The sequence below is a fragment of the Streptomyces sp. NPDC054765 genome, assembly GCF_053612065.1.
This window is the reverse complement of the sequence record NZ_JBSHBP010000017.1, coordinates 1-115,343: the sequence shown is the minus strand read 5'-3', so window position 1 is coordinate 115,343 and position 115,343 is coordinate 1. Positions and strand designations below refer to the sequence as shown.

The following is a 115,343-nucleotide window of genomic DNA, read 5'->3' as shown; positions in this document are numbered from 1 at the left end:
CCGGACGTCCGAACTGACACGTCCCACCGCCGGTCGACGCTGCCGGAGGTGCCCATGAGCGCAGAGGCCACAGACCCTGGTAACCCTGGAGCAGCGGGCCGCAAGCGCCGCCGCCTGGAGCTCAGAGGACTGCGCCGGATCGGCCGCGCCGCGCTGCTCGGCCCGGCCCCGCGCGACGGCCTCCCACACGCCCTGGAGCACGTCGCCAAGGTGCACCGCGCTCACCACCCGGACGCCGACGTGGACACCCTCGCCAAGGCCTATCTGCTCGCGGAGTCCTCGCACCGCGGCCAACTGCGCAAGAGCGGCGAGCCGTACATCACCCACCCGCTCGCGGTGACCCTCATCCTCGCCGAACTCGGCGCGGAGACCACGACCTTGACCGCCTCCCTGCTCCACGACACCGTCGAGGACACGGAAGTGACGCTGGATCAGGTCAAGGACCGCTTCGGTGCGGAGGTCTGCTATCTGGTCGACGGCGTCACCAAGCTGGAGAAGGTCGACTACGGCGCGGCCGCCGAGCCGGAGACCTTCCGCAAGATGCTGGTGGCGACCGGCAACGACGTGCGGGTGATGTCCATCAAGCTCGCCGACCGGCTGCACAACATGCGCACCCTGGGGGTGATGCGCCCCGAGAAGCAGGCGCGGATCGCCAAGGTGACCCGCGATGTGCTGATCCCGCTCGCCGAACGCCTCGGCGTCCAGGCGCTGAAGGCCGAGCTGGAGGACCTGGTCTTCGCGATCCTGCACCCGGAGGAGTACGCCACCACCCGGGCCCTGGTCATGGAGTACACCACCCGGCCCGATCCGCTCGGCGCCCTCGCGCAGCGGGTCCGTACGGTCCTGGACGAGGCCGGTATCGACGCCGAAGTCCTCATCCGGCCCCGGCACTTCGTCTCCGTGCACCGGGTACGCCTCGCCCGCCGCGGGCTGACCGGCGCGGACCTGGGACGGCTGCTGGTGCTGGTGGCGGAGGATGCCGACTGCTACGCCGTCCTCGGCGAGCTGCACACCTGCTTCACGCCGGTCATCTCCGAGTTCAAGGACTTCATCGCGGCCCCCAAGTTCAACCTCTACCAGTCGCTGCACACGGCGGTCACCGGCCCGTCCGGGGAGATCGCCGAGACGCTGATCCGCACGCACCAGATGCACCGGGTCGCCGAGGCCGGGGTGATCGCCCTGGGCAACCCGTACGCCCCGACGGACGGCGCGGACGCCCCCGAGGGCGAACGGGCCGACCCGACCCGCCCCGGATGGCTCTCCCGGCTGCTGGAGTGGCAGCGCACCACCCCCGACCCGGACACCTTCTGGACCTCGCTGCGCGACGACCTCGCCCAGGACCGGGAGATCACCGTCTTCTGCACCGACGCCCCGTCGGACGGCTCGCCCGCCGCCGCAGGCGGAGCCATCGGTCTGCCCGCCGGGGCGAGTTGTGTGGACGCCGCGTACGCACGGCACGGCGAGGCGGCGCACTGTTGTATCGGCGCCCGTGTCAACGGCCGGCTCGCCACCCTCTCCACCGTCCTGCACGACGGCGACAGCCTGCAGCTGCTGATGGCCCCGGACCCCGCGGCCGGCCCCTCGCCGGAATGGCTCGACCACGCCCGTACCCCCGCCGCCCGGCTCGCCATCGGCCGGTGGCTGGCCGGACCGGGGGAGCCCGGCGCCCGCCCGGCGAACCCCGGCGAGGGGCCCGCGGCAGTGCTGCCCCCCGCCGGCCGCCGCGCCGCGGACCACGACCGTTCCGGAGCGGACCCGGTCGCCCCCGCCTCGGTCCTCGCGGTGGCGGACCTGCCCGGTGCGGCGGTCCGGCTGGCGGGCTGCTGCACCCCGGTGCCGCCGGACACCGTCACCGGATTCGCCGTACGGGGCGGCACGGTCACCGTCCACCGCGCCCTGTGTCCCGCCGTGGCACGGATGGCGGCCACCGGCCGGCAGCCGGTCGGGGTGCGGTGGCGGGGCGCGGGCCAGGGGGGTCACGGCTGCCGGGTCACCCTCCTGGCCGAGGCCTTCAGCCGGCCGCACCTCCTGGCCGACCTCACCGAGGCCATCGCCTCCCAGGGCGCCGCCGTGGTGTCGGCCGCCGTCGAACCCCCGCACGAACAACGGGTCCGCCACACCTACACCCTGCATCTGCCGAACGCCGCCGGGCTGCCGTCCCTGATGCGGGCCATGCGCCAAGTGCCCGGTGTCTTCGACGTGTTGCGGGCCGGCCGCGCCCGGCAGGCCGCGGCGCTGCGCCCCTGAACGGCCCGGCGGGCCGCCCGGTGACGGTCCGTCGGATACCTCTCCGCCCGTCGGACACCTCTCCGTCCGGCGACGCAGGACGGATGCGCGGGACGCCGCCCGTTCGGGTGCCGTTTGCCCCGTCACCCGCGGGGGAGGGGGCCGAGTTGGTAGCCGTAGTTCATGTCCCTTCGCTTGCGTCGTCCCTCCCGCGACCCCGGTCGCCCCGTCCCTGCCCGCGCCCTGCCCCGTGGCCCGAGCGGACGGATCCGGTGGACCGGCCGCCGGGCCGCCGCACGCCGGGCCGCCGCCCTCGGACTGGCCGCCCTCGCCACCCTCGGCATGGCCGAGCCGCCGGCCCTCGGCCCACAAGGCCTCGGTGACCGCCTCTTCCCCACACTCGGCAACACCGGCTACGACGTCACGTCCTACGACATCTCGCTGGACTACTCCGGTCACAACGACCGGCCGCTGAACGCCACCACCGCGATCACCGCCCGTGCCACCACCGAGCTCGACCACGTCAACCTCGACTTCGCCCGCGGCACCGTACGCTCCGTGAAGATCGGCGGCCTGCCCGCCAAGCACGAGCAGCACGACGAGGACCTGGTGCTCACCCCCGCCTTCCACATCTCCCGGGGGCAGGACGTGAAGATCTCCATCGAGCACACCAGCAACCCCGGCGGCAAGAGCGACGGCGGCTGGATCCGCACCTCCGACGGCCTGGCGATGGCCAACCAGGCCGACGCCGCGCACCGCGTCTTCCCCTGTAACGACCACCCCTCCGACAAGGCGCTCTTCACCTTCCGCATCACCGCGCCGCAGCAGCTGACCGCGGTCGCCAACGGGCTGCCCCAGGGCCCCGGTGTCACCCGTGCGGCGCGGCGTACCTGGCTCTACCGCACCGCCCATCCCATGGCCACCGAGCTGGCACAGGTCTCCATCGGGAAGTCGAGCGTGCTGCTGCACCACGGGCCGCACGGCCTGCCCGTCCGCGATGTCGTGCCGACGGCGGACCGCCCCGCCCTCGCCCACTGGCTCGCCAAGACCCCGGCCCAGGTCGCCTGGATGGAGCGCAAGGTCGGCCCCTTCCCCTTCGAGGCGTACGGGGTGCTGATCGCCAACGCCAGGACCGGCTTCGAGCTGGAGACCCAGACCCTCTCGCTCTTCGAGAAGGCCATGTTCACCGCCCACCAGCTGCCCGACTGGTATGTCGAGTCCGTGATGGTGCACGAGCTGGCCCACCAGTGGTTCGGCGACAGCGTCAGCCCGCGCCGCTGGTCCGATGTCTGGCTCAACGAGGCGCATGCCACCTGGTACGAGTCCCTCTACGCCCAGGAGAAGGGCGGCGTACGGGCCTCCCTGGACGCCCGTATGCGCCATGCGTACGAGGAGTCCGACGGCTGGCGCGCCGAGGGCGGACCGCCCGCCGCGCCCAAGGCGCCCAGCCCGGGGCAGAAGATCGGCATCTTCCGCCCGATCGTCTACGACGGCAGCGCGCTGGTCCTGTACGCACTGCGGCAGAAGATCGGCACCGCCGCCTTCGACCGCCTGGAGCGCGACTGGGTGGAACGCCACCGCGACGGCGTGGCGGACACCGCGGACTTCGTCCGGCTGTCCTCCCAGGTCGCCGGGCAGGACCTGACCGGCTTCTTCCACGAGTGGCTCTACGGCGACCGGACGCCGCCGATGCCGGGGCATTCGGAATGGCTGCCCAGGGGGAGCGCGCAAAAGCCGGTCCGGCCCACGGGGGCTGCTGTCGCCCCCGGCGCCAAGGGCGCGGCCGTCGCCCCCGCGTCCAAGGGGGGTGCTGTTGCCCGTGGGCCCAAGGGCGCTGGCGTTGCCCCCGCGCCCAAGGGGGCGGCCCACAAGCCCGCGCCCCAGGGAACCGTCGAAAAGCCCGGAAAACCGGTGTGACGGCCTTCGCGGGTCGTGGGACCATCTTCGGGTCGGCACCGGCCGGCCCGGGAATCTCCGGGGCGGCTCGGACGTTGACACCAGCGACGGCCGCAGCATCGGCGCGCGGTCGCCGCAGCACCGACAGTCCCGGAGGGATCACCCGGTCCCCGCGAGGGCTTACCGACGACGCAAAGGATCAAATGACCTCCTCTTCTTCCCTTCCGCAGGACCGGCAGCGCCTCCCCGAGAGCCTTCGGGCCAACGCCCTGATGGAAGAGGACGTCGCCTGGAGCCACGAGATCGACGGGGAGCGTGACGGCGACCAGTACGACCGCTCGGCGCGCGCCGCGCTACGCCGCGTAGCGGGCCTTTCCACCGAGCTCGAGGACGTCACCGAGGTCGAGTACCGGCAGCTCCGCCTGGAGCGGGTGGTGCTCGTCGGCGTCTGGACCACGGGCACGGCCCAGGAGGCGGAGAACTCCCTCGCCGAGCTCGCCGCCCTCGCCGAGACCGCCGGCGCCATGGTGCTCGACGGCGTCATCCAGCGCCGCGACAAGCCGGACCCGGCCACGTACATCGGCTCCGGCAAGGCGCTGGAGCTGCGCGACATCGTGCTGGAGTCCGGGGCGGACACCGTGGTGTGCGACGGTGAGCTGTCCCCGGGCCAGCTGATCCACCTGGAAGACGTCGTCAAGGTCAAGGTGGTCGACCGGACCGCCCTGATCCTCGACATCTTCGCCCAGCACGCCAAGTCCCGGGAGGGCAAGGCGCAGGTCTCGCTGGCGCAGATGCAGTACATGCTCCCCAGGCTCCGTGGCTGGGGCCAGTCGCTGTCCCGGCAGATGGGTGGCGGTGGCTCCGGCTCGGCGGGCGGCGGTATGGCCACCCGTGGTCCCGGTGAGACCAAGATCGAGACGGACCGGCGGCGGATCCGCGAGAAGATGGCGAAGATGCGCCGGGAGATCGCGGAGATGAAGACCGGGCGCGACATCAAGCGCCAGGAACGCCGGCGCAACAAGGTCCCCTCGGTCGCCATCGCCGGCTACACCAACGCCGGCAAGTCCTCCCTGCTCAACCGCCTCACGGGCGCCGGTGTGCTGGTGGAGAACGCCCTGTTCGCCACCCTGGACCCCACCGTCCGGCGGGCCGAGACGCCCAGCGGACGGCTCTACACCCTCGCCGACACCGTCGGCTTCGTCCGGCATCTGCCGCACCACCTCGTCGAGGCGTTCCGCTCCACGATGGAGGAGGTCGGCGACTCCGATCTCATCCTGCATGTGGTCGACGGCTCGCATCCGGTACCGGAAGAGCAGCTCGCCGCCGTACGCGAGGTGATCCGCGACGTGGGCGCGACGGACGTGCCCGAGATCGTGGTCGTCAACAAGGCCGATGCGGCCGATCCGCTGGTGCTGCAGCGTCTGCTGCGCCAGGAGAAGCACGCCCTCGTGGTCTCGGCCCGTACGGGCCAGGGCATGGACGAGCTGCTGACCCTGCTCGACGAGGAACTTCCCCGGCCGCAGGTCGAGATCGAGGTGCTGGTGCCCTACACCCAGGGCGCCCTGGTCTCGCGGGCGCACGCCGAGGGCGAGGTCATCTCCGAGGAGCACACCGCCGACGGCACGCTGCTCAAGGCACGGGTGCACGAGGAACTGGCCGCCGAGTTCCAGCCGTTCGTCCCGGCGGCATAGCGGCCGCCGGCGCAGACGAGGAAAGGCCCGCCCCCGGTTCTCCCGGGAGCGGGCCTTTCGCTGTGCCCGTGGGCGGTACGGGGTGGCGCCGTCCCGGGCGCCACCCGCGTCATCCGCCTACTGCTTGTTCGCCCACTTCTTGCTCATGGTGTCGAACATGCTCTTGGCCTCGGGGCCCAGGTGCGGACCGGCCGACCAGCGGGCCGGACGCGGCCCCATCGACATGTTGGAGACCAGCACCGGCTTGCCGTCCGTGCCCTTGATGAACCAGGGGCCGCCGGAGGAACCGCCGGTCATGGTGCAGCCGATCCGGTACATGGTCGGCTTCTTGGCGTCCATCGACAGCCGGGTCGGCTTGTCGGTGCACTGCTGCTCGGCTGCACCGTCGAACGGCGGCTCGGCCGGGTAGCCCTGCGCGGTCAGGCTCGGGATCTTGGCCATCGCGGGCGCGTTGAAGTCGACCGCGTACGCACCACCGGCGATCTCTTCGAGCGACTTGCCGCCCGTGCTCTCCTCCGGCTTCACATGCATCAGCGCGAAGTCGTACGGGGCCATCGGCACACCGGGAACGGCGCCGCCGGCCTTGATCCACTCCTGGGACGTCGCCATGTCGTCCGCCCACCACTTGCCCGACGGGACCCGGTCCTCGTAGGGCTTGCTCTTCAACTGGCCGGCGGTGCCGCCGGTCTTGTTGAAGTTCGGCACGAACATCATGTTGCGGTACCAGCCGCCGTTCTTGCCGGCGTGCACACAGTGCGCCGCGGTCCACACGAGGTTGGACTTGCCGGGGTGCGCCGGGTCCTTGACGACGGTGGCGGAGCAGCGCGACCCGCCCTCGGGGGTGCTGAACAGCAGCAGGCCCACGCCGGGAGCGGTCGAGGTGTAGGGGGTCTGGACGGCCTGCGCCGGGACGGCGGCGGGCTCAGGGTCGGTCTTGCCCTGGTCCTCCGAGATGTCCTCGGGCTTGCTGGGGTCCTGGGGAGGCTTGACCTTGTCGATCTTGTCCTTGTCCCAGAAGTCCTTGATGATCGGGTTGATGAACTCCCCGGCCTCCCGGAGCCACTTGTCCCGGTTCCAGTTCTTCCACTCGCCGTTCTTCCACTTGTCCAGGTCGATGCCGTGTTCCTTGAGCTTGTCCTGGATGTCCTGAGGGATCTTGAAGTCACCCCCGCCCGTGGAGTCCTGAGCCGCGGACTGGCTGGGCTTGGCGTCCGCGTTGTCGCCCGCCGGCCCGCAGCCGGTGGCCGTGAGTGCCACGACGGCGGTGAGGGCGGCGACGGCCAGGACCGGCCGGCGTATGGATCGCATGGGTGAGCTCCCCCTGGTGAATCGGACTGAGCCGGTGCGGCTTGTTCGGTGTCGCACCGGTCCGTTCTTGTCATGAACCTCAAGATCCCGGCGCGACACCCCACTATGCCGGTGACGATGGGGACGGCGGTACTCGGGCCCCCGGTTCCACGCCACCAAGGATCTTGACGACAACCGTGATCCCGGGTCGCCGCCGTCGTTGGTACGTACGGGGGACGGCCCCGGGCTGCCCTCAGCCCGCGCGGCATCCAGCAGCTCACCAGCAGGAGGACACAACTGCCGTGGTGTTGACCGAAACCGTGCCGGCGGCCGCGCCGCCGGCCCATGAGGGGATCCTGCGCCGGCAGTCCCTGCGCGAGTCCGCTGCCCGCACCTACGCGCGCTCGCTGCCCATCGTCCCGGTGCGCGCCCGCGGGCTGACCATCGAGGGCGCCGACGGCCGGCGCTATCTCGACTGTCTCTCCGGCGCCGGCACCCTGGCGCTCGGCCACAACCACCCCGTGGTGCTCGAAGCGATCCGGACCGTCCTCGACTCCGGCGCGCCGCTGCACGTCCTCGACCTCGCCACCCCCGTCAAGGACGCCTTCACCACCGAGCTCTTCGCCACCCTCCCGGGGGAGTTGGCCGAAAAGGCCCGTATCCAGTTCTGCGGCCCGGCCGGCACGGACGCCGTCGAGGCCGCCTTCAAACTCGTCCGCACCGCGACCGGCCGGGACGGCCTGATGGCCTTCTCCGGCGCCTATCACGGCATGACGTCGGAGGCGCTCGCCGCCTCCGGGGGAGCGCAGCACACCAGCGTGGTCCGGCTGCCCTACCCGTACGACTACCGCTGCCCCTTCGGGACCGGCGGTGCACACGGCGCCGAACTCGCCGCGCGCTGGACACAGAGCCTGCTCGACGACGACAAGAGCGGGGTGCGCACGCCGGCCGGGATGATCGTGGAACCCGTCCAGGGCGAAGGTGGAGTGATCCCCGCGCCGGACGGCTGGCTGCGGCGGATGCGCGAGATCACCGCCGCCCGGGGGATCCCGCTGATCGTGGACGAGGTGCAGACCGGCGTCGGCCGCACCGGCGCCTTCTGGGCGGTCGACCACAGCGGCATCGTGCCCGATGTGCTCGTGCTGTCCAAGGCGATCGGCGGCAGCCTGCCGCTCGCCGTGATCGTCTACCGCGAGGAGCTCGACGCCTGGCAGCCCGGCGCGCACGCCGGCACCTTCCGCGGCAATCAACTCGCCATGGCCGCCGGTGCCGCCACCCTCACCTACGTCCGCACCCACGGCCTCGACAAACGTGCCGGGGAGCTGGGCAGCCGGATGCTCGACCGGCTCACCTCCCTCGCCGCCGCCCATGACTGCATCGGCGACGTCCGCGGCCGCGGACTGATGCTCGGCGTCGAGCTCGTCGACCGCACCGCCGATGCCGACGCCACCGGCGCCCGCCCCGCCGACCCGCGGCTCGCCGCCGCCGTCCAGCGCGCCTGCCTGGACCGCGGCCTGATCGTCGAACTGGGCGGCCGGCACTCCGCCGTCGTCCGGCTGCTGCCACCCCTGACCATCACCGACGAACAGGCGGACGCGATCCTCGACCGCCTCGCCGACGCCATCACGGCGGCGGTCCGCACCACCCCCGGGCCGACGGGCTCGTCCCCCACGACAATGCGAGGCACCTCCCCATGAACGAACGCCCCGGCCCCGACGGTGGCCAGCCCGCCGAACGCATCCCCGCCCACCAGGGTGCGGGCACGATCGAGTCCGTACCGCGCCAGCAGCGACGCGCCCCGGGCGACGCCTGCCACCAGCAGACCCACGAGGCCCCGGACCGGGCCGTCCCCCGCGGCGGCCCCGGCCCGTTCGACCGCACCGGGTCCGCGGACCACGACCCCCTCGACCACCCCGATCCGGCGGTCGCCGCCGACGCCGCCGGCATCGAGCATCTGCTGCGCTGCTGGCTCCGGGAGAACGGCATCCACCGCCCGGCCGAAGGCCTGCTGCGCCTGCCCCTGCAGGCCGCCGCGGGCGCTCTGCACATCCCCGTCCGCTACTGGTCACCCACGGGCTGGCACCGGCTCGGCGCCCCCACCCTCGAAGGCGCCCCGCCCGCCGCCGCCCCGCTGGACGCCGTCACCCTCGCCGCACTGCTGCGCCGCGAGGCCGCGTACGGCGACCGCCGGGCCTCCGACGGCGGTGAGCACCGGGTGGCGGACACCGACGAGCGGCCGGAACCGGACGGCGAGCGGCAGCAGGCACCGGACGGTGACGGCGCCGAACTCATCGGCCGGGTCGCCAACTCCGTCCGCAATGTCGCCGCCTTCCTCACCGACCGGCGCGCCCGGCCCGCCGACGACCACGGCGCCCTCTTCCTCGAAGCCGAGCAATCCCTTCTCCTCGGCCACCCGCTGCACCCCACACCCAAGAGCCGTGAAGGCCTCTCCGACGCCGAGACCCGCGCCTATTCGCCCGAACTGCGCGGCGCCTTCCCACTGCACTGGACGGCCGTGCACCGCTCCGTCCTGGCCGCCGACTCCGCCTGGACCGAACGCGGCAAGCCCGTCCCGGCCGGGCAGCTCGCCAGGGACCTCGCGGGGAGCCGCCTCCGGCTCCCCGACGACACCGTGCCGTTGCCCCTGCACCCCTGGCAGGCCAGGGAAATCGCCGACCGCCCCGACGTCGCCGCCCTCCGCGAGTCCGGGCTGCTGCACGACCTCGGCGTCCACGGCCCCCTCTGGCACCCCACCTCCTCCGTCCGCACGGTCTACCGCCCCGACGCGGACGCCATGCTCAAGCTCTCCCTCGGGCTGCGCATCACCAACTCCCGCCGGGAGAACCTCCGTAAGGAACTGGCCCGCGGCGTCGAGGTGCACCGGCTGCTGCGCACCGGCCTCGCCGAGCAGTGGCAGCGCTTCCACCCCGGCTTCGACATCGTCCGCGACCCGGCCTACCTCGCCGTCGACGGCCTCGACGGCGTACCCGTCCAGGGCCTCGACGTCGTCCTCCGCCACAACCCCTTCAGCACCACCGACGACGCCGTCTGCCTCGCCGGCCTCACCTCTCCCCGGCCCTGGCCCGGCCACGCGGGCGTGCGCTCCCGGCTCGAAGATCTCGTCACCACGCTCAGCGCCCGCACCGGCCGCGCCCTCGGTGCCGTGGCCACCGAGTGGTTCCTGCGTTACCTCGAAGCGGCCGTACGGCCCCTGCTGTGGCTCGACGGCACGGCCGGCGTCGTCCTGGAGGCGCACCAGCAGAACACCCTGGTGCTGCTGGACCCCCATGGCTGGCCGGTCGGCGGCCGCTACCGCGACAACCAGGGCTACTACTACCGCACCTCCCGCCGCGCGGAGCTGGAGCGGCGGCTGCCCGGTATCGGCGCGGCCAGCGACAGCTTCGTCGCCGACGACGTCATCGACGAGCGTTTCGCCTACTACCTCGGCATCAACAACGTCCTGGGCCTCATCGGGGCGTTCGGCGCCCAGCGCCTGGTCCGTGAGGAGATTCTGCTCGCCGCCTTCCGGCGGTTCCTCGCCGATGCCGCCGCGGCCCCCCGCGCGCACCGCTCGCCGCTCCCGGAGCAGCTGCTGGCCGCCCGCACCCTGCGTTGCAAGGCCAACCTGGCGACCCGGCTGCACGGCCTGGACGAACTCGTCGGCCCGGTCGAAACCCAGTCCGTCTACGTCACCCTGCCCAACCCCCTCGCCCCCTAGCCGCCCCGCACCCCCCGACAGCAGCCCCCGCCCGCCCCCGTCCCCGGCGCCGGCGCCCCGCGACCCATCAGGCCACGCGGCACGCGGCCACGAGAGGAGAGTGCCGCCGTGCCACCCACCGGCTCCGGTCTCGGCTCCAGCTCCGATGACACCCTCGACCTGCAGCTCCCGCCCGAATTCAGCGCGCTGTTCGCCGAGGGACACGGACAGCCGGCGTCCTCGGACCTTCCGGCCGCCGGCCCGCTGCTCGACAACCTGGCGGGCTGGGGAGCGGCCGACACCCCCGCCGGGCCGTTCGAGCTCGTCCCCGTCCGGCCGGACCGCGATCTCGACCGGATCAGCGGCTGGATGAACGATCCGGCCGTGGCGGCCTTCTGGGAGCTGGCGGGCCCGCCGGAGACCACGGCCGCCCATCTGCGCGGCCAGCTCGGCGGTGACGGCCGCAGTGTGCCCTGTCTGGGGGTGCTGGCCGGGGTCCCGATGAGCTACTGGGAGATCTACCGCGCCGATCTTGACCCACTCGCCCGCTCCTACCCGGCGCGGCCCCACGACACCGGTGTCCATCTGCTCATCGGCGGGGCCGGTGACCGGGGACGCGGGCTGGGCGGCCTGCTGCTGCGCGCCACCGCCGATCTCGTCCTCGACCACCGCCCGCAGTGCGCGCGGGTCCTCGCCGAGCCCGATCTGCGCAACACCGTCTCCGTAGCGGCCTTCCTGAGCGCGGGATTCCGCTACGGCGACGAGATCGAACTGCCCGGAAAACGCGCGGCGTTGATGGTCCGCGACCGCGCCCATCGCCACCTGCTCTGACCCCGGCGCCGTCCGTCGACGGTCCCGCTCCGGCCCGCCGTCCACCCCCGCTGCCCCGGTTGTCCCCCGTATGTGCCGGGGCGGTCCCGCTTCGAGGAGCCCACCTTGTCGCCCGAGCCCCAGCCTTCGCACAGCGCCTGGCAGCACGCCGCGCGCCGACTGTTCGCCAAGACCCTGGCGGAGTTCGCGTACGAGGAAGTCCTCACCCCCGAGCCCGACGGCACCGCACCCGACGGCACCTGGCAATACCGTCTGCCGGTCACCGACGACCTGGTCTACCGCTTCCGGGCCCGCCGCGGCGCCTACGGCCACTGGCGCATCGACCCCGATTCGATCACCCCCGACACCGACCCCTTCCGCTTCCTCACCCACGCCCACGACACCGTGCTGGGCCTGTCCGGCGACACCACCGGCCATCTCATCCGCGAGCTGACCGCCACCCTCGCCGCCGACACCCGGCTCGACGCCACCGCCCTCAGCGCCGCCGAGCTCGCCGATCTGGACTACGCCACCCTCGAAGGCCACCAGACCGGTCACCCCTGGCTCGTCGCGAACAAGGGCCGGCTCGGCTTCTCCGCCCAGGACGCGGCGACCTGGGCGCCCGAAGCCCGCACCGCTCAGCGCCTGCCCTGGCTCGCCGCGCACCACAGCATCGCCCACTACCGCGGTATCCCCACGCTGGCCACCCCCGACCGTCTCTACGGCGAGGAGCTCGCCCCCGCCACCCGTCATTCCTTCGCCCGCACCATCGCCGACGAGGGCCACGACCCCGCCGACTACCTCTACCTCCCCGTGCACCCCTGGCAGTGGGACGAGACCATCGCCCCGCTCTTCGCCCCGCAACTCGCCGACAGATCCATCATCGCGCTGCCCACTGACAACGACCTCCGACTGCCACAGCAGTCGATCCGTACCTTCCTCAACGTCAGCCGCCCCCGGGCCCGTACGGTCAAACTGCCGCTGTCCATCCTCAACACCCTCGTCTGGCGCGGTCTGCCCACCGAGCGCACCCTCGCCGCGCCCGCCGTCACCCGCTGGGTGCACGGTCTGCGCGACGCCGACCCCTATTTGCGCGATGAGACCCGGGTGATCCTGCTCGGCGAGACCGCCTCCGTCACCGTCGAACACCCCCTCTACGACCGGCTTCCCGGCGTCCCGTACCAGTTCAAGGAGCTGCTCGGCTGTATCTGGCGCGAACCGGTCAGCGGCCATCTGGACCCCGGTGAACGCGCCCGCACCCTGGCCGCGCTGCTGCAGACCGATCCCCGGGGCCGCGCCCTGACCGCGGAGCTGGTGCGCCGCTCGGGACTGGCCCCGCGCGACTGGCTGGCTCGGCTGTTCGCCGCCCTGCTGCCGCCCCTGCTGCACTTCCTCTACCGGTACGGCACGGTCTTCTCCCCGCACGGCGAGAACGCCATCGTGGTCTTCGACGAGCACGACGTCCCCACCCGCCTCGCGGTCAAGGACTTCGTCGACGACGTCAACACCAGCTCCCGGCCGCTGCCGGAGCACGACTCCATGCCCGACGACGTACGGGCGGTGCTGCTGACCGAACCACCCGCCTTCCTCACCCAGTTCATCCACTCCGGGCTGTTCGTCGGTGTCTTCCGCTACCTCGCTCCGCTGTGCGCGGACCAACTGGGCGTGCCCGAGGACGAGTTCTGGTCACTCGTACGGGCGGAGATCCTCCGCCACCACGAGCGCTTCCCCGCCCTCAAGGAGCGCCACGAGACCTTCGACCTGCTCACTCCGCGGATCGAGCGGCTGTGTCTGAACCGCAACCGTCTGCATGTGGACGGTTACCGGGACCGCCGCGACCGCCCGCACGCGGCCGTGCACGGCACCGTCGCCAATCCGCTGCACCACCCGTGAACGGGACGGCTGTCAGTGGTCCCGCGTAGGCTTGCAGCGCTATGACGAAGCCCTCCCTCCCCGATCTGCTCCACGCCGCCGTCTCCGCCGTCGGCGGCACCGAGCGCCCCGGCCAGGTGGCGATGGCCGAGGCCGTCGCCGAGGCCGTGGACGACAATGCGCATCTGCTCGTCCAGGCCGGCACCGGCACCGGAAAGTCCCTCGGCTATCTGGTGCCGGCGCTCGCGCACGGCGAGCGCGTGGTGGTCGCCACGGCCACCCTGGCGCTGCAGCGCCAGCTCGTCGAGCGCGATCTGCCGCGTACGGTCGAGGCGCTGCATCCGCTGCTGCGCCGCCGCCCCGAATTCGCCATGCTCAAGGGCCGCTCCAATTACCTGTGCCTGCACCGCCTCCGTGAAGGTGTCCCCCAGGAAGAGGAGGACGGCCTCTTCGACGTGTTCGAGCAGGCGACGCCGACCAGCAAGCTCGGCAAGGACCTGCTGCGGCTGCGCGACTGGGCGGACGAGACCGAGACCGGCGACCGTGACGCACTGACCCCCGGGGTCTCCGACCGCGCCTGGGGCCAGGTCTCGGTCTCCTCCCGGGAGTGCCTGGGGGCCTCGAAGTGCGCCTACGGGGCGGAGTGCTTCGCCGAGGCCGCCCGGGAGCGCGCCAAGCTCGCCGATGTCGTCATCACCAACCATGCGCTGCTCGCCATCGACGCGATCGAGGGCGCCCCGGTCCTCCCGTCGCACGAGGTCCTGATCATCGACGAGGCCCATGAGCTGGTCTCCCGGGTCACCGGCGTCGCCACCGGCGAGCTCACCTCCGGCCAGGTCAACCGCGCCGTCCGCCGGGCCGCCAAACTCGTCAACGAAAAGGCCGCCGACCAGCTCCAGACCGCCTCGGAGACCTTTGAGCGCCTGATGGAGCTGGCCCTGCCCGGCCGGCTCGAAGAGATCCCCGAGGAGCTCGGCTACTGCCTCATGGCGCTGCGGGACGCGGCCCATACGGTCATCTCGGCGCTCGGCTCGACCCGCGACAAGTCGGTCCAGGACGAGGACGCCGTCCGCAAGCAGGCCCTCGCCGCGGTGGAGAACGTCCATACCGTCGCCGAGCGCCTCGCGAACGGCTCCGAGTACGACGTGGTCTGGTATGAGCGCCACGACCGCTTCGGCGCGTCCCTCCGGGTGGCCCCGCTGTCCGTCTCGGGCCTGCTGCGCGAGAAGCTCTTCAACGACCGCTCGGTGACGCTCACCTCCGCCACTCTCAAGCTGGGCGGCGACTTCAACGGGGTCGCGGCCTCCCTGGGCCTGGCCCCCGAGGGCACGGAGGGCGAGGACGTCCCGCCGTGGAAGGGCCTGGACGTCGGCTCCCCCTTCGACTATGCGAAGCAGGGCATCCTCTACGTCGCCAAGCATCTGGCCCAGCCGGGCCGTGAGGGCAGCCGCACCGACATGCTCGACGAGCTCACCGAGCTGATCGAGGCCGCCGGCGGCCGTACCCTCGGCCTCTTCTCCTCCATGCGCGCGGCCCAGGCCGCCGCCGAGGAACTGCGCGGCCGGCTGGATCTGCCGATCCTGCTCCAGGGGGAGGAGACACTCGGCGAGTTGATCAAGGCCTTCGCCGCCGACGCCCGTACCTGCCTGTTCGGCACGCTGTCCCTGTGGCAGGGCGTCGATGTACCGGGCGCGAACTGCCAGTTGGTGGTGATGGACCGGGTGCCGTTCCCGCGTCCGGACGACCCGCTGATGAGCGCCCGGCAGAAGGCCGTGGAGGAGGCCGGCGGCAATGGCTTCATGGCGGTCGCGGCCACCCATGCGGCGCTGCTGATGGCCCAGGGCGCCGGCCGGCTGGTCCGTGCCACCGGCGACCGCGGTGTGGTTGCCGTTCTCGACCCCCGCGTGGAGCGGGCCCGCTACGGCTCTTTCCTCCGCAAGTCGATGCCCGACTTCTGGTACACCACCGACCGCAACCAGGTCCGGCGCTCCCTCGCCGCCATCGATGCAGCGGCACAGGCCGCACAGGCCGACGCGTAGGCTGCACCATCCGTTCCTGCGCCGCCACCACCCAGGGAGCCACCCCCGCCGGGCAGCAGCCACCTCCGCGAGAGCGGCGCCGGTTCGGGCACAAGAGCCGGTTCGCGCACAAGAACAGAGCCCCGGAACCGGCGCAGTGGTTCCGGGGCTCTGTCGTGAGGGGTGGGTCAGATGCGGCGCAGCACCGCCACCACCTTGCCGAGGATGGTCGCCTCGTCGCCGGGGATCGGCTGGTACGCGGAGTTGTGCGGCAGCAGCCACACATGGCCGTCCTCCCGCTTGAAGCGCTTGACGGTGGCTTCGCCGTCGAGCATGGCGGCGACGATGTCACCGTTCTCGGCGACCGGCTGGCGGCGGACCGTGACCCAGTCGCCGTCGCAGATCGCCGCTTCGATCATGGAGTCGCCGACGACCTTCAGCACGAACAGTTCGCCGTCGCCGACGAGCTGGCGGGGGAGTGGGAAGACATCCTCGACCGACTCCTCCGCGAGGATCGGGCCGCCGGCGGCGATCCGGCCGACCAGCGGGACGTAGGAGGCGGCGGGCTTGCCTGCGGTCTCCGTCGCGGCCGAGGTGGTCTGGTCCGAGCCGCGGACCTCGTAGGCGCGGGGACGGTGCGGGTCGCGCCGCAGGAAGCCCTTGCGCTCCAGGGCCATGAGCTGGTGGGCGACGGACGAGGTGCTGGACAGCCCGACGGCCTGGCCGATCTCCCGCATGGACGGCGGATAGCCACGCCGCTGCACCGAATCCCGGATCACCTCGATCACCCGGCGCTGGCGGTCGGTGAGTCCGGAACTGTCGGCTCGGATCCCTGGGGGCCGGCCGGGCAGCGAGCGGGCGGGCTTCTGCTCTTCGGAGTCCAACGTGGCGTCGTCCATCGGCGGCCGCTGTGCCTGTTGCTGATGCTCGAACCGGCTCTGGGAGTGGCTCTGTGCTGTGATGGTCGCGCTGTCTGCGGTGGTGGTCACGTCGGCCCCTCTCGAAATGTTCTCCCTAGCTAGCCAACGGTAGTTGCTTTCGAAAGGTTGCGCCAAACACACGTTCGAGTGAAATATTCGCCGATTGGCTGCTCGATCAAGTGGCTGGGTGTATGGCCGAACGGCAATTCCGGTCCCGGGCCACGCTCTCGGGGCTCGGGGCTCGGGGTCTCGGGCGTACTCCCGCGTTCTCCCGAGCGGGCTCCCCGGTCGTCCGGTGTGTCGGGCCGGCGGTGTGCGGGCGGATGCGGCACCGGCCGTCGCGACCCGGCCGATTCTGTCATCCCCGCCCCACCGCGCCGCCGGGCGGGTGGCTTCCCGTACTCTCATGGGCGACCGACCGGCCCGTCGCCGCAGCGACACGCGGTAGGCGGATGTAAGCGGCCCGACACCACATCTAGTGGTTGCATGCGATCGGTTACCCAGAAGTTGTGGTGCCTGGTCCCTCTGGGGGTCGGGAATCGCCTATGCTGGTGGCTACTCCGAAGGGCCCGTACGGGCCGGTCGGAGATATGTGCTGTGCGCGGGGTTCGTTGGCGTACGTACGTCCGTCTATCGAGGGTGAGGAGGGTGGAGCCATGCACTGCCCCTTCTGCAGGCACCCGGACAGCCGGGTCGTCGACAGCCGCACCACCGATGACGGGACGGCGATCCGCCGGCGCCGCCAGTGCCCCGACTGCTCCCGCCGTTTCACGACCATCGAGACGGCATCGCTGATGGTGATCAAGCGGAGCGGGGTCACCGAGCCCTTCAGCCGCAACAAGGTCATCGCGGGAGTGCGCAAGGCGTGCCAGGGCCGCCCGGTCACCGAGGACGCCCTCGCCAAGCTCGGCCAGCGGGTCGAGGAGGCGGTGCGCGCCACCGGCAGCGCCGAGCTGTCCACCCATGACGTCGGGCTCGCCATACTGGGCCCGCTGCAGGAACTCGACCTCGTCGCGTACCTGCGCTTCGCGTCCGTTTACCGGGCCTTCGATTCACTCGAGGACTTCGAGGCGGCCATCGCCGAGCTGCGGGAGCAGCGCGAGCAGGGGCCGCCCGGACAGGAATGCGGGACCGACGGGGAGGCCGGCGGTCCGGCCGCTCCCGTGCCCGCCACCGCCGCCGACTGAGCTCGGCGCACATCCAGGACCTGGTACCGGGGCGAGAGCAGGGCGTCCCGGTCGCAGAAAGACATACACCGTGCCACGGAATGAGTGCGCACATATGGGCGTTTGCCCGTATAGGGAGGCGGAATGACAGAGACGACGAGCGGCCCGGCACGAGGCTCCCGCGCCAAGGGCAGCAAGGCGAGCAAGGGTCTGCGTATCGAGCGCATTCACACGACACCCGGAGTGCATCCGTACGACGAGGTGGAGTGGGCGTCTCGTGACGTCGTCATGACCAACTGGCGCGACGGCTCGGTCAACTTCGAGCAGCGTGGCGTCGAGTTCCCCGGCTTCTGGTCGGTGAACGCGGTCAACATCGTCACGAGCAAGTACTTCCGTGGTGCGGTGGGTTCCCCGACCCGTGAGTCGAGCCTCAAGCAGCTCATCGACCGCGTGGTCAAGACCTACCGCAAGAGCGGCGAGGAGAACGGTTACTTCGCCTCCCCGGCGGACGCCGAGATCTTCGAGCACGAGCTGGCGTACGCCCTGCTCCACCAGGTCTTCAGCTTCAACTCGCCGGTGTGGTTCAACGTCGGCACCCAGCAGCCGCAGCAGGTCAGCGCCTGCTTCATCCTCTCCGTCGACGACTCCATGGAGTCGATCCTCGACTGGTACAAGGAAGAGGGGATGATCTTCAAGGGCGGCTCCGGCGCCGGCCTGAACCTCTCCCGTATCCGCTCCTCCAAGGAGCTGCTCTCCTCCGGCGGCAACGCCTCCGGCCCGGTCTCCTTCATGCGCGGCGCCGATGCGTCCGCAGGAACGATCAAGTCGGGTGGCGCCACCCGCCGGGCGGCCAAGATGGTCGTCCTGGACGTGGACCACCCGGACGTCGAGGCCTTCATCGAGACCAAGGTGAAGGAGGAGGAGAAGATCCGCGCGCTGCGCGACGCGGGCTTCGACATGGACCTGGGCGGCGACGACATCACGTCCGTCCAGTACCAGAACGCCAACAACTCGGTCCGGGTGAACGACGAGTTCATGAAGGCCGTCGAGGCCGGCTCGAAGTTCGGGCTGCGCGGCCGGATGACCGGTGAGGTCATCGAGGAGGTCGACGCCAAGGGTCTCTTCCGCAAGATGGCGGACGCCGCGTGGGCGTGTGCCGACCCCGGCATCCAGTACGACGACACCATCAACCACTGGCACACCTCGCCGGAGTCGGGCCGGATCACCGCGTCCAACCCCTGCAGCGAGTACATGCACCTGGACAACTCCTCGTGCAACCTCGCCTCGCTCAACCTCCTGAAGTTCCTGCACGACGACGACCTGGGCAACCAGTCCTTCGACGCCGCGCGCTTCGCCAAGGTCGTCGAGCTGGTCATCACGGCGATGGACATCTCCATCTGCTTCGCGGACTTCCCCACCGAGAAGATCGGTGAGACCACCCGCGCCTACCGCCAGCTGGGCATCGGCTACGCCAACCTCGGCGCTCTGCTGATGGCCACCGGCCATGCCTACGACTCCGACGGCGGCCGCGCGCTGGCCGGTGCCATCACCTCCCTGATGACCGGCACCTCCTACAAGCGCTCCGCCGAGCTGGCCGCGGTCGTCGGCCCGTACGACGGCTACGCCCGTAACGCCGACGCCCACAAGCGCGTCATGAAGCAGCACTCCGACGCCAACGGCGCCGCGGGGCGCATGGATGACCTGGACACCCCCGTGTGGGCGGCGGCCACCGAGGCCTGGCAGGACGTACTGCGCCTCGGTGAGAAGAACGGCTTCCGCAACGCGCAGGCCTCCGTGCTGGCCCCGACCGGTACCATCGGCCTGATGATGGACTGCGACACCACGGGCGTCGAGCCGGACCTGGCCCTGGTCAAGTTCAAGAAGCTGGTCGGCGGCGGCTCCATGCAGATCGTGAACAACACGGTCCCCAAGGCGCTCAAGCGGCTCGGCTACCAGCCCGAGCAGGTCGAGGCGATCGTCGCCCACATCGCCGACCACGGCAATGTCGTCGACGCCCCGGCCCTGAAGACCGAGCACTACGAGGTCTTCGACTGCGCCATGGGTGTGCGCTCGATCTCCGCCATGGGCCATGTGCGCATGATGGCGGCCGCGCAGCCCTTCCTCTCCGGTGCGATCTCCAAGACGGTCAACGTCCCGGAGACGGCCACCGTCGAGGAGATCGAGGAGGTCTACTTCCAGGGCTGGAAGCTCGGCCTGAAGGCACTCGCGATCTACCGCGACAACTGCAAGGTCGGCCAGCCCCTCTCCGCCAAGAAGAAGGAAGAGGAGAAGAAGGCCGAGCCGGTCGCCGAGAAGAAGGTCGTCGAGTACCGCCCGGTGCGCAAGCGCCTCCCCAAGGGCCGTCCCGGCATCACCACCTCCTTCACGGTCGGCGGTGCCGAGGGCTACATGACCGCCAACTCCTACCCGGACGACGGTCTCGGTGAGGTCTTCCTGAAGATGTCCAAGCAGGGCTCGACCCTCGCGGGCATGATGGATGCCTTCTCCATCGCGGTGTCGGTGGGCCTCCAGTACGGCGTGCCGCTGGAGACCTACGTCTCGAAGTTCACCAACATGCGCTTCGAGCCGGCCGGTATGACGGACGACCCGGACGTGCGGATGGCACAGTCGATCGTCGACTACATCTTCCGCCGCCTGGCGCTGGACTTCCTGCCCTTCGAGACCCGTTCGGCGCTGGGCATCCACTCCGTCGAGGAGCGCACGCGCCACCTGGAGACCGGTTCGTACGAGCCGTCCGAGGACGAGGTCGATGTCGAGGGCCTGGCCCAGTCGGCGCCGCGCCAGACGGAATCGGTGACGGAGACCACCCCGGCAGTGAGCATCGTCGAGGAGGCCGCTGCGCCGGCTCCCAAGCAGGCGCACACCAACGCCGAACTCGTCGAGATGCAGCTCGGAATCAACGCCGACGCGCCGCTGTGCTTCTCCTGCGGGACGAAGATGCAGCGGGCCGGCAGCTGCTACCTGTGCGAGGGCTGCGGGTCGACCAGCGGCTGCAGCTGAGCATGAACGGGTCGTGCGGGAGGCTTCTTCCCGCACGACCCTGGTCCCGGGCTGACGTGAGGTAGCTCGCGGAAGCGTGGAGGGGACCGGCCGGGCGCCGGTCCCCTCCGTCGTGTGCGTGGCAGTGCCCGGGGAAGGGGCGGGGCGTCCGGCGGTCGGCCGGTGGAGCGTTGCCGGGAGTCGTCCGTCGGCGGAGCAGGGGGCCAAAGGGGGAGGCGGCAGCGGGCCGCCTCCCCCTTCTTGCCACCCGGTGGTGCGCCGCTTCCCGTCAGCGGCCCATCAATGAGGAAAACGCGTTCGGGTCCGCGTCGAACCCCCGGAGTGCCGCACGGAAGCGCCATTGCCCCGCCCGGTCCCGGGTGAATTCGGCGACCGTGGCGGCGGTTGCCCCCGCGACCTCGGTGAAGTCGTTCTCCGCCAGATCGGTGTAGCCCTCGCGGATCCGTACGGCCGTGTTCTCGATGTCGCCGAAGACCTTGCGGCCCTCGCCCTGCTGGATGGCCACTCCCACGACCACCCGGGTGTAGGTGCCGGACAGCCGGTCCAGCTCCAGGGTCATGATCTCGTCGAAGCCGAACCCCTGGCCGGTCCTGCTGTCCCGGTTGAGGGTGATGGTCCCGTCGGGCGACCGGCTGTCGAAGTGCACCAGATAGGCAGGTTCGCCGTGCGGTGCGTCGGCCGTATACGTCGCCGCGACGATGTCGAGGTCATTGTCCGGTGTTCCGATGGGGCTGGGGTCCCACTTGAGGGTTACCTCGACCTTTTCGATCCCTTTGCTGAGCGTGCTCACCGGGCTTCCCTCCCGTCATCTCCCGGGGACCCGTCTCGACCCGTGTGGTCACGCGGACAACTCCCCAGGACTTCCCGTTGGCTGACCATCGTGCCACGCCCGGCGGCCCGTGGGCGTGGTGAACTGTCCCTGGTCACAGGTGCTTTGAAGAAGGCCAGATGGCTGGAAAGCGCCCTTTGGCGGACGGGTTCGCCGGCGGTAGGGCTCGGGGGACGCCCGTTCCGGGGGCGGGTGAGCTGCCGGGGCGTGCGTCTCACGTCCCGGCGGGGATCGGACGGGGGAGGCCGTCGGGAGGGCGCGAGGGTGTGCGGGTGCGGGTGCGGGTGCGTTGCGGGTCCGTGGTCCGGGCCGTCGGTGTGGGGAAAACGGGAGTCGACGCCCTCACGCCCTGTACGGCCGGCGATCTGCGGCTCGGTCATCGGGCGAGCGAGGCCGAGGACGTGCCGGGGCTGGATGACTCCTCGACTCCGGCCGAGGCCCGAGCCATGGCCGGGCGGGTGCGCACCCAGCGACCCGCGCCCAGCGACCCGCACCCAGCGACCCGCACCCGTATGGAAGTTCGGGCCGGTCGGAAGGTGACGCGCAGTGACCCCGCCCGGCCCTTGGGCCGTACGATGGCGCGGTGCTGGTCAAGTGGATTCGCCTCACCGTTGTGGACCGTCGAGGGTTCGAGCGGGGGCAGCGGAAATGGGCGGGGCTGCTGGGTGAGCCGGGGTTTCGAGGGCAGGGCGGGGGGTGGAGCCGGGGGCGGCCGGGTGTCGCGCATCTGGTCGCCTTCTGGGAGAGCCGGGCCTTCTACGACTCGTTCATGGCGCGCTCGCACGACCGGCTGGCGGCCTCCCAGGCCGGCACGTTCAAGGACGCCCAAGTACGGCTGTTCGAGCACGAGTTTGATGTGAAGGTGGGCTTCCGCCCCTCGTTCGGCGAGGTGGATGTGCTGCGGCTGGCGCACTGCCAGGTGCGCCAGGATCGGGTGGATCACTTCATGCTGATGCAGGAGAAGGTCTGGAACCCCGCGATGGCGGGCTCGCCGGGAATGCTGCGGGGGATGCTGGGGCGGGCTCCGGGGGAAGAGTTCCTGGTGCTCTCGATGTGGCAGTCGGCCGCCGAGCGGGGGAAGTACCGGCCCGAACGGGTGGAGCGGCTGGCGCTGCGTGCCCAGATAGCCGCCGATGTCCGGGCGATCGCGGGCGATGTGGTGCAACTCGAACCGTCGTGGACGGTGTGAGGGGCGGGCCGGTCAGGGGGCCGCACCGAGGGACGTAGCGGCCGTATTGCCGGTGGTGAACGCCCCGGCGCGGGCGGCGGCCAGCGTCGCCGCCACGGCCTGGTCGGCGAGGGCGTTGTCGACCGGCTCCCGGGTGATGAACAGGCGGAAGAAGAGCGGCGCGGAGACGGAGCGGACGAGTGAGCCGGCGTCGATGGGGCTGTCGGGGGTGGTCCCCGGGGCGGTGTCCGAGGGAGTGGCTGCCGGGGGGCCTGCCGCGGTGTCCGGCGTGGTGTCCGGCTCGGTGTCGGTATCGGTGTCTGGGTCCGCCGGCAATTCCCCGCGCCCAACGGCGCGTTCGACGAGGACCTCGCAGCGTGCGAACCGCTCGGTGTAGTAGTCACGCAGCGCCACGGCTGCCCGCTGCGACTGGAAGGCGGCGGCGATCATCGCGGAGCCCGTTGCGGCCACCGCCGGGTCGGTGAAAGAGGCGACGACCTCGCGGGCCAGGGCGCGGAGATCGCCCTCCAGGGATCCGGTGTCGGGCGGGGTCCAGCTGTCCTCGCCCGCAAGATCGAGGGCGTCCACCACCAGGCCTTCGACGTCTTTCCAGCGGCGGTAGAGCGTCGTCTTGTGCACGCCGGAGTGTTCGGCGACGTACTCCACCGTCAAGCCGGGATAGCCGTGCTCGGTGAGCCCGGCCAGCACGGCGTCGCGGACGGCGGCCCGGGTGCGGGCGGTACGGCCGCCGGGGCGCCGGGTGCCGGGGGTGGGGGCGGAGGCGCCGGCCTCGCGTCCGTTCTCGTGCACCGTCTCATCAGGCAATTGCATCTCCTGTTGTGTTAGCGGCTCACTGTGTGCCATCATCATGGTAATGCGACGAGGGTTGCATTTGTGCTGGGGGGAGGGATGCATGCTCACTCGGATCTCATTACGCGGCCTCATCGAGCCCTGTGGCAGCCGGCTGTCGCCCGCCGGCTTCTCCTGGCCGACGCATCCCCGCGAATTGCCGGTGCATCCCGGTGGGAGCGCCGGGACCGTGGGGGAGCGCGGCGCCGTGTCCGCACATGCCGCGCGCGGCATGTGCGGAGCAGGAGATTTAGGCTGGCGGCATGGCCCGGCCCCGGCGCATCGTTCTCATCCGCCATGGAGAGTCGGCGGGGAATGTCGACGACACCGTGTACGAGCGGGAGCCGGATCATGCGCTCGCTCTCACCGATACCGGGCTGCGGCAGGCGAAGGAGGCCGGCGGCCCGCTGCGCGAAATGTTCGGCGCCGAGCGGGTCTCCGCCTATGTCTCGCCCTACCGCCGTACCCACCAGACCTTCCGGGAACTGGGCCTCGATCCGGCCAAGGTCCGGGTGCGTGAAGAGCCCCGGCTGCGCGAGCAGGACTGGGGCAACTGGCAGGACCGCGACGACGTACGACGGCAGAAGGCCTACCGCGACGCCTACGGCCACTTCTTCTACCGCTTCGCCCAGGGCGAGTCCGGCGCGGATGTCTACGACCGGGTCGGGGCGTTCCTGGAGAGCCTGTGGCGCAGCTTCGAGGACCCGGAGCATCCGCCGAACGTCCTCATCGTCACGCACGGTCTCACCATGCGGCTGTTCTGTATGCGGTGGTTCCACTGGACGGTGGCCGATTTCGAGTCCCTGTCCAATCCCGGCAACGCGGAATGGCGCACCCTGCTGCTCGGCACGGACGGCCGCTACACCCTGGACCGGCCGTTCGAGCGCTGGTGTGTACCCGAGCCTTATGGCGTCACCGGTTAGAGTGCACAGCGATGACCCCCGACCACCGTGACGCAGACCGCTGTGCGCGGGCTCTGGCGAGCCTGCGCGGCCTCGCCGTGGGTGACGCCCTCGGCTCCCAGTTCTTCGTCCCCGCCCATTACCCCTCGCTCAAGCGCCGCGAGCTGCCTCCTTCTCCCTGGCAGTGGACCGACGACACCGAAATGGCCTGCTCCGTGCTGGCGGTGCTCACCGCCCATGGCCGGATCGACCAGGATGCACTCGCCCGCTCCTTCGCCGACCACCACGACTTCGACCGTGGCTACGGCCCGGCCGTCAACCGCATGCTGCGGCTGGTCCGCGAAGGCGGCGACTGGCGTGAGCTGGCCTCCGGCCTCTTCAACGGCCAGGGCTCGTGGGGCAACGGCGCTGCCATGCGCATCGCCCCGCTCGGCGCCTGGTATGCCGACGATCCCGAGCAGGCCACCCACCAGGCGGAGATCTCCGCCTACACCACCCACCAGCACCGCGAGGCGGTCGTCGGCGCCATGGCCGTCGCCGCCGCGGCCGCCCTGGTGGCCGACCCGGCCCGCGACACCGGCCCCGAACAGCTGCTGGACGGCGTGCTGGAACTCATCCCGCGCAGCGCCGTACAAGCCGGGCTGCGCCGGGCGCGCGACATGCTCGACTACGCCGACTCCGGCACCGTCGCAGCCGTCCTGGGCTGCGGACGACGCACCAGCGCCCACGACACCGTGCCCTTCACCCTCTGGGCCGCGGCCCGGCATCTCGGCAACTACGAGCGGGCGTTTTGGACCACTGCCCAGGCGGGCGGTGACGTCGACACCACCTGCGCCATCGTCGGCGGCGTCGTCGCGGCCGGCCGCGCGGGAAGCCCGCCCGAGGCATGGCTGGACGGCGCCGAGCCTCTCCCGTCCTGGACCCCTGCCCTCGCCGGCTGACCACTGCCGGTTTCGTCCCGCCGTTTCCTCATCGCCGCGCCGCGGCTCGCCCTGGTGCGCTTCCGTCTGCCCGGCGCCTCCAACAGGTGGCATCGGTGGCCGAGTTGGCCCCGTAGGGCCCCGCGCCGAGCAGGGTGGCGGCAGCGGTCCGGCGCCGGTCTCGCCCGCCTGGGCCCGACTCCGCATACCCATCCGTATACCCATCGGTAGCGGAACCGGACGGTCCTGTTCACCTCCTGGCCCTACGGTCGCCGACACTGTTTGCCACGAGGTGGGGATCCGGTGCGGACGGCTGGGCCGAATAGGCGTAACCTGGCTGGCGCCATGCCGTACGAGCCCCCCACCCATTCCGTCGAGCGATCATTGCGCGCCACGACGGGCGCCAAGATCGTTGCAGGTGTCGACGAGGTCGGACGCGGAGCGTGGGCCGGTCCGGTCAGCGTCTGCGCAGCCATCACCGGTCTGCGCCGACCGCCCGACGGTCTCACCGACTCCAAGCTGCTGACCCCCAAGCGCCGTACCGAACTGTGCGAGGTGCTCGGCAATTGGGTCACCGCGTACGCCCTGGGGCACTCCTCGCCGGAGGAGATCGACGAACTGGGGATGACCGCGGCTCTGCGGCTCGCGGCCGTACGCGCCCTGGAGGCGCTGCCGGTCCGGCCGGATGCGATCATTCTCGACGGCAAGCATGACTATCTGGGCGCGCCATGGCGGGTCCGCACGGTCATCAAGGGCGACCAGTCCTGCATCGCGGTCGCTGCCGCGTCCGTGATCGCCAAGGTGCGGCGCGACGCGATGATGGCCGAACTGGGCCTGGTTCACGCCGACTTCGACTTCGCGGCCAACGCAGGCTACCCCTCGCCGACCCATCGCATCGCCCTGGAGGAGTACGGTCCTACGCCGCACCACCGAGTGTCGTGGTCCTACATGGACGCTCTGCCCCGGTGGCGGCATCTGAAGAAGGTGCGCATCACCCCCGAAGCAGCCGCTCTGGAAGCCGGTGGCCAACTCGGCTTCGATTTCTGAGCGGTGCGGACATCAATTCGCTACCCGATGACGTGTTCCGCACTTACGTTTGATAGACATCCCTTTATGCCTCTCATCCCCGAGGAGCCTCAGATTCACGAGAGTGTCCCGGGTCCCCGCGCAACTCCGGCCGCCGGCCGTACCGCGCCGACCCCCCGTCCTGTTCCTGGTCCCGGTCCCCGCCCCGCACCGCCGCGTGGCGCTCCCGCGTCCAGTGTCCGTCCGGGCAAGCCCGGACCTGCTGCCCCGCCGCGTGGGCCTGTTGCCGCTCCGCCGGCGCAGCGCACCAGCTCCCCGCAGCCGCCCGCCGGCAACACCGGCACCGCCACGGGAGCGCAGCTCCAGCTGATCCCGGCCCCTGTCGACGGTGCCATCGACGCCGCCGACGAGGCCGTCGACCTGCTGCTGGACTCCGGGCGTGCGCCGGGCGACATCCTGGTGCTGACCACCGGTGAAACGCACCCGTGGGCCGCGCATGAGCTGTCCTTCGGTGAGGCGTCCTACTGGGCCCAACACGACGCCGTGGACGATGTGTTCTACGCGGACGCCGCTGCGGAACGTGCCACCGGCCGGCCCGTCGTGGTCGTCGCCGTCAACGGCGGCACGGACGAGGTCACCGCGCAGGCGCTGCCCGCCGCGATGGCCCGTGCCGGAGCGCTGCTGATCGTCTGCGGTGATCCGCAGCGGATCAACACCGTTCTCGGCGCGCACGCCTGACCGCTGCCGGTCCGCAACAGCCCGTCGGCCCTCGAGGCCGTCGGGCTCGCTTGCGTTCCTGGCTTGGACCTCAGGTGCGCTCCCGCAAGGACGAGGTCCGGACGCCGGACGCTTCGGGGAGCGGTACGGCTGCCGCCGACTGCGGTGGCCTGGCTTCCGCCGTGCCAGAACGCCGGGCGGGGCGGCCCGGCATCTGACATATGCCGTGAGCCGGGCGCGCTCCGTCCCATCGGCTCAGCGTGCTGCCGTGCGCCGATGGGCTTCCAAGGCGCCGCCGCCGGTGCGCCGCGGTATCGACCGGCTCTGAGGGGCGGGGAGGTTCGCGGCCGTACGCGTCGCCTCCGGACGCCCCGCCGTCGTGCGGAGTGCCTCCCTGCGCCCGGTGTCCGTACGACGTGATGTGGTGACCGGCTTGTCCACGGACGGCGGGCCGGGGCGGCGCCCGCCCCGGCCCTCGCCCAGCACCTGCCAGCGGTCCGGGGTCAAGGTGATGTACGCCCCGCAGCGGAGCCCGTGCAGGCTGCACGCGTCACGCAGCCCCCACATCCACGCCCCGTCCGTCTCCGTCCAACGGGGCTCGCCCTCACGGCAGTAGAGCAGCACCGCGGTCCGGACCGGGGCGCGCAGTCGCAGGTCGTGCGGGACGACCCGGCGCAGATGCGCCAGCAGTACATTGCGGAACTCCCAGCCGTCGGGAGCGGCCGTGAGGTCGCCGAACGAGGCACTTGCCGTCACCCGCTCGTGCGTATCGAGCACCGCCACCACGGCCGTCGACGGCACCGGCCGGTGACGGTCGTGCAGGCCGGTGACGACCTCACGGGGATTGCGCAGCAACGGGATGCCGGCCGAAGCCCATTCGGCGGGCTCCAGCATCCGTCCCAGTCGGGCGGCGGGGTCGGCGAATGCGGGCGGGGACACTTGCGGGGGCGGGGCGAAGCCGAAGGTCACGTTCCTCCCATCGTCTACGCGTCCGTACGCCGGGCAGCGGCCGGGCGCGGGAACGCACCGCGACATGGCCCTGCCTGACCACGGACGGCCGGTACGGGGAAGCAACTCCAATTCTTGCGGTCGTACACGCATGCGGCAACGAGCAATTCCCGCCCGCGACCGGAATCGCCAGGGAGGTGACAAATGTCCCTACCCGTCGCCGTATCCGGGAGTGCCGTACCGCTCCTAACCCTGTACGGCGAGGACCAGCGGAAACACCCCCTCGGCGCCGGCCCGGCGCAGCAGCCGGGCGGCCATGGCCAGCGTCCAGCCGGTATCGGCGTAGTCATCCACCACCAGCACCGGGCCGTCCGCCGACGCCAGTGCCTGCGCCAGCTCCGGCGGCACGCTCAGTGAACCGTGCAGTGCCCGCAGCCGCTGGGCGCTGTTGCTGCGCGGAATCCTGCCGTCGGTACCGTCGTCCGCCGAGGTCACCGTGCCCAGGAACGGCATCCGGCCGACCGCGGCGATGCGCTCGGCCAGCGACCGGATCAGCTGCGGGCGGCTGCGCGAGGAGAGCGCGACGACGCCCACCGGGCGGGCGGGTGCCTGAGCCGCCCCCGACGCCCAGCCACCGGGCCCCTTGGCCCAGTCGGCGAGCACCGTGACCACCGCGGCCGCCACATCGTCCGGAACCGGACCGTCCGGCGCCTGCGGTGCGAGCATCGGCCGCAAGCGGTTGCCCCACCCGATGTCGGAGAGCCGCCCCAGGGCCCGGCCGGTCGCGGACAGCTCGTCCGCCGGGATACGCCCCTTGAGATCGACCCCCACGGCCGGCAGCCCGGTAGGCCACATCCGCCGCGGCTCCACTTCCACACCGGGCCGGCCCAGCTCACCGCGTGCCGCATCCAGCGAGGCGGCGGACACCTCGGCGGTGAACCGTCCCCCGGCGCAGTTGTCGCAGCGGCCGCACGCCACGGCCGCCCCGTCGTCCAACTGCCGCCGCAGGAACTCCATCCGGCAGCCCGTCGTGGTGGCGTACTCCCGCATCGCCTGCTGTTCGGCCTCCCGCTGGCGCGAGACCCAGGCATAGCGCTCGGCGTCGTACGACCACGGCCGGCCGGTGGACGTCCAGCCGCCCTTGACGCGCTGCACGGCGCCGTCCACATCGAGCACCTTGAGCATGATCTCCAGCCGCGAGCGGCGCAGTTCGACCTGTGGCTCCAGGGCCGGCAGCGACACCGGCCGGCCCGCGGCCGCCAGGACGTCGAGGGTCCGCCGCACCTGCTCCTCGGGCGGGAACGCCAGCGACGCGAAGTACTTCCAGATCGCCTCGTCCTCCCGCCCGGGTAGCAGCAGCACCTCGGCATGCTCGACCCCGCGGCCGGCCCGGCCCACCTGCTGGTAGTACGCAATGGGGGACGACGGAGAACCCAGATGCACCACGAAACCCAGGTCGGGCTTGTCGAAGCCCATGCCCAGCGCCGAGGTCGCCACCAGTGCCTTGACGCGGTTGGCGAGCAGATCGTCCTCGGCCTGCTGGCGGTCGGCGTTCTCCGTCTTGCCGGTGTACGAGGCGACCGTGTGTCCCCGGTGACGGAGGAAGGCCGTGACCTCCTCGGCCGCGGCAACGGTGAGCGTATAGATGATCCCCGAGCCCGGCAGCTCGTGCAGATGGTCCGCAAGCCAGGCGAGCCGATGGGCGGCGTCCGGCAGCGGGAGGACGCCCAGACTCAGGCTCTCCCGGTCCAGCGGCCCGCGCAGCACCAGCGCCTCGGTGGATCCCTCACCCGTCCCGAGCTGCTCGGCGACATCGGCGGTCACCCGTGCGTTGGCCGTGGCGGTGGTGGCGAGCACGGGCACACCGGGCGGCAGATCGGCGAGCATCGTGCGCAGCCGCCGGTAGTCCGGCCGGAAATCATGGCCCCAGTCGGAGATGCAGTGCGCTTCGTCGACCACCAGCAGACCCGTCGCCGCCGCGAGCTTGGGCAGCACCTGATCACGGAAATCGGGGTTGTTGAGCCGCTCGGGGCTCACCAGCAGGACATCCACCTCGCCGGCCGCCACCTCGGCCTGGACCGTGTCCCACTCCTCGGTGTTGGCGGAGTTGATCGTGCGGGCGCTGATCCCGGCCCGCGCGGCCGCCTCGACCTGATTGCGCATCAGCGCGAGCAGCGGGGAGACGATCACGGTCGGTCCGCTGCCGCGCTCACGCAGCAGCGCGGTCGCGACGAAGTAGACCGCGGACTTGCCCCAGCCCGTGCGCTGCACGACCAGGGCGCGACGGTGGTCGGCGACCAGCGCCTCGATCGCCCGCCACTGATCCTCGCGCAGCCTGGCCTCACCGCCGGGATCCCCGACGAGCCGGGTCAGGACGGCGTCGGCTGCGGCACGCAGATCTTCGTTGCTCATGCCCCCATGCAACCCGATGCCACTGACAACGCGCGAACCCCCGCTCGAAGCTGTGGATAACCTCGTCGCCCTCAAGTTATCCACAGGGGTCGCGGAGCAGCGGCCGGCCGCGGGATCTTCGAGCCATGAATCCGCACAGCGAACCGAGCAAGCGCACCGACGACAGCCACTCCACCCCCACGTCCGCCACCCCCACGTCCGCCACCCCCTCCACCGCACGGCCCTCGAACCCTTCTCGCCCTCCCCGCGCGCCGAAGCCACCGGCCCCCGCCGACCCGCCCAGCACTTCCGGCCCCTCCGGCCCCACGTCACCCGCCGGCCCCGCCGACCCGGCAGGCTTTTCCAGCCCGCCCGGCGCTGACGAAACCACTCACCCCTCCACCTCCTGCGACCCCGCTGTCTCCCCAGGCCCGACCAACCTCACCGGCTCCTCGACCCCGTCCCGCCCCTCCCATGCCTCCGCCCCTTTCGACGCGGCCGAGGACCGGCCCGCCGAAGCCCAGGTCACCCTGCGCAGCCCGGCCGAGCTCGCCGACGCCCTTCCGTATCTCATGGGTTTCTATCCGGATGACAGCGTGGTGATGGTTGCGCTGAACGGCGAGCGCGGACGCTTCGGTGGCCGGGTCAGGCTCGGCATCCCGTCCGACACCGCGCAGTGGCCCGATGTCGCCGACCAGCTCGCCGAGTGTCTGATCTCCGCAGGCCAGGAGCGTGACGCCCGGCCATCGGCGATCATCGTCTACCTCTGCCAGGAGCCGGCGGCGGGCGAGAGCGGCAAGGACGTCAAGGACCGCCTCCGCCCGTTCGCCCAACGCCTGCGCATCGCCTGCGGCGCGCTGGACGTACCGGTCCTGGAAGCCCTGTGCCTCTCCAACGGCCGCTTCTGGTCCTACTGCTGCCCCGACTTCCGGTGCTGCCCCGCGGAGGGCACCCCCATGGTCCTGCCGGGCACGTCCGTGATGGCCGCGGCCGCCGCCTACGCGGGAATGCAGGTGCGTGGCTCGCTCAAGGAGATGGAGGCCAGGCTCACACCCCGCACCGGGCCGCGGGCCGCGGAGCAGGAGAAGGCGCTGGACGCGGCCGCCGGCGCGCTGGTGCCACGCATGCTCCGGCGGGACGGCGCGGAGGTAGTCCGCCGGGACACCCTCGACCTGGCCCTCGCAATGATCCACCGCTTCCGCCAGGACACCCCCTCGGGCAGCAACCGGGCCAGGGACGCCTGCGACGACGCGCTGATCACCGATGCCGAGTCCGCCGACCTCATCCTCGGTCTCCAGGACCGGGTCACCCGTGACCGGGCGGCGGAGTGGATGGACGGCTCTGCTGCCGCGCCGGCCCTTCGGCTCTGGCGCGCCCTCGCCCGCCGCTGCGCCGGCGGGTATGCCGAACACGCGGTGGCGCCGCTCACCCTCGCCGGCTGGGTCTGCTGGTCCACCGAGGACGGACCCTCGGCGCGCGTCGCCCTCAGCCGCGCCTTGGCCATCGACCCCGATTACACCTTCGCCCAGCTCCTGCACCGCGCCATCAACGAAGGCCTCGACCCGGAGCCACTGCGCCGCTGCCTGCGTGAGCAGCACCGAGAGGCGGTGGACGCCGCCGGGCCGGGCTCCCCCACACCCGCCGCCAAGGGGACAGGGCAGCCCTCGAAACGCCCCGGGCCGACCCGCCCCGGACCGGCCGGCCGGCCCCGCGGACCACGCGGCGGCACCGGCCCCGGCACCCGTACGACCGACGGACGCGGCAGGCGCCGCACCGGGCGGGACGGCGACCGGAGCCGACGGTGACCGTGCCGTCGCTGCGGGGCCGGCGTGACCTGGGCGCCGTCCGCACCGTTCACCTGAGTGGAGCAGCCCGTACGGAGCCCCGACCTCACCAGGGAGCGCAGAGCGTGCCAGGCATCGTCCCCACCACTCAGCCGGTCCGGCGGCTGCCCGGAGAGCGGCGCCCGGCGCCGTCCCGGGCCCCGCAGCCCCAACCCGTCCACTCCTCACTCGTCTGCGTGGCCCTCCCGGCCCTCGCCGTGTCCCCGGCATCGGGGCAGCTCAACGGCCGTGGCATGGACGGCTTCTACCGCGACGGCCGACGGGTCCTGTCCCGCTGCGAACTGGAGGTCGCGGGCCACGAACCACTCGTCGTCCAGGGGCGGTTGACCGGTGCTGACCGGGCCCGGTTCATCGGGACGATCCGCAGGGCCGGAGAGCACGGGCCGGACCCGGAGATCCGCATGGAGCGGCTGCGGTCCGCCGACGGCACCGAGCGGATCACCTTCCGCAGCAGTGCCGCACGGCCGGCCCGTCTGCCCGTCGAGATCCGGCTGGGCACGGACCTCGCGGAGCTCGGCGCCGTTGCCGTCGGACTCCCCGGCCCCTGGCTCCGGGCCGTTGTTCACGGCTCCGGGCTGCGCTGGTCCGGGACCGGTGTGCACGCGGTGGTGTCCGCGACGCCCTCGCCCGAGGACGTCCTGGCCTCGGCGGGCTTGCTGCGCTGGGAAATCGACCTGCCACCCGGCGGCCATCGCACCATCGAACTGCGCGCCGGACTGGAATACGAGTCCGGCGGCCAGGGCGGCCCCTCGGGGCATCACCGTCGTCCGCTGGACGTCCGCATCCCCGGCCCGCGCACGGGGACGCCCGCCCCGCGGACACGCAGTGACCGGCCGCCGCGCCCCTGGACAGCGGCCCGGCTGGAGTGCGACGACCGCCGGGCCGACGCCCTCATGGCGGGCAGCCTCGATGACCTCCATGGCTTGGTGGTGCGGGACCCGGCCGCCACTACGGACATGTATGTCGCCGGCGGATTCCCCTGGCGTTGCGGCCTTGCGCCGGTCGAGGCGCTGTGGGCCGCCCGGATGCTGCTGCCCTTGGGCACAAAGCTCACCGCGGGCACCCTGCGCGTGCTCGCCCGTAGCCAACAAGCCGCGCCAGGGGCGGATTTCGGCCGAATTCCCGGCGCTCTCCGGGACGCCGGGCCCCACTCCCCGCCCAGCTGCGCCGGCATCGAGGCGACCCTTCTGTTCCCCGCCGTGCTCGCAGAAGCCCGCCGCTGGGGGCTGCCGGAGCAGGAGACGGAGCGACTGCTGCCCGCCGCGGAGCGCTGTCTGACATGGCTGAGGAGGATCACCGACCCACCGGGCGGCGTCCGTGGCGGCTACGTCCCCGATCCCGTTCCCGGCGGGCCGTACCGCTGTGAGACCCAGGCCCATGCCCATCGCGCCGCCCTCCTGGGCGCCGAACTCCTCGATGCCTCCGGATCGTCCGACGCGGCGGCGCTACGGGACTGGGCCGCCCAACTGCGCACTCGGTTCCGTACGGACTTCTGGCTGGAGGACCCCGCGGGCGGCCGCCCCGCCGCCCTGCTCGCTGCCGACGGCCGGCCCGTCCCGTACCTGGCTTCCACCACCGCCCATCTCCTCGACACCGGACTGCTCGGTGGCGGCGTATGGGCCCCCGGGCTGCTCGACGCGGTACAGACCGACCAGCTGGCGGGACTGCTGGGCGGTCCGGCCATGGACTCCGGGTGGGGCCTGCGCGGGCTGAGTGCCAAGGAGAGCGGCTACAACCCGTTCGGCCACCGCAGCGGCGCGGTCCGCGTCCACGAAACGGCGATCGCCGTCGCCGGTCTCGCCGCGGCCGGCCATGAGCGGGCAGCCGGCGCCCTTGCGGAAGGCGTCCTCGACGCCGCGGAAAGCTTCGGGTACCGCCTCCCCGAGATGTACGCCGGCGAGCAGCGCACCACCGGCGGCGCCCCGGTACCGCACCCGGCGGCCTGCCGTCCCGCCGCCATGGCGGCGGGCGGTGCGGTGCACATACTCGTCGCGCTCGCGGGCCTGCGCCCCGACGTCCCCGCCGGGACGGTGTCCGTGCGGCCCCTCGCCACCGCCCCGCTCGGCGCGATGCAGCTCACCGGCCTCAGTGTCGCCGAGCAGTCGTTCGCCGTACGGATCAGCAGACTCGGGATGGGGATGGTGGAGACGGCGGCGGAAGGCCTGCAACTGGGCTCGTGAGGTGCTCCGGGGCCTGTTTATCGTCAAGCGGACGACTATGATCACGCCCATGCCTCCCTACGACCCGTCGGCCTTCCCGCCCTTCGCCGTCACTGTCGACCTGGTCGTGCTCACCGTGCGCCGCCACGCCCTGTGCGCGCTGGCCGTGCGTCGCGGTGAGCCGCCGTTCCAGGGCCGCTGGGCCCTGCCCGGTGGATTCGTCCGGGCCGATGAGGATCTCGAGGAAGCGGCAGCCCGGGAGCTCGCGGAGGAGACCGGTCTGCACGCCCAGTCCCCGGCAGGCACGCTCCCTGCGTACGGTGCCCATCTCGAACAGCTCGCCACGTACGGCGACCCCCAGCGGGACCCTCGGATGCGGGTCGTCAGCGTCGCGCACCTCGTACTCGCCCCCGATCTGCCCGCGCCCACGCCCGGCGGCGACGCCCACAGCGCGCGCTGGGCCCCCGTGGAAACTCTCCTGGAGCAGGACGACACTCTCACCCGCGAGGGCGAACTGGCGGCCCCGCTGGCCTTCGACCACGCACGGATCCTCGCCGACGGCATGGAGCGTGCCCGCTCGAAGATCGAATACTCCTCGCTCGCCACGGCCTTCTGCCCACCGGAATTCACCGTGGGCGAGCTGCGCCGCGTCTACGAAGCGGTCTGGGGAGTCGCCCTGGATCCCCGCAACTTCCACCGCAAGGTGACCGGTACCCCGGGGTTCCTGGTGCCCACGGGCGGCACGACGACGCGTCAGGGCGGCCGCCCCGCACAACTCTTCCGAGCCGGCGGAGCGACGCTGCTCAACCCGCCGATGCTGCGCCCCGAGGTCTGAGGCCGGGCAGACCCCACTGCACCCCGGGGCTGAAGCTCACGCGCAGTGGCACGACGAGCCATCAAAATTTGGCAATTACGGGAAAATAGGACATATCGCGGTACTGTCGCCGGGTGAGTCCCTTCGTGTCCGTTGCAGCTTCCGACCGGCCTCACGCCCCGCCAGGGGTGCGACGCCTTGCACCGCCGGTCCGTCCTGCGGTCCCCGCGGCCCGCATCCGGTGCCGTCGATGCTCACGGTTGTGCGGCGCCGCTCGCCCGTGATGCCGGCCTGCCGGCGGCCGGCAGGCCCGGTCCGTGCTGTCTGCGCGGCCCCGCGACCCGATCGCCCCTGCCCTCTCGCCCCTCTCCGGGGCCGCTTTCGTGGCGGACCGCCATTCGACCGTGTCGAATGCCCTCTTCCCGCCTGCCAGTTGGGCAGGCCGCTGGGTGCCGGTGTTCCGGGGGACTATTGACCGCGGATGCATTCCGTTCCCGCGCAGCAGGATTGCCGGCGAGTCCTGCCGCCACCCTTTGGCCGCGGTGTCATCTGCCGTCCTGGTGGCCACGTCAAGTGCCCGTTCGGAATCGACCAAGAAGCATCTGTTCGTGATGTGCTGCACGGGCCAACCCGTAGACGCTGCAGTGAAGTTGCCCTTGCCCTGCCTGGTCTGCGGATACGCGTCTGCTACGCCACCCGGAATCATCTCCTGACCGAGTAAGGCGTATATTTTTGCGTCCCGTTGTTGTGAGTGCTGTCCACAACTCGCCATGGAGAGCGCATTTCTTTCCGATAAAGCGTCAATTCGGGGATGGGGGGCGATCACCCTTTCGTGTGCTTTTCACCAAAGACCTCAAGGGTGTTCAGGGTGTCGCCGACAAAAGATGCGTGAGTACCCTTGCGCACACCATGATGACCGCGGCTCGCCCCGGCGACACCGGCCTCGCAGGTCCGGGCGAGCTTGACCGCTACCCCTACGCCAACGCCAACGCCACCAACGCCGCGAACGCCAACAACGCAGCCGGCCACGACCGTGCCGAGCGCGTTTCGCAGGTCTGGGACGGCCCCGAGGCGGACATCGGCCGGGTCGGCCGCCGCGCGGCCGGCAGCCGCGGCCGCGGCCTGCACGGCCAACTCGTCCAGCAGCTCGGCCAGATGATCGTCTCCGGCGATCTCGGCGCCGACCGCCCGCTCGTCCCCGAGGAGATCGGCCAGCGCTTCGAGGTCTCCCGCACCGTCGTCCGTGAGTCGCTGCGAGTCCTCGAGGCCAAGGGCCTCGTCAGCGCTCGTCCGAACGTGGGCACCCGAGTGCGCCCGGTAAGCGACTGGAACCTCCTCGACCCCGACATCATCGAATGGCGGGCTTACGGGCCCCAGCGTGACGACCAGCGCCGTGAGCTCTGTGAGCTGCGCTGGACGATCGAGCCCCTTGCCGCCCGGCTCGCCGCCGGACACAGCCGTGAGGACATCCAGCAGCGGCTGGCCGACATGGTCGAGATCATGGGTCACTCCGCCGCTCAGGGCGACACCATGACCTTCTCCCGCGCCGACGCCGAGTTCCACTCGCTGCTGCTGCAGCTCGCCGGCAACCGCATGCTCGAGCACCTCTCGGGAATCGTCTCCGCGGCCCTCCATGTCTCCGGCGGCACGGCCGGCGGCTGCGAGCGACCGGTCGAGACGTCCGTGGGCCAGCACATGCGGGTCGTCGACGCCATCGGTTCCGGCGACGCCACGGCGGCCGAATCCGCGATGCGCCAGCTCCTCGCCGCCCACGGCGAGGTCGTCGGTCAGGGCTCCGGGACGCCCGTGGACCACGTCGTCCCCGCCCCCCGCGAGCACTGAAGGCCCGCACCCGACCGTGTACGGACCGTAGGCGCCGCGCGGCCCCCGTGCCCTGTGCACCCCTCGGGCAGGGCACGCCGTACGCGGCGAGGCGCAGAAATATCGCCGGATCCGGGTCGTCGACCGGATCCGGCGAGAGGTCTTGGGAGGGTTGCATGTCATATGACTGGGAATGGGTCGTTATGGGGTGTGACTCGGGCCACGCAGATTGGACGTAACGCTCTTCAGGGAAGCGCGATGACTTAAGAGGTGATAGCCGAGGAGGGAATACGAGCGGCGTTCGTGACGCTGTTCAACTCCCCGGTTGCCCCTGCGCCGTCGGTCCATCCCCACCGGCGGTCGTCGGCTCCGATCCACACTGGACGGGGTCGGAAGCCGTTTCCATCGTTCCGAGAGGTTGTTCGTGTCGGCCAGCACATCCCGTACGCTCCCGCCGGAGATCGCCGAGTCCGAGTCTGTGATGGCGCTCATCGAGCGGGGAAAGGCAGATGGGCAGATCGCCGGCGATGACGTGCGTCGGGCCTTCGAGGCTGACCAGATTCCGCCAACCCAGTGGAAGAACGTTCTGCGCAGCCTCAACCAGATCCTCGACGAGGAGGGTGTGACGCTGATGGTCAGTGCCGCAGAGGCGCCCAAGCGCACCCGCAAGAGCGTCGCAGCGAAGAGTCCGGCGAAGCGCACCGCCACCAAAACCGTCGCGGCGAAGACCGCCACGGTCAAGAAGACCACCGCCGCCGCGGCCGCCGCCCCTGTGGCGGACCCCTCGGCCGGTGAGTCCGAGTCCGCGCCTGCAAAGAAGGCGGCGGCGAAGAAGGCGACCGCCAAGAAGACGGTCGCGAAGAAGACCACGGCCAAGAAGGCCACCGCAAAGAAGAGCGCGTCCAAGAAGGACGTCGACGAGCTGCTCGACGACGAGGCGACCGAGGAGACCCCGGCGCCCGGCAAGGGCGATGCCCCCGAGGCCGCCGAGGGCGCGGAGAACGCCGGTTTCGTCCTGTCCGACGACGACGAGGACGACGCGCCTGCACAGCAGGTCGCCGCGGCCGGTGCCACCGCCGACCCGGTCAAGGACTACCTCAAGCAGATCGGTAAGGTCCCGCTCCTCAACGCAGAGCAGGAGGTGGAGCTCGCCAAGCGCATCGAGGCGGGCCTGTTCGCCGAGGACAAGCTGGCGAACTCCGACAAGCTCGCACCGAAGCTCAAGCGCGAACTGGAGATCATTGCCGAGGACGGCCGCCGGGCGAAGAACCACCTGCTGGAGGCCAACCTCCGTCTGGTCGTCTCCCTGGCCAAGCGGTACACGGGCCGCGGCATGCTCTTCCTGGACCTGATCCAGGAGGGCAATCTCGGTCTGATCCGTGCGGTCGAGAAGTTCGACTACACCAAGGGCTACAAGTTCTCGACCTATGCCACGTGGTGGATCCGCCAGGCCATCACCCGCGCCATGGCCGACCAGGCCCGTACGATCCGCATCCCCGTCCACATGGTCGAGGTCATCAACAAGCTCGCGCGCGTCCAGCGCCAGATGCTCCAGGACCTGGGCCGCGAGCCCACCCCGGAGGAGCTGGCCAAGGAACTCGACATGACCCCCGAAAAGGTCATCGAGGTCCAGAAGTACGGTCGCGAGCCGATTTCGCTGCACACCCCGCTGGGCGAGGACGGCGACAGCGAGTTCGGTGACCTCATCGAGGACTCCGAGGCGGTCGTCCCGGCCGACGCGGTCAGCTTCACGCTTCTGCAGGAGCAGCTGCACTCGGTGCTGGACACCCTCTCCGAGCGTGAGGCCGGCGTCGTGTCCATGCGCTTCGGCCTCACCGACGGTCAGCCCAAGACGCTGGACGAGATCGGCAAGGTCTACGGCGTCACGCGTGAGCGGATCCGCCAGATCGAGTCGAAGACGATGTCGAAGCTGCGTCACCCGTCGCGCTCCCAGGTGCTGCGCGACTACCTCGACTAGTCCAACCGCCTGAATTGCGCCACGAGCCCGGTCACTCCTAGCTGGAGGGGCCGGGCTCGTGCCTGTTCCGGGGTGCGCCGGGCCGCCGTTTGGGTCACCCTGGGTGTGCGAGTACTGCCTCAGAGTCAGGAGTCCGAATGCGTCCGACCGCACATGCTGCCCTCGGAGCCCTCGCGCTGATCCTCGCGCTGCCGGCGTCGGCGGCTGCGGACGAGTCGGTGATCGGCGGAAAGCCCGCACCGCTTGCGCAGAGCCCCTGGGCGGTGGCGCTGGCTTCCCACGAGCGCTTCGGTGCCCAGCGCTCCGGACAGTTCTGCGGCGGTGTGCTCGTCGGGCACTCGACGGTGGTCACGGCGGCGCACTGCCTGAGCAAGGAGGTGCTGGGCGTTCCCTGGCGGCAGGTACGGGATCTGAGGATCGTCGTCGGACGCGACAAGCTCAGCGGTGGCGGTGGCCAGGAGCTCAAGCCCGCCAAGATCTGGGTCAACCCGCGGTACAACAGCTACACGAACGACGGTGACATGGCCGTCCTCACGCTGGCCAAGCCAGTTCCGAACCGGCCCCTCCCGATGGCGCGACGGCGGGACGGCGCCTACCGGGCCGGCAATGCGGCCACGGTCTACGGCTGGGGGGACACCACGGGCGGCGGAAGCTACGCGTCACGGCTGCGGGCGGCGCACGTCAATGTGCTGCCCGATGCGGTCTGCGCGCGCGCCTATCCGGGGAGCGCCGAAGGTAGGTACAAGGCGCGGACGATGCTGTGCGCGGGGGAGCCGGACGGTGGCAGGGACGCCTGCCAGGGGGACAGCGGCGGGCCGCTGGTCGTCCGCGGACGACTGGTCGGCCTGGTGTCATGGGGGACCGGCTGCGGTCAGCCCGGCAGTCCTGGGGTCTATACGCGCGCCTCGGCGCTTCTCCCGGCGGTGTCCGCACATGGGGCCCGCTGAGCTGCGCGGACGGCTGACAGGCGTGTGTGGGCGTACGAGTGCGGGCGGTGTCCCCAGTGGTGTCGGGGAACCGCCCGCGATACGGCGCTGGGCCGCTGCTCGCTCGTCGTGGATGCGAAGTGTCAGCGTTCCTCATCGGACGCGGACGCCGGAGAAGCGGTCAGCCGCTCCGTCTCGTCCTGTATTTCCGCGGCGATCTTCTTGAGTTCTGGCTCGAACTTGCGACCGTGGTGGGCGCAGAAGAGCAGTTCTCCGCCGGACATCAGGACGACGCGCAGGTATGCCTGGGCGCCGCAGCGGTCGCAGCGGTCAGCGGCCGTCAGCGGGCTCGCGGGTGTCAGAACAGTAGTCACGTCGCCTCTTCTCTAGCTCGACGAGCTGTCGTACCAGGGTCAACATCCAACCAGGCCGAAAACGTTCCCGCTCGTGCCTTTTCCTCGAAAAAATTCTCCGAGGGGGCCGGGTGCTGCCGGGTGGCGGCGAATGAGCCGTATTGCGTGGTGGTCTGATTCACGTTGGTTGTTGGATCTGTCGTCCTCCCGGCTGGCTTGCCGGTTGTTGATGAGGACGTGCCCGGAGCCTAAATGGTTCATGCCTCGAAGGGAACGTGATGTGCACGTCACTCGGACATCACCCCATCGAGGGATCGAACGTACGAGCGAAATTCTACTACCATGGGCATGCTTACGGGTGGCGTCACATCGGCTCTACCAGGCCTCGGTACCCTCTGACGGGCGACACCGCCACAACCGAGTCCGCGGAATGCGGACTGCCAGAAATTCAGCGAGGAGCGAACCGCGTGACCGCCGAGATGTCCGTGCCGTCCACCGCAGTGCTGACCGGGGCAGACCGGGACGGTTCCAACTACACCGCGCGGCATCTGCTCGTCCTCGAGGGGCTCGAGGCCGTCCGGAAGCGCCCCGGTATGTACATCGGCTCGACGGACAGTCGCGGTCTGATGCACTGCCTGTGGGAGATCATCGACAACTCTGTCGACGAGGCTCTGGGCGGCTACTGCGACCACATCGAGGTGATCCTCCACGACGACGGGTCGGTGGAGGTCAGGGACAACGGCCGCGGTATCCCCGTGGACGTCGAGCCCAAGACCGGCCTCAGCGGCGTCGAGGTCGTGATGACCAAGCTGCACGCCGGCGGAAAGTTCGGCGGCGGCTCGTACGCGGCCTCCGGCGGTCTGCATGGCGTCGGCGCCTCGGTCGTGAACGCCCTCTCCGCCCGGCTCGACGTCGAGGTGGACCGCAGCAGCAAGACGCACTCGATCAGCTTCCGCCGCGGCGTCCCGGGCATCTTCACCGAATCGGGCCCCGATGCCCCCTTCGACCCGGGTAACGGCCTGCTCAAGGGCAAGCGGATCGCCAAGACGAAGACCGGCACCCGGGTGCGCTACTGGGCCGACCGGCAGATCTTCCTCAAGGACGCCAAGCTCTCCCTGGAGACGCTGTACGCCCGCGCCCGCCAGACGGCCTTCCTCGTGCCTGGCCTGACCCTCGTCGTCCGCGATGAGCGGGGCACCGACGGTGCCGGCAAGACAGAAGAGATGTTCCGCTACGACGGCGGCATCAGCGAATTCTGCGAGTACCTCGCACAGGACAAGGCCGTCTGTGACGTGCTCCGGCTGACCGGCCAGGGCACCTTCAAGGAGACCGTGCCGGTCCTCGACGACCGAGGCCACATGACGCCGACCGAGGTCACCCGGGACCTGGGCGTCGACATCGCGTTGCGCTGGGGCACCGGCTACGACGCGACGGTCAAGTCGTTCGTCAACATCATCGCGACGCCCAAGGGCGGCACCCACATCTCCGGCTTCGAGCGGTCGGTCGCCAAGACCGTCAATGAGGTACTGCGATCGAGCAAGCTGCTTCGTGTCGCCGAGGACGACGTCGTCAAGGACGACGCCATGGAGGGCCTCACCGCCGTCGTGACCGTACGACTTGCGGAGCCGCAGTTCGAGGGCCAGACCAAGGAGGTGCTCGGAACCTCCGCCGCCTCGCGGATCGTCGCCCAGGTGGTCAGCAAGGAACTCAAGGCGTTCCTGACCTCCACGAAGCGGGACGACAAGCAGCAGGCGCGCGCCGTCATGGAGAAGATCGTCGCCGCTGCTCGTACGCGTATCGCCGCCCGTCAGCACAAGGAGGCCCAGCGACGGAAGACGGCGCTGGAGTCCTCCTCGCTGCCGGCCAAGCTCGCGGACTGCCGCAGCGACGACGTCGACCGCAGCGAACTCTTCATCGTCGAGGGTGACTCGGCGCTCGGTACCGCAAAACTGGCCCGGAATTCGGAATTCCAGGCACTGCTGCCGATCCGCGGCAAGATTCTGAATGTCCAGAAGTCATCGGTTTCGGACATGCTCAAGAATGCCGAGTGCGGCGCCATCATCCAGGTCATAGGGGCCGGATCCGGCCGTACCTTCGACATCGACGCCGCTCGCTACGGCAAGGTCATCTTCCTGGCGGACGCGGATGTCGACGGCGCCCACATCCGCTGCCTGCTACTGACGCTCTTCCAGCGCTACATGCGGCCCATGGTCGAGCAGGGCCGGGTCTTCTCCGCCGTCCCGCCGCTGCACCGCGTCGAACTGATCAACCCCAAAAAGGGCCAGGACAAGTACATCTACACCTACTCGGACAACGAGCTGCGCCAGACACTGCTCGAGCTCCAGCGCAAGAAGGTCCGGTACAAGGACAGCATCCAGCGCTACAAGGGCCTGGGTGAAATGGACGCCGACCAACTCGCCGAGACGACCATGGACCCGCGCCACCGCACCCTGCGCCGCATCAACATCAGCGATCTCGAATCGGCGGAGAAGGCCTTCGACCTCCTCATGGGCAACGAAGTCGCCCCCCGTAAGGAGTTCATCACCAACTCGGCGTCCACTCTGGACCGTTCGCGCATCGACACCTGAGCCGGCCACCGCTTCGGACGGGTGCCTCTCCACCCCTGGGTGGAGAGGCACCCGTCGCCATTTCCACCCGGTCCCCACCCTGGCTCCGATCCGGCCGCCGGCAACGCTCCGTAGCGTCGGGAAGGTCGAATTCACCGTCCCACGGAGGGCCAGGTCATGAGCGGCTTGCTCAACATCGTTGTGATCACCGCGGCGGTTGCATGGGTGTTCGTCCGGCAGTTCCAGGCGCAGCGCGTCACCTCGGAGGGCAAGAAGCGGTGGCTGATACCGGTCGTCCTGACGGTCATGGCGGTGCGGCAGCCCGGCCTCCTGGACCCCGGGCACCACATGGCGTCCGCTGTTCTGCTCGGCGTCGAGATCCTGATCGGGCTGGCCTGCGGTGCCGGCTGGGCCTGGACGACGCGCATCTGGACGGACACGGACGGCGCGGTATGGACCAAGGGAAGCTGGGCGGCGGCCGGGGTGTGGCTCTGCGGTATGGCGCTCCGGTTGGGCCTCATGGGCATTGCCGCGTTCCTGGGCATCCACCAGGGCAGCGCGGCCACCATGCTCTCCGTGGCCGCGATGCTACTGACCCGTGCCGGTGTCACCACCTGGCGCGCCCGGGTCGTGCAGCCGACGTACCGTGTCCCTGTCGCGGGCTGAAGCCTCGCGCGCGCCATCGGAAGGACCGCACGTGCCGCTGAACACCTGGACGAGCTGGCCCCTGCGGGAGTCGCTGTCCCGTGAGGGCATCAGCGTCACCCGGATGTGGATCGGCCGGGCGGTGCGTGTTGTGGTGATCGCCGTTCTGGTGTGGACCACGCTGAGAGGGCCGGGATTCGCCGGCTGGGGGCTGGTGGCCGCATGCGTCGGTATGGCTGCCTCCATCCTGGCGTTCCGTGGCTTCCTCCGTATGACGCTGGACCGCTGTCTCTGGCCGTCCCTCGTGCTGTTCGCTGTACTGGAGGCCGCGGCTTTCGGCTTCGAGTTCGCCGGGGCGCGGGCGCCCGCCATCGTCCTGTGGTGTGCCTGTGCCATTGCCGCCATGGAGCGGCTTCCGCTGGGTGTCGCGGTGCCGTGCTCCGCTGCCGCCCTCGGTGCGTATGCGGTGGTGAGCCACGACAACTGGATGGCGACTGCCGCGACCGTCATGGGACTGGCACTGGCGGGCTATGTCGTACGGCTGGACGCCGAGGCGCGCGGCAACGCCCAGCGGCTGCTGGCCCAGGAACGGGCGGCCCGCAAGGCGGAGGCCGAATCGTCGGCGCTCAACGAACGCGGGCGGATCGCCCGAGAGATCCACGACGTCCTCGCCCACAGCCTCAGCGCCCAACTGGTGCACCTGGAGGCGGCCCGGCTGCTGATCCAGCGCAGCACCGACCTCGAGGCCGACCGCGATCAGCTCCTGGACCGGGTGGTGGCGTGCCGGGGGATGGCCCGTGAAGGGCTGGACGGCACCCGTGAGGCGCTTTCCGCGCTGCGTGGGGAGATGATCCCGGTCGAGGACTTCCTGTGCCGTCTGACGGCTGCCCAGGGCGTTCAGCTGGAAGTGACCGGTGAGGGCCGGGCTTTGCCGGCCGAGGCGGGCCTCGCGGTCCGTAGGGTGGCTCAAGAGGCACTGACGAACGTGCGCAAGCACGCGCCGGGTGCCCAAGTGAGAGTCCGGCTGGAGTACGCGCGGGACGACGTAGGGCTTGAGGTACGAGACTCCGGTGGTCGCGGCAAGCCCGGCGAGCTCGCGAGCAGTGGCTCCGGGTACGGTCTGCTCGGGATGCGGGAGCGCGCCGAACTTCTCGGCGGAACGCTGGATTCCGGCCCGGACGGGGAGGGATTCGTGGTGCGGCTGCGGGTGCCTGCATGACGGCACGCACAGTGACACGGGTCGTGGTCGCCGATGACCAGACGGTGGTGCGCGAGGGAATCGTGATGCTACTGGGGCTGCTGCCCGGTATCGAGGTCGTGGGATCGGCCGCGGACGGCGCGGACGCGGTCCGTCTTGTCGGCGAACTCACCCCCGACGTCGTGCTGATGGACCTGCGGATGCCACGCTGTGACGGCGTCGAGGCCACCCGGCGTATCCGCGCCGAGCACCCCGGTACCCAGGTCGTCGTGCTCACCACCTATGCGGACGACGACTCGCTCTTCCCCGCTCTGCAGGCCGGTGCCCGCGGCTACCTGACCAAGGACGCGGACGGCGATGAAATCGTCCGCGCCATTGACGATGTGCTCTCGGGCGATGCCGGTCTGTCACCCAAGGTCCAGCGCCGACTGCTGGAGCGCTTCACGGAGCCCGTACGGCCCGTGCCGCAACCGCCGGACGAGCCCCCGGACGGCCTGACGGCCCGCGAGGTGGAGGTACTGCGGCTGGTCGCCGAAGGCCAGTCCAACCCGGAGATCGCGCGCACGCTGCATGTCTCCACCGCGACCGTGAAGACACATATCAACAATCTCTTCGCCAAAGCGGGGCTACGGGACCGGGCGCAGGCCATCCATTACGCGTACCGCCACGGCCTCGCGCAGCCGCCCGGATAGCCCCATCACCTGATGGGGTGAAGGGTTCGGAATGAAGAGTCCAGGATCTTCCTTTCTGTCCACCCTTGGGTCGCACGGACAACAGACCCGTGCACCAAGGAGAGTTCGGTGGACAAGCAGGACGGCCGTTCGGCCGGTGAGCCAGGGGGCGTACGGCTCGACGACCCCTGGTACGACGCTCTCGCCTCCGGGTGGGGCGAGCTGGACGCGGCGCAGACAACGGGCGAGTGGGGCCACAAGCAGTCACCCGTTCCGGCGCCGGTATCGGGACAGCGGTCGACGCCGTACGACGAGGTCTATCTGGCAGTGCAACGAAGCGCGGCTTTCCAGGAGGTGCGTCGCCGCTACCGGAGGTTCGTCCTTCCCGGCACGGCAGTCTTCCTGGCCTGGTACCTCGCCTATGTGATCGCGGCTACTGCCGTGCCCGGTCTCATGGCCCACCGCGTCGCCGGCGCCCTGAACGTCGCGATGCTCGCCGGACTCGGCCAGTTCGCCACGACCTTCGTGCTCACCTGGGCGTACGCGCGTCACGCCCGGCTGCGCAGGGACAGCGCGGCGCTCGACATCCGATGGGAAACCCAGGAACTCACCGGAGGGAACAGCCGGTGACCGACGACCACCAGACCCTCGCACTGGTCCTGTTCAGCGTGTTCATTGCCGTCACCCTGGCGATCACCACCTGGGTGAGTCGCCGCAGGCACGGCTCCGCCGAGGAGTTCTACGCGGGCGGGAGGCTCTTCTCTCCCATGGAGAACGGTTTCGCCATCGCGGGTGACTACATGTCCGCCGCATCCTTCCTCGGCATCTCCGGGCTGATCGCCCTCTTCGGCTACGACGGCCTGTTGTATTCGGTCGGCTTCCTCGTCGCCTGGCTCGTCGTCCTCTTCCTCGTCGCCGAACTGGTCCGCAACTGCGGACGGTTCACCCTCGCCGATGTCGTTGCCGCACGGATGAGGGAACGCCCCGTCCGTATCGCGGCCGGCACGGCCTCTGTCACCGTGTCCGTGCTCTACCTGGTGGCACAGATGGTCGGTGCCGGCAGCCTGGTCGCCCTGCTCTTGGGCGGCGCGGGCCAGCAGGCCCGTACCTGGATGGTGGTCGGGGTCGGTGCCCTGATGGTGGTCTACGTCGCCTTCGGCGGGATGCGGGCCACGACCTGGATCCAGATCATCAAGGCGGTACTCCTCATGGGAGGCGCCATCGCCCTGACCGTCCTGGTACTGGTCCGCTTCCACGGTGACTTCAACACACTGCTGAACACTGCCGCCGAACGCAGTGGCCACGGCCCTGACTTCCTCGCGCCCGGCCTCAAATACGGCGACGACTGGACCTCGCGGCTGGACTTCATCAGCCTCGGCATCGCGCTCGTCCTGGGGACGGCCGGGCTGCCGCACATCCTCTCCCGCTTCTACACTGTCCCGACGGCGCGCTCCGCCCGTCGCTCCGTCGTCTGGTCCATCGGCCTGATCGGTGGCTTCTACCTGATGACCATCGTGCTCGGCTTCGGCGCCGCGGCAGTGCTCGGCAGCGATGCCGTCCGCAAGTCCAATACGGCAGGCAACACCGCAGTCCCGCTGCTGGCCCTCGACCTGGGAGGCGGCGTCGGTTCGACCGGTGGCACGGTGCTGTTCGCCGTGGTGGCCGCCGTCGCGTTCGCCACCATCCTGGCCGTGGTCGCCGGCATCACTCTCGCCTCGTCGGCCTCCGTCGCCCACGATCTCTATGCCTCGCTACGGCGCCCGCGCGGTACGGCGCAGGACACCCAGCATGCCGAGGTCGCCGTGGCGCGCGTCGCGGCGGTGGCCGTCGGCGCGGTCTCCATCGGTCTCGCCCTGCTCGCCCAGGATCTGAACGTAGCCTTCCTGGTGGGCCTGGCCTTCGCCGTTGCCGCATCGGCCAACCTGCCGGTCCTGCTGTACACGCTCTTCTGGGGGCGCTTCACGACCCGGGGCGCGGTGTGGTCCGTATACGGCGGTCTGATTCCGGCGGTCACCCTGGTCGTCCTCTCTCCGGTGGTCTCCGGCAGCTCCGAGTCACTCTTCCCCGGAATGGACTTCGCTCTCTTCCCGCTCGACAACCCCGGTGTCGTATCGATCCCACTGGGCTTCCTGATGGGCTGGCTGGGAACGGTGCTCTCCCCGGAGGCAGCCGACAGGGCCCGGCATGCGGAGACGGAGGTGCGGGCGCTTACCGGGGCGGGGGCGGCTTAGGGCCTCTGCCTGCCGGATCAGGAGCGGGCCGACACCGCACCTGGAGCGGGGACCGGTCGTGGCCGGGCGCGGCAGCCGTGAAGTGCGTGGCTGCCGCGCCATCCGTGTGTCGCGTTCTCGTGCCCGTCGGCGTCCGCGTGCCGCGGGTTCGTTCTCCTGACTAAGCCCACTCGTAGCGGTGCTCGGGGCGGCCTGTCTCGCCGTATTTGAGGGTGAGGCGCACCCGACCGGTGCGTTCCAGGAACTTGAGGTAGCGCTGAGCTGTCTGCCGGCTCACTCCCGCCTGGAGGGCGACGTCCTGCGCCGACAGCGGGGCGTCCGCGGAGCGCAGGACCGTGCGCACACGGTCGGCGGTGGCGGTGGAGTGTCCCTTCGGCAACTCGGCGGGGCCTGCGTTGGCGGCTCCCAACGCCCCGAAGATCCGGTCCACTTCGGACTGTTCGGCCTGCCCACCGCCTGCAAATGTACGGTGCAGCGCCGCGTAACCCACCAACTTGGCGCGCAGGCCCGCGAAGGTGAACGGCTTTACCAGGTACTGCAGCGCACCGTGACGCATCGCGGCCTGCACGGTGGCGATATCGCGAGCTGCCGTCACCATGATCACGTCGGTGAGAAGGCCACGCTGCCGGAGGTCGCCGACCAGTTGGAGACCCGTTCTGTCAGGGAGGTAGTGGTCCAGAAGGATCAGATCGACGGGGTGCGTCTCAAGGGCTGCAAGGGCCTGCGCCGTGGTGTGCGCGAGGCAACTGACACGGAAGCCCTCGACCTTGGCTACATATGCCGCATTGATCTTCGCGACGTGCACATCGTCGTCCACGACCAGTACGTCGATCATCGGCCGGCCTCCGTGGCGCCTTCGGGCCGGGAAGTTCGTGCCTCGGCCCGTCCGGTGGGAAGCGTGCCCGAGTTTGTTCCCTGAGGGGTTGTGTCACGCGTCGCGGAGAGCTGATCGGACAGCGCGTCGGGGACCGTCACGGTGAACACCGCACCGCCACCGAAGCGCTCGCCGACCTCGACGCTGCCTCCGTAGCGCTCGGCGAGGCGCCGTACCAGTGGCAGGCCGATGCCGCGCTGTCCGTGAGCCGGCGGCTCCTTGGTCGTCCAACCCTCGGTGAAGATCTCTGCGTGCCGTTCCTCGGGTACGCCCGGTCCGTTGTCGCTGACGCGGACGACAGCGGTCCGGCCGTCGGCACGGACCTCCGCCTCCATTTGCGCGTCGCGCTCGCCCGACGTGGCGTCCAGAGCGTTGTCGACGAGGTTGCCGAGGATGGTGACCAGGGTGTGCGGGTCGACCAGGCGGTCGGGCAGATGGGTGGCGGGGGAGATGCTGAGGGAGACACCGCGTTCGGTGGCGACGGTGGCCTTGCCCACCAGGAGGGCGGCCAGCAGCGGATCGTGGATTCGCTCGGTGACCTGCTCGGCGGTCGCGCGATGAATTCCCACGGCCTGCGTCACGAACTCCACGGCCTCCTCGTGCAGACCGAGTTCAAGCAGGCCGAGAAGGATGTGCAGCCGGTTGGCGTGCTCGTGGTCCTGGGCGCGGAGGGCATCGATGAGGCCGCGGGTACCATCCAGTTCGCGACCCAACCGCTCCAGTTCGGTCCGGTCGCGCAGGGTGACCACGGCACCCCCGTCGTCGGTCGGCATACGGTTCGCCACCAGGACCCGGTGCCCGCTGACGGTCACGAGGTCCGCCCCCGAAACGCGGCCGGCCAGAACGTCGGTCGTGCGGCCGGGCGGCAGGGCCACTTCCAGGGGTCGGCCGGTGTCCTCGGCGCGAAGGTCCAGGAGGCGCTGTGCCTCGTCGTTCATCAGGCGGATGCGCCCGTTCTGGTCGAGCGCGAGAAACCCTTCGCGGATACCGTGCAGCATTGCCTCCCGCTCGACGAGAAGCGCAGAGATGTCGGAGAACGCCAGGTCATGAGTGCGGCGCTGGAGCCGGCGGGCAACGAGATAGGCGGCGAGAGCGCCCACGGCGAGCGCCCCGCCTCCGTAGGCCAGCAGCTGGGGAACGGTGGACAGCAGTCGTTCTTGCACGCTCTCGTACGCGATACCGACGGAGACGGCGCCGACGACCTTGCCGTCCTCGTCACGGAGCGGGACCTTGCCGCGTGCGGACCGTCCGAGGGTGCCCTCGTCGATCTGCATCACCTCCTTGCCGGAGAGTGCCACGCTCGGGTCGGTCGAGACGTGGCGTCCGATCTCGGCCGGGTCGGTGTGCGACCAGCGCACCCCCCGCTTGTCCATGATCACTACGTACTCGGCGCCGGTAGCGGCGCGAATCCGCTCCGCCTTGTTCTGCACGGGGCCGTGGCGCGTCGGGCGGGAGGATTCCAGGGCGTTGTCGAGCCGCGACTCGGCCGCGGTGGTCTGCGCGATGGCGAGAGCGCGGCGCATCGCCTGATCGTCGAGCTGGGCACTGAGCGGGGCGAGGAACAGGCCGGTTGCCAGAGCCGTGACACCGGTGGCGATGGCCAGCTGCACCATCAGCACCTGGGAGAACACGCGTCGCGGCCAGCCCAGCCGCAGCCTCGTGCGGCGCGGTGCGTAGGAAGCCTGTCCGTGTTCGGCCGGGGCTGTGGTGCCGGGAATCGCCTGACCGCCGGTCGTGTGCGCACCGCTGTCCGGCTTGCCGGTGGGCGTGCGGACGGCCGTCGCGGTGTGGGGAAGCGGCACAGAACCCGAGGGCTTTGCGGCGCTCGGGCGCGGAGCCGACGCTTCCTTCTCGCCCATACGAACGAACAGTAGGCGTGGGTATGGGCGGGCCGGTAATCCCTGACGGAGCGAATTCGGAGAGTGCCCGGACGGCGACTCGAACGTGACTTCGCCCGATCGCGGACCGGAGCGTGTGGCTTCCTGCTGTCGTCTGGCCGGCGGCGAACACACAAAGCGCCCACACCATCACGACTGCCCACGCCACGGCACGCTTACCGTCAGGAGGAAGACGCGCGTCTCACGGCCGGCCTCGTCGATCCGTCACGCTCAGGGATCGTGGCACTCCGTTCATCCATCATCCATGCACTCCCCGCAGCGGGAGGGGGGCGAGGCTTCGGGCGTCGCCGTTGTCTCGCCGACTGGCGGTCGGCTGCAAGTTCCAGTGGCGAAGGCGCAGGTCAGGCGGGTGTCTCCGGGGCGGGGAGCGCCTGGAGGAGTTATCCACAGGCCTTTCGGTTGCGGATTGCGCGCGGATAGCCTATTTCGGCGAAGACATGGGCCGGTCTCGCGATGGCGTGAGGGCCGACGGGCAGGTCGAGGCGTGCGAAGGGCGCGCGGAAGGGAGCGGTCGTGCGGTCGACGGGGGAGGGGCAAGGGACGTGGCGCAAGGAGTGGAAGAAGACGGGTGGCGTGCTGCTTGGCCGAAGGACGGCGGGCGCACGGACTCGACGCACCTGGTCGGTGCGTTTTGCCTGCCGTCTCACATGGTCTTGGCGCAGCTGCCCGACGGCAGGCGACGTTCGTGCGACAGGAGCGGCGTCATGCGGCCGGACCGGCCGTCGGCTTCCGGATGGTCCTCCACCCGGCATGGACAAGATCCCGCATTTGCCTCCTGAGGCGGAAGCGGACGCTCGGGCAGCCCGTGGCGAGCGTGCGGGGGAGCTCTCCGAGTCAACTGCCGGTGGCGTGGGAGAACCTGTAGGGCATACTGCTCGCCGCGCTGATGGAGGCAACCGCCATACGCGCCGGTGGACCGAGCGGCGCACCACAGCTGGCGGGCGCCGCAGCACCGTCGGCCCGCTGTTCGACGATGACCCGCCAGATGCGGCCGTCGGAGTGCGCGACGGTGACCGCCCAGGCGGGGGAGCTGCCCGAAATGGCCGCGCGATGGGGTGCCACGCTGTCGGCCGCCTTCGGTTCGGGCCACATCGTGTCGGTCCGTACGACGTCGAGTGCGTCCGCCAGGTCCTCCCCGATCAGCTCACGGACCGCGAGGTCGGCGGCCTGCCCCGGCCGCTCCCAGGCCGAGCGGCCACGGGTGTGGTCGACCGTGATCCGCCCGTCGCGCGCCGCCTCCACGGCCTCCTTGACCAGGGGGGCCGAGGCTCGTCCGTAGGCGTAGCCGTAGGGAAGGACGAAAAGCGTGGGGGAGAAGCGGTGGCCGCCGATGTGGGTGACCTCCCAGGCCTCGGTTCCGGCGGCGGCGAGCTCGGCGGCGAGCGGGCGGCCGAGCAGGGCGCAGCAGCGGTCCCGCTTGCCGTTGGTGCACACAAGGGCCAGCGGTTCACCGATGTACGGCTCCCAGAGGCCGTCATGCTCTCCCGTCCCCAGGGCTGCGAAGTTCAGTCCGAGGGCCGCTTGAGGATCGGTCACGGTGGTCGTACGGATCCAGGAGCGCCCCGGCGCGGTGTGCGCGAGGAACAGCCGGCGCCGGGAAGCGCCGTGACGGTCGGCATGGCGTCCCGGCCGACGGATCAGGGCGATGCGAACGCCCGTCCCCTCGGCGGCGGCTTCCAAGGCCCGGCCGACATCAGGGTCAAGGTGACTGTCCGTCAGCGCGTGGGTGCCCCAGGGCCCCGTCTGCTCGATGAGCAGCCAGGTCCGGGCAAGGGCCGCGGTCCCGGCGAGAGATTCGGCCGATTCACGGGAAGTGGTGGCGCAGGTACTCACATAGGTGAGCCTAACCTCATCTGCTCCGTGTCGGATCCCGGGTGGGTGTCCGGAGGGGCGGCGGCGTGCGAAACGCCCTGCGGTGACGGTGAGCGCCCCTTCGTGTGAGGTGTGGCGGCGCAATGGCAGGCCGCAACGGCGATGCTGTTGCCGGGTTCTGGCTCCGAGTCGACGTTCCCGCAGCATCTTCTGTTACGGCAGTGGCTGTGGTGGGCGGGGGCCGTAGTAGTGGCCGCTGGGGCGCATGCGGAGGGGGTGTTCGGCGTATTCCTCCAGGGCGTGGGCGATCCACCCGGCCGTGCGGGCAATGGCGAAGATTGTTTCGCCTGCCTCAGCCGGCATTCCCGTCGAGACGGTCAGTACGGCCAGCGCCAGGTCGACGTTGGCGTGCAGTTCGGTGTGCCGGGCCGTGGTGGCGATCATTTGACGGGCGGCCTGCAGGGCGGGGCGGGCCCGCGGTACGTCTTCCAGGAGCCGGAACAAGGCGCGGGCCCGTGGGTCCTCGTCCGGGTAGAGGCGATGGCCCAGGCCCGGTACCCGGCGGCCGGCTCGCAGGTGGTCGGCGACAACGGCAGCCGCGCTGTCCCGGTCCAGGACCTCCAGCAGCATCCGGTGGGCGAGTCCGCTGGCCGCGCCGTGCAGTACACCGTCCAGTGCTCCGAAGCCGGCCGAGATGATCGCGTATGGATGGGCGCGGGCAGAGGCGGCGACCCGTACCGCGAAGGTCGAGGCGGCGAGGTCGTGGTCGATGAGCAGGACCAGCGCGGCTTCCAGGACGCGGAGTGCCGCGGCGTCGGCCGGTTCCGAGGTCAGCCGTGGCCAGAGTCGTGTGGCGAGGGAGCCGGCGGCGGACTGGTTCGGGGCGTGTGAGGGCAAGGCGTCGACAAGGGTCGGGATGAGGCTGCGGGCGGTGCCGACGACGGTGTCCTCGGACAGATCGAAGCGGAGTGGGTCGGCGGCCGCCGCGGCGATCAAGATGACCCGTAGCTGGTCCATCGGCCCGGTGTGTGCCGGCAGCGCCTGTACGGCACGGCGGGCGGCCGACAGCGCGTCCTGGGGTGCTGTGAAGTGGATGCCGGGGCGCATTTCACCGGTCCACAGCCACTCGGCGACTTCCTCGTAGCTGTAGTGGGCGGCGAGTTCCGATGTGTCGACGCCGCGGAAGTAACAGTGGTTGCCGTCGATCAGCGTGATGCCTGTACGGACCGCCGTCTCGGTGCCGGAGGCGGGTGATTCGCGGCGGCCGGTGCGGCGGGCGAGCGCGTCGATCTCCTTCACGTCGAAGGTGCTGCCGCGGGCCCCCGGCTCACGGCGGCTGGTCAACTGGCCGCGGCTGACATACGCGTACACCGTCTCCGGCTTCACGCCCAGCCGGTCGGCTGCCTCCCGGGTGCTCAGTCGCTGCCCGCCCGTGTCCTGCGTCGTGTCTCGATCCGCCATGAGATCACCGTATCCAGGCTCATCCACATTGATGCAATCAATATTGACAAGACTTGAGTCAAGCATGGAAAGTCGGATCAATATTCGGGTGAGGGAGAACCAAGGAGATCAGCCATGCCGAGTGTCCAGGCGAAAGCTCCGGCCGACGCGCCCCGTGGGCTTGCGGGCGTCATCGTCACCGAGACTCAATTGGGCGACGTCCGGGGCATCGAGGGCTTTTACCACTACCGCCAGTACTCCGCCGTCGAGCTGGCGGCGGCCTGCACCTTCGAGGACGTCTGGTACCTGATGTTCCACGGGGAGTTGCCCGACGCGGCGCAGCTTGCGGCCTTCCGGGCCGAGACCGGTGCTCTGCGCACGCTGCCGGCGTCGGTACGTGACGCGCTGCCTGCTCTCGCCCGAGCCGGTGCGGTCTCCGGTCCGCTCGCCGGGCTGCGCAGCGCGTTGTCGCTGCTCGGCGCGACGGCCGGTTTCCGGCCGCTGTACGACCTCGACGCCAACCGCCGCCGTGCTGATGCGCTCGCCGCCTGTGCCGTCGTTCCGACCCTGATCACCGCGCTCCACCGGCTCGGCCAGGGCCATCAGCCCATCGAGCCTCGTGCGGATCTCGGCTACGCGGCCAATTACCTCTACATGCTCACCGGTGACGAGCCGGAGCCGGACCGGGTGCGGGCGATCGAGGCGTATCTCATCTCCACCATTGACCATGGCTTCAACGCCTCGACCTTCACCGCCCGCGTCATCGCCTCCACCGGCGCCGACCTCGCGGCCTGCCTCGTCGGCGCCGTCGGCGCCCTCTCCGGACCGCTGCACGGTGGTGCGCCCAGCCGAGCCCTGGACATGCTCGATGCCATCGGGACTCCCGACCGCATTGACCCGTGGATCCGTGACCGCGTCCTGAGCGGGGACCGGATCATGGGGTTCGGTCACTCCGTCTACCGCACCGAGGACCCGCGCTCCCGGATGCTGCGAGGTATTGCCGAGCAGTTCGGTGGCCCGCTGGTGGACTTCGCCGTACAGGTGGAGGCGAGGGTCGAGGAGCTGTTGGCCGAGCTCAAGCCCGGCCGCGAGCTGCACATCAACGTGGAGCTCTACGCGGGCGTCGTCATGGAGCTGTGCGGGCTGCCGCGCGAGATGTTCACGCCCACCTTTTGTGCGGCGCGCGTGGTCGGCTGGAGCGCCAACATCCTGGAGCAGGCAGAGGAATCGAAGATCATCCGCCCCGCGGCCCGGTACGTCGGCCCGCCCCCGCCGCAGCCGCTGCCTGTCGTCGCCTCTCGCTGACGGGAAGGCCGTAGACGGTGCGGGGCCGGGCCGGGCTCGCACCGCCGGCGGTCGGTTACGATCGACAGCTCGTCCGCCGCCGGTCCGCGCGGCCCGCCACCCGCACCATGGAGGCGCCCCCTTGGCCACGCAACAGATCCCGGTCGTCGTGCTCGCGGGCTTCCTCGGGTCGGGCAAGACCACGCTGCTCAACCATCTGCTCGGCACCGGCGACGGCACCCGTATCGGCGCGATCGTCAATGACTTCGGCAGCATTGAGATCGACGCGATGACCGTTGCCGGCCAGGTGGACTCGATGGTCTCGCTCGGCAACGGCTGTCTGTGCTGTGCGGTCGACACCAGCGAACTGGACACCTACCTGGAGCGGCTCGCCCGCCCTGCCGCCCGTATCGACGTGATCGTCATCGAGGCCAGTGGGCTGGCCGAGCCGCAGGAACTCATCCGGATGATCCTCGCCAGTGACAACGCCCGGATCGTCTACGGCGGGCTGATCGAGGTCGTCGACGCTGCCGAGTTCGAGAACACCAGGAACCGGCATCCCGAACTGGACCGGCATGTGGGCATCGCCGACATCGTGGTGCTCAACAAGGCCGATCGCATCGCCGAAGCGGCGCGACAGCACCTCATGGACACGCTCGCGGACCTCGCCCCCGGCCGGCCCGTGATCTGCACGGCATACGGGAGGGTCGATCCCGAGCTGTTCTTCGACCGCGGACCGGGGGAGGGCCACGACGCGGCGGTGCGCCAGCTGTCCTTCGAGGATCTGCTGCGCGAGACCGCGGCGGACGCGGCTCACCCCCACGGTTCGGACGACCGCTGCGATCACCCTGACGACTGCGATCACCCTGACGACTGCGATCACCCTGACGACGGCGGCCCCGGCCACGCCCACCGTGCGGGCCATCTCCACGCCGCCTACCAGAGCGTGGAGTTCACCTCCGCCGAGCCGATGCACCCACGCCGCCTGATGGACTTCCTCGACAGCCGCCCGGCCGGCCTGTACCGCATCAAGGGCTTCGTCCACTTCGACGTACCGGAGAACCGCCAGAAGTTCACGGTGCACGCCGTCGGTGACTTCCTGCGCTTCTACCCCGCCCCGTGGCCGAAGGGCGACGAGCGCTGCACCCAGCTCGTCATGATCGGCAGCGGTATCGACGCGCAGGCCCTGCACAAGGAGCTGGACAACTGCCGCGAGAGCGCATCGTGGGCAGCCGATCAGAACAGCATGTGGGGCGTGCTGCGGTACGTGGCCGCACGCGAGGACTCCGAAGACGGCTGACGCCGCCGGGCCCGGTTCTCCACCGGCCCGACGGCGTCACCCGCATCCGTCACCGCGATCTGTCACCGCGCCTGATCACACCGGCCCCGCCAGCGCCGCCACCTGCTTCGTCAGCGGCACACCCGAGCCGTCCCGCCGCGGATCCACCTCCGGCAGCTCGACCGGGGTGCCCTTGGCATCCGCGGCCCGCACCGGAGCCGGCCCGGCCCATGCCTGGACGAGCACGTCCTCGCCCTTCAGGAACCGCTGGCAGCGCACGCCGCCGGTCGCCCGGCCCTTGCGCGGATACTGGTCGAACGGGGTGAGCTTGGCCGTCGCCACCGAGTCGTCCAGCGTGCCGTGCGAGCCGGCGACCGTGAACACCATGGCCTCGGAGGCCGGGTCGACTGCGGCGAACGCGAGCACCTTCGCCCCCTCACTCAGCTTCACCCCCGCCATACCGCCCGCGGGCCGGCCCTGCGGCCGCACCTGCGATGCCGGATAGCGCAGCAACTGCGCCTCGTCAGTGATGAAGACCAGATCCTCCTCGCCGGTGCGCAACTCGGCCGCGCCCACGATGCGGTCGCCATCCCTGAGGGTGATGACCTCCAACTCCTCCTTGTTGGCGGGGTAGTCGGGCACCACTCGCTTGACGACGCCCTGCTCCGTACCGAGCGCCAGCCCCGGCGAGGACTCGTCCAGCGTCGACAGGCAGATCAGCTCCTCGCCGTCCTCCAGCGTCAGGAACTCCGAGAGCTGCGCACCACCGGAGAGGCTGGGCGCGGCCGCGGTCTCCGGAAGCTGCGGCAGATCGACCACCGAGATCCGCAGCAGCCGGCCCAGGGAGGTCACCGCACCCACCTCGCCACGGGTCGTCGCCGGCACGGCCGAGGCGATCACATCGTGCTTGACCCGCTTGGCGTCGGCGTCGAAGGGCACGTCCCCGGTGACCGTACGCGCCAGCAGGCCCGTGGAGGACAGCAGCACCCGGCACGGGTCGTCGGAGACCTCCAGCGGCACCGCGCCGACCGAGGTGCCGGCCGACTCCAGCAGGACCGTCCGCCGGTCCGTGCCGTACTTCTTCGCGACCGCGGCCAGCTCGCCCGACACCAGCTTGCGCAGCTCGGCGTCCGACTCCAGGATCTGCGTCAGCTTCTCGATCTCGTCCTGCAGCCGGTCACGCTCCGACTCCAGCTCGATACGGTCGAACTTGGTCAGCCGGCGCAGCGGGGTGTCGAGGATGTACTGCGTCTGGATGTCGCTCAGCGAGAACCGTTCGATCAGCCGCTCCTTGGCCTGCGCGCTGTTCTCGCTGGAGCGGATGAGCCGGATCACCTCGTCGATGTCCACCAGGGCCGTCAGCAGGCCCTCGACGAGATGGAGACGGTCGCGCCGCTTGGTGCGCCGGAACTCGCTGCGCCGGCGCACCACATTGAAGCGGTGGTCGACATAGACCTCCAGCAGTTCCTTGAGGCCCAGCGTCAGCGGCTGCCCGTCCACCAGCGCGACGTTGTTGATGCCGAAGGACTCCTCCATTGGCGTGAGCTTGTACAGCTGCTCCAATACGGCCTCGGGATTGAAGCCGTTCTTGACCTCGATCACCAGCCGCAGGCCGTGCTCGCGGTCGGTGAGGTCCTTGACGTCCGCGATGCCCTGCAGCCGCTTGGAGCCGACCAGGTCCTTGATCTTGGAGATGACCTTCTCGGGGCCGACCGTGAAGGGGAGTTCGGTGACGACCAGGCCCTTACGGCGGGCGGTGACGTTCTCCACCGCGACCGTCGCGCGGATCTTGAACGTGCCGCGGCCCTTCTCGTACGCGTCCCGTACGCCACCGAGGCCCACGATCCGGCCGCCCGTCGGCAGATCGGGACCCGGCACGAACCGCATCAGCGTGTCGAGGTCGGCGTTCGGATGCTTGATCAGATGGCGGGCGGCGGCGATCACCTCGCCCAGGTTGTGCGGCGGCATGTTCGTCGCCATACCGACGGCGATGCCGGATGCTCCGTTGACCAGGAGGTTCGGGTACGCGGCAGGGAGGGTGGCCGGTTCCTGCTCCTGGCCGTCGTAGTTCGGCGCGAAGTCGACGGTGTCCTCGTCGATGGACTCCGTCATCAGGGACGTCGCAGACGCCATCCGGCACTCGGTGTACCGCATCGCGGCGGGCGGGTCGTCATTGCCCAGCGAACCGAAGTTGCCGTGGCCGTCGACCAGCGGCAGCCGCATCGAGAACGGCTGTGCCATGCGCACCAACGCGTCGTAGATGGACGCATCGCCGTGCGGATGGAGCTTACCCATCACCTCGCCGACGACGCGGGCGCACTTGACGTAGCCGCGGTCGGGCCGCAGCCCCATCTCGTTCATCTGGTACAGGATGCGGCGGTGCACGGGCTTGAGACCGTCGCGGGCGTCCGGCAGGGCGCGCGAGTAGATGACCGAATACGCGTATTCGAGGAAGGAACCCTGCATCTCGTCGACGACGTCGATGTCGAGGATCCTCTCCTCGAAGTCGTCCGGCGGCGGGGTCTTCGTGCTGCGGCGGGCCATCGCGGCTGCGGCTCCTTCTGCTGCGTCTAGTGCCGACGCCGGGAGACGGCATCGGAACAACGGTCAACCAGTCGGGTCAACCAGCTGGGGGATCGACCCGCGAGTATGTCTGAGTCTGACGCGGACCATTGTGGACCGCCCCACTGACAACGCCGACCGCGACTCCCCCTTCGGCTCCCGCGGGCGCCGATCACGGTGCCTGTTCGGGGCCGGTCGCACGGGAACTTCGCCAGATGCCGATCCGCTTGCATACAGTGACAGAACTTCCTCGCAAGCGGATCGAAGGGACGTACATGCCCATGGGTCACACGGCCACAGAACAAGCCGGCTCCGGCGGCCTGACAGCGACCGAGCACCGGCTGGCCAACGGCCTGCGCGTGGTGCTCTCAGAAGACCACCTGACCCCGGTCGCAGCGGTCTGCCTGTGGTACGACGTCGGCTCCCGCCACGAGGTCAAGGGCCGTACGGGCCTGGCTCACCTCTTCGAGCACCTGATGTTCCAGGGCTCCGCGCAGGTGAAGGGCAACGGCCACTTCGAGCTGGTGCAGGGCGCCGGCGGTTCGCTCAACGGCACCACCAGCTTCGAGCGCACCAACTACTTCGAGACCATGCCCGCTCATGAGCTGGAGCTCGCGCTCTGGCTGGAGGCGGACCGGATGGGCTCGCTGCTGACCGCGCTCGACGACGACTCCATGGAGAACCAGCGCGACGTCGTCAAGAACGAGCGCCGCCAGCGCTACGACAACGTCCCCTACGGCACAGCCTTCGAAAAGCTGACGGCCATGGCGTACCCGGAGGGCCACCCGTACCACCACACGCCCATCGGGTCGATGGCCGACCTGGACGCGGCCTCTCTGGAGGACGCGCGGGCGTTCTTCCGGACGTACTACGCGCCCAACAACGCCGTGCTGTCGATCGTCGGCGACATCGACCCCGGGCAGACGCTGGCCTGGGTGGAGAAGTACTTCGGCTCGATCCCCTCGCACGACGGCAAGCAGCCGCCGCGGGACGGCACGCTGCCCGACGTCATCGGCGGCGAGCTGCGCGAGGTCGTCGAGGAGGACGTGCCCTCCCGGGCCCTGATGGCGGCCTACCGCCTGCCCCACGACGGCACCCGTGAGGCGGACGCCGCGGACCTCGCGCTGACCGTCCTGGGCGGCGGTGAGTCCTCCCGTCTCTACAACCGGCTGGTGCGCCGCGACCGCAGTGCCGTGGCGGCCGGCTTCGGCCTGCTGCGGCTGGCCGGTGCGCCCTCGCTGGGCTGGCTGGACGTGAAGACGTCCGGCGGGGTGGAGGTCCCCGACATCGAGCGTGCGGTCGACGAGGAGCTGGCCCGCTTCGCCGCCGAGGGCCCGACCCCGGAGGAGATGGAACGGGCGCAGGCCCAGCTGGAGCGCGAATGGCTGGACCGGCTCGCCACGGTCAGCGGCCGCGCCGACGAACTGTGCCGCTTCGCCGTCCTGTTCGGCGACCCGCAGCTCGCGCTGACCGCCGTGCAGCGTGTCCTGGAGATCAGCCCCGAGGAGGTGCAGGCGGCCGCCAAGGCCCGGCTGCGCCCCGACAACCGCGCGGTGCTCGTCTACGAGCCCACCGAGCCGACCGACGCCGCCGACACCGAGGAAGGGGAGGACCAGTGAGCGACGCCACCACCCACGCCGATTCCCCCGTGAGCAGCATGGACTTTCACCCCCAGCCCCGGGGCGGCGCGCCCAAGCCGTGGGCCTTCCCGGCCCCCGACCGCAGCCAACTCCCCAACGGGCTCACGCTCCTGACCAGCCACCGCCCCGGCCAGCAGGTCGTCGCGGTCGAGATCAGCCTCGTCGCTCCGCTGGACGCCGAGCCCGAGGGGCTGGACGGCGTCGCCACGATCATGGCACGGGCGCTGTCCGAGGGCACTGACAAGCACGACGCGGAGGAGTTCGCCGCCGAGCTGGAACGCTGCGGCGCCACACTGGACGCGCACGCCGACCACCCCGGCGTACGGGTCTCCCTCGAAGTGCCGGCGTCCCGGCTGCACCGCGCGCTCGGCCTGCTCGCCGATGCGCTGCGCGCTCCCGCCTTCCCGGAGAGCGAGGTCGAGCGGCTGGTGCGCAACCGCCTCGACGAGATCCCGCACGAGCTCGCCAACCCGGCCCGGCGCGCCGCGATGGCGCTGTCCAAGGAACTGTTCCCGGCCACGTCCCGTATGTCGCGACCGCGCCAGGGGACCGAGGAGACCGTCGGGCGCGTCGATGCCGCGGCCGTCCGCGCCTTCTACGACGCCCATGTACGGCCCGCCACGGCCACCGCCGTCATCGTCGGTGACTTCACCGGTGTCGACCTCGAAGCGGCGCTCGCGGACACCCTCGGCGCCTGGAGCGGCTCGACGGCCGAGCCGCTGAAGGCCTCGCCGATCGTCGCCGACGACACCGGCCGCGTGGTGATCGTGGACCGTCCCGGCGCCGTTCAGACGCAGCTGCTCATCGGCCGTATCGGTGCCGACCGGCACGACCGGGTGTGGCCCGCGCAGGTCCTCGGCACGTACTGCCTGGGCGGCACCCTCACCTCCCGTCTGGACCGCGTGCTGCGGGAGGAGAAGGGCTACACCTACGGGGTGCGCGCCTTCGGCCAGGTGCTCCGCTCCACCGCCCCCACGTCCCCCGAGGGAGCCACGGGTGCCTCGCTGCTCGCCATCAGCGGCTCGGTGGACACCGCCTCCACAGTCCCGGCGCTGGAGGACCTGTGGAAGGTGCTGCGCACCCTCGCGGCAGAGGGGCTGACGGATGACGAGCGGGATGTCGCCGTACAGAACCTTGTCGGCGTCGCGCCGCTCAAGTACGAGACCGCGGCAGCCGTCGCGGGCACCCTCGCCGATCAGGTGGAGCAGCACCTTCCGGATGACTTCCAGGCACAGTTGTACGTTCGCCTCGCGGAGACCGGCACGGTCGAGGCGACCGCGGCGGCCGTCAACGCCTTCCCCGTGGACCGGCTGGTGACGGTCCTGGTGGGGGATGCGGCGCAGATCGCCGAGCCCGTCAAGGCGCTGGGCATCGGTGAGGTGACGGTCGTCGGCGGTTAGTCCCGCCATGTGAAAGAAGGTCATAAATCGACAAAGCGGCTCCCGTGGCGTACGTCCGTCACGGGAGCCGTTGTATGTCCGGTTTATCGCAGCCTGCGGCCCGGTTCTTGTGGCATCCCGCACAAAAATGCGGATCTGTTTGCTGATTGAAAGTTGTCCCGCTTAGCGTCGGTGCGGCTGTTCGTCACAACTCCGCCACAACAGTGGCACCGGGCAGTCATCGCCGAGTCCCCGTACGGCGCGAGCCAGGGGAGCCGGGGACCCAGTGTCCCTTGGGGTGAATCGGACTCCTTTCCGGAGGAGCCCGTAGGAGACCTTCCTGCTCCGAACCCGTCAGCTAACCCGGTAGGCGAGACGGAAGGAAAGGACAAGCCAGCACATGGCGTTCATGCGTGCCACCGGGAAGCACCGTCGTGCGAACCACCCCGCTCGTACGACCCGCAACATCGCCGGCATAGCCACCCTCGCGGCCGGCGGCGTTGTCGCCTCCGTGGCCTCGCCGGCGCTGGCGGCCACGGATGAGGCACGCACCCACGACACCGGTCTGCAGCGGGCCGTCGTGCTGGGTGACGAGCTCGCCAACCATGTCGCGGCCCAGGCCGACGCGCAGCAGGCGGCAGCCGAGGCCGCGGCAGCGAAGGCGAAGGCCGAAGCCGTGGCCAAGAGGCAGGTCGAAGAGGCCAAGCGGCGCGTCGAGGCCGCCCGTAAGGCCAAGGAGCGTGCCGCCCGCGAGGCGGAGCGCAAGCGCCTCAACACCTTCGTCGCCCCCGTCGCGAACTCCTACGTCTCCACCGCCTACAAGGCCTCCAGCGGCCTGTGGTCCTCGGGCAGCCACACCGGCATCGACTTCCACGCCGCCTCCGGCACCAGTGTCCATGCCGTCGGCGCGGGCACCGTCGTCGAGGCCGGCTGGGGCGGCGCGTACGGCAACAACATCGTGATCAAGATGAACGACGGGACGTACACCCAGTACGGTCACCTGTCGTCGCTCGGTGTCTCGGTCGGTCAGCACGTCACCCCGGACCAGCAGATCGGGCTCTCCGGCGCCACCGGCAACGCCACCGGCCCGCACCTGCACTTCGAGGCCCGTACCGGCCCTGCCTACGGCTCGGACATCGACCCGGTCGCGTACCTGCGCTCACACGGCGTCAACGTCTGACCTGCGGCCCCGCCCGGCCGTGCGTCCCACAGCGCCGGCGTCACGCGGCGCCCTCCGGAAGCCCCGGCCACCCGGCCGGGGCTTCGGCGTATCCGGCGTGCGGTGGGTGGGTACCGGATACGCCGGTGGCCACTGCTTCTGGCCAAAAAATATCCATGAATAACCGGAGTCCGCCGGAAAAGCCGTTCCGGTCGAATAGAGTCGCGGAAAAGCTGCCGACCGGCGGCGTTTCCAGGGGATTACGGCGGAGGCACGGAAGATGCGAGGCCATATTTCCGCGCATGCGGTGTGCACGGCGATTCGCGACGACATTGTCTCCGGTGTGCTGGCGCCGGGGAGCCGGCTGATCGAGGAGATCCTGGCGGCCCGGTACGGCGTCTCCAGGGTGCCGGTCCGTGAAGCGCTGCGCACCCTGCAGTCCGAAGGCTTCGTCACCACCCGCCACCACGCGGGCGCCTGTGTCGCCGAGCCCACCGCGCAGGAGGCCGCCGATCTCCTCGACGTCCGCGCCCTGTTGGAGCCGCTGGGTGCCGCCCGCGCGGCCGCCCGCCGCAGCCCGGCCCACCTGAAGGTACTCCGCGGCCTGGTACGGCTCGGTCGTGAGCGGGCACGTCACGGCAGCCCCGCCGATCTGCGCCAACTGGACGGCTGGTTCCACGAGACGCTGGCCCAGGCGGCCGGCAGCCCCAGCCTGACGGCCTTGCTGACCCAGCTGCGGCGCAAGGTCGAGTGGATGTACGCCGTGGAACTGCCGGCCCGGACCGGGGAGTCGTGGGACGAACACGGCGCGGTGCTGGACGCGGTGGCCCGGGGCGACGCGGAGCGGGCACGTGCCCTGATGGCGGCTCATGTCGAGCGCTCACTCCCGGTGTACCGGCTGCGGCGGCCCGCCAAGACGGAGGTGAGGGATCCGAAACCGCCCGTCAACACGGCACGCGCCCGCCCTTAACAAGCGCCCCGTATACAAAGAAGCGCGCAAGGGGATTCGGCGGCGCGAGGCGGCACCCGTTTTCGGTCCGTCTTCGGCCCGTATTTGTCCTGCCTGTTTCTCGGCACCGGGATGCGAGGTGGAGGCCGGCTTTTCTTATGCATTCCGAATTCGGTGTGCCCGGGAATTCCTTGTGGTCCCCGCGGTAATACGTGTGCGGCGCATGCGGTGAGCGCGCATCCCGCCCCCGGCTCCAGGAGCTGCGATCGGATTCAGGAACAGGGAAACGGCCCCGCCGCGGCAACCGGTCACCGGTCGACGCGGCAGGGCCGCCGCATACAGCAGAAGTCCCGGCGGACTCAGACCGTCTCGGGGAGCTCCTCGAGACCCTCGGCGACGAGCTTGGCCAGGCGGTCGAGCGCCTCCTCGGCGCCCTCGGCGTCGGAGGCCAGCACGATCTCCTCGCCGCCCTGGGCGCCCAGGCCCAGGACCGCGAGCATGGAGGCCGCGTTGACGGGGTTGCCATCGGCCTTGGCGATCGTCATCGGGACGCCGGAGGCGGTGGCCGCACGGACGAAGATCGACGCGGGGCGGGCGTGCAGGCCCTCGGCCCAACCGACATTGACGCGGCGCTCAGCCATGGTGTTGCCCTTCAAAGTCGCGACTGTTGTCTAGACCAGTCTCTCACGCTGCCGGAAGTGCTCGGCAGCCCTTCGTCCCGGACTTTTGCGGATATGGGTACCCTCAACTTTGCGGATATGGGCACCCCCAATGGAGCCCCGGCGGACCGGGCCGGCCCCTACGTCTTCACGGCCTCCGGGCCTGCCCCGCACCCCGAGCGTACGCGCGCCGGGCCGGTTGTCGGTGCCCGGTCGTACGCTGTCCGCATGCAGAATCCGCCGGACCACGCGTACCCGACCCACTGGGAAGCCGACGTGGTGCTGCGTGACGGCGGGACGGCGCGGATCCGCCCCATCACCCCCGACGACGCCGAGCGGCTGGTCTCCTTCTACGAGCAGGTTTCGGACGAGTCGAAGTACTACCGCTTCTTCGCGCCCTACCCGCGCCTGTCCGACCGCGATGTCCGCCGTTTCACCCACCACGACTACATCGACCGGGTCGGGCTCGCCGCCCTCGTCGGCGGCGAGTTCATCGCCACCGTCCGCTACGACCGGATCAACGACCAGGGGCTGCCCGCCAAGGACCCCGAGGACGACCAGGCCGAGGTCGCCTTCCTCGTCCAGGACGCCCATCAGGGCCGCGGCGTCGCCTCCGCCCTCCTGGAGCACATCGCGGCCGTCGCCCGCGAACGCGGCATCCGCCGGTTCGCCGCCGAGGTGCTCCCCGCGAACTCCAAGATGATCAAGGTGTTCACGGACGCCGGCTACACCCAGAAGCGCACCTTCGAAGACGGCGTGGTCCGCCTGGAGTTCGGCCTGGAGCCCACCGAGCAGTCCATGGCCGTGATGCGCGGCCGAGAGCAGCGCGCCGAGGCCCGGTCCGTACAGCGGCTGCTCGCCCCGGGCTCGGTCGCCGTCATCGGTGCCGGCCGTGCCCCCGGCGGCGTCGGCCGCACGGCCCTGCGCAGCCTCCTGGATTCCGGTTTCACCGGCCGGGTGCACGCCGTCAACCACGCCTTCCCCGAAGACCTGCAGCGGCTCCGTCCCGAAGACGTGCCCGCCGTCCGCGCGCTGCGGGAGATCCCCGATCCGGTCGACCTCGCCGTCATCGCCGTCCCCGCGGACAACGTCCCCGACGTGGTCCGCGACTGCGGCGAACACGGCGTCCAGGGCGTGCTGATCCTGTCGTCCGGTTACGCCGAAGCGGGCGAGGACGGCCGGGAGCGGCAGCGCGCCCTGCTCCGCCAGGCCCGCTCGTACGGCATGCGGCTCATCGGACCCAACGCCTTCGGCCTGATCAACACCGCCCCCGGCGTCCGGCTGAACGCCTCCCTCGCCCCCCGGATGCCCGGCGCCGGCCACATCGGCCTGTTCACCCAGTCCGGTGCCATCGGCATCGCCCTGCTCAGCGGACTGCATGCACGCGGCCCCGGAGACGGCGGCATCGCCGGTATCTCCGCCTTCGTCTCGGCCGGCAACCGCGCCGACGTCTCCGGCAACGACCTGCTCCAGTACTGGTACGACGACCCGGACACCGACGTCGTGATCCTCTATCTGGAGTCCATCGGCAACCCCCGCAAATTCGCCCGGCTCGCCCGGCGCACTGCCGCCGTCAAGCCGGTCGTCGTCGCCAAAGGCGCCCGGCACAACGGCACCGCCCCGCCCGGTCACGCCGTTCCCACGGTCCGGGTCCCCGACAGCACCGTCGCCGCCCTGATGCGCCAGGCGGGCGTCATCCGCGTCGACACGGTCACCGAGCTGATCGACGCCGGGCTGCTGCTGGCCTCCCAGCCGCTGCCGGCCGGGCCGCGCATCGCCATCCTCGGCAACTCCGAGTCGCTGGCGCTGCTCGCGTACGACGCCTGCCTGACCGAGCGGCTGCGCCCGCAGCGCCCCCGTGTACTTCCCTCGGCGGCGACACCGGACGACTTCCGGGCCGTGCTCGCCGAGGCACTGTCCGGCGACGGCTGCGATGCCGTGGTGGTCACGGCCATCCCCTGGGTGGGGGAGGGGGCCGCCGTCTCCCCGGCCGACAGCGAGGGCGTCGCACTCGCCGCCGCGCTGCGTTCCGCGGCCGCGGCGCATCCGGAGAAGCCGGTGACGGTCGTCCACCTCGCCATGGACGATCTGGCCGAGACACTCGCGGCACCGGCACCGGCACCGGCACCGGCACCGGCACAGTCGCCCGAGCCCGAGCCCGAGCCCGAGCCCGAGCCCGAGCCCGAGCCCGAGCCCGAGCCCGAGCCCGAGCCCGAGCCCGAGCCCGCGGGCCGTGCCGCGGACGAACCGGCCCGCCCGGCGCACCCGCCCCCCGCGCCCGCCCCGTCCCCGCAGGGCCCGTCGAACCGCCCCCGCCCCCTGATCCCCCCGGGCCCGCCGCCCGGCTGCTCCGGAGGGCAGCAGGGCCCGGCCCGTGACGCCGAGGCCGCCACCCCGCCCCGGCCCCGCCACGCCCCCCTCCGTATCCCCGCCTACCCCGCCGCCGAACGTGCCGTGCGCTCCCTCGCCGAAGCCGTCCACTACGCCGCCTGGCGCCGGGAGGCCGCCGAGCCGGGCCGGGTACCCGAGTACGACGACATCCAGGAGGCGGCGGCCGGCGCCGACATCGAGCGCCTCCTCGACCGGCTGCCCCCCGACGCCCCCACGGGTCGCTCCGTCCCGGTGCCGCCCCAGGACGCCGAGGCCCTGCTCGCCCGCTACGGCATCCACACCCGCCCCGTCCTCCCGGCCCCCGACCCGGACACCGCCGTCCACGCCGCCGCCCGCCTCGGCTACCCGGTCGCCCTCAAAACCACCGCACCCCATCTACGCCACCGCGCCGACCTCGGCGGGGTACGCCTGGACATCGCAGGGGAGAGCGAACTCCGCCGCACCTACTCCGAATTGACCGACTTCCTCGGCTCTCCCGAGGAGCTGCGCCCGGTCGTCCAGTCGATGGTGCCGCGCGGCGTCGAGACGGTCATCCGTGCCGCCATCGACCCGGCCGCCGGCGCCGTCCTCTCCTTCGGGCTGGCCGGGGTGCCCTCCCAGCTGCTCGGCGATATCGCCCACCGCCTCATCCCCGCCACCGACCGCGAGGTCACCGAACAGATCCGCTCGATCCGCGCCGCTCCACTGCTGTTCGGCTGGCGCGGCTCCCAGCCCGTGGACACCGCGGCGCTGGCGGAACTGCTGCTGCGCGTCTCCCGGCTGGTCGACGACCACCCGGAGGTCGTCGGCGTGGACCTCGAACCGGTCGTCGTCTCCGCGCACGGCCTGTCCGTACTGGGAGCGACCGTGCGCCTGGCCCGAGCCCCCGCCACCACTGACCTCGGCCCCCGCCGGCTGCCCGTCTACTGAGGCTCTCGCGGCCCGGTACGCCCCGTAAGATGGACCCCATGGCTAAGACCGGTACGACGACCCAGGGGCTGCGCGCGGCGATCGAGCGCAGCGGCTATTACCCGACGCTCGTGGCCGAGGCGGTGCAGGCCGCGGTCGGCGGTGAGCCCGTGGTGTCGTACCTCGTCCATCAGGAGACGACCTTCGACGCCAACGAGGTCCGCCGCCATGTCACGGTCCTGGTCCTGACCGGCACCCGCTTCATCGTCAGCCACACCGACGAGCAGGCCGCCGACGCCACCTCCCCGTCGCCGTATGCCACCACCTCCACGGAGTCCGTCAAGCTGGGCCGGATCTCCTCCGTGGTGCTCAGCCGCGTGGTCGCCAACCCCGAGTCGTACACCCCGGGCCAGCTGCCCCGCGAGGTCGTGCTCACCATCGGCTGGGGCGCGGTCGCCCGCCTGGACCTGGAGCCCGCCGCCTGCGGCGACCCCAACTGCGAGGCGGACCACGGCTACACCGGTTCCTCCACCGCCGACGACCTTTCGCTGCGGGTCAGCGAGGCCGGTGACGGACCGGACTCGGTGCGCGAGACGCTCACCTTCGCCCAGGCACTCTCCGAGGCCACCGCGGCCACCCCCACCCCCCGCTGATGGCCCACATCGCCCCCGCCTGGCCGGAACCCGAACCGCTCGACCCGCTCAGCGCCCCGGTACCGCAGTACGGCACCGGCTCGCTCGCCGATCTGCTGCCCACCATCGCCACGGGGCTGGGGATGACCGGCCTCGCCACCACCATGGAGCTGGCCCCCGCCGACCGGGCCTGTGTGTTCCTCATCGACGGCCTCGGCTGGGAGCTGCTGCGCGCCCACCCCCAGGAGGCGCCGTTTCTCACCTCGCTCCTGGACACCTCGTTCAACGGCAGCGGCCGCCCGCTCACCGCGGGCTTCCCCTCCACCACCGCCACCTCGCTCGCCTCGGTCGGCACCGGCCTGCCGCCGGGTGCCCATGGCCTGCCCGGATACACCTGCGAGGACCCGGCCACCGGCGCCTTGATGAACCAGCTGCGCTGGTATCCGTGGACCGACCCGTATGCCTGGCAGCCGTATCCGACGGTCTTCCAGCGCGCGGACGCCGCCGGTATCCACACCTGCCAGGTCTCCGCACCGAACTTCCAGCACACGCCCCTCACCAAGGTCGCGCTCAGCGGCGGTACGTTCCACGGCCGGCTCTCCGGCGAGGAGCGGATGGACCTCGCCGCCGAGCAACTCGCCGCAGGTGACCGTTCGCTGGTCTATACCTACTACTCCGAGGTCGACGGCAAGGGACACCGCTACGGCGTCAACTCCGACGCCTGGCGCGGCCAGTTGATGTACGTGGACCGGCTCGCCCAGCGGCTGGCCGAACAGCTCCCGCCGCGCAGCGCCCTCTACATCACCGCCGACCACGGCATGATCGACATTCCCTTCGACCCCGAGTCGCGGATCGACTTCGACGAGGACTGGGAACTGCGCGCCGGCGTACGCCTGTTGGGCGGCGAGGGGCGGGCCCGGCATGTCTACGCCCACCCGGGCGCGGCCGCCGATGTGCTCGCCGTATGGCGCGAGGTGGTCGGCGAGCAGATGTGGGTGGCGAGCCGCGAAGAGGCCATCGCCGCCGGGTGGTTCGGCCCGCAGGTCGATGACCGGGTGCGCGCCAGGATCGGCGATGTCGTGGCGGCCGCGCACGCCGACATGGTGATCATCGCCACCGAACGAGAGCCCCGTGAGTCGGAGATGGTCGGGATGCACGGCTCGATGACCCCGATGGAGCAGCTGGTGCCGCTCCTGGAAGTCCGCACCTGACCCGCACGGCCCGCCCCGCCCGCACGTCGCCCCACCCCTCCGCACGAGCCCGAAAGGCCCGCAACTTCCCATGCCCGAGCTGGTGTTCTTCTCCGGAACCATGGACTGCGGAAAGTCAACTTTGGCGCTACAAATTGCGCACAACCGGTCGGCTCGTGGGCTGCAGGGCGTGATCTTCACGCGGGAGGATCGTGCGGGAGCCGGCAAGCTGTCGTCGCGGCTGGGCCTGGTGACCGACGCGGTGGAGGCCGCTCCCGGGCTGGATCTGTACGCGTTTGTGGTGGAGCAATTGTCGCGGGGCGGCAAGGTGGACTACGCCATCGTGGACGAGGCCCAATTCCTTTTGCCGGAGCAGATCGACCAGCTCGCCCGGATCGTGGACGATCTTGACCTCGATGTCTTCGCGTTCGGCATCACCACGGACTTCCGGACCAAGTTGTTTCCGGGGTCGCAGCGGCTGATCGAGCTGGCGGACCGGCTTGAGACGCTCCAGGTCGAGGCGATGTGCTGGTGCGGGGCGCGGGCCACGCACAACGCTCGCACACTGGGCGGCGAGATGGTCGTCGAAGGCGAACAGGTCGTGGTGGGGGATGTGCGTGGGGCTGCGGAGGCCGTCGGGTACGAGGTGCTGTGCCGCCGTCATCATCGCAAGCGAGTGACGAGCGCGACGGCGCAGGCGGCGGCGCTTTCGCCTGACGTCTTGCCGGTCACGTCGGGTTGACCATACGTCAAGGCGGTATTGGTGAACTTCGGCGTGGGTTGATTCTGTACGCGCTGTGTACTGCGGTGGTCCCGGTGTGCTTATGCGCAGGTCATAAGGCCACCGCGTCGATCGAGGATCTGTACGGCATTCCGCCGGCGCTCATGCCGAGGCTGGGCGGGGCGGGCGTGAATCGAGACTGGTAGGCGGTCGACGGTATGCGCATGACCCGGGGAGCGTTGACAGGTATCTCGGGCCCGGGTAGAGCGCCCATTGAGTAGACGGATGCATAGGTGCCCATCGCACCCTGCTGAAGTCGTTCGCCCAGTTCGTAAGATCGCGATGTACGGCAGCGGCTCCGCGCACCGAGGGGCGAGTGCGCGGGCAGCAGCCCTGCGCCTCGTCGTCGCCGGATGCCTGCCGTGCGTCGAGTGCGGCCCCACCACATGCCCGCCGTATCTGTATCGCGCCCCTTGGTGGCTCTGTGGTCATGGTGATCCACTACGAGGTTGAGGGTGGCAGGTCAGACTTTCACCGGTCGATCAGCCTTGGGGCGACCTCAACCATGTCTCGAAGTCGCTCAGGAACTCGCCCATGGCGCCGAGGGACATAGGCGAGGACTCGTACTGGGCTGAGAGGTTGATCTCGTACAGCTTGTAGGCGGGTTCGGCATCCCGTGCCCCAGCGCAAGCAGCCGCCAGCGCTTGGACCGCCCGTCCCCGGTCGCCGGCTTCCACAGCCTCCACGAGCTCGGGCCATAGGGTGTCACCGATGTAATCGACGAGCTCCATGATGTGGGTACCTGCCCGGTGGGCGCGATTCTCGATGGCTTCCCGCTCGGCCCTGGCGAGGTCCTCGGCTCGTTGGGACTCCCGTTCGTCGGGGTCCGCCCAGGTATGGGCGGCCCAGCTCTCCTCCCAGAGCTGCTCCGCCCGTGCCATTTCGGCCTCGAACTTGCGATCCAGGTCCTCCTGCGTGAGACGAGGATGTTCCCAGGAGTCGTCATTCTCGAACGACGACAGCGGCAGAGTGAGGTCGGGTACGGATTCGTCATCGCGCAATGCGGTGAGCAGCAGTACGGCGTCGATCGCGGGAAGGACCTCCTCCATGTCCACCAGCCCTCGCAGGGATGCGACGGACTGCTCGACGGCTGTGTAGTCGTACTCGGCGATCTGGTCGTCGAGGTCGCCATGAAGATCGAGGAGGGTGCTGCCGATCGTCTCGATCTCATCCATGCGCGCTGCTATCTCTGTGTCGAGGCGCTCAATGATCTTTCGCAGCTCGCGGACGTCCTCGACCTGCTTCTCAAGATCGGCTACCGCTTTGGCCAGCTCGCCCATTCCATGTCCCCCTGTCTCGACGATCACAGCGTTCTCCTGGATGCAGACTAATGACGAAGGCTGTCCTGTCCTCTGTGATCTAGCCATGAGGGCAGGCTGCCTCCTGGGCCCCCATTGCCGGCCATCCTCGCCGAATGAAGCGCCCGTAGGTCTGACTGGGACTGATAACCACCCTTATCAATTGTGTGGTACACACGGGGACCGCAACCGCCGTATCGTTCTGTGGCATCGGGTGAGGCCCGGAGCGGAGTCGCGGAGTGCCGCAAGGTCCGACCTGACGGTCGACGCGGCTGATGGGATAAGAGCTGGACGGGGGAGGGACGCTTACCGTGGCCACTGGTCGGCCGGACATGATTCAACGCTCCCCGGCGTCCCCCTTGGTATCGATGTCCGATATAGCCGCCTTTGCCCGGGTGAAGCGTCCTGTGGTCACGACCTGGCGCCGTCGTCACCCGGACTTCCCCGTCGCCGTGTCCGAGAACTCGGGACGACCGCTGTTCGACGGTGCCCAGGTGGCTGAGTGGTTGATCGCGTCCGGTCTGGGCAACGCCGCTCCGACGGAACTCCGGTCCGAGCTGGCTCTCTTCGGCATCATCGCGCTGCGGGAGCGGTTCACGTCGTGGCAGCTGGTGGAGACACTGGGAAGCCTTCTGTGCCTGCGCCGGCTCGACGGCCGGCCCCTGACCGGTGGCACGAACGAACCCACAAGCGGCGCCGAAGCGGACACGACTCTGTGGTCCGCCGTGCTGCGCCGTGCCGAGCGGATCGATGCGGAGGATGATTTCGTCCTCAGGGAACTGCGTTCCCTCGACGCCACCGCGGCTCCGCTCGCCCGCCTTGCCGAGGACCTGGTCGAGGCCGCCTACGACGAGAGTGGCGCATACGAGTGGCTGCTCACCGCCCGCTCCCGGCTTGGACTGGACTCCCTCGCCGCCGATGCGGTCGCTCCCGAGCTGAGCCGCCTTCTCACCCAACTCACCGACCTCCGTCTCCGGCTGGAGCACGGTAAGTCCCTCACCCTTGCCGATCCGCACGCCCGCGCCGGCGACCTGCTCGCCGCGCTCCTCTATGACACGGAGGACCGCGACCGCGTCGCCGTCCTCGCCGCCGACTCCGATGAGCGGCTGGCCCGCATCACCCGCCGCCGCCTGCTCCTCGCAGGCGTCAGCGAACTCGATCTCGACATTCAGACCGGGCCTGACCTGGAGGAACGCCTCGCGGACCCGGACTTCATCGTCACCCAGCTCCCCTATCGCCCCGGCGAGGACCGCTCGGTGTTCGCAGCCCTGGCGGAGGTCGAGCGTGTCGCCGACCTCCTCCGCCCCGGCTGTACGGCCCTAGTTCTGGGGCCGGCCGACGCGCTCGTGGACGAACTCAAGGACACCGAGGCGTCTCGGCTTCGCTCGGCCCTCCTGCGCGACAATGTCGTCGAGTCCGTCATCGCGCTCCCCGGTGGCGTCCTGCCCTTTCGCCCCGGATATCGCCCCGCGCTGTGGACGCTCACCCGCGGCCCCGTGTCCGAGGCGGAGGGCAAGGTCTTACTGGCCGACATCAGCTCCGAGCAGCTCACGGCGGGGGTGCGCATGCGGCTCGCCGAGGACGTCCTCCTTTGGCGTGCGGAAGGTTCCCTGGCGCTCGATGTCCACGACCCGCGCTACGGCCGCGTGGTCCCCGTCGCCGACCTGGACCGCGCCTTCGGGGGCCCGCTGACCCCACCCGCGCCGCCTGCCTCCGCGATCTGGTCCGACAAGGTCAAGGAGCGCCCCGCCCTGATCGCCGAGGCCGAGGCGCGCCTGGAGCGGGCGACGGCGGACACCCACGCGTACGAGGACGAGCAGGGTCCCTACCGAGGAGGCGTTCTGCGCCGCGTCGGCCGCCTGCCCCGGCGCGCCACTCTCGGCAAGCTGATCGCCGGAGGCAGGGTGACCAGGCTCCCGGGCCACCGGGTCGACGAACGCCACCTCACGGCGGACGGACACCACGCCGTCCTCGGACCCGAGGAAATCACGGGCGAACGGCCCCTCGGCGTGCGCCGTATCGACCGACTGGTCCTGGCCACCGAGTACGACCGAGTGGCGCTTACCGAGCCCGGCGACATCGTTTACACCCTCACCCCCCGCCTCGGCCTGTACGTCGACCACGACGGCTTCTCGGTGACCGCCTTCCCGGCCCGCGTCCTCCGCGTCAACCCCGACGCCTCCCGCCCGCTGACCCCGCGCGTCCTGGTGGCCCTGCTGGGTGCCGCCCGGGGCACCGTCCGAAGCCCCAGCGCGGTACGCCCCGCCCGCCGTATCGAGGACTACCAGCTTCCCGACCTCGACCCGGACGAGGTGCTGCGCTTCGATGCCCTGCTGGCCGAGACCGAACACCGAGAACGCCTGCTACGGGCCCAGGCCAATGCCCTCGCCGAGGCCCGCCGCCTGACCATCGACGGCCTGGCGGACGGCACGCTCACCCTCGCCGATCTGCAAACCCGACACTTCAACCGTACGTAGCCCATCCACTGCTCAGTTGGAAGAAGGAACGATGCCTCCCCGCAAGCGAGCCGCGGCAGCCGCCGGACAGGGCGAACTGCTCAGTGTCTCCAGCACCAAGGAGATCCAGGACATCCTGTGGAAGGCCGCGGACAAGCTCCGCGGCTCCATGGACGCCGCCCAGTACAAGGAGTTCGTGCTCGGACTGGTCTTCCTGAAGTACGTCTCCGATGCCTTCGCCGAGCGCCGCGAGGCACTGGCCGCCGACCCCGAGCTGGCCCAGATCCCTGAGCACCGCCGGGCCGCCTTCTTGGAGGACAAGGACGAGTACACCGAGAAGAACGTCTTCTGGGTACCCCCGACGGCACGCTGGGACCACATCTCCGAGAACGCCTCCAGCGCGGAGGGAGGCGTCGGCAAGCTCCTCGACACGGCCATGGACGAGGTCATGAAGGCCAACAAGGCCCTCACCGGCGTCCTCCCGAAGATCTTCAACCGCGACAACGTCGACCAGAACCGCCTGAAGGAACTCGTCGACCTCATCAGCGACGCCCGCTTCACCGGACATGGCGATCGTCCGGCCCAGGACGTGCTGGGCGAGACGTACGAGTACTTCCTGGAGAAGTTCGCCCGTGCCGAAGGCAAGCGCGCCGGCGAGTTCTACACCCCGGCGAGTGTGGTCCGCCTGATCGTCGAGGTGCTGGAGCCTTACGAGGGGCGGGTGTACGACCCGGCGTGCGGCTCGGGCGGCATGTTCGTGCAGAGTGGCAAGTTCGTCGCGAAGCGTCGCGGTAAGGACCACACGCACGACATCGCGGTCTACGGTCAAGAGGCCAACGAGCGCACGTGGCGCCTGGCCAAGATGAACCTCGCCATCCACGGCATGGACCCCAAGGGCGTCGGCGACCGCTGGGCAGACACGTTCGCGGACGACAAGCTGCCGGATCTGAAGGCCGACTTCGTGATGGCCAACCCGCCGTTCAACATGTCGGACTGGGCGAGAAAGTCGGACGACCGGCGGTGGCGTTACGGCACTCCGCCCCAGTCGAACGCGAACTACGCCTGGCTCCAGCACATTGTGTCCAAGCTGGGGGACCGGGGCAGTGCCGGCGTGGTTCTGTCGAACGGCTCGATGTCGTCGAAGCAGTCGGGCGAGGGCGAGATCCGCGCGGCCATGGTCGAGGCGGATCTGGTGTCCTGCATGATCGCGTTGCCGGGCAACCTGTTCCGGACGACGACGATTCCGGCGTGCCTGTGGTTCCTGACAAAGGATAAGTCCCCGCAGGGTACGAAGGCCCTCAACGACCGGCGGAGCCGTGTGCTGTTCATCGACGCCCGAGCAATGGGCACGATGCGTGATAAGACCGAGCGCATCCTCACTGAAGGCGACCTGGAGAAGATCTCCGATACTTATCACGCGTGGCGCGGCACCAAGTCTGCGAAGGGCAAGGAGCTGGAATACGAGGATGTCCCCGGATATTGCTACAGCGCGACGCTGGAAGAGATTGAGAAACATGACTATGTACTAACGCCGGGATGGTACGTTGGGACGGCGGAGGACGAGGGTAATTTGGACGCCGAGCCGCCGGAGGAGCGGATTGCCCGGTTGACGAAGGAGCTACTTGCGCAACTTGACGAGTCGGCGCGGCTTGACGCGGTGATGCGAGACCAGCTGGGTAGGATCGATGGTTGACAAAGTGCGTCTTGGCGAGTTCATCGACCTTAAGACCGGTAATCCGTTCAAGAGTGTGCAATTCACTGATTCTCTCGATGGTGTCAGGTTGCTACGGGGGGACAATGTAGGGCAGGGGCGATTGCGCTGGGCTGGCGCGAAGAGATGGCCATCAACGGACCTGGCAAGTCTCGATGATTTTGAACTAGAGGAGGGCGATGTCGTCCTGGCCATGGATCGACCTTGGGTGACCGCAGGACTAAAGTATGCGGAGGTGCGGCAAGAGGATATTCCTAGCCTGCTCGTTCAGCGCGTCGCACGTCTTAGGGCCAACGGTGGCCTCGAACAGCGATTCCTCAAATACGTCATTGGTAGCCCCTCGTTCACGAGTTATGTGCTCGGCGTTCAAACGGGTACGTCAATTCCTCACATTAGTCCGGAGCAGATTCGGAACTTCACATTTTCAATGCCGTCACCGACTGAGCAGTCGGCGATTTCGGCGATTCTCGGGGTGTTGGACGATAAAATCGCCGTGAACGAGCATATTTCGGAAACTGCCCTCGCCCTCGCGCGCGCTGTCTATCGGCAGGCTGTTCGCCGGAATGAAAGGGATGCAAAGCTTGGAGAGCTTGTCGTACTCAAATACGGTAAAGCTCTTCGTGAACCTGATCGCCGTTCAGGGCAGGTGCCCGTGTTCGGGTGCACAGGTCAGGTGGGGTGGCATGATTCGGCGCTCACGTCCGATGCTGGGCCCGTGGTCGGGCGTAAGGGTGCGAATGCCGGCTGGGTTTCTTGGGCGCCTCGATCGAGCTGGGTGATCGATACGGCATTCTTCGTGCATATCGTCCGGGAATGCCTTTCTCCGGAAGTTGCATTTCTAATGTTGGAGACTGCGAACTTGTCCGGTTTTGTTGGGGACTCGGCTGTCCCTGGACTGAATCGTGATGCTGCGCACAGTCAGTTGGTAAGAGTGCCGTCTGAGGAAGTGGCCAGCGAATTGTCCGAGAGGGTAGCCCCGCTCATGCTGCGGTCAACGCAGTCGCAGTACGAGTCCCGCACCCTAGCCGCCCTCCGCGACACCCTCATCCCCCAACTAATGTCCGGCAAGCTCCGCGTCCGAGACGCCGAGAAGATCGTGGAGGACGCTCTATGACCACTGAAGGCGGCAGCGAGCACACCCCTGCCCACCTAGACGTCAAATTGACCGAGTCCACCTGGGAGCACCTCGCCCTCGATGAACTCGGCGAGCTCGCCTGGGAGGTCAAAGCCGGCAAGGAACTCGCCCCCGGCACCGGACATCGTCGTGACTGGGACGACCTGATCCTCCACGGCGAACTCCAGGCAGCCATCGAGAAGCTGAACCCGGAGCTAACCGCCACCGCCGTCCACGAAGCCCTCCGTATCGCCACCGACCCCGCCTCGCGCGAGGCGTACCCGGAAAACAAACAGGCGCACGAGTACCTCACCGACGGCATCCGGCTGACCTACACCGACGAGTTCGGCGCCGAGCAGACCCCGACCGTTCGCCTCGTCGACTTCACGAACCCCGACGCGAACAGCTATCTCGCCGTCAACCAGGTCATCGTTCGGGAACCCGACGGCAGCCACCGCCGCTTCGACATCGTCCTCTACGTGAACGGCCTACCGCTCGCCGTCGTCGAGCTGAAGAGCGCCTCCGACGAGAATGCGACCCTCAAGTCGGCGCATGCTCAACTCCAGACCTACGTCTCGGAGTTCCCGATTGCGTTCCGTTACAACGTGCTCTGTCTCGTCTCGGACGGCATAGCCGCCAAGTACGGCACAGTCTTCACGCCATACGAGCACTTCGCACCCTGGAACGTCGACCACGAGGGCGAACGCGTCGACACCAACGCGCCTGGCTACGACGGCTTAGACGCACTGAACCTGGCACTCCACGGCCTGTTCACGCAGGACCGATTCCTCTCTCTCACGCGTAACTTCGTCAACTTCCCTCCGCCCAAGCCCGGCGAGCCCCTCTCCGGCAAGCGGATCGCGAAGCCGCACCAGTACTTCGCGGTCAACAAGGCGGTGGACGAGGTCGTCAAGGCGTCCCACGCGACTGGGCAGGCCGGAGTCGTCTGGCACACACAGGGCGCGGGCAAGTCGGAGGAGATGGTGGAGACGGCTGCGCTCGTCTCCCGCCACCCCGCCCTGAACAATCCCACCATCGTCGTCATCACCGACCGCAACGACCTCGATGACCAGCTCTACGACACCTTCCGGGACAGCAAGACCCTTCTCGGGCAGGAACCCATCCAGGTCAACACGCGTGAAGAGCTGCGTACCGAGCTGAAGAGCCGAAACGTCGGCGGGGTCGTCTTCACCACCCTCCAGAAGTTCGGTCTGAGCAAGGAGGAGAAGGAGGCCGGCAAGTCCCACCCCCTCCTCTCCAAGCGCCGCAACATCTTGGTGATCGTCGACGAGGCGCATCGTTCGCACTACGACAGCCTCGATGGGTACGCCCGCCACCTGCGCGATGCCCTTCCATACGCCACCCTGCTTGCCTTCACTGGTACGCCGATCTCCAAGGCCGAGGCAGACACCCGTGCCGTCTTCGGCGAGTACATCGACATCTATGACCTGAAGCGGGCTGTCGACGACGGGGCCACGGTCCGCGTCTTCCACGAGCCGCGCGTCATCGAGGTCGACCTGCCCAAGGGCGTCGACCCAGGCAAGCTCGACGAGCAGGCCAACAGTCTCACCGAAGGCATGGATGACGCCGAGCGCCGGCGTGCCATCCAGTACGCCACGACGATGAACACCGTCTACGGTGCCCCCGATCGGATAGCGAAGCTCGCCGACGATCTCATCGCCCACTGGGAGGAGCGCCGGAAGCTCGTCAAGCCTGACCTCGGCGGCCCTGGTAAGGCGATGATCGTGTGCATGACGCGGGATATCTGCGTGGCGCTCTTCGACGCGCTTGCCGAGCGTCGGCGGGGATGGGTGGGCAAGGAAGCCGATCAAGGCGTCATGAAGATCGTCTTTCACAGTGACCCCTCCGATGAGGAGCACCTGCGCAAGCACGCCCTGCGACCGTCCCAGCAGAAGGTGGTCCAGGCCCGCGCCAAGGACCCGGACGATGCGTTGGAACTGCTCATCGTCCACTCCATGCTGCTGACCGGCTACGACGCGCCACCCATCCACACCCTGTACATGGACCGTCCCATGCAGGGCGCCAACCTGATGCAGGCCCTGGCTCGCGTCAACCGCCGCTTCCGGGGCAAGCGGGACGGCCTTCTCGTCGGCTACGCGCCGCTTACGGACAATCTCGCCAAGGCGCTGCGCGAGTACTCGGACCAGGACCGCAAGGACCAGACGCTCGGCGCGGACATCGAGCGGGCGATCACCGAGGTCAAGAACGAGCTGTCGACCATCAAGGGGCTGCTGGCCGGCTGCCGCTGGAGGGGGTGGCTGGCCGACGCCGGCCGTCCCGACTCCCGGAGGCGCGCACTGCGCCTGACCGCCGACTTCCTGCGTGACCCGAAGAACCCTGGCAACCGGGTCGAGCCCGGCGCCAAGCCGCTCTCCGTCCGCTTCAAGGACAGCGCAGCCCGCCTCGACCGCTTCTACCGCGTCTGTGCGATGAGCGGTGAGATCTCCGAGCGCTGCGAGGACCTGAACGACTGGCGCCGCGACATAGCCTTCTTCAGCGAGATCCGGGCCTGGATGATCAAGCTCGACGCCGCCCAGCGCGAGGCGAGCGGGGAGCCGCTCAGCGCCGAGGTCCAGCGCTATCTGCAAGCCCTCGCGGCTTCCGTCGTCGACGCCGACGAGATCACCGACCTGTACGCGGAGGCCGGGATTGGCCGGCTGGACATCACCCGCCTCAACGAGGCGCAGCTGCGCAAGCTGGAGAACTCGGAGACCCCGCACCTGGTCACTGAGGCCCTGCGCCGCATGATCCAGCAGAAGATGCGCGAGGTGACCAAACACAACGTCGTCCGGAACGAGAGCTTTGCTGAGCGCCTCGACGACCTGATGAGGCGGTACATGCTCCAGCAGCTCACCAGCGCTCAGGTGATCGCCGAGCTCGCCGCCCTAGCGAGGGAGGTGGCGGCGGAGGCCCGTCGCGGCGAGCGGTTCGACCCACCACTCAGCCATGCAGAGCTGGCCTTCTACGACGCGGTCGCCCACCGCGACATGGCCGAGCTGATGGAGGGGGGCCAGGACACACTCGCCAAGATCGCCCGCGCGCTGGTCAAGGACATCCAGAAGAACCTCTCCGTCGACTGGCTCTCCCGGGAGCCCGTACGCGCCAAGCTCCGCACTCGCATCCGCCGCGTACTGGCGATGTTCGACTACCCGCCGGAGGAAGAGCGCGAGGCCATTGACCTCGTCCTTAAGCAGATGGAGATCGTGGCCGCCCTGTGGGCCCCTGCCGCGAAGTAGCCGAGACCACGACGGGCGGACCAAGTGGGGCGGTCTGCCCGTAGGACGAGGCGCGCTCCAAACAGTGGCGCGCCGCTGCCTATTGAGGTCCGTGAACGAGACGCTTGAGAAGCGGCTGCCTGCGGCCCCGCCCTCCTCGTGCCCCGAATGTGAGCCCAGTCGAGGGCTGCTCCCGGTGGAGGTCCTGGTCGTGTGCTGGTGGCCGGGGCCACCCCGAGCAGTGGGCGAGGCGGCAGGGGGCGAGGGGCCCTCACGACAGCAACTAGCGTCATAACGCTGGGAGTTGTGATAACCCAGGTTATCGCTGAGATTGTGGGGTGTGGCACCTCTCTGTCCCTAACGTTTTTCCGTCACACCGGGCTCGCGCAGAGCTGGAGGCCAAGCCCTCTTCCCTCACCGCGTTTCGCCCGGCCGACTCCTCACGGAACCGGACCACGGAAGGGCGGAGAGCCATGGCAGAGCACCCCGAACAGAACAGGCCCCCGAAGGGCGTTGAGCAGAACTGGCAGGCCCCCGGCAGCGGTGGCTCCTCGTCGACGCTCTCTCGGCTGGCCGATCGCCTCGAAATGTCCACTCTCGCCCAGGCGACGAAGGAGATCCTTCGCGAGGCACTGGGCGGAGTGGGAGCCGACTCGGGTGTCGTTGGCCCACAGCCTGGCCAGCGGGTGTTCCTGGAATCCATTAGCGTCAGCGGTTTTCGGGGCATTGGCCGCAAGGCATGTCTGCCGCTGAGCGCGAAGCCCGGTGTCACCCTTGTTGTGGGACGTAACGGCACGGGAAAGTCGAGCTTTGCCGAGGGCGTCGAGACGGCGTTCACCGGCCGGACCGCCCGCCTCGACAAGCAGCGCGGTGAGGTGTGGCGCCGGCACTGGCGCAACCTGCACCACGGGGCCGAGCCGAAGGTCGAGGTCGGTCTCGCCCTTGCGGGTGACACCCGACCCTCCGCGCTGACGTGCACCTGGCCGGGCGACGACGTAACGGCTCCCGAGGTCGTGTTCAAGCGGCCGGGTTACGGCCAGCGGCCCTTCAAGGACGTCGGCTGGGAGGAGGCGCTGAACGGCTACCGGCCCTTCCTGTCGTACTCCGATCTTGACAAGCTCATCAGCGGCAAGCCCAGCGAGCTGTACGACTCGATCGCCACCATTCTCGGGCTCGGCGAGCTGACGGCCGCTGATGAGCGGCTCCAGGCCGTCGAGAAGGCACTCAACTCAACGGCGAAGACGGCCGATGCAGACCTTCCCGCACTCGTCGAGTCGCTGTCTGCCTTGGACGATCCGCGGGCGGAACGCGCGCTCGCGGCGGTCAGCGGGTCGGGGACTCCCGACTTCGACGAGCTGGAGGCCCTCGTGTCCGGACTGCCGGACGCGGACGACGACCGTCTCCGGGAGCTGCGCGCGACCGTTGAGCTGACGGGTCCCGACCTCGACGCGGTCGGCGCTGCCGTGGACCGACTGCGTGAGGCCGTCGCCGTACTCGACGACGTACGCGCCTCTGGGGCCGAGGACGCCCACCAGCGCTCCGAGCTGCTGTTCAGGGCACTGGATCACAGTCGCCGGCACCCGGATGATGACGCTTGCCCGGTATGCGGATCCGATCGGCCGCTTGACGAGGCATGGGCCGAGCAGGCCGCCGAACAGGTAGCGGCCTTGCGGCAGGAAGCCGCCACCGCGCAGGAGGCCCGCATCGAGTTGCGGGGCGCCATGGACGCCGTTCGTTACCTCGTCACGCGGGCCGTGTGGTTGCCGGCCCCGCTGGTCGTGCCGTGGGAGGAGTGGATGGCCTGCCGGGCGATCGACGACGCCGAGCGGCTCGCCGCCCGCGCTGAGTCCGCCGCACTCGTCCTCGCCGACGCCTGCGCGGTCCTGCGGGAGGAAGCCGCCCGGGAGCTGGAGAAGCTCGACGAGGAGTGGCGGCGCTGCGTCACCGGCCTCGCCGCTTGGCTCGACCGAGCCCGGAGCGCGCACGCAGACAAGCCCCGGCTGCGCCAGGTCAGGGCAGCCCGCAAGTGGCTCAAGGAGGCGTGTGCCGAGCTGCGTGAGGAACGGCTGCGGCCCTTCGAGGGGCACTCGCAGCGGATATGGGAGGAACTGCGCCAGCAGAGCAATGTCGACCTGCGGTCCGTACGCCTGGCCGGCGCCGAGAAGGCCGCTGTGCGCAAGCTCGTGATGGATGTGTCCGTGGACGGTAGGGAGGCTGCAGCACTGGGCGTCATGAGCCAGGGCGAGCTGCACTCCCTCGCCCTCTCGCTCTTCCTGCCGCGTGCCGCCGCACCTGACAGCCCCTTCGGCTTCATCGTCATCGACGACCCCGTGCAGTCCATGGACCCCGCGAAGGTTCACGGCCTCGCCAAGGTCCTGCACGACCTCGGCGAGTCCTGCCAGGTAGTGGTCTTCACCCACGACACGCGGCTCCAGCGGGCCTTCACCAACCAGGAGCTCCCGATGACGGTCCTGGAGGTGGAGCGTGAAGCACGTTCTTCCGTGACCGTGCGCCGGGCGATGGATCCGGTCGAACAGGCACTGGCCGATGCACGCGCCCTCGCCCGTAGGCCGAACCTTGAGCCGGTCGCCGTGACCCACGTACTGCCAGGTCTCTGCCGCACCGTCCTGGAACGCGCTTTCTCCGAGGCCGCGTGGTTGCGCCTGCACCGGGCCGGACTGACCGAGCACGAGGCGGAGAAGACCGTTGCGGCCGCCGTCACGCTGAGGGACATCGCCGCTCTGGGGCTCTTCGGGGACCTGTCCAGGACGGGAGATGTCTACCGTGAGTTGCGCAGGCGCTGCGGCCCTGCGGCGTTGGACCTCGTCCGGAGGTGTCAGGAGGGTGCGCACCCGTCCGGCACCTCCATGCCGGACCCCCTCCAGTTCGTGCGGGGCGTCAAGGCCGTCGCACAGATCGTGCGCAAGCCGGAGGTGGTCGTCCAGTGAATGCGACGATCCGGCAGTTGCTCGACACCGCCGACCTGCTTATCGAGGACAGTGGTGGTGCTGCCACCACCGGCCCCGTCACGGGCGGGCCCGCCACCGCGACGAGCCGGTACCGCGGTGCCGCGTTCGCCCTCCGCGCCGCGCTGGAGGGCGCAGTCGCCGACCGTCTCACCGCATACGGCGTCCCCCGCACGATTCGTGAGGGCTCCGTGCGTGCCGCACTCCTCTGGCTTCGCGGCTGCGCCGAAGCGGAGACCGCCCGCCGGGCGAAGGCCGCATGGAGTCAGCTCTGCCTCGGCTGCCACTACCACCAGTACGAGACCGGGCCTACAGAAGACCAGGTTCGCGCGTGGCGCACCGAAGTCGCCGCGATCATCGCGCTCTTGGCCCACTGATCAGGCCCCGGCCGATGCCGGCCGCCGGCTTGGCCGCAGGGAAGGCCGGGCCTTGATCCACTGCGGCGTGAAGCCCGCCGCCAGGAAGAGAAACACGTGAGAACGACACCACTAGGGCGGTTACGCCGCCCTGCACAAGGAGCGGCACGATGGCAACTCGTACGTCCAAGCGAACTCTGTACCGGCTTACAGGTGTGGATCCCACCGTCAACGCGATGTTCGATGCCTTGGACACGAATCAGCTTGAGCGGATCCACGCGGATTTCGACGTGCCCGAGAGCCTCGGTGTGCCTGCCGTCCTGGTCACGGGCAGCTTTGAACAGCACGTCGCGAGCTGGTGCGACGAGATCTTCCGTACGACGGGCGTCGAGGTGTCACGGCCGGTCAACCGCTCGGCCGGACTGCTGATGCTAGCTGTGGACGGAGAGGTGTACGCCATCGGTTACGACCAGGGCTTCCGTCTGGTGCCCGACCGGCTGAAGGACCACCGCTTCGGGCTGAGCTTCGCGTCTCGCCGGGTGGACCCCGGACGCATCCGGGACCTGGTGTCGCACACCCCGGGCGGAGGACGCACCGACATCACCCTGGTCCCGGGCGGCGCCTCGGTGTGGAGCCTGGGCATCGTGGAGCACGCCCGGATCGTGCGGCGCCTCGGCGGCCACCTTGACGACATCCCGCTCACCATCTCCCGGGACAACCCGGCGAGGCTCTCCAGCGCCGAGGGCGGTGCCGGCCTGCGCCTTCGGCTCGGGGTGGAGGGAGCCGACTTGATCGCCGACATCCGTGCGATCGCCCGTGTGCTGCGCGAGGAGAAACCGAGCCCGGAGCTGGAGTTCGTCGAGCACGTCGTACCCGTCGGCGATCCCACCCTTCTAACCCGTCTGGAGGCTGCCCTTGATGACCTCCTGGGACAGGAGCCTGACGGGAGGATCAGCGGCGCTGTCCCCGCCGACCACTGGGACGACTACAACGCCACCCAGGCATTCAGGGTCAGGATCAACAGCGACACGGCTGGCCAGTCAACCAACGACTTCGACCTCGACTATGTCCTCTGCCGGGCCCGCGTCCAGCGTGCCGGCAGACGGGTAGCCGCACTCCGGGAAGGCACCGTCACTCTCTACCGGCACAGCCGCGCCGATCGGGCCGACGAGCTCTGGGTGTCCAACGCGCTCCGGTGGATCGAGGCGGAAGTTTTCCTGGACTCCCACCGGTTCTTCCTGGTGGACGAGCACTGGTACGAGATCGACCAGGCGTATCTCAAGGCGATCCGCTCGCACACCGAGCGGCTGATCACCACCTCCCCGTCTGTCGATCTGCCCCCGTGGGTCCTCGGGGAGAAGGAACGCACTTACAACGCGTCCGTGCCGGACCAGCGACCCGGGTACGTCTGCTTCGACCGCGACAACGTGCAGACCGCGCTGCACCGCGGGAATGGCGTAGAGATCTGCGATCTGCTGAGCCCGGACAACGTCCTGGTTATGGTGAAGCGCGCCAAGGGCTCCGACGCGCTGAGCCACCTCTTCAGCCAGGCGCTCGTCGCCGTACAGACCCTGCGGCACTCCGCGGAGGGGAGGCAACGGTTTGTTGCGAAGGTGGCCGCGGCCCGGAAAGGGCGCGGCCTGCCGGAAGATTTCCTGCCCTCGAAGGTCGTCTTCGCGATCCTGCTGAAGGATGGCACCGACCTCACCGCCGACACTTTGTTCCCGTTCTCGCAGGTCACCCTGGTACAGACAGCCAGGACACTTGAAGCGTGGGGCGTTGAGGTCGAGGTCGTCGGCATTGCATCCACTCCAGGCGTAGTCACCTCGACTAGGAGCCGGCGGTTGGCGGCGTAGCCCCCGCGACGGCGCCGTCGGACGCCGAATCATGCAATGCCCGGGAGTCATGTCGTCACGGTGGGCGCCGGTGACCAGCTGCCGTCTAGGCACACAAGTAACGGATTTCGTCTCTCTTCGGGCGACCGGGGCGGCGTAGGCGGAGGAGCCCCCTTGGTGCAGTTGGCTTCACGGAGTTGTGGAGCCCTGTGTCGGGGGAGTGCTGTCGCAACGACGGCGCGGCATCAGGGCCACACGTGGGCAAGCTGTCCCTCTGGCTTTAGATGTAAGGGAAGTTGGCGAGTTGCTGGCCCCGGCGGTTGGTTTCGTCAGAGCCAGCCTTTTTGGGCGGCTTTGATGCCGGCTTCGAAGCGACTGGAGGCGTCGAGGCGTTCCATGATGGAGGCGACCTGTCGCCGGATGGTGCGATCGGTGAGGCCGAGGCGCTGTCCCGCTGCTTGGTCGGTGAGACCGGTGCCGAGCAGGCGCAGGAGCTCGCGTTCATGGCCGGTAAGGCCGGTTTGCGGGTCGTCGGGGTGGGTGGCTCCGAGGGGGACGGCGGTGTTCCATGCCTGCTCAAAGAGTTCGAGCAGGGCGGTGACGATGCCGGGTTCGGTGACGTGCAGTGCGCCTTTGCGGGTGTTGGCGGGGTCGATCGGAAGCAGAGCGTGGGTGCGGTCGATAATGACCATGCGTTGGGGGATGGTGGGGGCGGTGCGGACTTCTCCACCGTGGCTGAGCAGTGCGTGGCTGTAGGCGGCGATGTGGGGGTGGCGGCGGGCCTGCTCCTGGTAGAGGGTGCGCATGGCGACACCTCGGTCGAGGGCGGCGAGGTCGTGGTCGCGTCCGGCGTTGAGGTCGTCGGGGCGCTGGATGCCGGGTTGGACGCCGATGATCTCGGTGTGGGCGGCCCGTCCCAGGCGTTCGAGCCGGTTGTGGATGGCGTCCATGCCGAGCAGGCGCTCGCCGTGGGTGGAGCGCTGTCCGGCGCGGTCGGCGACCATGCGGGTGACCGCGGCGCGGGAGGCGGCCAGTTGGGCCTGTCGGGCGGCGAGTTCGGCCTCCTGGCGGGCCACCATGTCAGCCAGACCGATGTCGGGGTCGACGGCCCGCATCTGCCCGGGGTGCTCGCTGGATGCGCGGACCAGCATGAGCTGTCCGAGCTCGTCAAGGCAGCTGTGGACCTGTGTGGGAGCCAGGCCACAAACGTCGGCAATCCGTTCGAGGCCGTGGTCGGGGTGCTCAAGCATCGCCTGGTAGACGGCGGTGGCGTCGGTGCTCACTCCGAGTGCTTGCAGCATGATCCTGTTGTCCCCTCCTGGACGCCACCCCCCCGGCCGCGCCCCTGGGCGTCATGATCGCAGCACCCGGCACCACAATTCAAGAGATCATTTCGATATTCATGCAGGTCAGGGCGCATCGGAGGAAGCCGTCTACCGACGGCGTACGGCGCATAGTCCAGCTTCGGGACAGGGCGAAACCGGCATTGCTTCAGGAATCCCGGATGTCACGAGCGTGGTCGCATGTCCTGATCCGGATGGGCCCTGTTCAGGACGCCCGGAAAGCCTTCCAAGGGGGTTGAACTGCGGCGAAGCTATTCATCGCCAGCAGGGAACAGCCCGAACGGCAGCCGGACGAGCGTCAACCGCGGGACGCGAGACCGGAACAGGACACGCCGTCACTTGATTCCGGAAGGAACGATCACCATGATCCGCACCCGTATTGCTCAGGCCGCCGCGGTCGCCGCCGTCGTGCTGGGCACCGTTGTAGTGCTCCTCCCCTCCGCTGCAGTTGCCGCCGCACCCCCTACCACCGTCGCAGCTGTCCCGGCCCCTGTCGCCCGAACGGCTTCCCCTGACAGCGCCACCTGGGGCTGAAACACTGGTGGACATCGTCTATGCCAGCCTGTACCGCCGCACCTGGGGTTGCGCCGAGTCGGCGAGCGAGGTCGCCGAGATGCTGGGCGTCCTGTGGGCTCATGCGAGACCTGAGGACGGACTGGAACACGCCTCCGGCCGTGCCGAGGGGGACCGTGTCGACCTGCTCATGTACCTGCTCACCATCGACCCCACCACCCCTGGTTTCCGCAGTGTGACACACCGCGCCAACTCCCTGCTGCGCCGTTGCCATGCGGCATCACCGCTCATGCGGCGTCGCTATCTGCCACCTGACGCGACGGCGTAGCCGTGCCGCCGACTGTCTCCTGACACACGTGCAAAAGCCATTTCGGGCTTCGCTGTAGCGCTTCGCGTCAGATCTTCCTGCAGGACAGCCGCGACCACGCGAGGCCCATGCCCTCCATATACCTGCCCTTGGGGAGGGGAGATCCGCCATGCCTGCCATACGCAGACGCATCTTCGTGATCGTCGGTGCCCCCGTGCTGCCCATAGCCGGTTACCCAATCAACAACTCGACGATGCTGGCCTTCTCCTCCCAGGCGGCCACCGTCGCCCTCGGCCGGGACGCTCCTCCGGCCTGCCGAGCCTGACGGTCCGACCAGGCGAGCGGACCGCTGTGTGCCGCTGCGCCCCATTTCGAAAAGAGAATCCCATGGACACTGGTCGCGAAGCCGTTAGCTTCGGTGACGTATTGCAACGATCGCGAAAGCGCGTCGGGCTGACGCAGGAGCAACTCGCGGGCCTGTCCACGGTGAGCGTCCGGGCCATCAGGGACTTGGAATTGGGGCGAGCGCACCGTCCTCGAGGCCAGACGGTTCGGCTTCTCGCTGACGCGCTTCGGCTCAGCGGTTCCCCACGCGTGCTTCTCGAGTCCGCGGCGGGCCGGCCGGCTGAAAACACCAGCGTGCTGCAGATGTACGAGGGCGAAGCGGCCGCGCCCCCCGCCCCAACCGGCCCGTTGTTCGGTCGGGTGGCAGAACTGGCTGTGATCAGCGAAGCTCTGCACCGTGAGCGGATGGTTGCCTTGGTGGGGTTGGCCGGCGTCGGCAAGACCCGACTCGCTCTCGAAGTGGCCCACCGCAGCCGCACCGATGGCGAGGCCCCGGCCCGCACTGTGTGGATCCCCCCTTCCGACGCCGCGCCCCGTACCGACCCCGCCGGGGACCACTCGCGTGCCATGTTTACTTCTTGGGTGGTGGACCGCCTGCGCGGCGCGGAACCTGTCGAGGAGCTGGCTGCCTTGATTGGCAATCGTCCCACGGTGCTGGTGATCGACGCGTACGAGTCCTCGCCGGTGCGGTCGGGAATGCTGAGGCGGATGCTCGATCGGTGCCCCGGGCTGCAGGTGCTAGCCACGACCAGGGCGCCGCTTCCGTTCGCGGGTGCCCGGACCGTTTCCGTGCCGCCGCTGCCGCTCGCAGCTGCGGGTGACACGCCCGTTCCCCGCGGTGGGGCCCCAGTGTCGCCCGCTGTTGAGCTGCTGTTGTCGCACCTGCGCTACAGCCGCCCGACGCTGACACGCACCGAGGCCACGCTCGAAGCGGTGGCTGTTCTCTGTCGCATGCTGGACGGCATCCCCCTCGCTCTTGACTTGGCCGCCGCTTGGTTCCCCATCTACCTGCCCGAGCAGATGGTGGCCATGGTTCGGGAAGCCCCGCTCGACCTCTTGGAGCCGGTCCTCGGAGTCGAACTCAATGCCGGACCCGACCTCCGTGCACTGGTTGGGGAAGCGGTGTCGGGGTTGAAGTCTGGGGAGACCGTGGTGCTGCGCACTCTGTTGGCCCGGGATTCATCATGCCCCGCAGACCTGCTGGGTAAGCAACTGGGACTGCCCCTCGCCGAGACAACCCGGGCCCTGCACGCACTGCTGCAGCGGGGGCTGGTCCGGCGCGAGACTGCACCCGACGGGGCGGCCTCCGTGGATGTGTTGAATTTGGTCCGGCACGTTGTGGCTACTTCACCAGGTTTGTGCGGAACCGCTTTCGAATGCACGCGGCCCTGACCCTACCGCTACGAGACGGTCCGCCCTCCTTTTCAGCTGCCGGTCTCCTGCCGAGCACCTGCCGACCAGTCGAGATGCCGGTCCCTAGGCTGATCGACGTGTCCCTTTCCGCGGGTGCGGAACGAGCGAACGGAACCCAAGAACATGCCTGTTGCAGAATTGCTTCCCGATGAGGACGAGATAGCGTCCGTCTTCCCGTTCGGCGGTTCGTGCTCGCTGCCGGGACATTGCGGGACGCTGCGACGCACCGTTCTCCTGCCAGACGATTGCGCGCACCAAGCAGCGGATCTGCTGCCTGCGGCGACATTGCTCCTCGGCCGGAAGTACAGCAACAGCACAGCCTTCCGCATCGGCGTTCGGCGTTCCTCCTGGGCGCCGGGCGACCGTAGCGGCACCCTGGCCGTCGCCATGCCGGCATCGATGACGGTACGGCAGGTCCGAGAGGAGGTTGCGGAAGCCCTCGCTGGCTTGAGCCCGACACCTACCTCCCTCCACGACGCTGTGCCGCCGACCCTGCACTGTGTCCTGGACGGACCCGCCGACGGCCGTCATGGATACGACCTGTCCCTTTCGGTCGAGCCCCGGCCCGGACAGCGGACCGCACTGCATCTGGACTGCCACGAGCATGTCCACGGCTCAGGCTTTGCCAATCGAATGCTGGCCCATCTCGTGAATATTCTTCGGCAGTTGCATACGGGACCGGAAATGACGATCGCCAGCCTCCGAATGCTGACCCACGCTGAGCGGACCCAGCTGTGCGAACTGGGCCGCGGCACCCGGCAGCAGCCATACCCGAGCGAAAGCTCCATTTACTCCCTCTTCGTCGAGCAGGCCGTCGCCCACCCCAACCACGAGGCGGTCAGCCACGACGATGGCGCCCTGACCTACCGGGAACTGCACGAGCAGGCTCTGGCCCTGGCCTCGGCGCTGCACGCCCGAGGTGTGCGTCCGCACGACCGCGTCGCGTTGCTGCTGGAGAAGACCCCGCGACTGCTCGTGGCTGTTCTGGCCGTCCTCCGCCTCGGTGCGGCCTACGTACCGATCGCCGCTGGCGTTCCCGAACAGCGGCGGGCCTACCTGCTCGCCGACAGCGGCGCCTGCCTCCTGCTGTCCGAGGGCCTGGTGCAGGCGGACGTCCCCGTCCTCGACCTGGCGCAGCCGTACGCGACCGCGGACACCGGGCACCAGGAGCTGCCGGAACCAGCCACCGGTCCACTCGACGTCGCGTACGTGATGTACACCTCCGGCAGCACCGGCCGGCCGAAGGGCGTGCTGGTCAACCAGCGCGCCGTCGTCCGCCTGGTCAAGAACACCGACTACGTGCGGCTGTCGTCGAAGACCCGGATCCTGCAGACAGGTGCCATCGCCTTCGACGCCACCACTTTCGAGTTCTGGGGTGCACTGCTCAACGGCGGGACCGTTGCCCTTGTCCCGAGCGAGGAGGTCCTCAGTGCAGCCAGCCTCGGCGCGGCCCTCGCACGGCACCGGGCCGACACCCTCTTCCTGACCACGGCTCTATTCCACCAGATCGTGGAGCAGGAACCATCAGTCCTGGCGGGCTGCCAGGTACTCGTCGGAGGCGAGACCCTCTCCGCGCGGCACCTGACCAAGGCGATGGACGCCTGCCCCGGCAGCGAGTTCGTCCATGTCTACGGTCCTACGGAGAACACCACCTTCTCCGTGGCCCATCCCCTCATCACCCGACACACGGGCAGGGTACCGATCGGCCGCCCCATCGCCAGGTCCACTGCGTATGTTTTGGACTGGGACGGCAACCCTCAGCCTCTCGGCGTGCCCGGCGAGCTGTACGTTGGCGGCGACGGACTCGGCGACGGGTACCTGAACCGTCCCGAGCTCAATGCCGCCGCCTTCGTGTGGGGCGGGCCCGGGGAGCCCGAGCGGCTCTACCGCACTGGTGACCTCGCCTTGTGGAGCGAGAGTGGGCAGCTTGAGTTCCTCGGCCGGGCCGACCACCAGGTGAAGGTCCGAGGCTTCCGGATCGAACTGGCTGAGATCGAAAGCCAGTTGCTGCGTCTACCGGTGATTCGCGAAGCCGTGGTCCTGCTGCGCCGCCGCGGCGCCGACCTGTCCGTGCTCAGTGCCTACGTGACCGCCGACGAGCCCGCGAGCGGCGAGAGGCTGCGTGCCGAACTCCTCAAGGAGTTCCCCGACCACATGGTGCCCGCGGAATTCACACAGGTTGACACGATGCCACTGAATCGCAACCAGAAGATCGACCGAGCCGCGCTGGCCGCGTTGGATCCCGTCGCCGGGGCCGCCGTGCCAGGGCGGTCCAGCGTCCCGCGTACCGCGACGGAGGTGACGGTGGCCGCCGTCTTCGCGGAGGTACTGGGGCTTCCCTCCGTGACCCTGGACGACAACTTCTTCGACATCGGCGGCCATTCGCTGCTCGCGACCCGGCTCTGGAGCCGGCTCCGGTCCGCCCTCGGCAGGGAATTCCAACTGCGCCAGATCCTCGACACCCCTACGGTCGGGGGCCTCGTGGCGAGCTTGGAACGGGACGAGGCGACCGCGGTCGCGCGTCCGAAGCTGGTCCGCCGGCCGTCCTGAACGGCCCTTTTCTCGATGTGGAGTGGTAAGCATGTTTCCGTTGTCGTTCGCCCAGCAGCGGTTGTGGTTCTTCAACAGGCTCGAGGGGCCGAGCCACACGTACAACGTCCCAGTGGTGATTCGGATGTCCGGCCCGCCGGACACGGGCGCCCTGGAGGCAGCTCTCGCCGATGTCATCGGCCGGCACGAGAGCCTGCGCACCGTGTTCGGCGAGGCGGACGGCGAGCCGTACCAGCGCGTTCTTCCCGCCGGCGAGGCCGAGCTGGTACTGGAGCAGCGGGACGTTGACCGAGAGAAGGCCGACGCCCTCCTGCGCGAGCTGGCGGAGAGGCCCTTCGATCTGGACGGAGACCTCCCGCCGGTCCGAGCACACCTGCTGCGGTCGTCCGAGGACGAGCAGGTACTGGCGCTGGTTCTGCACCACATCGTCTGCGACGGATGGTCGATGACGCCGTTGCTGCGCGACCTCGGCCAGGCGTACGCCGCGAGGGTCGAGGGCCGCGCGCCGGAATGGGAACCGCTGCCGGTGCGGTATTCCGACTACACCTTGTGGCAGCGTGACCTGCTGGGCAGCGAGGACGATCCGCAGAGCCTCGTCCGTCGGCAGCTGCAGTTCTGGCGGGACTCCCTGGAAGGGCTCCCGGACGAGCTGGACCTGCCTCTGGACCGGCCGCGCCCGCAGGCCGCCAGCTACCGCGGCAAGGAGATCGATTTCCGCATCGCCCCCGAGATCCACGCCGGGCTCGCGGACATCGCCCGGCAGACCCGCAGCACCCTTTTCATGGTGGCGCAGTCCGCTGTCGCGGCGCTGCTCTCCCGCCTGGGTGCGGGGACCGACATCCCCCTCGGTACGGCCATCGCAGGTCGTACCGACAACGCGCTCGACGACCTCGTCGGCCTCTTCATCAACACCCAGGTGCTGCGCACCGATGTGTCCGGCCGACCGACGTTCCGGGAACTGGTGGAGCGGGTACGGGAAGCCAGCCTGGAGGCGTACGACCATCAGGACCTGCCGTTCGAGCGCATAGTGGAGGAACTCAACCCCGTTCGCACCCGCTCTCGGCACCCCCTGTTCCAGGTCGGCCTCGAACTGCACGGCGGCGCCCTGGAGCTGAAGCTGGCCGGCGTGGACACGCAGGTCGAGCTGTTCAAGATGGCGCTGTCGAAGTTCGATCTGTCGTTCGTCCTCGTGGAGCAGAAGGCACCGGACGGTACCCCGGTGGGGATCTCTGGCACGCTCGAGTACGCGACGGACCTGTTCGACGAGGAAACCGCGGTCGCACTCGTGGAGCGGTTCGTCAGGTGCCTCGGGCAGCTGGCACACGACCCGGACGCCGACCTCGCCACCGTCGACATCGTCACTCCGGCCGAGCGCGGCCTGCTGAAGCAGTGGACCGAGACCGCCTCGGAGCTGCCGGACAAGACCATCGGCACGATCTTCGAGGAACGGGCGGCCGCCACGCCGGATGCACTGGCCCTCGTGGCGGGCGACACCCGGCTCACGTACCGCGAACTCAACGCCTGGGTCAACCGTTTCGCCCACCACCTGCTGGCGCTCGGCGTCGTGGCCGACGACCTGGTGGCCGTCGCCCTGCCACGGACCGCCGAGGCGATCGTCGCCTGGCTCGCAGTCGCCAAGGCCGGCGGCGTCTACACGCCGATCGACCCGCAGAGTCCGGTCGAGCGGATCCGCACTATCCTGGCCGACGCCCGTCCCAGGGTGCTCGTCACCACCGAGGACATCGCGGCCGGCCTGCGTGCTGCCGGACGGCTGCCGACCCTGGTCACCGAGCACAGGCAGCAGGACCAGCCGGAGCGCAACCCGACCGATGCGGACCGTCCTGTTTCGCTGAGCCTCGACCACGCCGCATACGTGATCTACACCTCAGGGTCCACCGGTCGGCCCAAGGGCGTGACGGTGCTCCACCGCGCCGTGACCAACCTGTGGTACTTCCATACCGGCGTCACGTTCCCCCAGCCCACTGGTCCCGAGGACCGCCGGAGGGTGTCGCTGTCGGCCTCGCTAGCCTTCGACACGTCCCTGGAGGGTGTGCTGGCCATGATTGCCGGGCACGAGCTCCACCTGCTGGACGAGTTGACCCGCCGCGACCCCGCCCGGATGGTCGACTACATCGTCCGCCATGGTGTGGCTCAGATCGACGTCACGCCCAGCTACGCGCAACAGTTGCTTGCCGAGGGACTGTTGGACGGCGAGACCCCGCTGCGGACGTTGATGCTCGGTGGCGAGGCCGTCAGCGAGACGCTGTGGAGCGAACTGCGCACCGCAACGACCACCACGGTTTTCAACTACTACGGGCCTAGCGAGTTCTGCGTCGAAGCGTCTGGATGTGCGCTGCCCGAGTATGAGAGTGCCAGCATCGGCCGGCCCGTCCACAACACCCAGATACACGTGCTGGACGAGCAGCTCAACCCGGTGCCTCCGGGTGTACTGGGCGAGCTGTACCTTGCGGGTGCCAACCTCGGGCGGGGCTACATGGGGCGTGCGGCGTTGACGGCCGAGCGGTTTGTCGCCAATCCGTATGGCGCGCCTGGCGAGCGCATGTATCGCAGCGGTGACCTGGCCCGCTGGACGACGGAAGGCTTCCTGCGCTTCGCAGGCCGCTCCGATGACCAGATCAAGCTGCGTGGCTTCCGCATCGAGCTGGGCGAGATCCAGATGGCCGTCGACGCCCAGTCCGCAGTGGCGGACTCCGCGGTGATCGTCCGTGAGGACGTACCTGGCGACAAGCGTCTGGTGGCGTATGTCGTCCCGGAGAAGGGCCACACGGTCGACGTGGCCGCGCTGCGCGCCGAACTGGCGCTGGTGCTGCCCGACTACATGGTGCCGGCCGCCTTCGTCCCCATGGACGTGTTGCCGCTGAACCGCAATGCCAAGCTCGACAAGCGTGCCCTGCCGGTCCCGGACTACGGATCTCTGTCCGCCGGCCGACCCCCGGCCACCGAGCAGGAGAGGGCTGTCGCCGGCCTGTTTGCCGAGATCCTCAAGGTCGAGACGGTGTCCCTGGACGACAACTTCTTCGAGCTCGGCGGGCACTCGTTGCTCGCGACCCGCCTGGTGAACCGGATCCGCACCGTCCTGGGCGCCGAGGCCAATCTGATGAAGCTCTTCGACGCCCCCACAGTCGCCGGCGTGGTGGCGAGCCTGGAGCAGGAACCGGTCGCGGGAGCCGAGCGCCCCAAGTTGGTACGCCGCACGGTGTGACCGTGGTGGTCACGGGGCGGGTGCCGCACAGCGGCGCCCGCCCACTTGCGTGCAGGACAGACCCGATCAGACAGGAGAGAGCAGTGACACCGGAGATCGACGACCATTTCGCGGCCCTCAAGGCGCGGTACGGGACGGACTCGCTGGACCGGGTCGAGGAGATGCTGGAGCCGCGCCGACGCAGCGACCTGCGCCATCCACTCCAGCAGGCGGCCAAGTGGGTGCTGCCCGGCATACCGCAGCAGCCGTGGCACGACCCGTACGCCTATCCGGAGCTTCTTCCTCTGGTCACGGCGCTTGAGGAGAACCACGCGCAGATCAAGGAGGAACAGGAACATGCCTGGGCGCAGCGCCGGGGGAGCTTCACGGACTACGAGCACTACCTCGTGCGCCAACGGAACTGGCAGGCCCTCTACCTCTACCGCGACGGTGCACTGGTGGCGGACTCCGAGCCGCTGGCCCCGACGGCCTACAAGGTGCTCAAGGAGAACGCGGTCGACACCGGCGTGATCTGCCCGCTTCTCGAATCGCACTTCTCCACGCTGCTGCCCGGCGGGGCCATCAAACCGCACTGCGACCTGTGGAACTTCAGCATCAACCTGCATCTCGCCATCGACATCCCGGAGGGCGCCGGCATCAGGGTGGCCGAGGAGACCCGGAGCTGGGAGGAGGGCAGGACCCTGCTCTTCGACTACTCCTTCGAGCACGAGGCGTGGAATCACGGCGACCGTACGCGGACCTGCCTGCTCGCCGATCTGTGGCACCCCGACACCACGGTGCCCGAGCGCGCGGCCCTCACCGTACTCATGACCGAGATCCAAACGATGATGGCCAGCTGAACACGGCACTGCCACGCGATCCGTACACCTGATTCCTCACTAGGGGCCCCTGTGACGTTGACCTACTCCGCCAAGGCGGTGCTCGACCAGATCGATCTCGCTGACCCTCAGCTCTTCGCGGGCCCGGGGCACCACCGTGTGTTCCGGCTCTTGCGCGACCACGCTCCGCTGCACTGGAACCCGGAGGGCTCCGAGCCCGGCTTCTGGTCGGTTACGCGGTACGAAGACTGCCTCGCGGTGCAGAAGGACGGGGCAACCTTCAGCTCGGCCGGCACCAACACGCTTGGCGCGCAGCGCTGGACCGGGGACGAGGGTTCGGGCCGGATGCTCACCCATACCGACGGGCCCCGTCACACCGAGCTGCGGCAGCTGGTCAACCGGGCTTTCACGCCGCGCGCGGTCGCCAGACTGGAGCCGTACATCCGGTCGGTGATCCGGCAGTCGCTCGACGAGGCGGTGGAGCAGCGCGAGGTCGACTTCGTCGACACCGTCGCGCTGTTGCCCGTCGCCTCGATCGCCGCGCTGCTCGGCGTACCGCAGGAGGACTGGGCACTGTTGCTGCGCCTGACCACGGCCGCGTTCGGATCGGCGGACCAGGACCTGCAGACCTCGCCGAGCGCCCGAGCCAGTGCCGCCAAGGCCCACGCACAGCTGCTGCTCTACTGCCAGGACCTGATGAGTCAGCGTCGGGCCTCGCCGCGCGAGGACATCGTGACCTCTCTGGTCGAGGCCCAGGACAAGGGGTTGCTGGACGAGGAGGACGCCATGCTCTTCTTCGACCTGCTGCTGCTCGGCGGGAACGAGACCACCCGACACGGCGCCGTCGGCTCGCTGATCGCCTTCATCGAGCACCCGGAGCAGTGGCAGCTGCTGCGCTCGGACCGGGGCCTGCTGAACACCGCGGTCGGGGAGGTCCTGCGGTACGTGTCGCCGAGTCAGCACGTGCTGCGCCGGGCGGAGCGCGACGTGGAACTGCACGGTCACCAGATCAAGGCCGGTCAAGACGTGGCGATCTGGCACTTCTCAGCCAACCGGGACGAGCGCGTTTTCGCGCATGCCGACCGTTTCGACATCGCCCGCACGCACAACCCGCACCTGGCGCTCGGGTCGGGCCCCCACTACTGCCTGGGGGCTTCCCTGGCCACCATGGAGCTGCGCCTTTTCCTCGACGAGCTGTGCGAACGGGTGGGCTCCGCCACCATGATCGAGCCGCCGGTGCGGCTCGCCTCCACCGTCATCAGCGGGTTCAAGAACCTGCGCGTCCAACTGCTTCCCGCATGAGTCCGCAAGGAACCGATACCGTGACCGATTCATTGACCGCTTCCGCGCCGGCCGGCGTGCCCGACCCGGGCGCGCCGCCGGCGCCCGCTGTCCCGCTCTGGCGCAGCAAGAACTTCCTTCTGCTCTGGGGCGGCCAGACCGTCGGCGAGCTGGGCTCCCGGATCTCCGGTGTCGCGGTGCCGTTGCTGGCGGCGACCACGCTGCACGCCAGCGTCTTCGAGATATCTCTGTTGTCCTTCCTCGGCTGGCTGCCGTACCTGCTCTTCTCGCTGCCCGCCGGGATCCTCGCCGACCGGGTCGACCAGCGGAAGCTGATGATCGTGTGCGATCTGGTGCGTATGACGCTGATGCTGTCACTGCCCCTGGCCGCGCTCGCCTGGGAGCTGCGGCTCTGGTACCTGTACGTGGTCGTCGGCATCTGCGGTGTGTTCACAGTGCTGTTCAACGTGGCGTACAAGAGCATGCTCCCGAGGCTGGCCGGACCAGGCCAGCTGGTGGACGCCAACGCGAAGATCGTGATGAGCCAGGAGTTTGCCGAGCTCATCGGGCCGACCATCAGTGGTCTGCTGATCGGCCTCGTCGGCACCGCCCGGACCTTCTTCAGCAACGGACTGGCCTTCCTTGTCAGCGCGGTGACGCTTTCGCTGCTCCGGGCAGCGCCCAAGCCGGCGGGGTCGGAGGCGTCCGACAACGGCGGGGAGCGGGTCGGGCTGCGGGCCGAGATGAGTCAGGGCCTCGCCTTCATCCGCAGTCGCCCGATCCTGCTGGCCATCCTGGCCTGCACGGCGACCTCCAACTTCTTCGTCATCGCCAAGAGTTCCATCGAGGTCACGTTCCTCGTCCGCGAGCTGCACGCCTCGTCACTGGCGGTCGGCCTCGTCTTCAGCGTGAGCGCCGTCGGTGGTCTGGCCGTCGGCGCCGTGGCGAGCCGGCTCTCCCGCCGGATCGGCACCGCCCGCATCATCTGGGTCGCCATGGCCGTACCCGGCCCGCTGTACCTCCTCATGCCGCTCGCCACGCCGGGCTGGGGACTGCTGCTGTACGGCTTCGGCCTCGCCGCGTTCTCCGCGAACGTGGGCCTCTACAACATCGCGGCTACCTCGTACCAGCAACAGATCACCCCCGCCCACCTGCTCGGGCGGGTCAACGCCGCCTTCATGTGGATCTGCCTCGGCGTCATCCCGATCGGGGCGCTGTTCGGTGGAAGCCTCGGCAGCGGACTGGGCCTGCGCACCACACTGTGGATCTGTGTGCTGGGTACCTGGAGCGCCGCGCTCTTCGTCGTCTTCTCGCCGCTGCGGACGATGCGGGACATGCCCGCGGAAGGGACCTCATCACCGTGACCGCCAAGACACTGCACGCCTGGTTCGCCGACAGCGTCCGTCGGGTGCCAGGGGCACCCGCGCTGGTCATCGCCGGGCAGAGCTTCACGTACGCCGAACTGGACGCGGTCTCCCGGAACGTCGCGGGCCGTGTGAAGGGGGCGGGCCCCCGGGCGGGCAGGATCGGGCTGCTGGCCTCGCGCAGCGTGGCGTCGTACGCGGGCTATCTCGGCACCCTGTTGGCCGGCGGCACTGTCGTGCCGCTCAACGAGGCGTACCCGGCCGAGCGCAACAAGAGGATTCTCGACATCGCCGGCCTGGACGCCATCCTGGCTGACGCCGGGCAAGATGCCTCGTTCACGGATGGGACCGGGGTCCCAGTCGTTCGCATCGGCGCTGAGCACGTGGCACGGGCCCTGCAGGAGGGCGGTCCGCCACCCGCCCTCGCAGGTGAGCGGGGCGACCCCGACGACACCGCCTACATCCTGTTCACCTCGGGATCCACCGGCGTACCCAAGGGGGTGCCGATCCGGCACCGCAACCTTGACGCGTTCCTCCGCCACCACATCGCCCGCTACGGCGTGGGGCCCGGTTGCCGGCTCTCGCAGACCTTCGGCCTCACCTTCGACCCTTCGGTGTTCGACATGTTCGTCGCCTGGGGCGGCGGCGCGGCGCTCGTGGTGCCCACCCGCGAGGAACTTCTCGACCCGGTCTCCTTCGTGGCCGAGAACGCGCTCACCCACTGGTACTCCGTACCGTCGATCATCTCGCTCGTCCGGATGGGAGGCACGCTGAAACCGGGCAGCATGCCCTCGCTACGGCGAAGCCTGTTCGCCGGCGAGCAGCTGACTCTGGAACAGGCTCGGGCCTGGAAGGGGGCGGCGCCGGGCAGCACGGTCGAGAACCTGTACGGGCCGACGGAGCTTTCGGTGACCGTGACGGCGTACGAACTGCCGGACGACCCGACGCACTGGCCGGCCACGTCCAACGGGACAGTGCCCATCGGTCCCGTCTACCGGCACCTCGACCACCGAATCGACCCGGAGACGGGAGAGCTCCAGGTCCGGGGACCGCAGCGGTTCGCCGGCTACCTCGACCCGGCGGACAATCGGGGCCGTTTCGCGGAGCCCGGTCCAGACCGCCGGGCGCAAACGCCGAGTCCGGACGCCTGGTACCTCACCGGCGACCGGGTGGCGGTGGAGGACGGGCAACTTGTCCATCTCGGCAGGCTCGACCAGCAGGTCAAGATTATGGGTCAGCGACTGGAGCTGGGTGATGTCGAGTCGGCCGTCCGCACTTGGGGCGGGCTGGGGGACGTCGTGGTCGTTGCCGTCCCGGGGGGCTCGGGGGAGTCCCGACTGACGGCGGTGTACAGCGGCGAGGAGACGGCGCCCGGAGAGATCCGCGCCCGTCTGCGGGCGCACCTGCCTTCCCACATGATTCCCAAGCGTTTCGTCCACCGGCCCGCGCTGCCGTTGAATGCGAATGGAAAGTTCGACCGAAATGCGTGCAGCCTGTTTTGATCCGCGCAGGTTGCGCGTCGGCAGAGGAGGCGGATACGCCTCCAACTGCCGGTAAGCCACCGCCTATGGTGCCTGATCGGGGCTTCCTTTATCTCTAGGCTTGGAGTATTCCAAGGAACTTGTGAGAAAAGGAATGACATGGCGAATCCGTTCGACGACGAAGAAGGTGTCTTCCTCGTCTTGGTGAATGCCGAGGGCCAGCACTCCCTGTGGCCTGTGGCACGCGCCGTGCCGGCGGGCTGGGAGTCGGTGTTCGGCCCTCATTCCAGGCAGAGATGTCTGGACCACGTAGAAGAGAACTGGACCGACCTGCGGCCGGCGAGCCTGGCCAGGTCGGCTGGGTGAGCAAGGTGACCACAGCGACACTGCAGCGCATCTTCGAGCGCTCACGTGTTACCCAGCGCGACCAGGAAGCCTTCATCGTAAAACTCGTCATAGCCCTGGTGATGGGGGCGACGGGGACTTCCCTGGTGCTGACGCAAAATCCTTTCGGTGTGGCGGCAGGCATTGTCCTGCTGGGAATTCTTTACACCCACATGGTGGAACTCCAGCACCAATGCCTACACCATTCCGCATTTTTGAAGGTAGGGCTGCACCGCACGGTCGGAGTAGTACTGGGCCTGCCGATGTTCGTCTCGTACAGCCACTACCGGATCCGGCACCTGCAGCACCATCGATTCCTGGGCACCGACCAGGACACCGAGTTCTTCGGCTTCGACACGCGCCAGCCATTGACGCCGGGGGTCATGCTCCGGGGCCTGTTCGACTACCAGCGGCTGGTCACGGTGGCCGCTGAGAGCTACCGCAGCTGGCGGGGCACCTGGCGTTACGAAAACGGCCAGGTGTCCGAGCGGATCCGCCGCAACAGCATGGTCGAGTACCGCGTGATGGCCCTTCTGGTTGGCGCCGCTGTTGCGGCCGGCATCGAGGGCCACGGTGTGCTCGTGCTGGAACTGTGGGTGGCGCCCCTGCTCCTCGTGGCGACTCCGATGCACTTCCTCGTCGAACTGCCCGAGCACATCAAGTGCGAGAACGACACCACCGACGTGCTGCGCAACACCCGCTCCATCAGTGGCAGCTGGTTCAGCACGTGGCTGACCAACGGCAACAACCTGCACGTTGAGCACCACGCCGCGATGACGGTGCCGATCAACCGGTTGCGTGAACGTCACGACGACGTGAGGGAATTCGCCAAGTTCGTCGACCACAGCTACTGGACCTTCTACCGCGCGGTGCTCAGCGAAGTGCGGGCCAACGCGAGACCACACCGCCGCCCCGCGGTCCAGAGATAACCCTCCCGACGCCGCCCATCAGGTCACGACCACAGACTTCATGAAAGGTAACGCTGCGATGCTCATTGCCCCCGCCAAGGAGGCGTGCACGGCTGACTTCCAGGACCGCCTGGGAACCGTGCGCTATCTGCCGTCGCTGTCGCTCGACGCGTACCGGAAGGACGTCGTCGCCAGCAGCGAGCTCCTGCGCTCGGTGGTCGACTTTGGACGGCCGGGGGCCGAGCTAGCCCTGTCGGTCCTGGAACGGACGATTACGGAATTCGACACCGACGAGACCGGCCGCGGGGACTCGTACCGCACAGCGCAGAGGGACACGTCGGTCCGGTGGTCGGGGGTCGAACAGCTGCTGCGCCTGTGCGCCCCGGAGGGGTCGGCCGTAGTGCTCGACATCCTCGGCGGGGACGGGACCCTCGCCCGCGCCGTCGCGGAACTGGGCGGTGAGGCTACCTCGGGGGTCACCTTGCTGACGTCGGACATCTCCGGGGAGATGATCAAGGAGGCGCTGGCCCAGGGCCTGCCCGCCGTCCGGCAGGCGGCGGACTTCCTTTTCGTCCGCGAGGGTTCGGTGGACGCGGTCCTCCTCGCCTACGGCACCCACCACATCGCCCGCCAGGGCCGCCCGGCCGCTGTGCGGGAGGCGCTTAGGGCGGTCCGGCCTGGCGGACGAGTCGTGCTCCACGACTTCGACGAGGCCAGCCCGATGGCCCGATTCTTCACACAGGTGGTCCAACAGTGGTCGCCTGGCGGGCACGACTACCCCCACTTCACCCGCAGCGAGCTCGTACGCCTCTTTGCCGAGGCTGCCACGCCGGCGCAGGTGCTCGACGTGTACGACCCGCTGACCGTCCGAGCGCAGTCCGAGGGGGCCGCGCGTGAGGCCATGTGCGACTACATCGGCAACATGTACGGGGTCTCCCAGTACTTCGAGGAACTGGGTGGGGTTCAGGAGGCATGGTGCCTGCTGGAGCAGGTCTTCGACCACACCGGGTACCTGGCAGACCTGGGCCGCACCGGCGACTTCCCCGCCGTGCCGTACATCCACGCTGTGAATGGCGCCTTCGTCGCCGAGGTTCCGCGCGTGTCCATCGTCGCCGTCGCTCAGAAGGCGGTCTGAGCCGTGAATCACTCGCACCTTCTCGACCTGCTCAAGGCGTCGGGCACGCTGGGGGACGAGCGCACGGCGATCGTCAGTGCCGACGGCGAACTGGGCTACCGCGCCCTGTGGCGCCGCGTGGAGGAGACCGCCGCTTTGCTGGCGCGGTCCGGCGTGGGCGCGGGCGACCACGTGGGGCTCTACTTCCTGCGGTCGGCCGACTACGTGACCTCCCTGCTGGCGACCTTGACCGTGGGCGCGGTCGGCGTGCCGCTCGACCCGGAGTACCCGGCCGAGCGCATCGACCAGATCATCGAGGCCGCCGATCCCCGCATCATCCTGCGCAACGGCGTGAGCCGGCACGGCGACGAGCTGCTGCGGCCCAGCCGCTGGGTTGATGTCGGACAGCCGGACGTCGGGGCTGACCGCCCCGGCTCCGGATCCCGGCCCGCCGGCGCGACCGCGCAGGACCCGGCCCTGATCCTCTTCACCTCCGGATCGACCGGTAAGCCGAAGGGCGTCGTGCTCCAGCACGGCGGCCTGTCCAATCGTCTGGCCTGGGGACACGAGCAGTACGGCATCTCCGCTTCCGACCGGGTCCTGCACAAGGCTTCGATCGCTTTCGATGCGTCCCTGCACGAAATCTTCTCGCCGCTCATCGCGGGCGGCACGCTGGTCATTGCTCCGCCGGGGCTGCAGTTCGACAGCCGCGGCCTGATCCGGCTCATCCAGGACGCGGAGATCACCACGGCGCACTTCGTGCCCTCGATGCTTCGGCACGTGCTGGAGGAAGTCGAGCTGGGTTTCTGCGATGACCTTCGCCGGGTTTTCTGCGGCGGTGAGGCGCTGGACATGGACATGGTCGGCCGCTTCCGCAAAACGCTGCCGCTGTGCGATCTGTTCAACCAGTACGGCCCTACCGAGTGCTCGGTCAGCGTTACGTACTGGGACGCCTCCGAGGAGTTCAGCGGCGCCATCGCACCCATCGGCCGCGCGGTCGCCGGAGCCGAACTCCACGTACTCGCCGAGGACATGACCCCAGTGGCCGAGGGCGGGACAGGAGAGCTGTGGATCGGCGGCGCCCCGGTGTCGGCCGGCTACCTGGGCGACGACGAACAGACCCAGGAGCGCTTCCTGCCCGACCCGTTCCGTCCCACCGGCCGGATCTACCGCACCGGTGACCTCGTACGCCGCGCTGCCGCCGGGTACCTGGAGTTCTGCGGGCGCGTCGATGACCAGGTGAAGGTCCGGGGCATCCGCGTGGAGCCCGGCGAGGTGGGGGCCACCCTGCGCCGTCACCCGATGGTCCAGGACGCGGCGGTCGTCGCCGTGCCTGATGAGGAGAGCGGCGTGCGCCTGGTCGCCTACGTCGCCGCGAAGCGGAGCCACGCGCCCGTCGTGGACGGGCTCCAGCGCTTCCAGCTGCCCGGCGGCCTCGCGGTCGCCGCGCCCTCCGCAGATGAGGCGCTCTTCCTCCACCGCCAGATCTTCGAGGAGGACGAGTACTCCCGCTTCGGCGTAAACCTCCGCGAGGGCGCCGTGGTCGTCGACGTCGGCGCCAACATCGGGCTGTTCTCCCTGTGGGCCCACCGGCAGGCCGACGGGGTCCGGTTGCTCTCGATCGAGCCCAATCCGGACGTCCTGCCCTTCCTCCGCTCCAACCTCGAACTGAACTCCGTGGACAGTGAGGTCGTCCCGGTGGCGCTGACGGACCGCGTCGGGAGCGAGGAGTTGACCTCCTTCCCGCAGCTCACCTACCTGTCCGGGCTCGGCGCCGGCCGGGAGCGGGCCGCGGCCGGACTGGTCCAGTCGCACTATCGGAACACCGTCATCGGCGACGGCGACCTGGCCGAGGAAGAGTTGTCCTCCCTCCTCGCGGCCGCGGAGAGCCGACTCGAGGCCACCTCGCACACCGTCGCGACCACCACCCTGTCGACCCTCTTCGAGGAGCGCGGGCTCGACCACGTGGACCTACTCAAGATCAACACAGAGGGGGCGGAACTCGAAGTTCTGCGGGGCGTCCGGCCCGAGCACTGGTCCCGGGTGCGCCAGGTGTGCCTGGAAGTCGAGCGGGCGAGCGTGGTCGGCGCGGAGATCAAAACCCTGCTGGCCGAGGCCGGTTTCGAGGTGAACGAGGTCAACGACTGGTGCGTCGGGACCGACGCCGACGTCACCTACGTCTACGCGACCCGCGGGGCCGACGAGGCTGCTCCGGCCCCTGTCCCGGCGGCTGTCGCCACCGAGGCGCCCGACACTCTGCTCACCACCCGCTCCGTACGGACGTACCTGGCGAACGTGCTGCCGCCGGCCATGCGCCCGGAGCAGATCGTCTTCTTGGAAGAGCTGCCCCGCCTGCCCAACGGCAAGATCTCCAAGCTTGGCCTGCCCGAGCCCCCGGCACCCCGCCGCGACACCCTGGCGGACACGCCGGGAACGGGAAGTACGCCGGACCGGCTGCGCGAGATCTGGCGCCAAATCCTCAAGGTCGACGCGGTCACGGATGACCACGACTTCATCGCCCTCGGCGGACACTCCCTGATGGCACTGCGCATCTGCGGCCGCGTTCGCGAGGAGACCGGCATTCACATGGCGCCGGAGAGCTGCCTACGCGCCCCGACTTTCGGGGCCTGGCTCGCCGAGGCGACCCGGCCGACGGGCGTGACGCGGTGACCCTCGTTCTACGGCCCATCGGACAGCTCTCGGACATGCAGCAGTCCATGCTGGCCCACGAGTCCATAGAAGCCCTCCCCGTCTACAACATGCCGCTGTGCTTCGAGATCCTCGGGGCGGTCGACGCCGTGGCCCTGGAGACGGCGCTGCACCACGTTGTCCGCAGGCATCCCGTGCTCAGCTCCACGTACGCGGACGGCCGCGCCTTTCCCCTCCCGGCCTCCGCGCTGCTGTCCCCGCTCGACACGGCGATCGAGCGGTGTCCGGACGGGGTGGCCCCGACCTCTCTGTCCCGGCTGTGGGAACAGCCCATGGACCTGCGCACCCGGGCCCCGGTGCGGGCCAAGCTCGTGTCCGTGTCACCGGAGCGCCACTACTTCGGTCTCTGCGTGCACCATGTCGCGGGCGACAGCTGGTCCCTCGCGCTGCTGCTGGAAGAACTCGGATCCGCGTACGGCGCCCTGCGCTGCGGCACCGAGCCCGAGGCACGGCCGCCGGCGCCGGACTTCTTCGACCACGCGGCCGAGGAGCAGGGCCGGAGCTGGGACCCCACCTGGTGGCGGGCACAACTGGCCGGCGTACGGCCGCAGCCCCACCCACGGACGGACCCGCCGCCCCCGACCGAACGGGGCACCCTCGTCGAAACGCCACTGGAGCTCGATTCCGCGGCCACCCGCGGGGTCCGGGAACTCTCCCGCGCGGCGCGGGTGTCGCCGACCGCGGTGCTCCTGACCGCGGTCAGCCTGGCCGTCGCGGACACCGGCGGCGGCACGGAGCGCTCCTCCACGGTCGGGCTCCCGGCTGTGCTGCGGGACACGTACGCGCTCCAGGCGACCATGGGCCCCCTGCTGACCACCCTTCCGGTGCGCACCGCCTGGCAGGACGGGGCGACAAGCACGGAGCTGGTCCAGGCGCACGCAGAGGCGATCAGCGGGGCACTCGCCCACAAGGACGTTCCCTACTCACGCGTACTCAAAGCGGCCGGAGTCCGGCGCAGGCCCGGGACCGCCCCGCTTTTCCTGCACGTGGTCAACGCCGACAACGAGGCGCCGAGACTGCGCCTCGCCGGGGTGCGCACCATACTGCGGCCCGTCACCCCCAAGTGGGCCATTTTCCCGGCGCAGTGGGAATTCAGTTGGAAAGCGGTCGGGAACATCCGCGGCGTCCTCCAGGTCTCAGCGGACGCCTTCACCGCAGAACAAGCAGCGGACTGCGTCGGCAGGTTCCGTTCGAGCCTCACGCGTCTGCTGAGGTCGGAAACGAAGGGTTTCTCGTGAGTTCCTCGCCACACACCGCATGTCCGCCCGCCACCGAGAGCCATCTGGAAGAGGTCCTGAGAGGCCTGTTCGCCGAGGTGCTCGACCTGCCGCAGGTCGGGACCGACGAGGACTTCTTCGACCTCGACGGCGACTCGATATCGGCGATGCGCCTGATCAGCCGGGTCCGGGCGGTCCTCGGGCTGGAGCTGAACATCCGCACCATGTTCACGGCCCCGACGGTGCGCGGCGTCGCCCGCGCCCTGGCCCAGGCAGCAGCCGAGCCTTCCACGGCACCGCAGCCGCGCACTGCACCGGAGCGCGGCGTCCGCCCGGAGCGGGTGCCACTGTCCCTCACCCAGCAGGGGCTTTGGTACCTGTCGCTGCTTCAGGGGCCGAGCCCCACCTACAACCTGCCCCTCACCGTGCGGCTGACGGGCCGTGTCGACACCGCGGCGCTGGAAGCGGCGCTCGGCGACGTGGTGGAACGCCACGAGTCCCTGCGCACCGTGTATCCCGAGGACCTCGGAGTGCCCTACCAGCAGGTGCTGGCCGCGGAGGCGGCGCGGCCGGCCCTCCTCCGGGTCTCATGCGACCGGGCGGACTTGGACGCGACCGTGGCCGACGCGGCGCAGGACGTCATCGACATCATGGCCGAGGCGCCCCTGCGGACGTGGCTGTTCACCGCCCAGGACGATCCCGACGAGCACGTCCTGCTGTTCCTCCTGCACCACATCGCCGGTGACGGCTGGTCCTTGCGGCCCCTGATGCGGGACCTGACCCAGGCGTACCTGGCCAGGCTGAAGGGAGCGGCCCCCGCGTGGGAGCCGCTGCCCGTGCAGTACGTGGACTACACCATGTGGCAGCGCGCCGTGCTGGGCGAGGCGAGCGACCCGGCCAGCCGCCTGTCGCAGCAGGTCGCCTACTGGCGGCGGGCGCTCGACGGGCTTCCGGAGCAGGTGGAGCTGCCGACGGACCGGCCGCGCCCGGGCGTCGCCAGTCACCACGGCGCCGCCGTCGACATCCTCATCGACCGCACCGTGCACGAGCGACTGGCGCAGCTGGCCCAGGCACGTGGCGCCACCCTCTTCATGGTCCTTCAATCGGCCCTGGCCCTGGTACTGACCCGTTCGGGAGCCGGCGAGGACATCCCGATCGGCACCCCCGTCGCGGGGCGTGGTGACGAGTCCCTCGATGGCATGGTCGGCTTCTTCGTGAACATGCTGGTCCTGCGTACCGACACCTCGGGGAACCCGACGTTCGGCGAACTGCTGGAGCGGGTGCGCGCAGCCGACCTGGAGGCGTACGCGCACCAGGACGTCCCGTTCGACCGGCTGGTCGAGGCGCTGAACCCGAAGCGGTCGGCAGGACAGCACCCCCTGTTCCAAGTGGCGCTGGGCTTCGGCGGCCGTGGCTCTGCCGCGCTCCATGCACCGGGACTACGGGGCACCGCCGGGCTGGCACCCACACCCGTGGCCAAGTTCGACCTCGGCCTTTACCTGGACGAAGTGCCGGGCGGCGACGGATCCCCTCAGGGCATCGCCGGAGTACTCGAGTACGCGACGGACCAGTTCGACCAGGCCACGGCCGAACGCATGGCAACCGACCTCGTGCGGCTGCTGACCCGGGTTGCCCAGGACCCGGACTTCCGGCTGGGTACGGAGGAATAGGACGATGCAGGAGACCGCAGCGACCCCAGTGCGCTACTACACGGAGCTCGGCTCATGGGTGATCGCCGACCGCGATGCCGCCCAGGCCGCCCTCGGACATCCCGCGCTCTCGTCGCGCACCGCCGAGAACGGCATCTACCTGCCCTCCGACATGCGCGAGGAGTGCGCCGAGCTGCTGGACGTCATAGGCCGGTGGTTCGTGCTGCTCGACGGCGAGGCGCACACGACAAAGCGGCGCGCCGTCCAGCGCATGTTCTCGCCCGGCAGGATGCGCAGGATCCAGGAGGAGATCCGCAGCGTCGTGGCGCAGGCCGTCGAGGAGTTCCCGCAGGACGGCACCGGAGACGCGATCACCTGCCTGGCCAATGTGATCTCCGCCCGCACCATGGCCCACCTTCTCGGGCTCCACGACGTGCCCGTGGACCGACTGCATGAGTGGGCCGCGGCCCTGGCCGACTTCCTCGCCGCCTCTTACCGCAGGGACTTCGCGGTGCGCGCGCAGCAGGCCCTGCGCGAGATGGGCCGGGCGCTCAGCAGCGTGGACGACGAGGACAGCATCTGGAACCTGGCCGTGGGGGACGACAGGGACCGCCTCGCCACCTGCTCGATGGTGCTCTTCGGCGGCCTCGAGACGACCGCCTCGCTGATCGGCCTCTCGCTCTGGTACGTGCTGGAGAACGATCTGTCCGCACTGGTCCGCGATCCGGAGGCAGCGGCCGCTACCGACACCCTCATCGAGCGGGTGCTGGAGCTGTACCCGCCGCTGGGCCACGTGGCGCGCACCGCAGCCACGGATCTGGAGATGGCCGGCTGCCCGATCGCCACCGGCGACCTCGTCCTCGTGTCACTGACCGGGAACGACCCCTTCGTGGCCGGAGCGGCCCGCCCGGATCGCCCCGCTGCGCACGACCCGAACGGCGCCCGGCCCGACCATCTCGCCTTCGGCCATTCCATGCACTACTGCATGGGCGCGACGCTTGCCCGGATGGAAGCGTCGATGCTCCTCACGCTGTTCTGCGAGCGCTTCCCGGCGGCCCGGGTCGGCGCCATGAAGTGGGGCAGGAACCGCACTTACCGCGGCCTCTCCCACCTTCGCATCGAGCTTTGACCTGTCATTCCGTGCTTGTGAAATGAGGTAGTCAGAAACAGTGGTCACCGTATACACGACCTTCCCGTCGGCGACCGATTGCACCTCATGGGAATTCCGTGAGCGCCTGACGCAGGAGGCCAAATGGGCTGAAGCGGCCGGTATCCAGGGCATGCTCGTCTACAGCGACAACACGCTCCTCGACCCGTGGGCCGCTGCTCAGCTCCTGATCGAGAACACCGAGCGATTCGTCCCGCTCGTGGCCGTGAACCCGGTGTACATGCACCCGTTCAGCGCCGCCCGTATGATCAGCAGCATCGGCTTCCTCCACGAGCGTCGGGTCGACCTGAACTACGTCACCGGCGGTTTCCACCGGCACCTGCAGGAGCTTGGCTGCGGCCTCGACCACGACCGGCGCTACGACCGGCTCACGGAGTACGCGGAGGTCGTCCAGCAGCTCCTGGACGGCGGCCGCCCCGTCACCTACGACGGCGAGTTCTACCAGCTCAAGCACGCGGCCATAACTCCTCCGCTCGAAACCGAACTGAAACCGGGGGTGTTCGTCTCCGGCACCTCCGCTGCATGCCGGACGGCCCAGCAGCGGCTCGATGCCACGCGGTTGGCATACCCGCGCGAGATCGGTGAGTACGGAGACGGACAGCCGCTCGCCGACGGCGGCATCCGCCTCGGCATCATCGCCCGCGACACCTCAGAGGAAGCCTGGGCCGTCGCCCACGCGCGGTTCCCCTCCGACCCGCTGGGCGAGGAGGTCCACGAGATCGCCGCCGAGACCGTCGAATCGCAGTGGCACCTCAGCCTCTCCGAGGACGCGTTCCGGTCGCACGCGCCCAAGGACACGTACTGGCTCTATCCGTTCCGCGCCTACAAGACCTTCTGCCCGTACCTCGTCGGCACCTACGAGCAGGTCGGTGAGCTGCTCGCTCGCTACCTGGCGCTCGGCGTCTCGACCCTCATCCTCGACGAGATCACTGAAGAGGCGGACCTGCACCACTCGATGCGCGCGCTGCGCCACGCCCAAGGGGAGACCGAATGATCCCGCTGTCGTACGCCCAGCGCAGGCTGTGGTTCATCAACCAGTTCGAAGGGCCGAGTGCCACCTACAACATCCCGGTGGTCCTCAGGCTCTCGGGCGACTTGGACGTACCCGCGCTGCGCGCCGCGCTCACTGACGTCGTGGACCGACACGAAAGCCTGCGGACCCTGGTCGCCGACGCCGGCGGCGAAGCCGTACAGAAGATCCTGCCGCGCGACATGGCCGAGGTGCGCCTGGAGGAGTGCGACGTACCCGCGCACAAGCTGGACGCCGCAGTCGCGAAGGCGTCCTCGTACGTCTTCGACCTTGCCGGGGAGATCCCGGTGCGTGGCTGGGTGTACTCCACCTCGTCGACCGAACACGTCCTCGTCGTCCTCATCCACCACATCGCGAGCGACGGATGGTCGACCGGACCGCTGCTGCGCGACCTGTCCCAGGCATACGCCGCGCGCTGCACGGGCACGGCTCCGGCCTGGCCCGAACTTCCCGTGCAGTATGCCGACTACACCCTGTGGCAGCGCGAACTGCTCGGCGACGAGAACGATCCGGAGAGCCTGGCCGGCAGGCAGCTGGCGTACTGGCGAGACCAACTTGCCGGATTGCCCGAGGAGTTGCGGCTGCCAACTGACCGACCGCGCCCCGCAGTTCCCGGCCACGGCAGCCGGATCATTGAATTTCGGCTCGATGCGGAGGTACACGCACGCCTGGACGCACTCGCCCGCGACCACCAGGCCACCATGTTCATGGTGGTCCAAGCCGCGCTGGCCGTCCTGCTGACCCGGCTCGGTGCCGGCACCGATGTACCGGTGGGCTCGGTGATGGCCGGGCGCACCGACGGCGCCCTCGACGACCTGATCGGGTTCTTCGTCAACACCCTGATCCTGCGCACCGACACCTCGGGCGACCCGACGTTCACTGAGCTGCTCGACCGCGTGCGGCGCACCGATCTGAGCGCCTACGCGCACCAGGACGTTCCCTTCGAGCGCCTGGTGGAGGCGCTCAACCCGGCTCGTCACACCGGGCGCCACCCGCTCTTCCAGACCCTGCTGGTCTTCCAGAACAACGACGAGGGCTCTCTCGACTTCCCGGGCGTGGAAGTGCGGCAGTGGGAGGGCACCCAGCAGTTGGCGAAGTTCGACGTGAGCCTCGGAATGGCCGAGACGCACGGTTCGCACCGAGAACCGGCTGGCCTACAGGGAGGCTGGGTGTTCGCTGCGGACCTGTTCGACGAGGAGACCGCGGAGGCCATCTCCGGACGCTTCGTCCGACTGTTGGAGGCGTTCGCCGCCGACCCCGGGCAGCGGATCGGGTCCGCGCCGCTGCTGGACGAGGCTGAGTACCACCGGCTCGTGCACGAGTGGAACGACACCGGGCGGCCGGTACCACAGGAGGGGCTGCCCGAGCTGTTTGACCAGCAGGTACGGCGTGCACCCGAGGCCACGGCTCTGGTGTGTGGGGAAACCCGGCTGACCTACGCCGAACTCGACGCCTGGTCTAACCGGCTGGCGCGGCGGCTCGTCCAAGAAGGGGCCGGGCCCGAGACACTGGTGGCTGTGTCCGTCCCGCGCTCGGCCGAGATGGTGGTGGCCGTCTGGGCAGTTCTCAAGGCGGGCGCTGGTTATGTGCCGCTCGACCCGGATCTCCCCCCAGGGCGGGTGGCGACGGTCGTGGCGGACGCGTGTCCCGCACTGCTGCTCACCACGGGGGCGCAGGAGGGTGCCGGTCCCGCCGCCGGACTTCCCCGAATCCTGGTGGAGGAGGTCGCCGGCGACGGCGCGCTTCTGTCCGGCGCACCGCTCACCGACGCGGACCGCCGCAGCCCGTTGCTGCCGGACCACCCGGCATACGTGATCTACACCTCCGGATCGACGGGCCGGCCCAAGGGCGTCATCGTCCCCCACCGCGGGCTCAGCGCTTTGGTCGCGTGGGCCGGGGAGGGATACGGTGCGGACCGCCTCGCGCATGTGCTGGCCGCGACCTCACTCAGCTTCGACGTGTCCGTCTTCGAGGTCGTCGTCCCGCTGGTGTGGGGAGGCTGCGTCGAAGTGGTGCGCGACCTGCTGGAGCTCGCCGAACGACCCGGCTGGTCGGCCACCCACGTCGGCGGTGTCCCATCGGCCTTCGCCGCCCTCGCGGGGCGCGAGGACCTGGACGTCGAGGCCGGCACCGTGGCCCTGGCCGGTGAGGCGCTTTCCTTCGGGGTGGTGCGCAGGCTCCGAGCCGCCCTGCCCGGCGCCGAGGTCGTCAACCTCTACGGGCCCACCGAGTCAACGGTGTACGCCACGGCGTGGTTCAGCGAGGACGGCTCAGAGGCCGACCAGGAGACCGCCTCCGCGGTACCTATCGGCAGCCCCCTGCACAACACCCGCACCCATGTCCTGGACGAGAGCCTCCAGCCCGTCCCGGTCGGTGTGACCGGCGAGCTGTACCTGGCGGGTGCGGGACTGGCCCGGGGCTACCTGGGCAAGCCGGCCCTGACCGCGGAGCGTTTCGTGGCCTGCCCGTTCGGCGCACCTGGGGAGCGCATGTACCGGACCGGCGACCTGGTCCGCCGGCAGCCGAACGGCCGACTGGTGTTCATGAGCCGGGTCGACGACCAAGTGAAGGTGCGCGGCTACCGCATCGAGCCCGGAGAGGTGGAGTCCTCCCTCCTGGACCACGGGCAGGTGGGAGCCGCAGCGGTCGTGGTGCGCGAGGACGTCCTGGGAGACCCGCGCCTGGTGGCGTACGTGGTACCGCGCGACGCGGCCGTCCTGGATGCGGGGGGCCTGCGGACGCACCTGCGGGAACGGCTGCCCGCCTACATGGTGCCGTCGGTCATCGTGCTCGTCGACGACCTGCCAGTGACGGTCAGCGGAAAGGTGGACCGGGGGGCGCTGCCGGTGCCGGAGACCAGCGGGTCGGTCTGGCGTGGGCCGAGCACGTCGTGTGAGGAGACGCTGTGCGCGATGTTTGCTCAGGTACTGGGAGTCGAACAGGTCTCGGTCGACGACGACTTCTTCGAACTCGGCGGCCACTCCCTGCTGGCGCTGAACCTCGTAACCCAGGTGCGCTCGGCCTTCTCGGCCAACGTGCGGTTCCGGGATTTCTTCTACAACGCCACCGTTTCGAGCCTCTCGCGGATGATCGCAGGGGACACGCCGGCTGGAGGTGCGGCCGGTGCCTAGCCCAACTACGACGCGCCCGTCCGCCTGCCTGATCCCGCTGGGCTCAGCCGCCTCCGACCGGGAGGTGATCTTCCTGGTCCACGCCATCGGCGGGACCGTACACTCGTACGCGGCCCTTGCAAAGTGCCTGCAGGACAGCCACGCGGTGGTGGGCATCGAGGCATTCGGCATCCGCGACGACGATCCCCCGGTCAACACGCTGGGGGAGATCGTCGAGCGCTACGTCGAGGCCGTACGGACCGTGTCGCCCGGCGGCCCGTACCGGCTCGGCGGCTGGTCGATGGGCGGCATCGTGGCCTTCGAGATGGCGCGGCGGTTGGAGGAGGACGGCGAGGAGGTCGCGTGCGTCGCCCTCCTGGATTCCCCGCACACGCTGAGCCAAGAGGATTTGGGTTATGCCGATACGAGCGGCGGGCGTTCGCTGCTGGCACGCTTCACCGAGGACGTATCGGACTCACTTGGGTGGAGCATGCCCGCGACCGGTCTCGCGGACGCCGATCCGCTGGGCTGGCTCGCTGCGGCCGTTGCCGGTGGCGGCGGAGAGGAGGCGACCGACCAAATTGAGGTCGTACGCGAGGAACTCGAGCGACGCTTCGCTGTGTTCAAGGCGCACGCCGAGGCCCTGATCGGATACCGCCCGAGCGGGACGGTCGCTGCGGACCTGCGAGTGCTGATCCCGGACGACTCGCCCAACCTCGGCACGGCGTCGGGGTGGGCGGCGGCGACGCGCGGCCGGTTCCGACACGCAGAGGTGCCGGGCGACCACTACACCTTCCTGCGCGCGCCGATCGTCACCGAGGTCGCGGAATTCGTGGCCGGGGGGTGAGTTTGGTCAGCTTGACTCTGTCGGTGATCTTGGCAGAGGCGTTGTTGTACGCGGACGGGTCGGTAAAGACGCCGATCGAGGAGCCCACCCGTCCTCGGTTGCGCCGCGGCAAGCCGATCCCGCCGCAGATCGCCCTGCTCACGCTCAGCCCGTCGCCGCGGGGGCAAGGAACTGTGCGGCGGCGCTTGTGGTTCGACCGCCAGGTGGTAGACGACGCCGGGTACGGGCAGGTCCGCCCCGCCCAGTGCCGCGGGGCGAGATCAACATCGTGGTGTTCACTGGGTTTTGACGAGCATGTCAGGCTCCACGCCGCAGTTGACCTGGGCGCGTGCGCCGTCGAAATCGATGGTGATGAAGCCATAGCGATTGACCACAGCGGGCTGGGGAGATGCGCGAGCGCACTCTGGCCTCCACTTGGCTGGAGGGACGACATCTTGGACGCGGGCGCGGCGGCATGGACCGCTCACCGGATCGCCCGCATGCGTGCGCGCTCCCTCCCAGACCCGCCTGAGCGCGACACCGATGGGCGCCCGGTCGCCACGTGTTACGCGTGGTCGCGGTCCTCGGCGTTGTAGATCTCCTGCAGGGCCTTCTTCGTGCCGGGCTGCGCGGACTTCGGCAGGGCGTTCGCAACGTTGGCGATCTTGTGAACCCAGCACCTCTGGTGCCGGGTCTCGGGGAAGACTTCAGCCAGGGCCTTCCAGAAGCCGAGTGCGCCGTCGCCGACCGCGAGAAGGGGAGCGCGCATCCCGCGCCGTTGGCAGTCGCGCAGCAGGTCGGCCCAGGAGTCGGCGGACTCGCGGTAGCCATCGTTCATGGCGATCAGCTCTTTCGTGCCGCCGCGCGGACGCCCATCGGCACCAGCACGCACGACTTCGCCTCCCTCAGGCGGATCCGCAGGTGGATGCCGTCGGCCCAGACGTAGACGTAGTCGCTGGCGGACAGATCGCGCTCGCCGAACGCCTGGTGGTCGGCCTGCCACTGCTGGGTGAGGCGTGTGACCGTCGCCGGCGATAGCCCGGCCGTCGACCCAGGAACTGCTCGAGTGCGGGCACGAAGTCGCCAGACGACAGGCCGTGGAGATAGAGCAGGGGCAGCACCTCGCTGATCTTCGGGGACTTGCGGGGGCGTTACCCCTTGATCGTGGACACCCTGATCATTGGATCGTGAGGATCCGAAGAACAGGAGTTCCCGTTGGGGACGTCGAAGTACTCGCTTG

80 protein-coding genes, 1 pseudogene and 1 riboswitch are annotated in these 115,343 nt (G+C 69.7%); of the genes and pseudogenes, 65 read left to right on the top strand and 16 right to left on the bottom strand.

Features of this window, described 5'->3' with window-relative positions:
• The first annotated feature begins 54 nt into the window (after nucleotides 1-54).
• The 3 genes from ACWGJY_RS14020 (at nucleotide 55) to hflX (ending at nucleotide 5,813) form a co-directional block, all read left to right on the top strand.
• Nucleotides 55-2,247 (top strand): RelA/SpoT family protein, encoded by a 2,193-nt coding sequence (locus tag ACWGJY_RS14020; protein ID WP_453261041.1) that lies wholly within the window; start codon nucleotides 55-57, stop codon nucleotides 2,245-2,247.
• 162 nt (nucleotides 2,248-2,409) lie between these two features.
• A complete protein-coding gene (locus ACWGJY_RS14015) occupies nucleotides 2,410-4,143 on the top strand; it encodes a M1 family aminopeptidase (RefSeq protein ID WP_453261040.1) in 1,734 nt (577 codons plus the stop codon).
• Nucleotides 4,144-4,325: 182 nt separating this feature from the next.
• Nucleotides 4,326-5,813, top strand: coding sequence for a GTPase HflX (gene hflX / locus ACWGJY_RS14010; protein WP_453261039.1), 1,488 nt, complete (start codon nucleotides 4,326-4,328; stop codon nucleotides 5,811-5,813).
• Nucleotides 5,814-5,930: 117 nt separating this feature from the next.
• Here hflX and ACWGJY_RS14005 read toward each other — a convergent pair whose 3' ends face one another.
• Nucleotides 5,931-7,121, bottom strand: a complete 1,191-nt coding sequence (locus ACWGJY_RS14005) for a trypsin-like serine peptidase (protein WP_453261038.1) — start codon at nucleotides 7,119-7,121, stop codon at nucleotides 5,931-5,933.
• A gap of 281 nt (nucleotides 7,122-7,402) precedes the next feature.
• Between ACWGJY_RS14005 and ACWGJY_RS14000 the strand changes: the two genes are divergently transcribed.
• From ACWGJY_RS14000 to ACWGJY_RS13980, 5 genes are all read left to right on the top strand, one after another.
• On the top strand, nucleotides 7,403-8,797 hold the full coding sequence (locus tag ACWGJY_RS14000) for a diaminobutyrate--2-oxoglutarate transaminase family protein (protein WP_453261037.1): 1,395 nt from the start codon (nucleotides 7,403-7,405) through the stop codon (nucleotides 8,795-8,797).
• Nucleotides 8,794-10,818: an IucA/IucC family protein gene (locus tag ACWGJY_RS13995; protein ID WP_453261036.1), complete on the top strand. Its 2,025-nt coding sequence runs from the start codon at nucleotides 8,794-8,796 to the stop codon at nucleotides 10,816-10,818. The genes ACWGJY_RS14000 and ACWGJY_RS13995 overlap by 4 nt, the downstream gene beginning before the upstream one ends.
• A 108-nt stretch (nucleotides 10,819-10,926) precedes the next feature.
• Nucleotides 10,927-11,628, top strand: coding sequence for a GNAT family N-acetyltransferase (locus tag ACWGJY_RS13990; protein WP_453261035.1), 702 nt, complete (start codon nucleotides 10,927-10,929; stop codon nucleotides 11,626-11,628).
• Between the two features lie 105 nt (nucleotides 11,629-11,733).
• Nucleotides 11,734-13,500 carry an IucA/IucC family protein gene (locus ACWGJY_RS13985; protein ID WP_453261034.1) on the top strand — a complete coding sequence of 589 codons (1,767 nt, stop codon included), beginning with the start codon at nucleotides 11,734-11,736 and terminating at the stop codon, nucleotides 13,498-13,500.
• 41 nt (nucleotides 13,501-13,541) lie between these two features.
• Nucleotides 13,542-15,518 carry an ATP-dependent DNA helicase gene (locus tag ACWGJY_RS13980; protein WP_453261033.1) on the top strand — a complete coding sequence of 659 codons (1,977 nt, stop codon included), beginning with the start codon at nucleotides 13,542-13,544 and terminating at the stop codon, nucleotides 15,516-15,518.
• A 167-nt stretch (nucleotides 15,519-15,685) separates the two neighbouring features.
• Here ACWGJY_RS13980 and lexA read toward each other — a convergent pair whose 3' ends face one another.
• Nucleotides 15,686-16,486, bottom strand: a complete 801-nt coding sequence (gene lexA, locus ACWGJY_RS13975; protein ID WP_453261032.1) for a transcriptional repressor LexA — start codon at nucleotides 16,484-16,486, stop codon at nucleotides 15,686-15,688.
• Between the two features lie 587 nt (nucleotides 16,487-17,073).
• Between lexA and nrdR the strand changes: the two genes are divergently transcribed.
• Together nrdR and ACWGJY_RS13965 are read left to right on the top strand one after the other, a co-directional pair.
• Nucleotides 17,074-17,604, top strand: a complete 531-nt coding sequence (gene nrdR, locus ACWGJY_RS13970) for a transcriptional regulator NrdR (RefSeq protein ID WP_453261031.1) — start codon at nucleotides 17,074-17,076, stop codon at nucleotides 17,602-17,604.
• A gap of 123 nt (nucleotides 17,605-17,727) precedes the next feature.
• Nucleotides 17,728-20,604, top strand: coding sequence for a vitamin B12-dependent ribonucleotide reductase (locus ACWGJY_RS13965; protein ID WP_453261030.1), 2,877 nt, complete (start codon nucleotides 17,728-17,730; stop codon nucleotides 20,602-20,604).
• Nucleotides 20,605-20,872: 268 nt separating this feature from the next.
• Here ACWGJY_RS13965 and ACWGJY_RS13960 read toward each other — a convergent pair whose 3' ends face one another.
• Complete coding sequence (locus ACWGJY_RS13960; RefSeq protein WP_453261029.1) at nucleotides 20,873-21,394, bottom strand: TerD family protein; 522 nt, start codon at nucleotides 21,392-21,394, stop codon at nucleotides 20,873-20,875.
• A 622-nt stretch (nucleotides 21,395-22,016) separates the two neighbouring features.
• Between ACWGJY_RS13960 and ACWGJY_RS13955 the strand changes: the two genes are divergently transcribed.
• Nucleotides 22,017-22,622 carry a YdbC family protein gene (locus tag ACWGJY_RS13955; protein ID WP_453261028.1) on the top strand — a complete coding sequence of 202 codons (606 nt, stop codon included), beginning with the start codon at nucleotides 22,017-22,019 and terminating at the stop codon, nucleotides 22,620-22,622.
• Nucleotides 22,623-22,634: 12 nt separating this feature from the next.
• On the opposite strand, the gene ACWGJY_RS13950 is transcribed toward ACWGJY_RS13955, so the two are convergent.
• The gene (locus tag ACWGJY_RS13950; RefSeq protein ID WP_453261027.1) at nucleotides 22,635-23,432 is read right to left on the bottom strand and encodes a TetR/AcrR family transcriptional regulator C-terminal ligand-binding domain-containing protein; all 798 of its coding nucleotides are present in this window, start codon (nucleotides 23,430-23,432) and stop codon (nucleotides 22,635-22,637) included.
• A 281-nt stretch (nucleotides 23,433-23,713) separates the two neighbouring features.
• Between ACWGJY_RS13950 and ACWGJY_RS13945 the strand changes: the two genes are divergently transcribed.
• The 4 genes from ACWGJY_RS13945 (at nucleotide 23,714) to ACWGJY_RS13930 (ending at nucleotide 27,036) form a co-directional block, all read left to right on the top strand.
• Complete coding sequence (locus ACWGJY_RS13945; protein ID WP_453261026.1) at nucleotides 23,714-24,373, top strand: histidine phosphatase family protein; 660 nt, start codon at nucleotides 23,714-23,716, stop codon at nucleotides 24,371-24,373.
• Nucleotides 24,374-24,384: 11 nt separating this feature from the next.
• Nucleotides 24,385-25,293 carry an ADP-ribosylglycohydrolase family protein gene (locus ACWGJY_RS13940; RefSeq protein ID WP_453261025.1) on the top strand — a complete coding sequence of 303 codons (909 nt, stop codon included), beginning with the start codon at nucleotides 24,385-24,387 and terminating at the stop codon, nucleotides 25,291-25,293.
• Nucleotides 25,294-25,617: 324 nt separating this feature from the next.
• The gene (locus ACWGJY_RS13935) at nucleotides 25,618-26,319 is read left to right on the top strand and encodes a ribonuclease HII (protein WP_453261024.1); all 702 of its coding nucleotides are present in this window, start codon (nucleotides 25,618-25,620) and stop codon (nucleotides 26,317-26,319) included.
• 66 nt (nucleotides 26,320-26,385) lie between these two features.
• The gene (locus ACWGJY_RS13930) at nucleotides 26,386-27,036 is read left to right on the top strand and encodes a hypothetical protein (RefSeq protein ID WP_453261023.1); all 651 of its coding nucleotides are present in this window, start codon (nucleotides 26,386-26,388) and stop codon (nucleotides 27,034-27,036) included.
• A gap of 234 nt (nucleotides 27,037-27,270) precedes the next feature.
• Here ACWGJY_RS13930 and ACWGJY_RS13925 read toward each other — a convergent pair whose 3' ends face one another.
• On the bottom strand, nucleotides 27,271-27,984 hold the full coding sequence (locus ACWGJY_RS13925) for a hypothetical protein (RefSeq protein ID WP_453261022.1): 714 nt from the start codon (nucleotides 27,982-27,984) through the stop codon (nucleotides 27,271-27,273).
• Nucleotides 27,985-28,209: 225 nt separating this feature from the next.
• On the bottom strand, nucleotides 28,210-30,375 hold the full coding sequence (locus tag ACWGJY_RS13920; RefSeq protein ID WP_453261021.1) for a RecQ family ATP-dependent DNA helicase: 2,166 nt from the start codon (nucleotides 30,373-30,375) through the stop codon (nucleotides 28,210-28,212).
• 125 nt (nucleotides 30,376-30,500) lie between these two features.
• Between ACWGJY_RS13920 and ACWGJY_RS13915 the strand changes: the two genes are divergently transcribed.
• From ACWGJY_RS13915 to ACWGJY_RS13890, 6 genes are all read left to right on the top strand, one after another.
• On the top strand, nucleotides 30,501-32,159 hold the full coding sequence (locus tag ACWGJY_RS13915; protein WP_453261020.1) for a DUF4192 family protein: 1,659 nt from the start codon (nucleotides 30,501-30,503) through the stop codon (nucleotides 32,157-32,159).
• 215 nt (nucleotides 32,160-32,374) lie between these two features.
• The gene (locus tag ACWGJY_RS13910) at nucleotides 32,375-34,378 is read left to right on the top strand and encodes a glycogen debranching N-terminal domain-containing protein (RefSeq protein WP_453261068.1); all 2,004 of its coding nucleotides are present in this window, start codon (nucleotides 32,375-32,377) and stop codon (nucleotides 34,376-34,378) included.
• Between the two features lie 49 nt (nucleotides 34,379-34,427).
• The gene (locus tag ACWGJY_RS13905; protein ID WP_453261019.1) at nucleotides 34,428-35,192 is read left to right on the top strand and encodes an NUDIX hydrolase; all 765 of its coding nucleotides are present in this window, start codon (nucleotides 34,428-34,430) and stop codon (nucleotides 35,190-35,192) included.
• 813 nt (nucleotides 35,193-36,005) lie between these two features.
• Nucleotides 36,006-37,013 (top strand): FadR/GntR family transcriptional regulator, encoded by a 1,008-nt coding sequence (locus ACWGJY_RS13900; protein WP_453261018.1) that lies wholly within the window; start codon nucleotides 36,006-36,008, stop codon nucleotides 37,011-37,013.
• A gap of 397 nt (nucleotides 37,014-37,410) precedes the next feature.
• The gene (locus ACWGJY_RS13895; RefSeq protein ID WP_453261017.1) at nucleotides 37,411-38,970 is read left to right on the top strand and encodes an RNA polymerase sigma factor; all 1,560 of its coding nucleotides are present in this window, start codon (nucleotides 37,411-37,413) and stop codon (nucleotides 38,968-38,970) included.
• A 137-nt stretch (nucleotides 38,971-39,107) separates the two neighbouring features.
• Entirely contained in the window at nucleotides 39,108-39,917 is an 810-nt protein-coding gene (locus tag ACWGJY_RS13890) for a serine protease (RefSeq protein ID WP_453261016.1), read from the top strand.
• 122 nt (nucleotides 39,918-40,039) lie between these two features.
• On the opposite strand, the gene ACWGJY_RS13885 is transcribed toward ACWGJY_RS13890, so the two are convergent.
• Nucleotides 40,040-40,270 (bottom strand): DUF7455 domain-containing protein, encoded by a 231-nt coding sequence (locus ACWGJY_RS13885; RefSeq protein WP_003981845.1) that lies wholly within the window; start codon nucleotides 40,268-40,270, stop codon nucleotides 40,040-40,042.
• Between the two features lie 446 nt (nucleotides 40,271-40,716).
• On the opposite strand from ACWGJY_RS13885, the gene ACWGJY_RS13880 reads away from it, so the two are divergent.
• The 6 genes from ACWGJY_RS13880 to ACWGJY_RS13855 all read left to right on the top strand — a co-directional run bounded on the left by ACWGJY_RS13880 (nucleotide 40,717) and on the right by ACWGJY_RS13855 (nucleotide 47,561).
• Nucleotides 40,717-42,837, top strand: coding sequence for a DNA gyrase/topoisomerase IV subunit B (locus tag ACWGJY_RS13880; RefSeq protein ID WP_453261015.1), 2,121 nt, complete (start codon nucleotides 40,717-40,719; stop codon nucleotides 42,835-42,837).
• 156 nt (nucleotides 42,838-42,993) lie between these two features.
• Nucleotides 42,994-43,482, top strand: coding sequence for a DUF1453 domain-containing protein (locus tag ACWGJY_RS13875; protein WP_453261014.1), 489 nt, complete (start codon nucleotides 42,994-42,996; stop codon nucleotides 43,480-43,482).
• Nucleotides 43,483-43,513: 31 nt separating this feature from the next.
• Nucleotides 43,514-44,680, top strand: coding sequence for a sensor histidine kinase (locus ACWGJY_RS13870; RefSeq protein WP_453261013.1), 1,167 nt, complete (start codon nucleotides 43,514-43,516; stop codon nucleotides 44,678-44,680).
• Nucleotides 44,677-45,351 (top strand): response regulator transcription factor, encoded by a 675-nt coding sequence (locus tag ACWGJY_RS13865; RefSeq protein ID WP_453261012.1) that lies wholly within the window; start codon nucleotides 44,677-44,679, stop codon nucleotides 45,349-45,351. Before ACWGJY_RS13870 ends, ACWGJY_RS13865 begins: the two co-directional genes overlap by 4 nt.
• A gap of 108 nt (nucleotides 45,352-45,459) precedes the next feature.
• A complete protein-coding gene (locus tag ACWGJY_RS13860) occupies nucleotides 45,460-45,960 on the top strand; it encodes a DUF485 domain-containing protein (protein WP_453261011.1) in 501 nt (166 codons plus the stop codon).
• Nucleotides 45,957-47,561: a solute symporter family protein gene (locus tag ACWGJY_RS13855; protein ID WP_453261010.1), complete on the top strand. Its 1,605-nt coding sequence runs from the start codon at nucleotides 45,957-45,959 to the stop codon at nucleotides 47,559-47,561. Before ACWGJY_RS13860 ends, ACWGJY_RS13855 begins: the two co-directional genes overlap by 4 nt.
• Before the next feature lie 160 nt (nucleotides 47,562-47,721).
• Here the strand turns inward: ACWGJY_RS13855 and ACWGJY_RS13850 are convergent, their stop codons facing one another.
• The 4 genes from ACWGJY_RS13850 to ACWGJY_RS13835 form a co-directional block, all read right to left on the bottom strand.
• On the bottom strand, nucleotides 47,722-48,396 hold the full coding sequence (locus ACWGJY_RS13850) for a DUF7342 family protein (protein ID WP_453261009.1): 675 nt from the start codon (nucleotides 48,394-48,396) through the stop codon (nucleotides 47,722-47,724).
• Nucleotides 48,393-50,048, bottom strand: coding sequence for a sensor histidine kinase (locus ACWGJY_RS13845; protein ID WP_453261067.1), 1,656 nt, complete (start codon nucleotides 50,046-50,048; stop codon nucleotides 48,393-48,395). The genes ACWGJY_RS13850 and ACWGJY_RS13845 overlap by 4 nt, the downstream gene beginning before the upstream one ends.
• A gap of 1,119 nt (nucleotides 50,049-51,167) precedes the next feature.
• The gene (locus tag ACWGJY_RS13840) at nucleotides 51,168-52,166 is read right to left on the bottom strand and encodes a sucrase ferredoxin (protein ID WP_453261008.1); all 999 of its coding nucleotides are present in this window, start codon (nucleotides 52,164-52,166) and stop codon (nucleotides 51,168-51,170) included.
• Between the two features lie 192 nt (nucleotides 52,167-52,358).
• The gene (locus ACWGJY_RS13835) at nucleotides 52,359-53,606 is read right to left on the bottom strand and encodes a citrate/2-methylcitrate synthase (RefSeq protein WP_453261007.1); all 1,248 of its coding nucleotides are present in this window, start codon (nucleotides 53,604-53,606) and stop codon (nucleotides 52,359-52,361) included.
• 114 nt (nucleotides 53,607-53,720) lie between these two features.
• Between ACWGJY_RS13835 and ACWGJY_RS13830 the strand changes: the two genes are divergently transcribed.
• Nucleotides 53,721-54,890, top strand: coding sequence for a citrate synthase (locus tag ACWGJY_RS13830; RefSeq protein ID WP_453261006.1), 1,170 nt, complete (start codon nucleotides 53,721-53,723; stop codon nucleotides 54,888-54,890).
• Nucleotides 54,891-55,011: 121 nt separating this feature from the next.
• Nucleotides 55,012-56,169 (top strand): CobW family GTP-binding protein, encoded by a 1,158-nt coding sequence (locus tag ACWGJY_RS13825; RefSeq protein WP_453261005.1) that lies wholly within the window; start codon nucleotides 55,012-55,014, stop codon nucleotides 56,167-56,169.
• Between the two features lie 75 nt (nucleotides 56,170-56,244).
• On the opposite strand, the gene ACWGJY_RS13820 is transcribed toward ACWGJY_RS13825, so the two are convergent.
• Entirely contained in the window at nucleotides 56,245-58,692 is a 2,448-nt protein-coding gene (locus tag ACWGJY_RS13820; protein ID WP_453261004.1) for a DNA gyrase/topoisomerase IV subunit A, read from the bottom strand.
• 299 nt (nucleotides 58,693-58,991) lie between these two features.
• Here ACWGJY_RS13820 and ACWGJY_RS13815 point away from each other — a divergent pair, with 299 nt between their 5' ends.
• The 4 genes from ACWGJY_RS13815 (at nucleotide 58,992) to ACWGJY_RS13800 (ending at nucleotide 63,858) form a co-directional block, all read left to right on the top strand.
• The gene (locus ACWGJY_RS13815; RefSeq protein WP_453261066.1) at nucleotides 58,992-60,329 is read left to right on the top strand and encodes a M16 family metallopeptidase; all 1,338 of its coding nucleotides are present in this window, start codon (nucleotides 58,992-58,994) and stop codon (nucleotides 60,327-60,329) included.
• Between the two features lie 38 nt (nucleotides 60,330-60,367).
• Nucleotides 60,368-61,750 carry a M16 family metallopeptidase gene (locus ACWGJY_RS13810; RefSeq protein WP_453261065.1) on the top strand — a complete coding sequence of 461 codons (1,383 nt, stop codon included), beginning with the start codon at nucleotides 60,368-60,370 and terminating at the stop codon, nucleotides 61,748-61,750.
• 211 nt (nucleotides 61,751-61,961) lie between these two features.
• A riboswitch (cyclic di-AMP (ydaO/yuaA leader) is annotated at nucleotides 61,962-62,117 on the top strand.
• Between the two features lie 12 nt (nucleotides 62,118-62,129).
• Nucleotides 62,130-62,909: a M23 family metallopeptidase gene (locus ACWGJY_RS13805; RefSeq protein ID WP_453261003.1), complete on the top strand. Its 780-nt coding sequence runs from the start codon at nucleotides 62,130-62,132 to the stop codon at nucleotides 62,907-62,909.
• Between the two features lie 259 nt (nucleotides 62,910-63,168).
• Nucleotides 63,169-63,858: a GntR family transcriptional regulator gene (locus tag ACWGJY_RS13800; protein WP_453261002.1), complete on the top strand. Its 690-nt coding sequence runs from the start codon at nucleotides 63,169-63,171 to the stop codon at nucleotides 63,856-63,858.
• A gap of 338 nt (nucleotides 63,859-64,196) precedes the next feature.
• Here ACWGJY_RS13800 and ACWGJY_RS13795 read toward each other — a convergent pair whose 3' ends face one another.
• On the bottom strand, nucleotides 64,197-64,478 hold the full coding sequence (locus ACWGJY_RS13795) for an HPr family phosphocarrier protein (protein ID WP_030990508.1): 282 nt from the start codon (nucleotides 64,476-64,478) through the stop codon (nucleotides 64,197-64,199).
• 246 nt (nucleotides 64,479-64,724) lie between these two features.
• Here ACWGJY_RS13795 and ACWGJY_RS13790 point away from each other — a divergent pair, with 246 nt between their 5' ends.
• From ACWGJY_RS13790 to ACWGJY_RS13775, 4 genes are all read left to right on the top strand, one after another.
• Nucleotides 64,725-67,796 carry a bifunctional acetate--CoA ligase family protein/GNAT family N-acetyltransferase gene (locus ACWGJY_RS13790; protein ID WP_453261001.1) on the top strand — a complete coding sequence of 1,024 codons (3,072 nt, stop codon included), beginning with the start codon at nucleotides 64,725-64,727 and terminating at the stop codon, nucleotides 67,794-67,796.
• Between the two features lie 38 nt (nucleotides 67,797-67,834).
• Nucleotides 67,835-68,428, top strand: a complete 594-nt coding sequence (locus tag ACWGJY_RS13785) for a DUF5998 family protein (RefSeq protein ID WP_453261000.1) — start codon at nucleotides 67,835-67,837, stop codon at nucleotides 68,426-68,428.
• On the top strand, nucleotides 68,428-69,618 hold the full coding sequence (locus tag ACWGJY_RS13780; RefSeq protein ID WP_453260999.1) for an alkaline phosphatase family protein: 1,191 nt from the start codon (nucleotides 68,428-68,430) through the stop codon (nucleotides 69,616-69,618). Before ACWGJY_RS13785 ends, ACWGJY_RS13780 begins: the two co-directional genes overlap by 1 nt.
• Before the next feature lie 70 nt (nucleotides 69,619-69,688).
• Nucleotides 69,689-70,339, top strand: coding sequence for a thymidine kinase (locus ACWGJY_RS13775; RefSeq protein WP_453260998.1), 651 nt, complete (start codon nucleotides 69,689-69,691; stop codon nucleotides 70,337-70,339).
• A 521-nt stretch (nucleotides 70,340-70,860) separates the two neighbouring features.
• Here the strand turns inward: ACWGJY_RS13775 and ACWGJY_RS13770 are convergent.
• A complete protein-coding gene (locus ACWGJY_RS13770) occupies nucleotides 70,861-71,685 on the bottom strand; it encodes a hypothetical protein (protein ID WP_453260997.1) in 825 nt (274 codons plus the stop codon).
• Nucleotides 71,686-72,044: 359 nt separating this feature from the next.
• On the opposite strand from ACWGJY_RS13770, the gene ACWGJY_RS13765 reads away from it, so the two are divergent.
• The 7 genes from ACWGJY_RS13765 (at nucleotide 72,045) to ACWGJY_RS13735 (ending at nucleotide 85,371) form a co-directional block, all read left to right on the top strand.
• Nucleotides 72,045-74,153, top strand: coding sequence for a hypothetical protein (locus ACWGJY_RS13765; RefSeq protein WP_453260996.1), 2,109 nt, complete (start codon nucleotides 72,045-72,047; stop codon nucleotides 74,151-74,153).
• Nucleotides 74,154-74,184: 31 nt separating this feature from the next.
• Nucleotides 74,185-75,825 (top strand): class I SAM-dependent DNA methyltransferase, encoded by a 1,641-nt coding sequence (locus ACWGJY_RS13760; RefSeq protein WP_453260995.1) that lies wholly within the window; start codon nucleotides 74,185-74,187, stop codon nucleotides 75,823-75,825.
• On the top strand, nucleotides 75,818-76,957 hold the full coding sequence (locus ACWGJY_RS13755) for a restriction endonuclease subunit S (protein WP_453260994.1): 1,140 nt from the start codon (nucleotides 75,818-75,820) through the stop codon (nucleotides 76,955-76,957). Before ACWGJY_RS13760 ends, ACWGJY_RS13755 begins: the two co-directional genes overlap by 8 nt.
• Nucleotides 76,954-80,214 (top strand): type I restriction endonuclease subunit R, encoded by a 3,261-nt coding sequence (locus ACWGJY_RS13750; protein WP_453260993.1) that lies wholly within the window; start codon nucleotides 76,954-76,956, stop codon nucleotides 80,212-80,214. Before ACWGJY_RS13755 ends, ACWGJY_RS13750 begins: the two co-directional genes overlap by 4 nt.
• A 452-nt stretch (nucleotides 80,215-80,666) precedes the next feature.
• Nucleotides 80,667-83,141 carry an AAA family ATPase gene (locus ACWGJY_RS13745; protein WP_453260992.1) on the top strand — a complete coding sequence of 825 codons (2,475 nt, stop codon included), beginning with the start codon at nucleotides 80,667-80,669 and terminating at the stop codon, nucleotides 83,139-83,141.
• Nucleotides 83,138-83,536, top strand: coding sequence for a hypothetical protein (locus ACWGJY_RS13740; protein ID WP_453260991.1), 399 nt, complete (start codon nucleotides 83,138-83,140; stop codon nucleotides 83,534-83,536). Before ACWGJY_RS13745 ends, ACWGJY_RS13740 begins: the two co-directional genes overlap by 4 nt.
• A gap of 149 nt (nucleotides 83,537-83,685) precedes the next feature.
• A complete protein-coding gene (locus ACWGJY_RS13735) occupies nucleotides 83,686-85,371 on the top strand; it encodes a TIGR04141 family sporadically distributed protein (RefSeq protein ID WP_453260990.1) in 1,686 nt (561 codons plus the stop codon).
• Nucleotides 85,372-85,679: 308 nt separating this feature from the next.
• Here ACWGJY_RS13735 and ACWGJY_RS13730 read toward each other — a convergent pair whose 3' ends face one another.
• The gene (locus ACWGJY_RS13730) at nucleotides 85,680-86,651 is read right to left on the bottom strand and encodes a LuxR C-terminal-related transcriptional regulator (protein ID WP_453260989.1); all 972 of its coding nucleotides are present in this window, start codon (nucleotides 86,649-86,651) and stop codon (nucleotides 85,680-85,682) included.
• Between the two features lie 405 nt (nucleotides 86,652-87,056).
• Here ACWGJY_RS13730 and ACWGJY_RS13725 point away from each other — a divergent pair, with 405 nt between their 5' ends.
• The 21 genes from ACWGJY_RS13725 (at nucleotide 87,057) to ACWGJY_RS13625 (ending at nucleotide 114,699) form a co-directional block, all read left to right on the top strand.
• A complete protein-coding gene (locus ACWGJY_RS13725) occupies nucleotides 87,057-87,227 on the top strand; it encodes a hypothetical protein (protein ID WP_453260988.1) in 171 nt (56 codons plus the stop codon).
• A 7-nt stretch (nucleotides 87,228-87,234) separates the two neighbouring features.
• A complete protein-coding gene (locus ACWGJY_RS13720) occupies nucleotides 87,235-87,534 on the top strand; it encodes a hypothetical protein (protein WP_453260987.1) in 300 nt (99 codons plus the stop codon).
• A 148-nt stretch (nucleotides 87,535-87,682) separates the two neighbouring features.
• On the top strand, nucleotides 87,683-87,838 hold the full coding sequence (locus ACWGJY_RS13715; protein ID WP_453260986.1) for a hypothetical protein: 156 nt from the start codon (nucleotides 87,683-87,685) through the stop codon (nucleotides 87,836-87,838).
• A gap of 62 nt (nucleotides 87,839-87,900) precedes the next feature.
• Entirely contained in the window at nucleotides 87,901-89,250 is a 1,350-nt protein-coding gene (locus ACWGJY_RS13710; protein ID WP_453260985.1) for a helix-turn-helix domain-containing protein, read from the top strand.
• 705 nt (nucleotides 89,251-89,955) lie between these two features.
• A complete protein-coding gene (locus ACWGJY_RS13705) occupies nucleotides 89,956-91,821 on the top strand; it encodes an amino acid adenylation domain-containing protein (RefSeq protein WP_453260984.1) in 1,866 nt (621 codons plus the stop codon).
• 31 nt (nucleotides 91,822-91,852) lie between these two features.
• Nucleotides 91,853-95,044 (top strand): non-ribosomal peptide synthetase, encoded by a 3,192-nt coding sequence (locus ACWGJY_RS13700; RefSeq protein ID WP_453260983.1) that lies wholly within the window; start codon nucleotides 91,853-91,855, stop codon nucleotides 95,042-95,044.
• A gap of 83 nt (nucleotides 95,045-95,127) precedes the next feature.
• Entirely contained in the window at nucleotides 95,128-95,883 is a 756-nt protein-coding gene (locus tag ACWGJY_RS13695; RefSeq protein WP_453260982.1) for an aspartyl/asparaginyl beta-hydroxylase domain-containing protein, read from the top strand.
• 51 nt (nucleotides 95,884-95,934) lie between these two features.
• Nucleotides 95,935-97,164: a cytochrome P450 gene (locus ACWGJY_RS13690; protein ID WP_453260981.1), complete on the top strand. Its 1,230-nt coding sequence runs from the start codon at nucleotides 95,935-95,937 to the stop codon at nucleotides 97,162-97,164.
• A 20-nt stretch (nucleotides 97,165-97,184) separates the two neighbouring features.
• Nucleotides 97,185-98,507, top strand: a complete 1,323-nt coding sequence (locus tag ACWGJY_RS13685) for an MFS transporter (protein ID WP_453260980.1) — start codon at nucleotides 97,185-97,187, stop codon at nucleotides 98,505-98,507.
• The gene (locus tag ACWGJY_RS13680; RefSeq protein WP_453260979.1) at nucleotides 98,504-100,009 is read left to right on the top strand and encodes an AMP-binding protein; all 1,506 of its coding nucleotides are present in this window, start codon (nucleotides 98,504-98,506) and stop codon (nucleotides 100,007-100,009) included. The genes ACWGJY_RS13685 and ACWGJY_RS13680 overlap by 4 nt, the downstream gene beginning before the upstream one ends.
• Before the next feature lie 138 nt (nucleotides 100,010-100,147).
• A complete protein-coding gene (locus ACWGJY_RS13675) occupies nucleotides 100,148-100,354 on the top strand; it encodes an MbtH family protein (RefSeq protein ID WP_453260978.1) in 207 nt (68 codons plus the stop codon).
• Nucleotides 100,351-101,301, top strand: a complete 951-nt coding sequence (locus ACWGJY_RS13670; protein WP_453260977.1) for a fatty acid desaturase family protein — start codon at nucleotides 100,351-100,353, stop codon at nucleotides 101,299-101,301. Before ACWGJY_RS13675 ends, ACWGJY_RS13670 begins: the two co-directional genes overlap by 4 nt.
• A gap of 58 nt (nucleotides 101,302-101,359) precedes the next feature.
• Nucleotides 101,360-102,415 carry a class I SAM-dependent methyltransferase gene (locus ACWGJY_RS13665; protein WP_453260976.1) on the top strand — a complete coding sequence of 352 codons (1,056 nt, stop codon included), beginning with the start codon at nucleotides 101,360-101,362 and terminating at the stop codon, nucleotides 102,413-102,415.
• A gap of 3 nt (nucleotides 102,416-102,418) precedes the next feature.
• Nucleotides 102,419-105,064 carry an amino acid adenylation domain-containing protein gene (locus tag ACWGJY_RS13660; protein ID WP_453260975.1) on the top strand — a complete coding sequence of 882 codons (2,646 nt, stop codon included), beginning with the start codon at nucleotides 102,419-102,421 and terminating at the stop codon, nucleotides 105,062-105,064.
• A gap of 35 nt (nucleotides 105,065-105,099) precedes the next feature.
• Nucleotides 105,100-106,341, top strand: a complete 1,242-nt coding sequence (locus tag ACWGJY_RS13655) for a condensation domain-containing protein (RefSeq protein WP_453260974.1) — start codon at nucleotides 105,100-105,102, stop codon at nucleotides 106,339-106,341.
• Nucleotides 106,338-107,990, top strand: coding sequence for a condensation domain-containing protein (locus tag ACWGJY_RS13650; protein ID WP_453260973.1), 1,653 nt, complete (start codon nucleotides 106,338-106,340; stop codon nucleotides 107,988-107,990). The genes ACWGJY_RS13655 and ACWGJY_RS13650 overlap by 4 nt, the downstream gene beginning before the upstream one ends.
• A 4-nt stretch (nucleotides 107,991-107,994) precedes the next feature.
• Nucleotides 107,995-109,098 carry a cytochrome P450 gene (locus tag ACWGJY_RS13645; protein ID WP_453260972.1) on the top strand — a complete coding sequence of 368 codons (1,104 nt, stop codon included), beginning with the start codon at nucleotides 107,995-107,997 and terminating at the stop codon, nucleotides 109,096-109,098.
• Nucleotides 109,099-109,138: 40 nt separating this feature from the next.
• Entirely contained in the window at nucleotides 109,139-110,131 is a 993-nt protein-coding gene (locus ACWGJY_RS13640) for an LLM class flavin-dependent oxidoreductase (RefSeq protein ID WP_453260971.1), read from the top strand.
• Complete coding sequence (locus tag ACWGJY_RS13635) at nucleotides 110,128-113,298, top strand: non-ribosomal peptide synthetase (protein WP_453260970.1); 3,171 nt, start codon at nucleotides 110,128-110,130, stop codon at nucleotides 113,296-113,298. The genes ACWGJY_RS13640 and ACWGJY_RS13635 overlap by 4 nt, the downstream gene beginning before the upstream one ends.
• Nucleotides 113,291-114,124, top strand: a complete 834-nt coding sequence (locus tag ACWGJY_RS13630; protein WP_453260969.1) for a thioesterase domain-containing protein — start codon at nucleotides 113,291-113,293, stop codon at nucleotides 114,122-114,124. The genes ACWGJY_RS13635 and ACWGJY_RS13630 overlap by 8 nt, the downstream gene beginning before the upstream one ends.
• Before the next feature lie 341 nt (nucleotides 114,125-114,465).
• Nucleotides 114,466-114,699, top strand: a complete 234-nt coding sequence (locus ACWGJY_RS13625) for a DUF429 domain-containing protein (protein ID WP_453261064.1) — start codon at nucleotides 114,466-114,468, stop codon at nucleotides 114,697-114,699.
• On the opposite strand, the pseudogene ACWGJY_RS13620 reads toward ACWGJY_RS13625, so the two are convergent.
• Nucleotides 114,672-115,248 (bottom strand): annotated as a pseudogene (locus ACWGJY_RS13620) (IS256 family transposase); the annotation flags it as partial. The gene ACWGJY_RS13625 and the pseudogene ACWGJY_RS13620 sit on opposite strands and share 28 nt — an antisense overlap.
• Nucleotides 115,249-115,343: the final 95 nt, after the last annotated feature.

Bases quoted from the DNA above. Each gene is read 5' to 3' on its own strand.
- ACWGJY_RS13820 (WP_453261004.1), bottom strand. From the start codon at position 58,692: ATGGCCCGCCGCAGCACGAAGACCCCGCCGCCGGACGACTTCGAGGAG.
- ACWGJY_RS13945 (WP_453261026.1), top strand. From the start codon at position 23,714: ATGGCCCGGCCCCGGCGCATCGTTCTCATCCGCCATGGAGAGTCGGCG.
- ACWGJY_RS13780 (WP_453260999.1), top strand. From the start codon at position 68,428: ATGGCCCACATCGCCCCCGCCTGGCCGGAACCCGAACCGCTCGACCCG.
- ACWGJY_RS13745 (WP_453260992.1), top strand. From the start codon at position 80,667: ATGGCAGAGCACCCCGAACAGAACAGGCCCCCGAAGGGCGTTGAGCAG.
- ACWGJY_RS13655 (WP_453260974.1), top strand. From the start codon at position 105,100: ATGCAGCAGTCCATGCTGGCCCACGAGTCCATAGAAGCCCTCCCCGTC.
- ACWGJY_RS14020 (WP_453261041.1), top strand. From the start codon at position 55: ATGAGCGCAGAGGCCACAGACCCTGGTAACCCTGGAGCAGCGGGCCGC.
- ACWGJY_RS13965 (WP_453261030.1), top strand. From the start codon at position 17,728: ATGACAGAGACGACGAGCGGCCCGGCACGAGGCTCCCGCGCCAAGGGC.
- ACWGJY_RS13950 (WP_453261027.1), bottom strand. From the start codon at position 23,432: ATGCAATTGCCTGATGAGACGGTGCACGAGAACGGACGCGAGGCCGGC.
- ACWGJY_RS13725 (WP_453260988.1), top strand. From the start codon at position 87,057: ATGATCCGCACCCGTATTGCTCAGGCCGCCGCGGTCGCCGCCGTCGTG.
- ACWGJY_RS13830 (WP_453261006.1), top strand. From the start codon at position 53,721: ATGCCGAGTGTCCAGGCGAAAGCTCCGGCCGACGCGCCCCGTGGGCTT.
- hflX (WP_453261039.1), top strand. From the start codon at position 4,326: ATGACCTCCTCTTCTTCCCTTCCGCAGGACCGGCAGCGCCTCCCCGAG.
- ACWGJY_RS13890 (WP_453261016.1), top strand. From the start codon at position 39,108: ATGCGTCCGACCGCACATGCTGCCCTCGGAGCCCTCGCGCTGATCCTC.
- ACWGJY_RS13785 (WP_453261000.1), top strand. From the start codon at position 67,835: ATGGCTAAGACCGGTACGACGACCCAGGGGCTGCGCGCGGCGATCGAG.
- ACWGJY_RS13905 (WP_453261019.1), top strand. From the start codon at position 34,428: ATGCCTCCCTACGACCCGTCGGCCTTCCCGCCCTTCGCCGTCACTGTC.
- ACWGJY_RS13845 (WP_453261067.1), bottom strand. From the start codon at position 50,048: ATGGTGCAGCTGGCCATCGCCACCGGTGTCACGGCTCTGGCAACCGGC.
- ACWGJY_RS13645 (WP_453260972.1), top strand. From the start codon at position 107,995: ATGCAGGAGACCGCAGCGACCCCAGTGCGCTACTACACGGAGCTCGGC.
- ACWGJY_RS13995 (WP_453261036.1), top strand. From the start codon at position 8,794: ATGAACGAACGCCCCGGCCCCGACGGTGGCCAGCCCGCCGAACGCATC.
- ACWGJY_RS13760 (WP_453260995.1), top strand. From the start codon at position 74,185: ATGCCTCCCCGCAAGCGAGCCGCGGCAGCCGCCGGACAGGGCGAACTG.
- ACWGJY_RS14015 (WP_453261040.1), top strand. From the start codon at position 2,410: ATGTCCCTTCGCTTGCGTCGTCCCTCCCGCGACCCCGGTCGCCCCGTC.
- ACWGJY_RS13815 (WP_453261066.1), top strand. From the start codon at position 58,992: ATGGGTCACACGGCCACAGAACAAGCCGGCTCCGGCGGCCTGACAGCG.
- ACWGJY_RS13665 (WP_453260976.1), top strand. From the start codon at position 101,360: ATGCTCATTGCCCCCGCCAAGGAGGCGTGCACGGCTGACTTCCAGGAC.
- ACWGJY_RS13635 (WP_453260970.1), top strand. From the start codon at position 110,128: ATGATCCCGCTGTCGTACGCCCAGCGCAGGCTGTGGTTCATCAACCAG.
- ACWGJY_RS13980 (WP_453261033.1), top strand. From the start codon at position 13,542: ATGACGAAGCCCTCCCTCCCCGATCTGCTCCACGCCGCCGTCTCCGCC.
- ACWGJY_RS13915 (WP_453261020.1), top strand. From the start codon at position 30,501: ATGAATCCGCACAGCGAACCGAGCAAGCGCACCGACGACAGCCACTCC.
- ACWGJY_RS13730 (WP_453260989.1), bottom strand. From the start codon at position 86,651: ATGCTGCAAGCACTCGGAGTGAGCACCGACGCCACCGCCGTCTACCAG.
- ACWGJY_RS13875 (WP_453261014.1), top strand. From the start codon at position 42,994: ATGAGCGGCTTGCTCAACATCGTTGTGATCACCGCGGCGGTTGCATGG.
- ACWGJY_RS13750 (WP_453260993.1), top strand. From the start codon at position 76,954: ATGACCACTGAAGGCGGCAGCGAGCACACCCCTGCCCACCTAGACGTC.
- ACWGJY_RS13835 (WP_453261007.1), bottom strand. From the start codon at position 53,606: ATGGCGGATCGAGACACGACGCAGGACACGGGCGGGCAGCGACTGAGC.
- ACWGJY_RS13710 (WP_453260985.1), top strand. From the start codon at position 87,901: ATGGACACTGGTCGCGAAGCCGTTAGCTTCGGTGACGTATTGCAACGA.
- ACWGJY_RS13700 (WP_453260983.1), top strand. From the start codon at position 91,853: ATGTTTCCGTTGTCGTTCGCCCAGCAGCGGTTGTGGTTCTTCAACAGG.
- ACWGJY_RS13755 (WP_453260994.1), top strand. From the start codon at position 75,818: ATGGTTGACAAAGTGCGTCTTGGCGAGTTCATCGACCTTAAGACCGGT.
- ACWGJY_RS14005 (WP_453261038.1), bottom strand. From the start codon at position 7,121: ATGCGATCCATACGCCGGCCGGTCCTGGCCGTCGCCGCCCTCACCGCC.
- ACWGJY_RS13705 (WP_453260984.1), top strand. From the start codon at position 89,956: ATGACGATCGCCAGCCTCCGAATGCTGACCCACGCTGAGCGGACCCAG.
- ACWGJY_RS13765 (WP_453260996.1), top strand. From the start codon at position 72,045: ATGTCCGATATAGCCGCCTTTGCCCGGGTGAAGCGTCCTGTGGTCACG.
- ACWGJY_RS13920 (WP_453261021.1), bottom strand. From the start codon at position 30,375: ATGAGCAACGAAGATCTGCGTGCCGCAGCCGACGCCGTCCTGACCCGG.
- ACWGJY_RS13800 (WP_453261002.1), top strand. From the start codon at position 63,169: ATGCGAGGCCATATTTCCGCGCATGCGGTGTGCACGGCGATTCGCGAC.
- ACWGJY_RS13930 (WP_453261023.1), top strand. From the start codon at position 26,386: ATGCCTCTCATCCCCGAGGAGCCTCAGATTCACGAGAGTGTCCCGGGT.
- ACWGJY_RS13735 (WP_453260990.1), top strand. From the start codon at position 83,686: ATGGCAACTCGTACGTCCAAGCGAACTCTGTACCGGCTTACAGGTGTG.
- ACWGJY_RS13805 (WP_453261003.1), top strand. From the start codon at position 62,130: ATGGCGTTCATGCGTGCCACCGGGAAGCACCGTCGTGCGAACCACCCC.
- ACWGJY_RS13795 (WP_030990508.1), bottom strand. From the start codon at position 64,478: ATGGCTGAGCGCCGCGTCAATGTCGGTTGGGCCGAGGGCCTGCACGCC.
- ACWGJY_RS13810 (WP_453261065.1), top strand. From the start codon at position 60,368: ATGGACTTTCACCCCCAGCCCCGGGGCGGCGCGCCCAAGCCGTGGGCC.
- ACWGJY_RS13935 (WP_453261024.1), top strand. From the start codon at position 25,618: ATGCCGTACGAGCCCCCCACCCATTCCGTCGAGCGATCATTGCGCGCC.
- ACWGJY_RS13775 (WP_453260998.1), top strand. From the start codon at position 69,689: ATGCCCGAGCTGGTGTTCTTCTCCGGAACCATGGACTGCGGAAAGTCA.
- nrdR (WP_453261031.1), top strand. From the start codon at position 17,074: ATGCACTGCCCCTTCTGCAGGCACCCGGACAGCCGGGTCGTCGACAGC.
- ACWGJY_RS13850 (WP_453261009.1), bottom strand. From the start codon at position 48,396: ATGATCGACGTACTGGTCGTGGACGACGATGTGCACGTCGCGAAGATC.
- ACWGJY_RS13865 (WP_453261012.1), top strand. From the start codon at position 44,677: ATGACGGCACGCACAGTGACACGGGTCGTGGTCGCCGATGACCAGACG.
- ACWGJY_RS13940 (WP_453261025.1), top strand. From the start codon at position 24,385: ATGACCCCCGACCACCGTGACGCAGACCGCTGTGCGCGGGCTCTGGCG.
- ACWGJY_RS13790 (WP_453261001.1), top strand. From the start codon at position 64,725: ATGCAGAATCCGCCGGACCACGCGTACCCGACCCACTGGGAAGCCGAC.
- ACWGJY_RS13715 (WP_453260986.1), top strand. From the start codon at position 87,683: ATGCCTGCCATACGCAGACGCATCTTCGTGATCGTCGGTGCCCCCGTG.
- ACWGJY_RS13675 (WP_453260978.1), top strand. From the start codon at position 100,148: ATGGCGAATCCGTTCGACGACGAAGAAGGTGTCTTCCTCGTCTTGGTG.